Origin of the sequence: Pseudomonas sp. OV546 (assembly GCF_900116845.1) — a bacterium.
Classification (GTDB): domain Bacteria; phylum Pseudomonadota; class Gammaproteobacteria; order Pseudomonadales; family Pseudomonadaceae; genus Aquipseudomonas; species Aquipseudomonas petroselini.
Genome location: NZ_FPCE01000005.1, coordinates 341,634 through 451,481, shown reverse-complemented (window position 1 = coordinate 451,481; position 109,848 = coordinate 341,634). Strand labels below are relative to the sequence as shown.

Sequence of the window (109,848 nt, the reverse complement as noted above, 5' to 3'; positions counted from 1 at the left end):
TATCACCTTGGTACTTTAAAGTTGACCTTCATGTGAACTCTTGAAATGCTAAAATTTTGCAATCAAAGGAAGGAGCTACGCATGCGAAATTTAGACCTGTACGGAAACCAAAAAGTAAACACAGAACTCCACCTACGGGTGGCTGTAATCGATTTATTACCATCGGAGGGAGAGAAAGCAGCGCGAATGATGGCGTGGGGAGCCTTCGTGGATGATAGATTGAAGCTTGCTGACAATAATGAATTAATTGCTAATTTGGCTAGGCTCAAGTACTCAGAGGCAAAAGAGTTGTTTCCTTCTCTTGGAATGAGTATGGATGTTGAGCAGCATGAGTTTGTGAGTTTGTTTCTTGATGAGCTGGGTGTGATTAATCAAAAGGTAACCAAGAAAAGTGTTCAGGTTGTTTTCTATATTTTTTTTGCTCTTGGTCTGTTTGGGATTTATAAGGTTTTCTTTTGATCTTATAGATGAGATTTGTATTCCTTTCTGGAGGGGAAGGTTAGCTAGATCCGCTAGGTAGGCGGTGATTGGCTCTGTTTTGTGTTTGATTCTTTAAAGTCCGTTTTATGATAATCCGGGTAATGGCCAAATTGAAGGCATCCAATGTAAGTCCTCATTGTTTATAGAGTCTTTCGTACTGCGGTTGGTGATGTCGAATGAGTCTGTTGTTTTGAATTTTTCGTAGATTTGATCTGAGTTTTTCTCTCCTTCTACATAGCCAACTACAATGTGATAGGTCGGGGTTGAGCTGTTGGGGAGTATTCTGATTTCTACTATAATCAATAGCTTGTCTGGGGCTTTGAGATAAATTGTTTTCATCTCATAACCTAACTCAGGTTTTATATCTGAATAGCTTCTTCTGCCGCCAACTATGTAAGATAAATTTTTCTTTTGACCAAGAATGTATGGCAAGCAGATTGGGTGAAAATCCTCTGGAGCCAAAGTGCATAGCGCTTGCCCATAAGCTATTTTTACTAGTAGTCGTGCGAAACTGTCCGGTACATGCCTAAAGCTCATAACGGGGCGTTGCCCATACTTAGCTGTAAAGTTATTTATTTTGTCCTCGTCGACGGGTGACACTAGCTCCCAGCTTTGCGAAAGATCAACGGACTCGGGGAGTCCCTGTAATATTCCGGCCTTTGGCATCTTGTAAAAAACCATAGCGGCAGGACAATCTTTTACTGGGATTTTCATTTTGTGGCCTGGATTGTGCTCGTCGCGCATAAGTATATGCTTAGGTCTTTTTTTCTTGCGGCGTGAGGGCGCGTTGTAGACTATTCTTGCGTCTCCCCAAAGCTCTCTAGAAACATCCAGTTCAAATCGTGATGTTATTTTTGCGCAACTGTCACAGCTTGCTTCTTTAAGTACGTGGGCGCCTCCTATGAAATAAGGCATGATATGTTCGTCAGTCAACCTCACACCTGATTTTTTGCAGTAAATACAGTAGCCTCGTGAAGGAATGTGCGTTGGTCCATGGCTCATACAAATATAGGTCCCATGCTTAATGACTCTGAATGTCTAGAAATTTTATTAGGTTAGGTAAGAGTTTTTAATTTTGCCTTGGTGAAATAGAGATTGCGTTACGTGGCGGAGGGACCCTTCCAAATATTTTTATAACGGTCCACTCACCGAGTTGCAAAAGCGGGCGTGGGATCTTAACGACGCTTCTTGTCTTTTACCGGGGCAAACTACATTTCCGAAAACACCATCTCCCGCGTCTCACCCATCAACAACCCCTGATTCTGCTCCGTCACCTCCCTGATGTAATCCCACAACAACGTAATCCGCTTCAACTTCCGCAAATCCTCCCTGCAATACATCCAGAACTGCCGTGTAATAGCAATCTGCTCCCCCAGCACTGGCAACAACCGTGGGTCCTGCGCCGCCAAAAAACACGGCAATATCGCCATCGACCGCCCCTGCTGCGCCGCCACGTACTGCGCGATCACGCTGGTACTGCGCAGGCTGGCGCTGGCGCCGGGCACCACGTTCGCCAGGTACAGCAGCTCTGAACTGAACGCCAAATCATCCACGTAGCTGATAAACGGATGTTCGGCCAAATCCGTGGGTTTGCGGATCGGCGGGTGTTGGTCCAGGTATTCCTGGGTCGCGTACAGCTGCAGTTTGTAGTCGCACAATTTGCAGCACACATAGGGCCCGTGTTCCGGCCGTTCCAGGGCGATGACGATGTCGGCTTCGCGCTTGGACAGGCTGATGAAGTGGGGCAGGGGCAGGATATCCACCGAGATGGCCGGGTAGGTGTCGACGAAGTGGCTCAATTGCGGGGTGACGAAGAAGCTGCCGAACCCTTCGGTGCAGCCCATGCGCACGTGGCCGGACAGCGCCACGCCGGAGCCGGAGACTTGTTCGCAGGCCATGTGCAGGGTGCTTTCGATGGACTCGGCGTAGCCCAGCAAACGCTGGCCCTCAGGGGTGAGGACGAAACCGTTGGTCCGGGATTTTTCGAACAGCAGGGTGCCGAGGGACACTTCCAGTGAACTGATGCGCCGCGACACGGTGGTGTAGTCCACCGCCAGGCGCTTGGCGGCCACGCTGGCCTTGCGGGTGCGGGCCACTTCGAGGAAAAACTTCAGGTCATCCCAGTTCAGGGAGCCCAGCGACGTGATGTTTTTTTGCATATTGGTCCGGCTTTTATGTGCGTTCTTATTAGAGATTTGCACATCTATACTCCAAAAACAGTCCGAACGCCTCATTTCCCAAGGCGGTTACGCGCCTTGTCTCTGTATAAATATAAGATTGGAGACCACATGAACGCATCTGCCGATATTTCCGTGCAACAGGTCAAGTTGCTGATCAACGGCGAGTGGGTCGAGTCCAAGACCACCGAGTGGCAAGACATCGTCAACCCGGCTACCCAAGAGGTGCTGGCCAAAGTCCCGTTCGCTACCGCCGATGAAGTCAACGCCGCCATCGACGCCGCTCACCGCGCCTTCCAAACCTGGAAGCTGACGCCAATCGGCGCGCGCATGCGCATCATGCTTAAGCTGCAAGCCTTGATCCGTGAACATTCCAAGCGCATCGCCGTGGTGCTCAGCAACGAGCAGGGCAAGACCATTGCCGATGCCGAGGGCGATATTTTCCGTGGCCTGGAAGTGGTGGAGCACGCTTGTTCCATCGGCACCCTGCAAATGGGCGAATTCGCTGAAAACGTTGCCGGTGGCGTCGATACCTACACGCTGCGCCAACCCATCGGCGTGTGCGCCGGTATCACCCCGTTCAACTTCCCGGCGATGATTCCGCTGTGGATGTTCCCGATGGCGATTGCCTGCGGTAACACCTTTGTACTCAAACCGTCCGAACAGGACCCGCTGTCGACCATGCTGTTGGTGGAGCTGGCGCTGGAAGCCGGTGTACCGGCCGGTGTGCTCAACGTGGTACACGGCGGCAAGGATGTGGTGGATGCGCTGTGCACCCACAAAGACATCAAGGCCGTGTCCTTCGTCGGCTCGACCGCCGTGGGCACCCACGTCTATGACCTGGCCGGCAAACACGGCAAGCGCGTGCAATCGATGATGGGCGCCAAGAACCACGCGGTGGTGCTGCCGGATGCCAACCGCGAACACACCCTCAATGCCCTGGTCGGCGCCGGTTTCGGCGCGGCGGGCCAACGTTGCATGGCCACCTCGGTGGTGGTGCTGGTGGGCGCGTCCAAGCAATGGCTGCCAGACCTCAAGGCCCTGGCGCAAAAGCTCAAGGTCAACGCGGGCAGCGAAGCGGGCACGGATGTGGGCCCTGTGATTTCCAAGCGCGCCAAGGCACGTATCCTGGAACTGATCGAAAGCGGCGTGAAAGAAGGCGCCAAGTTGGAGCTGGACGGCCGCGACATCAAGGTGCCGGGCTTCGAGCAAGGCAACTTTGTCGGCCCGACCCTGTTTTCGGGCGTGACCCCCTCCATGCAGATCTACACCCAGGAAATCTTCGGTCCAGTGCTGGTGGTGCTGGAAGTGGCGACCCTCGATGAGGCCATCGCGCTGGTCAACGCCAACCCGTTCGGCAACGGCACTGGCCTGTTCACCCAGAGCGGTGCGGCGGCGCGTAAGTTCCAGAGCGAAATCGATGTCGGCCAAGTCGGCATCAATATCCCGATCCCGGTGCCGGTGCCGTTCTTCAGTTTCACCGGTTCCCGTGGTTCCAAGCTCGGCGACCTCGGCCCGTACGGCAAGCAAGTGGTGCAGTTCTACACCCAGACCAAAACCGTCACCAGCCGCTGGTTCGATGACGACACGGTCAATGATGGCGTCAACACCACCATCAACCTGCGCTGATTCGGGAGACGACCATGAAGATTGCATTTATCGGCTTGGGCAACATGGGCGCGCCCATGGCCCGCAACCTGATCAAGGCCGGCCACGCGCTGAACCTGTTCGACTTGAACCAGACGGTGCTCAAGGAACTGGCCGAGCTGGGCGGCACCATCAGCGCTTCGCCACGCGATGCGGCGAAAGACGCTGAGCTGGTGATTACCATGCTGCCGGCGGCGGCGCATGTGCGCAGCGTATGGCTGAATGACGACGGGGTTTTGGCTGGCATCGGCAAAGGTGTACCGGCGGTGGATTGCAGCACCATCGACCCGCAAACCATCCGCGACGTAGCGGCTGCGGCGGCCAAGCAAGGTGTCGTCGTAGCCGACGCCCCGGTCTCCGGTGGCACCGGCGGCGCCGCCGCAGGGACGCTGACCTTCATGGTCGGCGCCACTCCGGAACTGTTCGCCACCCTGCAACCGGTGCTGGCGCAGATGGGCCGTAACATCGTGCATTGCGGTGAGGTGGGCACCGGGCAAATCGCCAAGATCTGCAACAACCTGTTGTTGGGGATCAGCATGGTCGGCGTCAGCGAGGCCATGGCCCTGGGCGATGCGCTGGGTATCGACACGCAAGTGCTGGCGGGAATTATCAACAGCTCCACCGGGCGTTGCTGGAGTTCCGACACCTACAACCCATGGCCTGGCGTGATTGAAACCGCGCCGTCGTCCCGTGGCTATACCGGCGGGTTTGGTGCCGACCTGATGCTCAAGGACCTGGGCCTGGCCACCGAAGCCGCGCGCCAGGTGCACCAGCCGGTAATCCTCGGCGCCGTGGCCCAGCAGCTGTATCAGGCGATGAGCCAGCGCGGGGAGGGGGGCAAGGACTTTTCAGCGATTATCAACAGCTACCTTAAAACCAATTAAGGGGAGGGGGGCCGGCGTAAGGCTGGCTCCCGGCTTTTACACCCGTGTTTAAGGGGGCCAATTTGGCAACGATTGAAATCCCGGAAGGGTAATAGCCGAGTGCCCTGCCCGCGGCTTTTTTAAGCCTATTGTTCAACGCGGAAAAGTTTTTTTGGTTCTCGCCGGTTGCGGGATCCATATAGCTGCCGTCTGCCCGCTGTACCACCCAGTGCAATCCGATTGGCAAGCCGACACACGACACCGCCATGGCCTCTAGTTTTACCTCGTTGCTGTCAAGTGCTGGACCCGGCAGGTCAATAGGGCAGCCAATGCCTCTGAGCTTGTTTTCGATCGTCGGATAAAGCCAGTTCAACCCGGCGACAAGCATGCCCGGGTTCTTTTCCACCTTCATGTCCAAGCCCAAAAGCCTTCCCGCGATGACAAGACTGTCCGGCATCGAATAACCGGCTTGTTCCAGGTCGGTCTGCCCGTGCCTGACGGTTGTGCAGCCGCTGGTGATCCTGTACAGGTCGCTTTCACAACGATTGTCCAACTCCAGTGTGTCGACGCCTAAATGCTCAGACATTGATCCGGTAAGAACCGGGATTTTATCGACCCCCAGTTCTTTGGCCGCGCACAGCAGGGCAGCCGCGCCGCAGGAGTTGGGAAACACCTGCTTTTTGGCAATTTGGCTGACCGAGTCTGGCGGTTGGTGGATGACTGAGGGCCAGGCAGTTGGGGGCGCGGTACGGATCATGATTACCCTCTGGCGACTGTTCAATTCGCTTGATGAAGTCAGTCCAGATCTTGTCGATCAGCCCACGGAAGGCCTGTAGGAAAGCACTTAATACGCCATGAGTTTGGGCCTTAAAGAGCGCACTGGGCCGAATCCGTGTTCAGTGCGCCAAGGCATAGCGGGTCAAGCAAACACAAAATACTTACGCACCGTCTCGACCACTTCCCACGTCCCCTTCATCCCCGGTTCCACCACGAAGATATCCCCAGCCCGCAGGTGAATCGGCTCCATGCCTTCTGGCGTGATGATGCAGTAGCCTTCCTGGAAGTGGCAGTATTCCCACTTCACGTAGTCCACGTACCACTTGCCCGGTGTGCAGATCCAAGTGCCCATGATCTTGCTGCCGTCTTCGCTGGTGTAGGCGTTGAGGTTGACGGTGTGCGGGTCGCCTTCGAGTTTTTCCCATTTGCACGCGTCCAGGACCGGCAGTGGGTGGGTGTCGCGCAGTACGGTGATGGGCTTGGACATGATGACTCCGAGGCAGGGAATGGAAAGATCCACCCTAAGGCCTTGGGCGTTGCACCAGTGGTCTGAACTCGACATCGGGATGCCCAGAAGCGCAGCGGTATTTATTTGATATAACCCATCACCAATCCGCTATTTCCTCGCAGTAAGTGCGAAAGATTTCCCGCTTCACGCCAGAATTCGCAAGAAAATTCGCAGCTGGCCCTCGTATCATTCACCCCAGTAACCGCCGAGAGCCTGCAAATGAACCCAATAAAAACGTGGTGGGATATCAGCCCGCCCTTGAGTACGGCGACCCCGACCTGGCCGGGAGACACGCCGTTCCAGGAAGAGCGCGTGTGGCAGTTCGGCCCGGAGTGTCCGGTGAATGTCGGGCGCATCACCTTGTCGCCGCACACCGGCGCCCATGTGGATGCGCCGCTGCATTACAGCGCCGACGGTGCACCGATCGGTGAAGTGTCGCTGGACGTGTACATGGGGCCGTGCCGGGTGCTGCATTGCCTGGACAGCGGCGCGTTGGTGCAGCCGCATCAGTTGGAAGGGCGTGTGGATAACGTGCCCGAGCGTGTGTTGCTGCGCACTTATCCACAAGCGCCGCTGACCGAATGGGATGCGGACTTCACTGCCATTGCCCCGCAAACCATCGAGCTGCTGGCCAGCCTGGGGGTGCGCCTGATCGGTATCGATACACCCTCGCTGGACCCGCAGCAGTCCAAGACCATGGATTCCCACAACGCCGTGGCCCGCCATGGCATGGCGATTCTTGAAGGCATCGTGCTCGATGACGTACCGGAAGGCGACTATGAACTGATCGCGCTGCCGCTGCGTTTTGCCCACCTGGACGCGAGCCCGGTCCGCGCCATTCTCCGTCCGCTCAAGGAGCCCACGCGATGAGCCAATGTCCTTTCTCTGCTGATTACCAGCCGCCCGAAGAATGGCATAACGCTGAACTGAATTTTTCCGAGTCCATGAGCTACGGCGATTATCTGGACCTTGGCAAAGTCCTCAGCGCCCAGCACCCGCTGTCGCCGGACCACAACGAAATGCTCTTCATCATCCAGCACCAGACTTCCGAGTTGTGGATGAAACTGATGCTCCACGAACTCAAAGCTGCCCGCGAGCACGTACGACTGGGCGAGTTGCCGCCGGCGTTCAAGATGCTGGCGCGGGTGTCGCGGATCTTCGATCAACTGGTGCACGCCTGGGCAGTGCTGGCGACGATGACGCCGTCGGAATACAAGGCCATCCGCCCGTTCCTGGGGCAGTCGTCGGGGTTCCAGTCGTTCCAGTACCGCGAGATCGAATTTATCCTCGGCAATAAAAGTGCGGCGCTGTTGCGGCCTCACGCCCACCGGCCGGAGCTGTTGAACGAGCTGAAAGTGGCGATTGCCACGCCGTCGCTGTATGACGAGGCGATCAACCTGATGATCAAGGCGGGCCTGGCGATTGATCCCAAGCGTGCCGAGCGTGACCCGACGGCGGCGACGGTTCACGATGAATCCGTGGAGGCGGCGTGGCGGGAGGTGTATCGCGACCCGAACCGTTACTGGGATTTGTATCAGTTGGCCGAGAAGTTTATCGACTTGGAGGATTCGTTCCGCCAGTGGCGCTTTCGCCATGTGACCACGGTGGAGCGGATCATTGGCTTCCAGCCTGGTACCGGTGGTACCGAAGGCGTGGGGTATTTGCGCAAGATGCTCGATACCGTGCTCTTCCCCGAGCTATGGCGAGTACGCTCCACGCTCTAAACAAAAAGCCCCGGATTACCGGGGCTTTTCATTATGAAATGCAATCAACTGTGGGAGCTGGCTTGCCTGCGATCGCATCACCTCGGTCTCACTGGAAACCGAGTCGCCTGCATCGCGGGCAAGCCCGGCTCCCACAGGGATCACTGTGTGTTGACTACCGCGTTACTCCTGCGAACCCGCAACCGATAGGCCACATAGATAATCCCCACCCACACCGGCATCGCATACACCGACTCACGAATCCCCGGGATCGCCAGCATCACGCTGATGATCATCAGCATGAACGCCAGGCACAGGTAGTTGCTGAACGGGAACCAGAAGGTCTTGAACGACGGCGTCACGCCTTGCTCGCCCATGGCTTTGCGGAACTTGATGTGGGTGATGCTGATCAGCGCCCAGTTGATCATCAGCGAGGCAACCACCAGCGCAAACAGCAACTCCAGGGCACTTTGTGGCGCGACGTAGTTGACCACCACGCACAGCATCGTCACCAGTGCCGAAATCGCCAGCGCCCGCAGCGGCACGCCTTGCTTGTTGAGTTTCATCAATGCCTTTGGCGCATCGCCTTGCTCGGCCAGGCCGAACAGCATGCGACTGTTGCAGTACACGCCGCTGTTGTACACCGACAGCGCCGCGGTCAGCACCACGAAGTTGAGGATGTGCGCGGCGGTGTCGTTACCGATCAGCGAGAAGATCTGCACGAACGGGCTACCACTGTAGGCATCGCCCGACGCGCCGAGGGTTTGCAGCAGTTGGTCCCACGGGTACAGCGACAGCAGCACGGTGAGCGCGCCGACGTAGAAGATCAGGATCCGGTACACCACCTGGTTGATCGCTTTCGGGATCACTTTGCGCGGCTCGCTGGCCTCGGCAGCGGTGATGCCTACCAGCTCCAGGCCACCGAACGAGAACATGATGAACGCCATGGACATCAACAGCCCCATGCCGCCATTCGGGAAGAACCCGCCGTGGCTCCACAGGTTGCTGACCGAGGCTTGTGGGCCGCCGGTGCCGCTGAACAGCAAGTAGCAGCCGAGCGCGATCATGCCGACAATCGCCACCACCTTGATGATCGCAAACCAGAACTCGGCCTCACCGAAGAACTTCACGTTCAGGGTGTTGATCAGGTTCACCGCCACGAAGAACACCAGTGCGCTGACCCAGGTCGGGATTTCCGGCCACCAGAACTGGATGTACTTGCCCACCGCCGTCAGTTCGGCCATGCCCACCAGCACGTAAAGTACCCAGTAGTTCCAGCCCGCCAGGAAGCCTGCGTAGCCGCCCCAGTATTTGTGGGCGAAGTGGCTGAAGGAACCGGCTACCGGCTCTTCGACGATCATCTCGCCAAGCTGGCGCATGATCAGGAACGCGATAAAACCAGCAATCGCGTAGCCCAGGATCATCGACGGCCCCGCCGACTTGAGTACCCCAGCCGAGCCGAGGAACAACCCCGTACCAATCGCCCCTCCCAAGGCGATCAGTTGAATGTGCCGGTTCTTCAGGCCACGCTTGAGGCCTACCGGGTTAACCATGTCATCCGCCATTAACATTCCCTTCTACTTGTTTTTCTCAGGGTTGAGTGCACGCCGCATCAGCCCCTCAGAAGTGCTGAGGGTCAGATATTACTCTGCGTGAACTTTTCGTAATACAACTGAACGCCATCAAGTGCCTGATCCGCCAGCCATTGTTGGACGGATTCGACCATTGGCGGGGGGCCGCACAGGTACATATCCGCCGATCTGTCCCGCAATTCGGCCAGGTCAAAATGCTCGGTCAGGTAGCCGCGCTTGCCGGGCCAATCCTCTGAGGGGGCGCTGAGGACTTCGGTGTAGCGGAAGTCCGCGATGCTTGAGGCGTAGGCCTGGATGCGCGCCGCTTCGCACAAGTCCTCGGCACCGCGCACGCCATAGTAGAGGTGCACGGGTTGGTCGCAGCCATTGGCGGCCAGTTCGTCGAGCATGCCCAGCAAGGCCGATAACCCGGTTCCGCCTGCCACCAGCACCAAGGGTTTGGTGACGTGACGCAGGTAGAAGGCGCCGAGGGGCGCTTCCATCAACAGCTCATCGCCCACCTGGCAGCGCTCGCGCAAGTAGTTGCTCATCACCCCGTCGGGCAACAGTCGCACCAAAAACTGCAATTGGTTGCCCGCAAGGTTGGCGAAGGAATACGAGCGCCAACTGTCGGTGCCAGGTACCGACAGCCGTGCGTATTGGCCCGGTAGAAAATCCAGCGCCTGATCCAACTGTACCTGCAGGATCGCCGTACTGGTCGACACCTGCTGTACCGCGCTCACCGTGCCACGTACCTGCACTGGTCCCGGCGCATTGCACAGGCTCGAATCAAAGTCGAAATAGAACGTCGCATCGGACTTCACACGCGTCTGGCAACTGAGCATTTTGCGTTGTTGCAGGTCGAGGCTGGAGAGGGCTTCCTCATCCACATAGTCCTGGCTGTAGTCGCCGGATTCGCAGCGACCCTGGCAGGTGCCGCACACCCCTTCGCGGCAATCCAAGGGGATCTTGATGCCGTTGCGCAGCGCTGCATCCAGCAGGATTTCATTCGCACCCACCGGGAAAAACAGGGTCTTGCCGTCGGCAAAACTGAAGGCCACTTTGTGATTCATGTGTTGTTCTCTGCCTATTTATGACGTACGCACGGCCTGTTGTGGTGAGCGTGCTTTTTGTGGTGAGCGGGCTTGCCCCGCGCTGGGGCGCGTAGCGGCCCCAATAAAGTCACCGCATTTCTCCAGTCAAACCGTAGTGCCTGCACCAGGGGCCGCTGCGCGCCCCAGCGCGGGGCAAGCCCGCTCACCACAACAAGCCCGCTCACCACAACAAGCCCGATCACCACCACAACAAGGGTGCTCGCCACAAAGGCGCGTCTAGAGGTGATAGAAATCCAGCACCGAGTTGATGGTGTCGTTGAGCAGCAGCGCGTGCTTTCGGGTGATCAACCAACTGTCGCCATCAGGCTTGAGGGTGTAAGTGGCGTGGCCGTAAAACTGCTCCGACGTGGCCAAGCGATAGAACAGCGTGTGCCAGTTCAGTTTCACCTCCAACGTGCCCTCCGCCCGCTCGGCGATGCGCACGTTGTTGATCAGGTGCAACGTGCGCGGCATCGGCGTGGCCGACGCCGCCTTGCCGGTGCGCAGGCGGAATACGCGGTCTTCCAGGCCCGAACGGTTGGCGTAATAGATCAGCGACATCTCGCGCTTGGGGTCGCGGGTGTAGACGTGTTCCGAATCCCACTGCGGCAGGTGGAATTCACTCTGCGGGTCGAACAGCTGCACATAGGCGTCCCAGTCCTGCGCATCGCACAGCTCGGACTTGCGGTAGAAGAACTGCTCGATCTGGTACTGCAATTGCGCATTCATCATTCCACCTCCCGCAATTTCAGCGCTTGGTTATCGAGGCCCTTGAGCAGGAACTGCTGCCAGTTGCGATGCTGGTTCACGTAGAGGCCTTCGTGGGTGAATTCGGTGCCGGTCATCGCCGGTTGGATACCGATGGCTTCGCTGTTCGGCGTGGGGCCGGTTTCCCAGCGGTGGCTGCCGCGTGAGATATCGCTCCAGCGTTCAAGACGGCCCTGGAAACCGCGCTGGGCTTCGCGGAACTCCACCAGGTCATCCGGCGTGCCCATGCCGGACACGTTGAAGAAATCCTCGAACTGGCGAATGCGGTTTTCGCGGTCGGCGTCAGACTCGTTTTTCACCCCCAGGCACTGGCTGATGATCTCGGTCTTGTTCCACGCCACGGGGCGGATGATGCGCAGTTGCGAGCTGATCTGGTCGAGAAAGAACAGGCTCGGGTAGATATTCAAATTGCGCAGGCGGTGCATCATCCATTCGGCTTTTTGCTGGCCGTGTTCTTCAATCAGGCGCGGCATGATGGTGGCGTAGCCGGAGCGCACGCTGGGGTTGGGCATGTCGCTGAACAACAGGCTATGGCCGTTGTTGAAGGCGAACCAACCGTCATCGGTGTTGGCGTCGCCGGCGCCAAGCTTGCTGTAGTCCAGGGTGCTGCCTGCGCTAGCGCCATGCTCGGTGTTCACCTGTTGGCGATGCTGCACCGTGGCCACGTAGTTGTAGTGCACGGTGCTGACGTGATAACCGTCCAGGCCGTTTTCGTTCTGCAGTTTCCAGTTGCCGTCGTAGGTGTAGGAGGATTTGCCGGGCAGCACTTCCAGCTCACCGGTGGCGGACTGCGCGACCATCATGTCGAAGAACACGGTGGCATCGCCCAGGAAGTCTTCCAGGCTGTCGGTGCCCTTCACGTCCAGGCTGATGAACACAAAGCCTTTGTAGCTCTCGATACGCGCCTTTTTCAGGCCGCGTGTGGCTTTGTCGAAGCCCGCCGGGTATTCCCCCGGCGCCTTGACCTTCACCAGCCGGCCATCGCTCTTGTAGCACCAGGCGTGGAACGGGCAAGTGAAGGTGGACTGGTTGCCTTTGCCGACCCGCGTCAGGGTGGTGCCACGGTGCTGGCAGGCGTTGATCAGCGCATTGAGCCGGCCTTCGCCATCGCGGGTGATGATCATCGGCTGGCGCCCGGCGCGCATCGTTACGAAGTCGTGGTTATGGGCCAGTTCGCTTTCGTGGCAGGCATAGATCCAGTTCTTTTCGAAGATCAGTTCCATTTCCAGATCGAACAGTTCCGGCTCGGTGAACATGTCGCGGGCGATACGGAATACTTCGTCTGCCGGCCGAAAGTCCAGGCAGCCTTCGATAAACGTTTTCCACTGCTCGACGCTTCTTGCACCACTCATGGGAGGCACCTTTTTGATAGGGGCTAATCGGTGGTTTATTAGAGGCAGCGGGGCACGGCGCGGGCTATCCGCTTAATGGGGGAACCTGGGCCGAAAAATGGGCAGCAAATACCCAACCCGGTGCAGCACGGTGACGGGATGCGCTACTGTCTGGCAGGGCAATTGTCGGAAAAGACCGCTTCTTATCCACTTAATCGACCGTTGCTATCCACCCAGTGGCCATTGCGCTGGCGTGGCGCATTACTTGCTGTCCTACACCAACGACGCGCCGCCAGAGCGCGCAACAGCCTAACCGCCGTGGGTGCACCCTGATGAGCAGCCAAACGATTCAACGCTTCGACCTGGAAGGCGCCCGCAGCTGGATGTCCGGCATTTGCGGGCCCCATCGCCTGGCCACCGCCACGCCTGAGCGCCTGCGTTTTCACCACAGTGCCAACGTGTTCAAGTCCCGCGCCACCACCTTGGGCGTGATCGAGTACGGCACGGACGTGACCATCGACATCGAAGACGCCGAGCACTTCAGCAGCTACAGCCTGAGCCTGCCCCTGGTGGGTGAGCAGGAGCTGAGCAAGAACGGTGAACGCCTGAGTTCCAACCGCGACCAGGGCGTGATCATCTCGCCCAACGAGCATCAGGTGCTCGCGATCTCCGGCGACTGCCGCAAGTTGCAGGTGGTGATCACGCGCGCGGCCATGAGTGAGTCGCTGGAAGGTTTGCTGCAACGGCCGATTGACGCGCCGTTGCGCTTTGAGTCGGTGATGGACGCGGTAGAGGGGGCGTCGGCGTCGTGGTGGCGCATGGCGCGTTACTTCATCGCCGAGCTGGAGCACGGCAGCGAGCTGTATGAGCAGGCTGCCTTTACCCGTGACCTGGAAAGCTCGCTGATCAAGGGCCTGATCCTGGCCCAGCCGAACAACTACTCCGAAGAACTGCGCGATGTCCTCGGCGTGAAGCTGCCGCATTACCTGATCCGCGCCCGCCAGTACATCCACGACAACGCCCGCGAAGCCGTGCACCTGGAAGACCTGGAAGCCGCTGCGGGGGTGTCGCGTTTCAAGCTGTTCGATGCCTTTCGCAAATACTTCGCCCTGTCGCCCATGGCCTATTTGAAGAAGTACCGGCTGAGTGCGGTTCGCCAGGAAATCCTTGAGCACGGCTCCACCCGCACCATCTCCGAGATCGCCCTGGGCTGGGGCTTTACCCACCTGGGACGGTTTTCGGCGGAGTACCGCAAGCTGTTTGATGAGTCGCCGAGCCAGACGTTGCAGCGCAATGATGCGCGCCGCCTGCGTGGCTAGATCAACTCTTCCACCAGTTGCAGGCAATGACTCAACCCCGGCGACTGATCATGCACCCGCCGGCTGAGAATGATCGGCGACGTCGCCGTGGCTTCCACAATCGGCGTATAGCCAATATCCGCGCGGTGCAGCACCTGCACCGAGGCGGGTACCAGCGTCACGCCCATGCCGGCGCCGACCAGGCCGATGGCGGTCTGCAACTCGTTGGTCCACTGCGCCACCTTGAGGCCCAAGCCATGGGCATCAAACAGCGCGATCACATGGTCGGCATAGCTGGGGCGCGGGTTGCCGGGGTAGAGCACAAACGGTTCGGCGGCCAGTTGAGCAAGCGTGGCCGGCGCGCCCAGCAGCGGGTGGCCAGCGGGCAGCACGGCGACCAGCCGGTCCTCGACCAGCACGCGCTGGACAATGGCCGGGTCGTCGATACGAATCCGCCCGAACCCCACATCGATCCGCCCAGCCTTGAGCGCTTCAACCTGTTGCAAGGTGGTCATTTCCGACAGCCCCAACTCCAGCTCCAGCGCCTCATGGCTGCGCAGTCGCCGAATCAATTCCGGCAGCACGCCGTACAGGGTCGAAGGCGCAAAGCCGATGCCCAGCCAGGTCTTTTCACCCAGGCCGATACGTCGCGTGTTGTCGCAGACCTTGTTCAGTTGTTCCAGCAGCGCATTGGCGTGTTCATAGAAAAACCGTCCGGCTTCGGTCAGCCGCAGCGGTCGGCTACGTTCGAGCAAAATGACGCCCAGCTCATCCTCCAATTGCTGGATCTGTCGGCTCAACGGCGGCTGGGCGATGTGCAGGCGTTCGGCGGCGCGGGTGAAATTCAGGGTTTCCCCCAGCACCTGGAAGTAGCGCAGGTGACGCAGTTCCATAATGGCTCCTTTCATACCTTGCGGGTATTGCTCGAGACCCATTCTATATTGGAAGCCTTTAAAGTTACGGGACAGAATCGGCTCAAACCTAAAAAGAACCCAGCGGGTATAGCCATGCCGATTTGCCCCATCGAGTCGATCGACACGATCATTGTCGACCTCCCGACCATTCGCCCGCACAAGCTGGCGATGCACACCCTGCAAAACCAGACCCTGGTGGTTATCCGCCTGCGCTGCGCCGACGGCATCGAGGGCATCGGCGAAGCCACCACCATTGGCGGCCTGAGCTACGGCAATGAAAGCCCCGACAGCATCAAGGTCAACATCGACCGCCACTTCGCGCCGCTGCTGATCGGCCAGGACGCCAGCAATATCAACGCCGCCATGTTGCGCCTGGAGCGCAGCATTCGCGGCAACACGTTTGCCAAGTCCGGTATCGAAAGCGCCTTGCTCGATGCCCTTGGCAAGCGCCTGAACCTGCCGGTCAGCGAACTGCTCGGTGGCCGCGTGCGCGAGGCACTGCCGGTGGCCTGGACCCTGGCCAGCGGCAACACCGAAAAGGACATTGCCGAGGCGGAAAAGATGCTCGACCTGCGCCGCCATCGCATCTTCAAATTGAAAATCGGTGCTGGCGAAGTCAGCCATGACCTGGCCCATGTGCTCGCGATCAAAAAGGCCTTGGGTGACCGCGCCAGTGTGCGCGTTGACGTCAACCAAGCCTGGGACGAAGCGGTGGCACTGCGGGCGTGCAAGGTGCTCGGCGACAACGGCATCGACCTGATCGAACAGCCCATCTCACGCAACAACCGTGGCGGCATGGCGCGGCTTAATCTGTCGAGCCCGGCGCCGATCATGGCGGATGAATCCATTGAGTGTGTCGAGGATGCGTTCAACCTGGCCCGCGAAGGCGCGGCGTCGGTGTTCGCCCTCAAGATCGCCAAGAACGGCGGCCCCCGCGCGGTGTTGCGCACCGCGGCGATTGCTGAGGCAGCAGGGATCGGCCTGTATGGCGGCACCATGCTCGAAGGTGGCATCGGCACCCTGGCGTCGGCGCATGCTTTCCTCACGCTGAACAAACTGGCGTGGGACACCGAACTGTTCGGCCCGCTGCTGCTCACCGAAGACATCCTCACCGAGCCACCGGTGTACCGCGATTTCCAACTGCATGTCTCCAACGCACCGGGCCTGGGCCTGGCCATTGATGAAGAGCGTTTGGCGTTCTTCCGTCGTGACAAACACTAAGAGGCGCCCGCCATGTTGTTCCACGTAAAAATGACCGTGAACCTGCCCATCGACATGAACCCCGAGCGCGCTGCCAGCCTCAAGGCTGACGAAAAAGCGCTGGCGCAGCGGCTGCAGGAGCAAGGTAAGTGGCGCCACCTGTGGCGCATCGCCGGGCACTACGCCAACTACAGCGTGTTCGACGTCGACAGCGTGCAAGAGCTGCACGACCTGCTGATGCAACTGCCGCTTTACCCCTACATGGCCATCGAAGTGAACGCCCTGTGCCGGCACCCGTCGTCGATCCATGAGGACGACCGCTAGGCCGGTGATGCACCCAATAATGACAAGATGAGGAATGCACCATGTCCACCCGACTGTCCCAGACTGCCCATGCCCAACAGTTTCTCGAAGAAGCCAGCGGCAACCTTAACGACGCCGGCAACCCGCGCACCAAGGCGCTGATCTATAGGATCCTGCGCGACACCGTGAACATCATCGAAGACCTCGACGTGACCCCGGAAGAGTTCTGGAAGGCGGTCAATTACCTCAATGAGCTGGGCAAGCACCAGGAAGCCGGTCTGCTCGCCGCCGGGCTGGGCCTGGAGCATTATCTGGACTTGCTGATGGACGCCGCTGATGAAGAAGCTGGTAAATCCGGCGGCACCCCACGCACCATCGAAGGCCCGCTGTATGTGGCCGGTGCGCCGTTATCGAAGGTCGAGGCGCGGCTGGACGATGGCCAGGACGACGCGGTCCCGCTGTTCATGCGTGGGCAGGTGCGCGACACCGACGGCAAGCCGCTGGCGGGGGCGATTGTGGACGTGTGGCAGGCCAACACCGGCGGTACGTATTCGTGGTTTGATCCGACGCAATCTGAATTCAACCTGCGCCGACGCATCGAGACCGATGCCCAGGGCAACTACCGATTCCGCAGTATCGTGCCATCCGGCTACGGCTGCCCGCCGACCGGGCCGACTCAGCAGTTGCTCGATCAACTGGGGCGCCACGGGCAACGGCCGGCGCATATCCACTTCTTCATTTCGGCGCCGGGGCATCGGCACCTGACCACGCAGATCAACCTCTCGGACGACCCGTACCTGCATGATGATTTTGCCTACGCGACGCGGGATGAGTTGATCGCCGAGATTCGCTTCAGTGAGGATCCGCAGCTGGCGCGCGAATTTGGCGTGGAGGGGCGGTTTGCGCAGATTGATTTTGACTTTGAGTTGCAGGTGGCGGATGCCCCGGTGGAGCAGAAGCGCATGCAACGCGTCCGTGCCCTGGAAGATTGATCAACGCGGTCAAAAAGTGTGGGAGGGGGCTTGCTCCCTCCCACATTTGACCCGTGGTGTTGCTGCTACTTACGCACGACCAAGTCGAGCACCTCATCCCGATCCTTGATCTTCTGCAACACAATCTCCGAGCGAATATCCATCACCCCCGCCGTGCGGTTCAGGTGGTTCACGATAAAGTCCGAAAAGTGCTTGAGATTGCGCGCCTGCACCCGCAGCACATAGTTGCTGGCACCGGTGATTACATACGCACTGGCGACTTCCGGCCAGCCCTGCACCTTCTTGATAAACGTCTCGTGCCAATCCTCCACATCCTGGCGCAGGGACAGGTGCACGATGGCCTCCAGCTCGATCCCCAACTGCTCGGCATTCAGCACCGCGCGGTAGCCGCAGATGATGCCTTCGCTCTCCAGCAGACGCAGACGGCGCAGGCACGCGGAGGGCGACAGCGCGACTTTTTCCGCCAGTTCCTGGTTGCTGATGCGGCCATCCTGTTGCAGGAAATGCAGGAGGCGCAGGTCGGTGGCGTCAAGAATCATGGTTAGAATAAATCCGCGTATTTGGGGGTTAAATTCGAATTTCCTACAGCTTAATTAGCCTGTTGCCCGTCACTTTGCACGAAAATTCTCTAAAACTTCGTTCAAAATTTGGTCCATTCTTAATTATAAAAACCAGGACAGCCCATGACCACTCGAAGCCATTGCCAAGCCCTCGACGCACAGGACTCGCTGGCGCCATTGCGCAGTCAGTTCGCCTTGCCCGAGGGGGTGATCTACCTCGATGGCAACTCCCTCGGTGCCCGTCCGGTGGCGGCGTTGGCGCGGGCGCAGGCGGTGATTGTCGAAGAGTGGGGCAATGGCCTGATTCGCAGCTGGAACAGCGCCGGTTGGGCGGACTTGTCCCAGCGCCTGGGCAACCGCCTGGCACCGCTGATCGGTGCGCGTGACGGCGAAGTGGTGATCACCGATACCACCTCCATCAACCTGTTCAAGGTGCTCAGCGCCGCGTTGAGCGTGCAGCGTCAACGCCAGCCGAATCGCAAGGTGATCGTCAGCGAGGCGAGCAACTTTCCCACCGACCTGTACATCGCCGAGGGCCTGGCCGAACTGCTGCAACACGGCTATTCCTTGCGCCTGGTGAACAGCCCGGACGAATTGCCCCAGGCCATTGACCAGGACGTGGCGGTGGTGATGCTCACCCACGTCAACTACAAGACCGGCTACATGTACGACATGCAGGCGCTGACCGCCCTGAGCCATGAGTGTGGCGCGTTGAGCCTCTGGGACCTGGCGCACTCGGCGGGCGCAGTGCCCATCGACCTGCATCAGGCCGGTGCCGATTACGCGATCGGCTGCACCTACAAGTACCTCAACGGTGGCCCTGGCTCCCAGGCATTTGTGTGGGTCAACCCGGCGTTGGTGGACCTGGTGCGTCAGCCGCTGTCGGGCTGGTTCGGGCACACCCGGCAGTTCGCCATGGAATCGACTTACGCACCGAGTGCCGGTATCGCACGCTACCTGTGCGGCACGCAGCCGATCACCTCGCTGGCGATGGTGGAGTGCGGCCTGGAGATTTTTGCCCAGACCGACATGGCCAGCTTGCGCAGCAAATCCCTGGCGTTGACCGACCTGTTTATTGCGCTGGTGGAAACGCGTTGCGCGGCCCATGAACTGGTGTTGATCACCCCGCGTGAGCACGCCCGGCGTGGTAGCCATGTGAGCTTCGAGCACCCTGAAGGCTACGCCGTGATCCAGGCCTTGATCGCCCGTGGCGTGATCGGTGACTACCGCGAGCCGCGCATCATGCGTTTCGGATTTACGCCGCTGTACACAAGCTTCACTGAGGTCTGGGACGCCGTGGAAATCCTCGGCGACATCCTCGACAACCACACCTGGAATCAGCCGCAATACAAAGTCCGTAACAGCGTCACCTGACACAACGCCGATCAAACTGTGGGAGGGGGCTTGCCCCCGATGGCGTCGGGCCAGTCAACCTATAGCTACCTGACACACTGCTATCGGGGGCTTGCCCCCTCCCACAGGGGTTCTGCGTGAATATCCAAACGGTGCAATCACAATAATAAAGGGGCACACCACGTGACCACGCCAGACAAGGGCTTTGCCGAGATCACCCACCGCGAACTGGGCCTGCGGCGCCAGCTCACTTCCGGCCAGATGAGCATGATCGCCATCGGTGGCGCCATCGGCACCGGGCTGTTCATGGGCAGCGCCTACGCCATCGGTTATGCCGGGCCCAGTGTGCTGGTGAGCTACGCCATCGGCGCGTTGATTACGTTGCTGCTGATGGGGTGCCTGGCGGAGATGACGGTGGCCCATTCCACCTCGGGCTCCTTCGGCGCCTACGCCGAGTTCTACATCAGCCCGCTGGCCGGTTTCCTGGTGCGCTACGCCTACTGGGCGGCGATTGTGCTGGCGGTGGGCGCCGAGGTCACGGCGGTGGCGATGTACATGAAGTACTGGTTCGCCAACGTGCCGGAATGGGTGTGGATCGTGTCGTTTTCCAGCGTGCTGATCCTGCTCAACGCCATCAGCGTGAAGACCTTCGGTAACTTCGAATACTGGTTCTCGACGATCAAGATCAGCGCCATCGTCGGCTTCATCCTCCTCGCCGTGTACGTGGTATTCGGTTCCGGCAACCCGGACTACGGCGTGCAGAACTACACGGCCCACGATGGTTTTTTCCCCCATGGCCTGAGCGGCATGTGGATCGCGGTGATCGTGTCGATCTTCAGCTACCTGAGTGTGGAGATGATCGCGGTGGCCGCCGGTGAAGCGGCGGACCCGGAACAGGCAGTGAAGAAAGCCTTCCGCGCCACCCTCGTGCGGCTGGTGGTGTTTTATCTGCTGACCCTGGCGCTGATGCTGGCCATCGTGCCGTGGAACCAGGCCGGGCAGACCCAAAGCCCGTTCGTCACAGTGATGCAGACCATCGGTATTCCCGGCGCCACCGGGGTGATGAATTTCGTGATCCTGATCGCGGCGCTGTCGGCGATGAACAGCCAGCTTTATATCACCACGCGCATGATGTTCAGCCTTTCCCGCGCCGGCTTTGCGCCCAAGTCCATGGGCGCCTTGAGCAAGAGCGGCATTCCGCTGAACGCGTTGCTGCTGTCCAGCTCGGGCATTGCCCTGGCGACCTTGCTGAACGTGGTGTACCCGGAAAGCTCGTTCACCCTGATGATGGCGATCTCGATGTTTGGCGCGATCTTTACCTGGTTCATGATCTTCCTCACGCACCTGTGCTTCCGCCGTTACCGCAGGCGCCATGGCGGGCCGAAGCTGTCGTTCGAACTGCGGCTGTTTCCCTACAGCACGCTGCTGGGCCTGGTGCTGATGGGCGCGGTGATGGTGACCACCTATTTCACCGAGGCGTTCAAGATGACGTTGGTGTTTGGCGTGCCGTTCCTGCTGATTCTGTCGGCGGTGTACTACGGGTTTTTCCGCAAGGGCAGGGCCAAGGCGTCGAACAAGGCTTTGGCGTAACCGGGCAGATGCTCAAATGCGCGCGCGCAGAGCAGTAGCCGGCGACAGGCCCAGTCCTCCGTGAGCGGCTGGGCCTTGAAGCAGCGCTCTGAGCGCCAACGCTCCAGTGCCGCCTGGGGCACGACACCCAAGCCGGCGCCACGGGCGACCATGCGAATCACCCCATCAAACCCCTCGGCACGGATGCGTGTCTGCAAGCGGAAACCGGCGTGCAGCGCCTGTTCTTCCAGGTACACCGCCAGGGCGCTGTCAGCGGCCAGGCCGACGTAGTCGTGTTGAAGGCTGTCGATGAAGCTCACGTGTTGGGTGGTGAGCGGATGGTCCAGCGGCATGATCAATACCAGCGGGTCATCGCGAAACGGCAGGGTTTGCAGGCCGTGGGTGTCGACGGCGTCGGAAATGATCCCGAGGTCTGCCGTGCCCTGGCGCAAGGCCTGGGTGATGCGCAAGCTCGGCAGTTCCTGCAGGTCGATATCGAGGTTGGGATGCTCGCGCAAAAAGTCCGCCAGCAGTTCGGGCAGGTATTCGCTGAGGGCGGTGGTGTTGCACAGCAGGCGCACCTGGCCTTTGACGCCGTTGGCGTATTCCGCCAGGTCCTGTTGCAGGTGCTCGGCCTGTTGCAGCAACAGCCGGGCGTGACGGGCGAGGGCTTTACCGGCGGGCGTGGGTGTGACGCCACGGCGGCCGCGTTGAAGAAACTCGATACCCAGCGACGCCTCCATTGCACGGATACGCGCACTGGCGGCGGCCAGGGACAAATGACTGCGGGCCGCCCCGGCGGTGATGTTGCCGGTGTCGACGATGTGCAGGTAAAGGCGCAGGTCTATCAGGTCAAAGTGCATGGGCACCAGCCTCAGGCAAAACAAGAGTCTGCCTCAGTATATGGCGCATTTTCCAACGTGCCTCAATGCTCGACAATCCGCCCATGAATACCTTCCTCGCGTTCTACCAACATATCGGCCCCGCCTTGACGCTGCTGGTGATCGGCACCTTCCTGCTGGCCGGTACTGTCAAAGGCGTGATCGGCCTCGGTCTGCCCACCGTCGCCATGGGCCTGCTCGGCCTGGCTATGCTCCCGGCGCAGGCAGCCGCATTGCTGATCATTCCCTCGACCGTCACCAACCTGTGGCAACTGGCATTCGGCGGTCACCTGAGCGCCTTGATCAAGCGCCTCTGGCCGATGCTGCTGCTGATCTTCCTCGGCACCGGGCTTGGCACGTTATGGCTGGGCATGGACGGGGGTGGCTGGGTCGTTCATGCGCTGGGCGGGGCGTTGCTGGTGTATGCACTGAGCGGCTTGTTCCTGCCCTCGTTCAAGGTAGCGCCGCACACCGAACGCTGGCTGGGCCCGCTGTGCGGGGGGATCACCGGCATCATCACCTCGGCGACCGGTGTGTTTGTGATTCCTGCCGTGCCGTATCTGCAAGCCCTCGGCTTGAGCCGTGATCAGTTGGTGCAAACGCTGGGGCTGTCATTCACCGTGTCGACGCTGGCACTCGCTGCCGGGCTGGCCTGGCGCGGCACTTTGGGCGGTGGAGAGCTGAACGCGTCATTGCTGGCGCTGGTGCCGGCACTGTTGGGCATGTGGCTGGGCCAAGTGGTGCGCCAGCGCATCAGTGCGCTGTTGTTCAAGCGCGTGTTCTTCATCGGCATGGCGTTGCTCGGCGGCCATCTGCTGATCAGTGGGACGTGATGAAGCGCCCGGCGATCGAGGCTCATGTGGTGCGCTACGAGCAGCATCTGGCGCAGGTGTTCAATTTCTCGGTGTAAGCTGCTGTGAACCGATAACGAGGCGCGCCCGTGAAAGCCCGATCCGATGAGCTACAGATCTTCGTCAGCGTGATTGAATGCGGTTCGATTTCCGCTGCCGCAGAGCAGGTCGGGCAGACGCCATCGGCGGTCAGCCGCACCTTGTCGCGCCTGGAGGCCAAGCTCGACACCACGCTGATCAACCGCACGACGCGGCGCATGGACCTGACCGAGGAGGGCAAGTACTTCTTCGAACAGGCCAAGGTGATCCTGGCGCAGATGGAGGCGTTGGAAGAGCGCCTGTCGTCGCGCCAGAAGAAACCGGCGGGGCGCCTGCGCATCAATGCTGCCGTGCCGTTCATGCTGCATGGGATCGTGCCGTACATCGCCGAGTTTCGCAGCCTCTACCCGGAGATCCTGCTGGAGCTGAACAGCGATGACTTGATCATCGACCTGCTGGAACAGAGCACGGACATCGCCATTCGCATTGGCGCCCTGGCTGACTCCACCCTGCATGCGCGCGCGCTCGGTTCTACGCCGTTGCATATCCTCGCCAGCCCCGAGTACCTCAAGCAACACGGCACGCCAACCACGGTCGCCGAGTTGGCGGGCCACACGCTGCTGGGGTTCACCCAGACCGAAACCCTCAACCACTGGCCGCTGCGCCATGTGGAGGGCGACCGCTGGTTGATCCAGCCCCGCGTGGCGGCGTCCAGCGGCGAAACCGTGCGGCAATTGGCGCTGGAAGGGCAGGGCATCTGCTGCCTGTCGAACTTCATGACCGTCGACGATATTGACGCCGGTCGCCTGGTGCCGGTGCTGGAGGCGTTCAACAGTGGTTATCGCCAGCCGATCCACGCGGTGTTCTATCGCAACTCGCAGTTGGCGTTGCGCATCCAGTGTTTCCTCGACTTTATCCAGGCCAAACTGGCGCGGTATGCCTGCTGATTCGTGATCTGCACGCAAGAGTGAATTGGGCAGCAGGGGCTTATTCGTCAGGGATGAGCCCTTGATACTGAGCTCATCACTTACCCAGTCAGGAGCACTCTCCATGAACGTATTCGTTACCGGCGCCGCCGGTTTTATCGGTGGTTCCATCGCCACCGGCCTGGTCAAGGCTGGCCACACGGTAACCGGCCTGGTGCGCAGCGCTGAGCAAGCGGCTGAGATGACCGCCTTGGGCATCACCCCGGTGATCGGCACCCTTGACGACGACGCCGTGTTGACCGAACAAGCGCAGAAGGCCGACGCGGTGATCAATGCCGCGAGCAGCGACCATCGCGTCGCCGTGGAAACCCTGTTGGCGGCATTGCAGGGCTCGAACAAGCCGTTCCTGCACACCAGCGGTTCGAGCATTGTCGGTGATGCGTCGGGTGGCAAGTCCAGCGATGTCATCTACGTTGAAGACAATCTGCCGGAGCCGACCGTCGACAAGGCTGCCCGCGTGGCCATCGACAACCTGATCCTGGCGGCGGCCCAGGACGGCGTGAATTCAGCGGTGATTTGCAACACCCTGATCTACGGCCACAGCCTGGGCGTGAAGCGCGACAGCGTGCAATTGCCGCGTCTGCTCAAGCAGGCACGCAAAAGCGGCGTGGTGCGCCATGTGGGCAGCGGGCAGAACATCTGGTCCAACGTGCACATTGATGACGTGGTGGCGCTGTACCTGCTGGCACTGACCAAGAACGTGCCGGGCACTTTCTACTTCGTGGAAAGCGGCGAGGCGTCGTTTATCGAGATGACCACCGCGATTGCCGAAGCCCTGAACCTGGGCAAACCGCAGGATTGGCCTTTGGCCGACGCTGAAGCCGAGTGGGGCTATGAAATGGCCAACTATGGCTTGGGCTCCAACAGCCGGGTGCGTGGCAAGCATGCCCGTGAGTTGCTGGGCTGGGTGCCCAAGCGTACGTCGGTCGTGGAGTGGATTCGCAACGAAATGGTGTGATGTTCACCTGAGTCCGAGGTGTCGCCATCGGGGGCACGCCCCTCCCACATGTGTTGGCATTCCAAGCGTGGAACTCGGTCAACTGTGGGAGGGGGCTTGCCCCCGATGGGTTCGACGTGGTCTCCCTGACTAGCTCCCCTCGCCGCAATTCCGTACCATTCCCCGCCTTATCCCCCGCATGACCCTGGTACCTCATGAACCTCACCCGTCTGCGCGCCGATGCCCTGGCCGGCCTCACTACGTCTTTTGCGCTGCTGCCTGAATGCATCGCCTTTGCCCTGGTGGCTCACCTCAACCCGCTGATGGGGCTCTATGGCGCCTTTATCATCTGCACACTGACCGCGTTATTCGGCGGTCGCCCTGGCATGGTGTCCGGTGCGGCAGGCTCGATGGCGGTGGTGATCGTCGCGTTGGTGGTTCAGCACGGCGTGGAGTACCTGCTGGCCACGGTATTGCTGGGCGGGCTGATCATGGTCGCCTTCGGCCTGTTGCGCCTGGGCAAGCTGGTGCGCATGGTGCCGCATCCGGTGATGCTGGGTTTCGTCAACGGCCTGGCGATCATCATTGCCCTGGCGCAGTTGGAGCATTTCAAGAGCGGTGAACACTGGCTCACGGGCACGTCGCTGTACGTGATGACCGGCCTGGTGCTGGTGACCATGGCCATCGTCTACCTGCTGCCACGCATCACCCGCGCCGTGCCGCCCGCGCTGGTGGCGATCCTGGGCGTCGGCCTGGCGGTGTACCTGCTCGGCCTGCCGACCCGCACGTTGGGTGACATGGCCCACATCGCCGGCGGCCTGCCGACCTTCGCGCTACCGCAGATTCCGTGGAACCTGGAAACCTTGGGCATCATTGCCCCCTACGCGTTCCTGATGGCCATGGTCGGCCTGCTGGAAACCCTGCTGACCCTCAACCTCACCGATGAAATCACCGAGACCCGTGGCTACCCGGACCGTGAAAGCGTGGCGCTGGGCGCGGCCAACATGGTTTCGGGCGTATTCGGCGGCATGGGCGGTTGCGCGATGATCGGGCAAACCGTGATCAACCTCAGCTCCGGCGGGCGCGGGCGTTTCTCCGGGGTGTTTGCCGGGGTGATGATCCTGTTGTTCATTCTGTTCCTGTCGCCGTTGATCGAGCGGATCCCGCTGGCGGCGTTGGTGGGCGTGATGTTCGTGGTGTCCCAGCAGACCTTTGCCTGGGCGTCGCTGCGGGTGATCAACAAGGTGCCGCTCAATGACGTGCTGGTGATCATCGCGGTGACGGTGATCACCGTGTTCACCGACCTGGCCACGGCGGTGCTGTGCGGGATCGTGATTGCGGCGCTGAATTTCGCCTGGCAACAAGCGCGGGAGCTGTATGCGGATGAGCACCTGGAAGCCGATGGCAGCAAGCTCTATCGCCTGCATGGCACGTTGTTCTTTGCCTCGACCACGCCGTTTTTGAATCAATTCGACCCGGCCAACGACCCGGACCAGGTGACGCTGGATTGCCGTCACCTGAGTTTTGTCGACTATTCAGCGATTGCCGCCTTGATGACCCTGCGTGAGCGTTACACCAAGGCGGGCAAGCACTTACGGGTGCTGCATTTGTCCGAGCGCTGCAAGAAGTTGCTCAAGCGTGCCAAGGTTCACCACGACTGATTGAGCCGCTCCCGCCTTACCGGGCTGGTCTGCAGAGCGCAGCGCCGCGAAGGTTTTTGGGGCCGCTGCGCAGCCCAGCGGGAGCAAGCTCCCTCGCCACGGGAGGACGGCTTGTGCAGTTATGGCCCGACCAGGTCTTCCAGCTCTTGGGCGCGGGTTTGGGTCATGTCGAGCACGCAGCCGGAGCCGTTGACCTGGTCGAGCGTGCCGCCGGTAGCGGAGCCTGCGAAACCGCAATTGGCGTCACGGTATTTTATCCACAGGCGCTGCACGTCTTGCAGTTGCTGTTTGCGCGCGCCTTCCTGGGCGGCGAGGGCGGTCTTGTAGGCCCTGTTCAGGCGCGCATCCTGCACCTTGGTTTCCTTGGCGTTGCAACTGACCATGTCTGCGGTCGTGTTGGCGCTGTCCATGCATTTTTTCAAGGCGGCGTTGTCGGCGGCCGAGGCGTTGCCGCAGAGGGCGAGAAGCAGGGCGCTGGCGGCAAGGGCGGTGCGAATCATGGTCGGTGTTCCTGGGCATGAGTGGAGGCGCATTCTATGACTCGATGGCGCACGTTGAGTTTCCGGCATCGTCTGATCTTCATGTAAGAACACCCCTCGAATTTTCATACACGGTTGTCGGGCATATCCCAGCGCGACACCGCTTGTCCGTGGGCGAAAATTACTTTCATAAAAATTGAAAACACTCCTCGGTAATGATTTATGAGTTTCACAATCAATTCGACGTGACCCTTTCCGAGGAGTACCGCATGGCCGCATCACCGGGCTTCGGGCTATTGGCATACGCTGCCATCGCCATCATTGCTTTGATCGTGCTGATTGCACGTTACCGGCTCAATCCGTTTATCGTCATCACCCTGGTGTCCATCGGCCTGGCGCTGATGGCCGGGATGCCGGCGGACACCATTATGGGCTCTTACGAAGCGGGCGTCGGCAAGACCCTGGGGCATATCGCCCTGGTCGTGGCGCTGGGCACCATGCTTGGCAAGATGATGGCCGAGTCCGGCGGTGCCGAGCAGGTGGCGTGTACGTTGATCAACCGGTTTGGCGAGCGCAATGCGCACTGGGCCATGGTGTGCATCGCCTTCCTGGTGGGATTGCCGCTGTTTTTCGAGGTGGGTTTTGTGCTGCTGGTGCCGATCGCCTTTACCGTGGCGCGGCGTGTGGGCGTGTCGATCCTGATGGTCGGTTTGCCGATGGTCGCCGGCCTGTCGGTGGTGCATGCGCTGGTGCCGCCGCACCCGGCCGCGATGATGGCGGTGCTGGCGTATAACGCATCGGTGGGGCAGACCGTGCTGTATGCGATCCTCATTGGTATCCCCACGGCAATCATCGCCGGCCCGCTCTACGCCAAATTCATTGTGCCGCGCATTCACCTGCCGGCGGAAAATCCGCTGGAACGCCAGTTCATCGACCGCGAACCGCGTACACGCTTGCCAAGCTTTACGCTGACCATGGGCACCATTCTGTTGCCGGTGGTGCTGATGATGATCGGCGGCTGGGCCAACGTGATTTCCACGCCGGGCACCGGTTTCAACCAGTTCCTGCTGTTTATCGGCAACTCGGTGATTGCGCTGCTGGTGGCGACCTTGGTGAGCTTCTGGACCTTGGGTATTGCGCAGGGTTTCAACCGCGAGTCGATCCTCACGTTCACCAATGAATGCCTCGCGCCGACCGCGAGCATCACCTTGCTGGTGGGGGCGGGGGGCGGCTTGAACCGGATCCTGGTGGACGCCGGAGTGACTAACGAAATTCTTGGTCTGGCCCACGCGTTCCACTTGTCGCCGCTGGTGATGGGGTGGCTGTTTGCCGCGTTGATGCGGATCGCCACGGGCTCGGCCACCGTTGCCATGACCACCGCGTCCGGTGTTGTAGCACCGGTCGCCATGGGCCTGGGTTATCCACACCCCGAATTGCTGGTGTTGGCCACCGGTGCGGGCTCGGTGATCTTTTCCCACGTGAACGACGGCGGCTTCTGGCTGATCAAGGAATACTTCAATATGACGGTGATCCAGACCTTCAAGACCTGGACCGTGCTGGAGACGTTGATTTCTGTGGTGGCATTCGGTCTCACCTACGGCCTGTCTCTTGTTTTATGAGCCTCATTTTGTAACCCGGAGACCCCATGGATATCCTCTACCAGATCCGCGCCCGTCAGGATTCCTTCAGCGCCGGCGAAGGGCGTATCGCCAAGCTGATGCTCGATGATGTGGGCTTTGCCGCGTCGGCCAGCCTGGAGGCATTGTCCCAACGGGCCGAGGTCAGCACGGCCACCTTGTCGCGGTTCGCGCGCAGTGTGGGGTGTAGGGACTTGCGTGACTTGCGCCTGCAATTGGCGCAGGCCAGTGGGGTCGGCAGTCGCTTCCTCGACCCTGCGGGGTTACCGGAGCAATCGGCGTTTCATCGGCAGATCCTGGGGGATATCGAGGCGACGTTGCGGCAGCACTTGTCGGGGTTCAACCAGGCGAGCTTTGTTGATGCGGTCAACCTGCTGGGCAAGGCGCGGATGATCCATGCGTTCGGTATGGGCGGCCCGTCGAGCCTGTGCAGCGATGAGTTGCAGGTACGGCTGGTGCGTCTGGGCTATCCGATTGCCGCCTGTCATGACCCCGTGATGATGCGTGTCACGGCCGCGACCCTGGGGCCGGAGCATGCGCTGATCGTGTGCTCCTTGACCGGCCTCACCCCCGAACTGCTGGACGTGGTGGAACTGGCGCGCAACTACGACGCGCGCATCGTCGCTATCACCCTTGCGGATTCACCCTTGGCGCAACTGGCAGATGTGCTGCTGCCGCTGCAACCGGCCGAAACCAGCTTTATCTACAAACCCACGGCGGCGCGCTACGGCATGCTGCTGGCCATCGACCTGCTCGCTACCGAGCTGGCCTTGGCCCTGCCGGACGACAACCAGGAGCGCCTGCGCCGGATCAAGCTGGCCCTGGACGATTATCGCGGCGGCCCTGACAGCCTGCCGCTTGGAGACTGAAATGAAGTACGACACGTTGATACGCCAGGCGCTGATCATTGATGGCAGCAACACGCCCGGCTATGTCGCTGATGTGGGGCTGCGCGACGGGCGCATCGAGACGATTGGCGATTTGTCGACGGCCATGGCCGAGCATGAAATTGATGCCGCCGGCCGCGTGTTGGCGCCGGGTTTCATTGACGTGCACACCCACGACGACACGGTGGTGATCCGCCACCCGCAGATGCTACCCAAGCTCAGCCAGGGCGTGACCACGGTGATTGTCGGCAACTGCGGCATCAGCGCATCGCCTGTGAGTTTGCGCAGCGATCCGCCGGACCCGATGAACCTGTTGGGCACGCGTGAGGCGTTTGCTTACCCGCGTTTTGCCGATTACCGGGCTGCAGTAGAAAGTGCACATCCTGCGGTGAACGTCGCGGCGTTGATCGGCCATACCGCGTTGCGCAGCAACCACATGGACGACCTGCACCGCACCGCCTCGGCGGATGAAATCGCCGCCATGCGCGTGCAGTTGCAAGAGAGCCTCGAAGCCGGCGCCCTCGGTTTATCCACAGGCCTGGCCTACGCCAGTGCATTCAATGCCGAGACCGACGAAGTGCTGCAACTGAGTGAGGCACTCACCGCGTTCGGTGCGGTGTACACCACCCATTTGCGCAGTGAATTCGAACCGGTGCTGGAGGCGATGGACGAGGCGTTTCTGATCGGCCGACATGCCAAGGTGCCGGTGATCATTTCCCACCTCAAATGTGCCGGTGCCGGAAATTGGGGGCGTAGTCCGCAGCTGTTGGCGTCGCTGGAGCGGGCGGCGAAAACCCATCCGGTGGGCTGTGACTGCTACCCCTATGCCGCGAGTTCTTCGACCCTGGACCTCAAGCAGGTGACGGACGCGTTTCGTATCACCATTACCTGGTCGACGCCGTGCCCGGCAATGGGCGGGCGCGATTTGCAGGAGATTGCCGCTGAGTGGGACGTTTCGTTGATGGACGCCGCACGCCGGCTACAACCGGCAGGGGCGGTGTATTACGGGATGGACGAGGCGGATGTGCGGCGGATCCTGGCGCATCCGTTATCGATGGTGGGGTCGGATGGTTTGCCTGAGGATCCGTTCCCGCATCCGCGTTTGTGGGGCGCGTTTCCACGGGTGCTGGGGCATTTCAGCCGCGATGTGGGGTTGTTCCCGTTGCACACCGCTGTGCACAAGATGACCGGCTTGTCCGCGGCGCGTTTTGGCCTGGCTGATCGGGGTGAAATCCGCGAGGGGCACTGGGCTGACCTGGTGTTGTTCGACCCGTTGCGCGTGCGTGATGTGGCGGACTTCAAGGAACCGCAGCGCGCGGCCGAGGGCATCGATGGGGTATGGGTCAACGGCGTGTTGAGCTACAGCGACGGGCAGGCGAATGGCCAGCGGCCGGGTCGTTTCCTGGCACGCAGTGGGGATTTGCGCCGTGGGTTTTCGTCTCTATAGTGGGCGTTCTCATACACGGAGCGGTCACCATGCACTTAGGAAAAGTCACCCCCATTCTGCGAATTTTCGACGAGGCCAAGGCATTGGAGTTCTACGTCGACTTCCTGGGGTTCAAAGTGGATTGGCAGCATCGTTTCGAGGCAAATTTCCCGCTGTATTTGCAGGTGTCGCTGGGCGAATGTGTGCTGCATTTGACTGAGCACCATGGCGATGCCTCGCCGGGTGCGGCGGTGCGGATTCAGGCGCAAGGCGTGGATGCCTATCAGCAGCAGTTGGCGGGCAAGGACTATCGGTATGCCAAGCCCGGGGTTGAGGAAACGCCTTGGGGATCGCGGGAGATGAGCATCAAGGATCCATTTGGAAATCGGGTGGTGTTTGTCGAGGAAGGCGAGGGCTGAAGGGCAAATCGCAGGCAATAAAAAACCGCCTGTGTAGGGCGGTTTTTTTGCAATCCCAGTGAGTGGCTGGGATTGTTTGCCTGTGGCGAGGGAGCTTGCTCCCTCGCCACAGGGATTGCGGTTTTATACCCGGAAGTGACTGACCATCTGCTGCAGTTGGCTACCCAACCGCGCCAGTTCCACACTCGACTTGGCCGTCTCATCGCTCGCCGTAGCAGTCTGCTCCGACACATCACGCACATTCACAATGCTGCGGCTGATCTCTTCCGCCACGGCGCTTTGCTGTTCTGCGGCGGCGGCGATCTGCTGGTTCATCGACTGGATGTTCGACACCGTACGGGTGATGTTCTCCAGCGATACACCAGCCTTGCGCGTCAGCTCAACGCTGCTGTCGGTGAGGCTGCGGCTGTTGTTCATCACGTTGGCCACTTGCTGGGTGCCGTTCTGCAAGCCGGCGACCAGGCCTTCGATTTCCTCGGTGGATTTTTGCGTGCGCTGGGCCAGGCCGCGCACTTCGTCAGCCACCACAGCAAACCCACGACCGGCTTCACCGGCACGCGCCGCTTCAATCGCCGCGTTGAGGGCCAGCAGGTTGGTCTGTTCGGCCACAGCCTTGATCACGTCCATCACGCTGCCGATCTTGTTGCTCTCTTGTTGCAGGTGGGTCATGGCGTCGGTGGAACGGGCCACTTCCGCGGCCAGGCGCTCGATCTGAGCGATGGCTTCAGCGACCACTTTGTCGCCTGCGCGGGCTTGACCATCGGCATCTGCGGCGGCCAGGGACGCCTGTTCGGCGTTACGCGCGACTTCCTGCACAGTGGCCGTCATTTCGTGCATCGCGGTGGCGACCTGATCGGTCTCGATCTTCTGGCTGTTCACGCCGGCGCTGGTTTGCTCGGTCACCGCCGACAACTCTTCAGCGGCGCTGGCAATCTGCGTCACGCCGTCGCGAATACCGCTGATCAATTCGCGCAGGGTAGTGCCCATGCGCTGGATGCCTTGTTGCAGCACGCCCAGTTCATCACGGCGCGTGACCTGGATGTTGTGGCTCAAGTCGCCGGAGGCAATGCGTTCCACCACGGCCAGGGTTTCCTGGATCGGGCGTGTGATCTGGCGGGTGATGACCCATGCGGCGATGACGCCAACCAGCAGGGCCAGCAAGGTGCTGATCAATTGCAGGCTACGGGCCTGGGCGCTTTCGGCATCGCGGCGGTTCAGTTGAATTTCGTACAGCTTGTCGCTGATGGTGACGATGTCGGCACCCTGTGTGGTCATCTCGGCACGGGCGGTGACGATGTTGGCGTTGGCTGCCTTGTAGTTCTGCACGGCCGTGCGGTAGGCGCCTAGGGCGGTTTCAAGCGCAGTCAAAGCGCTTTGCTCGCTCGCACCGAATACGGCGCTGAGACCTTTCAAGCCACTGATGGCTTTTTCAATTTGTGCGGCGGCACGGGCTTCGGTGTCCGGGCTGACGTTGGCGATGTAGCCACGCACTTCATAGCGGGCCAACATGAACTCTTCTTTGGCTCGCGTCACGGCCTGGAATTGGCTGAAACGCTCCGGGCTTTCGGGCATCTGCTGCACTTTGGTGTCCAACGCTTCGATCTGTGCGTTGGCGATATCGGCCTTGTCGCCCATCACCTGGCGAGAGGCATTGCCGTTACGGTAGGCCTCACGCATTTTGTTCAGGGACTGTTGATAGGCGGTAATGACGCCTTTCTGCTCGTTGAGCAGCTTGAGGTTATCCGGGCTCTTGAAGCTGTCCAGGAGTTTCTGTTGCTGGGCCGCGAAAGCATCCAGGCTGGTCTGTACATTCTGGGCCACGGCTTCGTCGCCGTTGGCGAGCATGTATTGCAGGCGCACGATTCGCAGTTTGGTCAACGATGCGTTGAGCTGGGTGATATCGCTCATCCAGTTACTGCGGTCGATCAGGCCGCCGAGGCTGGTCCAGCCGGTGAGGGCCAGGATCGAGGTGAGGACCAGCACCAGGCCGAAGCCCAGGCCGAGTTTGAGGTTGACGCTGATGTTGCCGAACCAGCTGTTCATTGAATGCTCCGCAAGAAAAATGGGGGTGTGCTGGACGGTTATTGATTTTGGAGCCAGCTGCTGTGTAGGGCTGTATCGGCGACAAGAGATGAATCTGAAATGCTATTTCGTCGCAGAGCGACGAAGGGGTGCCAGCGCGGTGGCTGAAGGGGGAGGGGGCTGATCATGGGCGGGTCTTGTGTGCTAGTCTGCGGGCCCTTTTAGTTCTGGATGGCGCGGGAAACCGTGCTGTCCTACAGCGGAGCCTCTTCATGTCCGAAGTTAATCTGTCCACCGACGAAACCCGCGTCAGCTACGGTATCGGCCGTCAGTTGGGCGACCAACTGCGCGACAACCCACCACCGGGCGTCAGCCTGGACGCGATCCTGGCTGGCCTGACCGACGCATTCGCCGGCAAGCCAAGCCGTGTCGACCAGGAACAAATGGCCGCCAGCTTCAAGGTGATCCGCGAAATCATGCAAGCCGAAGCGGCCGCCAAGGCTGAAGCCGCGGCTGGCGCTGGCCTGGCATTCCTGGCTGAAAACGCCAAGCGTGATGGCATCACCACCCTGGCTTCCGGCCTGCAATTTGAAGTGCTGACGGCCGGTGACGGCGCCAAGCCGACCCGTGAAGACCAAGTGCGTACTCACTACCACGGCACGCTGATCGATGGCACTGTGTTCGACAGCTCCTACGATCGCGGCCAGCCTGCAGAATTCCCGGTGGGCGGCGTGATCGCCGGCTGGACCGAAGCCCTGCAACTGATGAATGCCGGCAGCAAATGGCGCCTGTACGTGCCGAGCGAACTGGCTTACGGCGCTCAAGGCGTTGGCAGCATCCCGCCGCACAGCGTTCTGGTGTTTGACGTCGAGCTGCTCGACGTTCTGTAAGACCTGCTGATTTCTGTGGGTGTTGGGCTTGTGTGGGAGCGGGTTTGTTGTGGCGAGGGCGCATGCTCCCGCTCGGCTGCGCAGCAGTCGTCGGCAGTTAGGGGCGCTTCGCACCCCAGCGCAAGCAAGCGTGCTCGCCACAACAAGCCCGCTCCCACATAAGCCCCGTACTCACAGAATGTGCGTGGTGGTTCATGGATGGAACTTGCCATTCAGCTCCGTCGCCGGGCGCAACGCTCGGGCATAGCAGAACAGAAACAGATTACGTACCACCTCCTTCAGCACCCCAGGTTCACTCGAGCTCAGCCCGTTGACGTCCAGGTCGCCCTGGTCCTGCAGTTCATTCAGCGCTTCTTCTTCCAGTACCGCACAGACTTCACCGGTTTCCCGATGCAGGATCCGCAGGTAAGGGTGTGGGCGGTCCAGCCAGGCATCTATCAAATAAGTCATGGTCGTTCTCCTTGATGAGTTCAATGAGAATAATTCTTATTCGTAGAATAGCAAGTGCCTATTGGCGATTTGTGTTTTTTTCTGTGTGGATATTGCGTTCGATCAACGGGGAGGGCAAAACGCCATCCCGCGGCGGGCGCGGGATGGAAGCAACAGGTTCAGACTTTACGCACGAACTCGGACTTGAGCTTCATCGGGCCGATACCGTCGATCTTGCAATCGATATCGTGGTCGCCGTCGCACAGGCGGATGTTCTTGACCTTGGTGCCGACCTTGACCACCAGGGAGGTGCCCTTGACCTTGAGGTCCTTGATCACGGTGATGGTGTCGCCGTCCTGCAGGACATTGCCCACAGAGTCTTTCTTCACGGTTTCGTCGCTGGCCGTGTCGGCCTCGCCGCTGGCGGACCACTCATGGGCGCATTCCGGGCAGATCAGCTGGGCGCCGTCTTCGTAGGTGTATTCGGAATTGCATTTCGGGCAGGGTGGCAACGTGCTCACTACAGCTCCTTGAAAGTCAGGATGGCTAAAAGTCGCACATTATATAGGGAATTGAGCCAAGGCAGGGCGTGGTCTTGGATAGGTAATGCAAACTAAATGCGGGAGGGGCTTGCCCCTCCCACATTATTTTAGTGCGTACGCGCGACCGCAAACTCGCTCAGCTCAACCAGGGCGTCCCGGTATTCGCTGGCTGGAAGGGCTTCCAGGCACTTGATCGCACGGGCCACGTAATCGCGTGCGAGTTGCGCGGTGTACTCCAGGGAACCCGACGCTTCGACAGCGGCACGGATGGCCTCCAGGTCTTCGATCCCGCCTTTCTGGATCGCCTTGCGCACCAGGGCAGCCTGTTCCGGCGTACCTTCGCGCATGGTGTAGATCAGCGGCAAGGTCGGCTTGCCTTCGGCCAGGTCGTCACCGACGTTCTTGCCCAGGGTCTCGGCATCGCCACGGTAGTCGAGCAGGTCGTCCACGAGTTGGAAGGCCACGCCCAAGTGATCACCAAAGGTGCGCAGGGCTTCGGCCTGTTCGACCGTTGCGCCGCACAGCGCGGCGGCGCTGTGGGTGGAGGCTTCGAAGAGCATCGCGGTTTTGCCGCGAATCACTTCCATGTAGGTTTCTTCAGTGGTGCTGGCGTCGCGGACCTTTGACAGTTGCAGCACTTCGCCTTCAGCGATGATGCGCGTGGCCTGTGAAAGAATCTTCATCACCGGCATCGAGCCGAGTTCAACCATCATTTCGAATGAGCGCGAGTACAGGAAGTCGCCCACCAGCACGCTAGGGGCGTTGCCCCACATGGCATTGGCGGTCTCGCGGCCACGGCGCATGCCGGACATGTCGACCACGTCGTCATGCAGCAGGGTCGCGGTGTGCAGGAATTCGATAGTGGCCGCCAGCAGGCGCAGGTCATCACCTTCGCGGCCCAGGGCCTTGCCACACAGCAACACTAATAAAGGACGCAGGCGCTTACCGCCCGCCGACGTAATATAGTCGCCAATTTTTGAGACCAGCGGCACTTTAGAAGTCAGCTGCTTCTTGATGATGCCGTCGACGGCGCTAAAATCGTCCGCGACCGCGCGGTAGAAAGCTTGGGGTTGCATCAGCGACAGTCGCTCCAGAAGGGTTGCGCGGCATGCTAGGACCCAGGCCCCCGGGTGTCAAGGCGCGATAGACGGCCACTTGCAAGCCTCCCATAGCTTGCGTACAATCGCGCACCCTGAACTTCCTGGGCAGCACCTGCCTTACGCAATTGCATTCGGGACGTCCATCCCATGCAGCCATGCCAGCCAATACCTCTTCTTATAAAGCGCTGGGTGAGCAGGATTATCGGAGAAATACCATGTCGTACGCAGTAATTGTTACTGGTGGCAAGCAATACAAAGTCGCCCCAGGTGAATACCTGAAGATCGAAAAACTGGAAGTCGCTACCGGCGAGTCCGTTACTTTTGATCGCGTTCTGTTGGTCGCCAATGGCGATGACGTGAACATCGGCGCTCCAGTTGTTGCTGGCGCTACCGTTGTGGCTGAAGTGATCTCCCAAGGTCGTCACGATAAAGTCCGCATCATCAAGTTCCGTCGTCGTAAGCACCACATGAAGCGTATGGGCCACCGCCAGTGGTACACCGAGATCAAAATCACCGGTATTCAGGCTTAATTTCAGCCTAATTCCTCACTAGGAGAATTGACTCATGGCACACAAAAAAGCTGGTGGTAGTACCCGTAACGGTCGCGACTCAGAAGCCAAACGCCTTGGCGTGAAGATGTATGGCGGCCAGAAAATCATTCCGGGCAACATCATCGTGCGTCAGCGCGGCACCCAATTCCACGCCGGTTACGGTGTTGGCATGGGTAAAGATCACACCCTCTTCGCGAAAATCGAAGGCGTGATCAAGTTTGAAGTAAAAGGCGCTTTCAACCGCCGTTACGTGAGCGTTGTCGCAGCTTAATTGCGAGATCGCTGGAAAAGCCCTGTCTTGCGACGGGGCTTTTTCGTTTGTGGGGTGAGTCTCTTGCAAAGCTGTTTGTAATGGGCTCAAGCGCTGGATTTGCGGTCGTTGATTGAGGTCGCTGCGCTCATTTTTGCAAGAGTCTTATGTCTTGGTTTCTTAAGCTCGTCCGTGCGGCGAGAGGCGTTTTGTTATGAAGTTCGTTGATGAAGTTTCCATCCGAGTAAAAGCAGGCGACGGCGGTAACGGTTGCATGAGTTTCCGTCGCGAAAAATTCATCGAAAACGGTGGCCCAAACGGCGGTGATGGCGGTGACGGCGGTTCCATCTACATGATGGCCGACGAAAACCTCAACACCCTGGTCGACTATCGTTACACCCGGCACTTTGATGCCGAGCGTGGCTCCAACGGCGGCAGCACCGACTGCACCGGTAAAAAAGGCGAAGACCTGGTACTGCGCGTGCCGGTCGGCACCACGATCATCGACTCCGCTACCCAGGAAGTGATTGGCGACCTGACCAAGGCCGGCCAGAAACTGATGGTTGTGCAGGGCGGCTGGCACGGTTTGGGTAACACCCGATTCAAGTCCAGTACCAACCGTGCACCGCGCCAGACCACGCCAGGCAAGCCGGGCGAGCAGCGTGACCTCAAGCTGGAAATGAAAGTGCTCGCCGACGTGGGCCTGCTGGGCCTGCCGAACGCCGGCAAAAGTACCTTCATTCGCTCGGTCTCGGCTGCCAAGCCAAAGGTTGCCGACTACCCGTTCACCACCCTGGTACCCAACCTGGGCGTGGTCAGCGTCGACCGCTGGAAAAGCTTCGTGATCGCCGACATTCCCGGCCTGATCGAAGGTGCCTCCGACGGCGCCGGCCTGGGTATCCGCTTCCTCAAGCACTTGTCGCGCACCCGTTTGCTGCTGCACCTCGTGGACATGGCGCCGCTGGATGACACCAGCGCCCCGGACGCCGCCGAAGTGATCGTCAGCGAACTGACCAAGTTCAGCCCGGCCTTGGCCGAGCGTGATCGCTGGTTGGTGCTGAACAAGTGCGACCAGATCCTCGAAGAAGAACACGAGGAGCGCGTCAAGGAAATCGTCGATCGCCTGGAATGGACCGGCCCGGTCTACGTGATCTCGGCCATCGCCAAAGAAGGCACCGAGCGCCTGACCCGCGACATCATGCGCTACCTCGAAGACCGCGCCGACCGCCTGGCGGCCGACCCGGTATTCAAGGCCGAACTCGCCGAGCTTGACCAGCAGATCGAAGACGAAGCCCGTGCCCAGCTGCAAGCCCTGGACGACCAGCGTGCCCTGCGCCGCAGTGGCGTGAAGTCGGTCCACGACATCGGCGACGATGATTGGGACGAAGAAGACGTGGATGATGAAGACGGTCCGGAAATCATTTACGTGCGTGACTGATCCGTTGCGATAAACTTGAACGCCGCTCCTTATAGAGCGGCGTTTTAGTATCCGGGTTTAACGTTATGGGCGGCGCTGGGTCGCGCAACCCTCAATCTAAGGTTGAAGATGATGCGGAGCAAAGTGACAGGTGCGCAGCGCTGGGTCGTAAAGATCGGCAGTGCGTTGCTGACGGCGGATGGCAAGGGGCTGGATCGCGCAGCCATGAGCGTCTGGGTCGAGCAGATGGTGGCCTTGCATGAGGCCGGTGTTGAGTTGGTGCTGGTGTCGTCCGGGGCGGTTGCCGCCGGGATGAGCCGTCTCGGCTGGACCGCGCGACCCAGCGCGATGCACGAACTGCAAGCCGCCGCCGCCATCGGCCAGATGGGCCTGGTGCAAGCCTGGGAATCCAGCTTTGCTGAGCACGGCCGCCACACGGCGCAGATCCTGCTGACCCACGACGACCTGTCCGACCGCAAGCGCTACCTCAATGCCCGCAGCACCTTGCGCGCGCTGGTGGAGCTGAAGGTGATCCCGGTGATCAACGAGAACGACACCGTGGTCACCGACGAAATCCGCTTCGGCGACAACGACACGCTGGCGGCCCTGGTTGCCAACCTGGTGGAAGCTGACCTGCTGGTGATCCTCACCGACCGCGACGGCATGTTCGACGCCGACCCGCGCAACAACCCCGACGCCCAGCTTATTTACGAAGCGCGCGCCGATGACCCGGCGCTGGATGCCGTGGCCGGCAGCGTTGGCGGCGCCTTGGGCCGTGGTGGCATGCAGACCAAGCTGCGCGCAGCGCGCCTGGCCGCACGCTCTGGTGCCCACACGATCATCGTCGGTGGGCGCCTGGAGCGCGTGCTGGATCGTCTCAAGGCCGGTGAGCGCATCGGCACGCTGCTGTCGCCGGAACGCGGCATGCTCGCCGCGCGCAAACAATGGCTGGCCGGTCATCTGCAAACCCGTGGCACCCTGGTGCTGGACGATGGCGCGGTATCGGCCTTGTCCCAGGGTAACAAGAGCTTGCTGCCGGTCGGCGTCAAGTTGGTGCAGGGCAGTTTCCGCCGTGGGGAAATGGTGGTGTGCGTGGCGCCGGACGGTCGTGAGATTGCTCGCGGCCTGGCCAACTACAGTGCCCTTGAAGCGCAGAAAATTATTGGACAATCGTCCGACGCGATTGTCGGACTATTAGGCTACATGGCGGAACCGGAACTGGTGCACCGCGATAACCTGATCCTGGTCTAACCAAAGGAATACACAATGCGTGTCATGAAGGGATTGCTCGGCCTGCTGCTGGCCATGCCGCTGCTGGCCTCGGCCGAAGAAATTGGCCAAGTGTCCACGGTGTTCAAGTTTGTCGGCCCCAATGACCGCATTGTGGTCGAAGCCTTCGACGACCCCAAGGTTGACGGCGTGACGTGCTACCTGTCCCGCGCCAAGACCGGCGGTGTCAAAGGCGGCCTCGGCCTGGCCGAAGACCGCGCTGAAGCCTCGATTGCCTGCCGTCAGGTGGGCCCGATCCGCTTCAAGGGCGAGCTCAAGGACGGTGACGAAGTGTTCAAGGAGCGCACCTCGCTGGTGTTCAAGACCATGCAAGTGGTGCGCTTCCTCGACAAGAAGCGCAATACGCTGGTGTACCTGGTCTACAGCGACCGCCTGATCGAAGGCAGCCCGCAGAACGCCGTGACGGCCATTCCGATTTTGCCCTGGCCGACCGCTCAGTAACCCGCAGGCGAGTTTTGCAATCGGCGTCTATGATTGCAGGCTTGCGGGTTGTAATCTCGAAGGGCCGCAATGCGAAGAACATGGGATATCTGGAGTTCGTCATGAGTGCTTTCCACGACCTGAAACTCAAAGCTTTGGACGGACAAGAGCTGCCGCTGGCGCCCTTCAAGGGGCAAGTGGTGCTGGTGGTCAACGTAGCCTCCAAATGTGGTTTGACCCCGCAATACGCTGCGCTGGAAAACCTCTACCAGCAGTACAAGGCCCAGGGATTTACCGTGCTCGGCCTGCCGTGCAATCAATTTGCAGGCCAGGAGCCGGGTACCGAAGAAGAGATCCAGCAGTTCTGCAGCCTGAACTACGGGGTGACGTTCCCGCTGGGCAGCAAGCTTGAGGTCAACGGCCCCGATCGTCATCAGCTGTACCGCCTGCTGGCGGGCGAAGGCGCCGAGTTTCCTGGGGATATCACCTGGAACTTCGAAAAATTCCTGCTGGGCAAGGATGGGCGAGTGCTCGCACGCTTCTCCCCGCGCACCGCGCCGGATGACCCCACGGTCGTCCAAGCCATTGAGAAAGCCCTGGCCTGAACACGTCCGGGAGGCTTTTGTGGTGAGCGGGCTTGCCCCGCGCTGGGTGGCGAAGCCGCCCTAAAATCAGACGCCGCATTTCTAGACAGAATGCGGCGTTTTTACTGGGGCGGCTTCGCCACCCAGCGCGGGGCAAGCCCGCTCACTACAGGTCAGCGGCAACCGGGCTATCCCACTTTTACCCCTTAATCACCCAGATCAATAGTGCTACCCAGTACGTTGCACTCCCCATATGATCCCCATCATAAACCCCGTCTCTCGTGGAGTGCTCCCATGCCCGTCCAGGCCTTGTTCAAACCCTTCCAGCTCGGTGCATTGCAACTGTCGACCCGCGTCGTCATGGCCCCCATGACGCGCTCGTTCTCCCCAGGCGGCGTGCCCAATTCCAAGGTGATCGAGTACTACCGCCGCCGCGCTGCCGCCGGCGTGGGCCTGATCATCACCGAAGGCACTGTGGTCGGCCATCAGGCGTCCAACGGCTACCCCAATGTTCCACACTTCTACGGTGAGGCCGCCTTGGCCGGCTGGAAGAAAGTGGTCGACGCTGTGCACGCCGAAGGCGGCAAGATCGTTCCGCAGTTGTGGCACGTGGGCAGCGTACGGCGTATCGGCACTGAGCCTGACGCCAGCGTGCCAGCCTACGGCCCGATGGAAAAACTCAAAGATGGCAACGTGGTCGTGCACGGCATGACCCAGCAAGACATCAAGGCGGTGATCGACGCCTTCGCCCAAGCCGCCAAGGATGCCCAGAGTATCGGCATGGACGGCGTGGAGATCCACGGCGCCCACGGCTATCTGGTCGACCAGTTTTTCTGGGAAGGCAGCAACCAGCGTACCGACGAATACGGCGGCAGTTTGGCCAACCGCTCACGTTTTGCCATCGAGCTGATCCAGGCCACCCGCGCCGCCGTTGGCCCGGACTTCCCGATCATCCTGCGTTTCTCCCAGTGGAAACAGCAGGACTACACCGCGCGCCTGGTGCAAACCCCCGAGGCGCTGGGTGAGTTCCTCAAGCCACTGTCTGACGCGGGTGTGGACATTTTCCACTGCTCCACCCGCCGCTTCTGGGAGCCTGAATTCGACGGTTCCGACCTCAACCTGGCCGGCTGGACCCGCCAGCTTACCGGCAAGCCGACCATCACCGTGGGCAGCGTCGGCCTGGATGGCGAGTTCCTGCAGTTCATGGTCAACACCGACAAGGTCGCGCAACCGGCCAGCCTGGAGAAGTTGCTGGAGCGCTTGAACAACGACGAATTCGACCTGGTCGCCGTGGGCCGAGCCCTGCTGGTGGATCCGGATTGGGCCGTGAAGGTGCGCGAAGGCCGTGAAGGCGACATCCTGCCCTTCAGTCGTGAGGCGTTGACGAGCCTGGTGTAAGCGGCGACAGGGCGGGCACCGGGTGCCCGTCCTTGCAGACCCCGCGCAGTTGGCGCTCGAACTGCTCGATAATCGCCGGCCAGCCCTGGCGGCTCGCATGCTGGCGTGCATTCAGGCGCATGCGGCGTAGGCTTTCGGCGTCCTCCAGCAGCCAGTTGGCGGCATCGCAGAATGCATCCTCGTCCCCCGGCATCGCCAGCACGCCGTTGTAGCCATGGCGTATATGCTGGGTCGCTGCGGCCTGGTCATAGGCCACCACGCCCAATCCCGACGCCATCGCTTCGAGTACCACGTTGCCGAAGGTTTCGGTCAGGCTGGGGAATAAAAACACATCGCCTGACGCGTAATGCCGCGCCAGTTCTTCACCGCGCAAGGTGCCGCAGAAGATCGCCTCCGGCAGTTCCTTTTCCATCATCGCGCGTTGTGGCCCATCGCCGACGACGACCAGTCTCATCTGACGCAGCGGGTAGCTGTCCTGCAACGTCTCGAAGCAGCGCTTGAGCAGTCCCAGGTTCTTTTCCTGCGCCAGCCTGCCGACATAGAGCACGGCGGTTTGCTCACTGTTCAACCCCCAACTTTCCCGCAGCGCATTGTCGCGCTTGGCGGGATGAAACAGTTGGCTGTCTACCCCGCGCGCCAACATCCCCAGACGCTCGAAATGCCGGCGTTCCAGTTCCAGGCGCTGGCTGGCGCTGGGCACCAGGGTCAGGGTCGAACGATTATGAAACCAGCGAAGGTAGTGAGTGACCATCCGGCTCAGCAGGCTCAGGCCGTATTGGTTCGAGTACTGCTGGAAGTTGGTGTGAAAGCCGCTGACCACACTGATCCCCAGACGCCGCGCGGCGCGCAAGGCGGATAGGCCCAATGGTCCCTCCGTGGCGATGTACAGCACGTCCGGGCGCTGGCGTGTCCAGCGCCGCAGCAACTTGTGCATCGACGACTGCCCCCATTGCAGGCCCGGATAACCCGGTAGCGGCCAGCCGCGACACAGCAGCAATTCGTCATCGCTGGGACGGCTCTGATCGACGCCTTGGCGCGGGCGCACCAGTTCGACTTGGTGGCCACGTGAACGCAAACCCTCGCACAGACGGCCAAGGGTATTGGCCACCCCGTTGATCTCTGGCGGGAAGGTTTCGGTAATGAGGGTGATGTGAAGCGAGGCTGTCGTCATGACCCACAGTGTCACCGTGGGCCATGTCGTCATTGTGTCATCGAGATGATGGATTTATGACCGGGTCACTTTTTGCTGCGATGCCATGGCCTCGGCACCTTGTTCGCGCACCCAGAACAGCGTGGCCCCGGCCACCGCTGCCGGCATCATCAGCAGGTTGACCACCGGCACCAGCAGCACCAGGTAGACGATGCCGCCGAAGCTCATGCTCTGCCAGCGCTTCTGGCGCAGCCAGGCGAGCATTTCGTTCCAGCCCAGCTTATGGTTATCGGCCGGGTAGTCGATGTATTGGATCGCCATCATCCACACACCAAACAGCAGCCACAGCGGCGCAGCGATCAGGTTGACCACCGGAATGAACGACAGGATAAACAGGCCGATGGCCCGTGGCAGGAAGTAGCCCAGTTTGCGCATTTCCCGTGCCAGCGTGCGCGGCACCATGGCGATCAATTCCCCCCAGCTGAAGGCCGGGAAGTCATCGGTGCCGCGCACCACCACTTCCACTTTTTCCGAAAGAAAACCGTTGAACGGCGCCGCGATAATATTGGCCAGCATGGTGAAGGTGAAAAACACCATCAGCACTACCAGCACCACAAACAGTGGCCATAGCAGGTAATTCAGAAAGCTCAGCCAGCTCGGCAGCGTCGGCATCAAGTGGTCGACCCACAGGCTGAACTGATGGCCGGCGAAATAGATCAAGCCGACGAACAGCACCAGGTTGATCGCCAGCGGCAGCAGCACAAACAGGCGCAGGCCGGGGCTCAACACCAGTTTGAGGCCTTCACGCAGGTATTGTGGGCCGGAAAGAGCAGGGGCGGGCATGGAGAACTCCGAGCAAGGGGGACGAACGCGCCGACCTTACCGGCTTTAAACCTTGGGTGAAAGCGGCGACATCATAAGTAACATCTAGGCAAGAATCCTGTCGATCAACCTGGTCGACTGCATAGAGACCACCTATGAGCTGGATTGTTATTCCGTATTTCCTTAATCTTGCCCCCCTCGATACGCTGCACCCATTATTTTTCAGGGCCTGCGAGTTCAAGCCTTCCCCAAGTGCTTCGTAGTCCCTTTTTTATTCCAGCCGCCTTGTAGTCCGGGCGGTCGATAGGAGTGAGTCATGTCTGATACCCGTCATTCGCGAGTGATTATTCTCGGTTCCGGCCCTGCCGGTTACAGCGCTGCGGTCTACGCTGCCCGGGCCAACCTCAAGCCGCTGCTGATCACCGGCATGCAGGCGGGCGGTCAATTGACCACCACCACCGAAGTCGACAACTGGCCGGGCGACGTCCACGGCCTGACCGGCCCGGTGCTGATGGAACGCATGAAAGAGCACGCCGAGCGCTTTGAAACCGAGATCGTGTTTGATCACATCAACAAGGTCGACTTCTCCAAGAAGCCTTACAGCCTGACCGGCGACAGCGGTGTGTACACCTGTGACGCGCTGATCATCGCCACCGGCGCCAGCGCCCGTTACCTGGGCCTGCCATCGGAAGAAGCGTTCATGGGCAAGGGCGTTTCCGCCTGTGCGACCTGCGACGGTTTCTTCTATCGCAACAAGCCGGTCGCCGTGGTCGGTGGTGGTAACACGGCCGTGGAAGAGGCACTGTACCTGGCCAACATCGCCAGCACTGTGACCCTGGTTCACCGCCGCGAGACCTTCCGTGCCGAGAAGATCCTGATCGACAAGCTGCACGCCCGTGTCGCTGAAGGCAAGATCATCCTCAAGCTCAACGCCACCCTGGATGAAGTCCTGGGCGACAACATGGGTGTGACCGGTGCGCGCCTGAAGAACAACGACGGCAGCTTCGACGAGCTGAAAGTCGACGGCGTATTCATCGCCATCGGCCACACGCCGAACACTTCGTTGTTCGAAGGCGTGCTGGACGCCAAAGACGGTTACCTGGTGGTGCAGGGCGGCCGCGAAGGCAACGCCACTGCCACCAACATCGAAGGCATCTTCGCCGCCGGTGACGTGGCTGACCACGTGTATCGTCAGGCCATCACTTCGGCCGGTGCTGGCTGCATGGCGGCACTGGATGCCGAGCGTTACCTCGACGGTTTGAAGGACGCTGCGTTCTAACTTACACCGCAAAACAAATGTGGGAGGGGGCTTGCCCCCGATTGCAGTGTGTCAGCTAATGAATACGTGGCTGATACACCGCTATCGGGGGCAAGTCGAATCGTCGCACCGCCCCTCCCACATTTTGATCCGCGTATGATTCAGGATTTTCGGGTCAGTGGCTGTGCAGTGAACTTAACGCCTGCTAGGCCATGCGCAATCAACGCGCGGATATTGCCATGGTCATTGCCCTCAGGCGTCGCCACCACCGAATGGTAATGCTCACCAAATGCCAACAGCGCTTCTTGGTCGCTCAAGCCTTCCAGCAGTGCCAGGCCCAAGGTCTTGCACGACCCTTCGTTCTGCCCCACCGCATTTTCTACATCACCATTGGTAAAGGCTTGGGGCTGGTAGTCATAACCTGCGGCAACAAACGCCAAGGTATCGGCAAAAACGTGTTCGCCGCTGTTGAGGCTGGCGCGCAGGGTGTTCAGGTCAGTCATGGGTTTTTCCTTTGGCGAACGCCGCCTGTTGGTCGGCACTGGCTTCTTTCTGGTACTGGGCTTTCCACTCGGCGTACGGCATGCCGTACACCACTTCACGGGCGTCATCGAGGCTGACCTCGATCTGGCGTTCATCGGCCGCGGCCTTGTACCACTTGGACAAGCAGTTACGGCAGAAGCCCGAGAGGTTCATCAGGTCGATGTTCTGCACATCCTTGCGGCTGTCCAGGTGGGCCACCAGCCGGCGGAAGGCGGCGGCTTCGAGTTCGAGGCGTTGTTGGTCGTTCATAGGGCTCACTGACAATTCAGGGGTGGCGGCTGGCTGCCAGGGTAATCGAAACCGATTCGGCAAAGCGCAGCGCATGGGGCTTGTCCACTTCGACTTCGGCGTACAGCACCGACTCATTGCTCATCACCAAATCCAGCAGCTCCTGGGTCAGGCGCTCCAGCAGGGCAAAACGGTTGCCCTCGACGTGGGCGATGATCGCCTTAGTGATGGTGCGGTAGTTCAGCGCGTGGTCGATATCGTTGTCGCGCACGGCTTCCTGGGCGGCATACAGGATGGTCAGGTTGATCAGCACATCCTGTTTGTTGAGGATCTCGTCCTCGTTGATGCCGATAAAGGTGCGCAGGCACAGGTCCTTGACCCGGATGCGCGCCATGCCTGGTTGAAGTTGTGGCATTGCTACTTGCTCCGTCCGATCAGTTGCAGGAACTCCATGCGCGTGGTGTTCGACTCGCGGAACGCGCCGAGCATCACCGAGGTGTTCATGGTTGAATTCTGTTTTTCCACGCCGCGCATCATCATGCACATGTGCTTGGCTTCGATTACCACCGCCACACCGGCTGCCTGGGTCACGTCCTGGATAGCGTCGGCAATTTGCCGGGTGAGGTTTTCCTGGATCTGCAGGCGGCGTGCAAACATATCGACGATGCGCGCCAGTTTCGACAGGCCCAATACCTTGCCGGTCGGAATATAGGCCACGTGGGCCTTGCCGATAAAGGGCAGCAGGTGGTGCTCGCACAGCGAGTACAGCTCGATGTCCTTGAGGATCACCATCTCGTCATTGTCAGAGGTAAACAGCGCGCCGTTGACGATCTCTTCCAGGTTCTGCTCATAGCCATGACACAGGTATTGCATGGCCTTGGCGGCGCGCTTGGGGGTGTCGAGCAAGCCTTCGCGCTCGGGGTCTTCGCCCAAGCCCTTGAGGATCTCGCGGTAATGGTGGGGCAGGGATAAGGTCATACAACATCCTCACAAACGGCTTACTTGATATGCCGCCCGCCGTTGACGGTCAGGGTGGTACCGGTGACATAGGGGTTGTCCAGCAGGTAGCGCACGCTCTGGTAGATCACCTCGGGCCCGGGTTCGATGCCCAGTGCCGACTTGGCCAGTACCGTGGCGCGGTAGGCTGCGTCGTCGCCGTCGTTGAACATCACCATGGCCGGCGCGATGCCGTTGACCTTGATCGACGGCGCAAACTGCGCGGCAAACGACAGCGTCAGGCTGTCGAGCCCTGCCTTGGTGGCGCAATAGGCGATGTGTCGGCGGCTGCCCTTGCGCACCACGTCATCGCTGATATGCACGATATCGGCGGGTGAAGAGCGTTGCAGCAAAGGCGAACAATGCAGGTTGATCAGGTACGGCGCAAGCATGTGTACGCTGAACATGTCGGTAAAAGCGCGGCTTTCGTCGCCAGGCGTTTCCGCGACCCAGGCCGAGGCGTTATGGATGATCGCGCGCAGACTGTCGGTCCGGGTCTTGAGCTCAGCGATAAACGCCAGAATCCCGGCCTCGCTGGAGAAGTCGGCATACACACCGATCGCGCCGCGTTCACGCAGGGCATGTACGCCGGGGCGCTCATTGCGGTAGCTGAAAATAACCGAGTGGCCCTCGTCCAACAGGCGCTGGGCGCAATGCAGGCCGACACGTTGGCCGGCGCCGGTGATCAGGATCGGGGCGTTTGTTGCGGTCATGGGGAGCTCGAATCGCTGGCAGATTGAAACTATACCAGCGACCGGCCGCCCCTGTATTCACGCCGCAGCTTCAGTGCCCTTGCGCGGTGCCGGGGCAGGATGCAGCCAGTTTGCCAACAGATGGGTCGACAACGGGATGAACCAATAAACCATCAGCGGCGTAAGCGCCAGGGTGCTGACCAGTACGCGTGGCGCCAGGTCAAGCCCGCCGAGCAGTGGTCCCAGCACAAAGTTGAACAGCAGCGACACCGGGAAAAACGCCAGCCAGATCGCCACGGCCTGTTTCCAGCGAGGAGGGCGTGCACCCGCCGCGCCGAACCAACCATCAATGCCGCGTACGCGGTGCTCGGAAGGGTCGGCAAACAGTTCACTGCCACGGCTCAGCCACGTACTGCGCGAGGCTGAAAACTCCCAGGCATGCAGGGTTTTTTCATCGGCGAAGCGGAAAATGATCTGGAATTCATCATCGTTGGGCGGCGGGGCAAGTACGCCTGAGCCCAAGTAGCCGGGAAAGTCCGTGGCCAATTGCTCGCCTTCGCGCAGCCAGGCCATCAGTTCTTCGTAGCGACCCTTGGCCACGCGACGCGCAACCATCAAGGTGACGGGAGAGGTAGACATTGTGTATCTCCAAGTATTCGGGTGCGCTGGGCCGGGTAGGGGGCGCACAAACATAGCGGCGGGGTAGTGCCGCTACGTAAAAACAGGCAAGGATTATTCCCGTTTTGTAGAAATACACCAGAGGCATTGGTCGAATAAGCAGGGACCTTGAAAAAGACAGGTCTAAAGGCGTTAAATGAGGATCCAATTTTCGTTGGTCTTTTGGTCTCTCATACCTGTGATTACTGCCCCAAGTGATAGCAATTTGCATCTGGAATCCCTCGATTCAGATGAGCTGTTTCCGATTCGTGAAGTCTCGAGAATGACAGGCATCAATCCGGTCACCCTGCGTGCCTGGGAGCGGCGTTATGGTCTGATCCAGCCCGTACGCACCGAGAGTGGGCACCGCCTCTACTCCAAGGCCGATATTGCGACCGTTAATCGCATCCTCGATTGGATCGAGCGAGGTGTAGCGGTGAGCAAGGTGGGCAAGATTCTCGCCCGCGACGATTTGCAGGCCAACGTGGTTCGCGCTGGGCACGATGTGATCGAGGAAGGTGAATTGCCACAATGGCGGACGCGGCTGTTACACGCCGTCAGCGCCTTTGACGACCGACAACTGGAGAGCCTGTACGGCCAGATTTTTGCGCTCTACCCCATCAGCGTGGCGTTCCAGGACATTCTTATGCCCTTATGGAACGAGCTGTTGCGTCACCAGGGACGTTTCGGCCAAGCCAGTGAGTGGCTGTTCTTCGACGCCTTCCTGCGTATCCATACCTTCCAGCGCCTGCAAACCGCGACCCTGTCGCCTACGCCCCGTGTATTGCTGACGGCCATGCCTGGCGAGTGCCGCAAATTGGAGCTGCTGGTGGCGGCGCTGTTGATCTGTCGGGATGATCTGGCTGTTAAGGTGCTGGGCATGGGCCAGCCGTTTGATGAATTAACCCTGGTCTGTGAAAAGACTCGCCCCCAGGCACTGATCATCTTTTCCAACCACGCACATAACCATGACCTGCCCGGGCGCCTCAATCGCCTGGCATTGACCCTGGATTGCCCGCTGTTCCTGGCGGGTGCTGCGTCAGACCTGGCGCAGAAAGCGCTGGCAGGTTCGTCGATCGGTTGCCTGGGCAGTGAAGGGCGCCTGATGCAGCGCCGCTTGCAGCAGTTTCTCAGCGGTAACCTGGATACCTGAAATCAGGCGTGCGCCTGCGGGTGCACCATGCGGTGCTGATGCAGAATGAATTGGCGCAGGCGCTCGATTTCATCTGCATCACTTTGGCTCAGGCGGTAGGCAAACAAGCCCCGGGCGGTTTCCCGCTCCAGTGTCCCGCGCAATGCGATGCGCTCGTAGCCGGATGGGCTGAACCAAAGCGAAAAGGTCTTCGGCGGCTTTACCCGACCACGAACTTCCACCAGTACGCCCTTGAATGACACTTCGTGCACCCACAGTGCGCCGGCGATGCCGTTGACGTTTTCCAGTGCCACCGGGGCCTCAAGCGCGAGACGCCACGGACGGATCATGGGCCCGTCTTCGAAGATACTCGGCACCCCCAGGCGAAGGTGAACGGCGTGAAACTCATCTTCCACCAGGTGCAGCGGGAAGGTCAGTTGCTGGTTATCGAACTGCGCCTGGATAGTGAGATGGTCGTGTGCGGCGAGTCGGGTGAGCAAATCGCGAATCTGTGCACCACCGTTGACTGTCAGGCTCGACGAAGTATCCCGCAGGTTGAGCTGCGGGTTGTGCTGCATATTCTGAATGAAATCCAACTCATCCTGGGTCAGAAGCGCGTCGCGTTGCATCGCTCTTGCTCATGGTAGGAGGTATTAAAATGCCATTATCGCCTCTAATGATGACATCTCCTAAATTTTGTTGAATCCGCTCGTCGCTTTGAGCGCAGCCAGTTCGGCTTTTACCTGGTTCAGTTCGGCTTCCAGTTGACCCACCCGCTGCTGGGCCTTGACTTGCAAGGTGACGTCTTTCTGTACACCCACAAAATACGTCTGCTTGTCGGCTTCGTTATACACCGTCGAAAGCGACAGTTCGTTCCAGAAATGGCTGCCGTCCTTGCGGTAATTGCGCAGGATTTCCCGGCATGCGCCACCGCTCTCCAGTGTTTCCCGAATTGCCATCAGGGCCGGCTGATCGCGGTCGCCCGATTGCAGGAAGCGGCAATCCTGGTAGAGGATTTCATCCAGGGTGTAGCCGGTCAGGCGTTCGAATGCCGGGTTGACATAGATCAGCGGCTTGTCCTTGCCTTCGCGTTCGGCGACGACGATGCCGTCGTTGGAAGCGTTGATGACCAGTTGCATCAGCTTGGCGTTAATCATTGAGCGGTCCATGGCTTGTGATTGGAGTTGGCAGTTTATGACATGCTCTGAATGTTGCACGTGGTGCGCCGAAATATTTGTGTCAGCTGTTAATATCCCAGGCTTTCGCTCAACTACAGGATCAGATTGATGAAAGTCGCCATCCTTTCCGGCTCGGTCTACGGCACCGCTGAAGAAGTCGCCCGTCACGCTGCCGACCTCCTCAAAGAGGCCGGCTTCGAAGCCTGGCATAACCCCCGTGCCAGCCTGGCGGATGTACAGGCGTTTGCCCCGCAGGCCTTTCTGGCGGTGACCTCTACCACCGGCATGGGCGAACTGCCCGACAACCTGCAACCGCTGTATTCGAGCATTCGCGACCAATTGCCCGCCGCCTGGCGCGGCCTGCCCGGTGCGGTGATCGGCCTGGGCGACGCCAGCTATGGCGATACCTTTTGTGGGGGCGGCGAGCAGATGCGCGAGCTGTTCGGCGAACTGGGCGTGCGTGAAGTGCTGCCGATGCTGCGCCTGGATGCCAGCGAAAGCGTCACCCCAGAAACCGACGCCGAGCCCTGGCTGGCTGAGCTGGTCACTGCACTGCGCGCTTTAGCGTAAATTCGCTTGATTCCCAGGCATCCAGTGCGGTGGCTGGCGGTGGCGGCGCCCATGAAAATCGCCCGCGCCGCGCCTTTATTGGCGGCACTTCTCTGACGCCGCTTGTGGGGATTTAAACTATTCTCAACGCTGACCCGCACGGTCATCAAGCTGGCTGCCAAGGCAACTCCTCCAGCCACGACCTCTGACTAGACTGGCCCATCACTCAAAAAAACAATAAGAAAATGCGCCAAGGAGGTCATTATTGTGAGTTTAGCCCCGGTCCTATCGTCATTGAGTCTCAAAGATCAGGTCAGCGCCGCCGAGTGGCAAACCCGCGTCGACCTGGCCGCCTGTTATCGCCTGGTGGCGATGCATGGCTGGGATGACCTGATCTTCACCCACATCTCGGCCAAGGTGCCGGGCACCGATGATTTCCTGATCAACCCCTATGGGCTGATGTTCCACGAAATCACTGCGTCGAGCCTGGTCAAGGTCGATCAGGCCGGCAACAAGCTGATGGACAGCCCCTACGAGATCAACCCTGCGGGCTACACCATCCACAGCGCCATCCATGAAGTGCGTCACGACGTGACCTGCGTGCTGCACACCCACACCGCTGCCGGTGTCGCGGTGGCGGCGCAGAAACAGGGCGTATTGCCAATCAGCCAGCAGTCGATATTCGTCTTGTCGAGCCTGGCCTATCACGCCTACGAAGGGGTGGCGCTGAACCACGAAGAGAAGGCCCGTTTGCAGGCCGACCTGGGCGACAACAATTTCCTGATGCTGCACAACCACGGTCTGCTGACCTGCGGCGACACCATCGCTGACACCTTTTTGATGATGTTTGTCTTCCAGCGCGCCTGCGATATCCAGGTGCTGGCGCAAAACGGCGGTGCCGAATTGATCGCCATCGGGCCGCAGATACTTGCCGGTGCCAAGGCGATGGCGGCGGCGGTCACCAAGAGTGCTCAAGGTATGGGGGGCGCGCTGGCCTGGCCGGCGTTGCTGCGCAAATTGGACCGCGTCGATCCTGAGTATAAAACCTGATGCCACTCGCCGAGATCCCGCTCAGTGTCTGGCGCAAACGCAGCCAGACCTTCGACTTCCATGGCCGCACCATCCGTTACTGGGTGGCAGGGCAGGGTGAGCCGTTGCTGTTGATCCATGGTTTCCCCACCGCCAGTTGGGACTGGCATTACCTGTGGCAACCGCTGGCCCAGCGCAACCTGGTGATCGCCTGCGACATGCTCGGCTTTGGCGATTCCGCAAAACCCCTGGACCACGGTTATTGCCTGTTGGAACAGGCGGATTTGCAACAGGCGCTGCTGGAACACCTGCGCGTCGAGCAACCGGTGCACGTGCTGGCCCACGACTACGGCGACAGCGTCGCCCAGGAGTTGCTGGCTCGCCACTACGAGGGCCGTTTTCACATGGCCAGTTGTGTGTTTCTCAATGGTGGGTTGTTCCCTGAAACTCATCGCGCCGCGCTGGTGCAAAAGCTTTTGCTCAGCCCGCTGGGTTGGATGATCGGCCGAGCCTTCGGGCGTAATGCCCTGGCGGACAGCTTCAGCCAGATCTTCGGCCCCAATACCCGCCCGAGTGAGAGCGCCCTGGATGACTTCTGGAGCCTGATCAATAGTCACGAAGGCACGCGCATCCTGCACAAACTCATCGCCTACGTACCGCAGCGGCGCCGTTTGCGTGAGCGTTGGGTGCAGGCGATGCAACGGGATGACGTGCCGCTGCGGGTGATCGATGGCGAGATCGACCCGATCTCCGGTGCCCATATGGTCGAGCGTTACCGCGAATTGGTGCCCCACGCGGATACGGTGCTGCTGGCCAATATCGGTCACTACCCGCAGATCGAGGCGCCGGTGCAGGTGCTCAAGCACTATCTGGCGTTTCGTGAGCGCATTGCTGGCCCAGTGTGGGCGCTGGCTTGCCTGCGATAGCGCCGCAGCGGTTCAACTGAAAGACCGAGGCGCTTGCATCGCAGGTACGCCAGCGCCCACATGATCATCCCTCTGCCTTATCGAGCACCATTCAGGCTCAGTCGTGGTTATTGTGACCATGGCCCCCGTGCCTGACACTCGACCCATTCCCATTGTCGCCATTGGAGTTTGGTATGAGTGAGTCAGTGCAGTTCCAGGATAAGGTCGTGATCGTCACCGGTGCCGGCGGCGGATTGGGCCGGGCCCATGCGCTGTTGTTCGCCAGGCATGGCGCCAAAGTGCTGGTCAACGATCTGGGCGGCTCCACCCAGGGCGAAGGTGCCAATGCTTCGGCCGCCGACCGTGTGGTGGCTGAGATTCGCGAAGCCGGCGGTATCGCCGAAGCCAACCATGACTCTGTCACCGACGGTGACAAGATCGTGCAGAACGCCCTCGACGCCTTCGGCCGTGTCGACGTGGTGGTCAACAACGCCGGTATTCTGCGTGACAAGACCTTCCACAAAATGGACGACAGCGACTGGGACCTGGTTTACCGGGTGCATGTCGAAGGCGCCTACAAAGTCACTCGCGCCGCCTGGCCGCATCTGCGCGAGCAAGGGTATGGCCGGGTGATCTTCACCGCGTCCACCTCGGGCATCTACGGCAACTTCGGTCAGTCCAACTACGGCATGGCCAAGCTTGGGCTGTATGGGTTGACCCGCACCCTGGCGCTGGAAGGGCGCAAGAACAACATCCTGGTCAACGCCATTGCCCCAACAGGCGGCACGCGCATGACCGAAGGCCTGATCCCGCCCCAAGTGTTCGAGCGCCTCAAGCCGGAGCTGGTCAGCCCATTGGTGGTGTACCTGGGCAGTGAGGCGTGCCAGGAAACTTCGGGCCTGTTTGAAGTGGGCGGCGGCTGGATCGGCAAGACCCGCTGGGAGCGCAGCCTGGGTGTAGGCTTTGATCCAGAGGCGGGTTTTTCACCCGAGGATGTGGCGGCGCACTGGCAGCAGATCTGCGACTTCGAAGGGGCGGCACACCCCAAGGACAACATCGAGGCCTTGAAGGAAATGATGGCCAATTTGCAGAAGTACAGCCTATGATCATTGCTTGAAAAAGCTTTAATCCTACGGGGCGCTGATGGCGCCCCGTTTTATTTTTGGCAAAAAAAAAGCCGCTGCAAAGGCAGCGGCTGAAGTAAGACGTTGGATCAAGGAGCGACAAATCAACGTCCGTTAACACGGGTAACAGATTGAATAGAGACATCAATCCATCTTGAGGCTGGCTTTTCTTCCGGAGGCGGAAGCGAGCGGTTTGCCCTGAAAGCCCGGCAAGAATAGCTGCTTGTAACAAAATGAGTAATGCCCATTCATGACAAGGACTGTTGCTGAATCGGCAACAGTCACGCTGCGCTCCATCCATTCTCCTGATAACCCGCCATCCACCCGACGCATGCGTGCGCCCAGACCCCGGCCAGAGCGCCTTGTCATCCTTTCGAGCGACAACACGAATCCCTCCTTGGTGCGCTTATCGCTCCCGATAGTCGGCAGTAGGGTGGGGCCTTCTGTCACTCACCGGGGAAGACGCATGACAAAAACAACAATGCGCGCCATCTTCAAGCCACAGGCGCTGGCCGCTGCGGTTGCGTTGGGTTGCTGTGCGCAGGCACAGGCTGTTTCGTTCAACATTGGCGAGATCGAAGGGCAATTCGATTCCTCGCTGTCGGTGGGCGCGAGTTGGGGCATGCGCGATGCGGACAAGAAGTTGGTGGGCACCGTCAATGGCGGCACCGGGCAAGCGTCCACCGGGGATGACGGCCGGCTGAACTTCAAGAAGGGCGAAACCTTTTCCAAGATCTTCAAGGGCCTGCACGACCTTGAATTGAAGTACGGCGATACGGGCTTATTTGTGCGCGGCAAGTACTGGTACGACTTCGAGCTCCAGGACGAAGACCGCGAGTTCAAGCCGATCAGCAACCACAACCGCAAGGAAGGCGCCAAGTCCAGCGGCGCGCAAATCCTCGACGCCTTCGTTTACCACAACTATTCGCTGGGTGATTTGCCGGGCACGGTGCGGGTGGGCAAGCAGGTGGTGAGCTGGGGCGAAAGCACCTTCATCGGTAACTCCATCAACAGCATCAACCCCATCGACGTCTCGGCATTTCGTCGGCCGGGCGCCGAGATCAAGGAAGGGTTGATTCCGGTCAACATGCTGTTCGCTTCCCAGAGCCTGACCAACCAGTTGACCTTGGAAGGCTTCTACCAATTGGAGTGGGACCAGACGGTGCTGGACAACTGCGGCACCTTCTTTGGTGGCGATGTGGCGGCGGACGGCTGCACCAACAACTACACCGTCGGGAACCCGGCGATCAGGCCATTGCAACCTGTGGCGGCGGCGTTCGGCCAAGGATTTGGCGTGACCAATGAAGGGGTGATCGTGCGGCGTGCCGGCGACCGTGATGCGCGGGATTCCGGCCAGTTCGGCACCGCCTTGCGCTGGCTGGGGGATGACACCGAATACGGCCTGTACTTCATGAACTATCACAGCCGTACGCCAACGGTGGGGACCATCACCAACAACACCAGCCTGGCCACCCTGGGCGCTATCTCCGGCGCCGCCAACGGCATCGCGCCCGGCTCCGGCGCGGGCTTGGTCCAGAGCCTCATGCTTGGCCGTGGCCAGTACTACCTGGATTATCCCGAAGATATCCGCTTGTTCGGCGCCAGCTTCTCCACCACCTTGCCCACGGGCACGGCGTGGACCGGCGAGATCAGCTACCGGCCCAATGCCCCGGTGCAACTCAATACCACGGACCTGACCCTGGCCTTGATCAACCCTGTCGCCGGCCAGGCCGCCTCGCCGATCCGCAGCAATTTCGGCGACGATAACAAAGGCTACCGCCGCAAGGAAATCACCCAGATCCAAAGCACCATGACCCAGTTCTTCGACCAGGTCCTGGGCGCCGAGCGCCTGACGTTGGTGGGCGAAGCGGCTGTTGTGCATGTCGCCGGCCTGGAAGATAAATCCAAACTGCGTTACGGCCGAGACTCGGTTTACGGCGCCTACGGTTTTCAGGGTGATACCGACGGCTTTGTCACCTCTACCTCTTGGGGCTACCGCGCACGGGCGATCCTGGACTACAACAACGCGATTGCCGGGGTGAACCTCAAGCCCAACCTCTCCTGGTCCCACGACGTTGCCGGCTACGGCCCCAACGGCCTGTTCAACAAAGGCGCCAAGGCCATCAGTGTTGGCGTGGATGCGGACTACCGCAACACCTACACCGCGAGCCTCAGCTACACCGACTTCTTTGGTGGCGACTACAACACCCTGACCGACCGTGACTTCCTCGCCCTCAGCTTCGGCGTGAACTTCTGATCTGGCTTAAAGAAGGACAAGACTCTATGCGTAAGATATTTGCGGTAATGGCCCTCAGCCTGCTGGCAGCCAACGTGATGGCCGCCGTGTCACCGGAAGAAGCCGCCAAGCTCGGCACCACCCTGACCCCGGTAGGCGCCGAAAAAGCCGGCAACGCCGATGGCTCGATTCCGGCCTGGACCGGCGGCATTCCGAAAAACGCCGGTGCGGTGGACAGCAAGGGTTTCCTGGCCGATCCATTTGCCAGTGAAAAGCCGCTGTTCGTGATCACCGCCGCCACCGTCGACAAGTACAAGGACAAACTCTCCGACGGCCAGGTGGCGATGTTCAAGCGCTACCCCGAGACCTACAAGATCCCGGTGTACCCGACCCACCGCACGGTCAACCTGCCGCCGGAGATCTACGAATCGATCAAGCGCAGCGCGCTGAACGTCAAGCCGATCAACGACGGCAACGGCCTGGAGAACTTCACCGGCAACCGCTACTACGCGTTCCCGATTCCGAAGAATGGCGTGGAGGTGCTGTGGAACCACATCACCCGTTATCACGGCGGCAACCTGCGGCGCATCATCACCCAGGCCACGCCGCAGACCAACGGCAGCTACACGCCGATCCGCTTCGAGGAAGAAGTGGCCGTGCCGCAACTGATCCCCGACATGGACCCGGCCAAGGCCGCCAACGTGCTGACCTTCTTCAAGCAGTCGGTGACCGCGCCAGCGCGCTTGGCGGGTAATGTGTTGCTGGTGCATGAAACCCTCGACCAGGTGAAAGAGCCGCGCCTGGCCTGGATCTACAACGCCGGCCAACGCCGCGTACGCCGTGCGCCGCAAGTGGCGTATGACGGGCCGGGCACCGCCTCGGACGGCCTGCGCACCTCCGACAACTTCGACATGTTCTCCGGCGCCCCGGACCGCTACGACTGGAAGCTGGTGGGCAAGAAGGAGATGTACATCCCCTACAACAGCTACAAGCTCGACCAACCGACGCTCAAGTACGACGACATCATCAAGGCCGGCCACATCAACCAGGACCTGACCCGCTATGAGCTCCACCGCGTGTGGGAAGTGGTGGGCACGGTCAAGCCGAGTGAGCGGCATATCTACGCCAAGCGCCACATGTACATCGACGAGGACAGCTGGCAGGTGGCGCTGGTGGACCACTACGACGGCCGTGGCCAACTGTGGCGGGTTGCCGAAGGTCATGCGCAGTTCTACTACAACCACCAGACCCCGGCGTACACCGTGGAAACCCTCTACGACATCATCGCCGGGCGCTACATCGCGCTGGGCATGAAGAACGAGGAGAAGAGCAGCTTTGTGTTTGGTTTCAATGCCAAGGCGGCGGACTACACGCCGGCTGCGCTGAGGGCTGAAGGGGTGCGCTGATCCGGATCGAAGCAGGGTCAAACAGGTGGGAGGAGGCTTGCCCCCGATGAGGGCGTGTCGGTCAATGGATGGGTCGACTGATACACCGCCATCGGGAGCAAGTCGAATCGTCGCACCGCCCCTCCCACATGGGGTTTTATGCATGGCTGGAAATCACCCCGCTGAATACTTCTTCAACAACCGCCAAACACAGGACTAGGGTAGGTGCCTGGTTGCATAACAATAAGAACGCAGGATGCAGCAATGACCGCCATGACACGCTGCCTGGACCGTCCTGGATTCATGCCTCGGCTGTCCGCCCACCATCTGCTGCGCCCACGCCTGGCCGAGCCTTTGCTGGCGGCGCAGGTCAGGGTCAAATTGCTGTGCGCCCCGGGTGGCAGCGGTAAGAGTGCGTTGCTGGCCGAGTGTGCATTGCAGGCGCCGGTGGGGTGCCAGGTGTACTGGCTGCCGTTCAACGGTGTTGCCTTAAGCCCGGTCGACGTTTGCCGACGCCTGGCGCAGAACCTTGGCCTGTCATTCACCGATGAAGCGACGTTGTTGCTGGACCTCACTCAGTGGCAGACGCCGGCATGGGTGTTTCTCGATGACTTCTGTCGCTTGCCCACCCCCGATACCGACGCGTTGCTCGACCGCTTGCTCACCGTCAGCAGCCCGGCGTTGACGTGGTGGCTGGGGGCGCGGCGCCGGCCGATGTGCAATTGGCCACGGTTGCTGCTCGACGATGAGTTGCTGGAGTGCGGTGCCGATCTGGCGTTCAGCCCTGAGGAAATTCAGCAACTGCTCAATCCGGCGCTGGGGCTTTCTGTCGACAGCGTGCTGCAGTTCAGCGGCGGTTGGTGTGCCGGTGTGCGTATCGCTTTGCTCGGGGAAGGGCACCCGGAAAAGACCTTGCTCGACTACTTGCAGCACGAACTGTTCAGTACCTTGCCGCCGGAACTGGCCGAAGCCTGGCGCGTGCTCGCCCATCTGCCGCGCTTCAACACCGGATTGTGCGAGCACCTGTTCGGCTTTGGCGACGGTGACCACTACCTGCGCGACCTACAGGCCCTCGGTGCATTTATCCAGCCTTGGGAAGACACCGACTGGTTGCAGGTTTTTCCACCGCTCGCCCAATTGCTGCGCGATGAGCCCTGGCCGGCCAAACGTTCCTGGCACCGTCGCGCCTGCCAGTGGTTCACCACCGAGCAGGACTGGCAGGCTGCGTTTGAACAAGCGCTGCTGGCCGAAGAATATGAAGTGGCGGTGAGCCTGTTACAGCATTTCAGTTTCGAGGACTTGTTCCGTCAGCAGAACGCGGTGTTGCTGTTGCGCCTGCATGAACAGCACGGCGACGAATTGATGCTCGGCTCGGCGCAACTGGTGGGGCTGGTGACGGCGGCGCTGCTGTTCGCCGGGCGCTTCGACCAGGCCGCGCAATGCATCGACCAGTTGGCGCGCTTCGCTCCGCAACCGACGGCGGCACTGCAGCGGCATTTACTCGCGCGCTGGCAAGCGCAGTGGGGCTGGCTATTGCACTTGGGCGGTGACGCCGAGCGTTCCCGCGAGCATTTCCTTGAAGCGTTGCAAGCCTTGCCCGACAGCGCCTGGACCTCGCGGTTGATGTGTCTGTCAGGCCTGACCCAGCAAGCCTTGCTGCGCGGCGAGCTGGACATTGCCCAGGCCCTGAACCGTGAAGCGCTCTGCCTGGCGCGCGCCCAGGGTTCATTGTTGCTCGAGGCCCTGCTCGAACTGGATCACGCACAGTTGCTGGAACAGCGCGGTGCACCCTATCGGGCACAGAGTTTGTTGGAAAACGTGCAGGCGATGTTGCTCAAACAGCGGCTCAAGGCCGGGCCATTGGTGGGACGTATTGCCCTGCGGCGCGGGCACCTGGCATTGCGCCAGGGGCAAGACAGCCTGGCGGACGCCTGTTTCCAGGCAGGCTTGAAAATGTGCCTGCACAGCCAGGATAAGCGCGTCCTTTATGGGTTTCTCGGCCTGGCCCTGCTGGCCGCCAACCGTGGCGACTACGCCCAGGCCTTTGTGCAGCTGCGCGACGCGGAACGGCTGATGCAGCAACGCCAGGTGCCCGAGACGGTGTACCGTGCGGTGCTGCTGTTGGTCAGCGGGCATTTCTGGCTGCAGCAAGGTCGCGCCGAACTGACGGCAGAAGCGGTGCGCCGTGTGCTCCGCCACTTCCGTGGGCCCCTGGCCAAACAGGCGCCGCCGGCCACCCTGGAATTGATTCCGCGCCTGGAATATTTGCTGGTGCTGGCAGAGGTCAAACTGGGCTGCGCCGAACAACCGGTGGCGCGGCTCAGTGCCTTGCTGGAAACCACCCACCAGCGCGGCATGCTCTGCCTGGAAACCGAGCTGCACCTGGTGTTGGGTGAAGTGGCCTGGCAATTGGGCGACGCTGCCCTGGCGCGTCGCTCGCTGCAAACCGGCTTGGAACTGGCCGGTCGTTGTCAGGTGCAGCAGGCGATTCGTGAACTGCGTTTGCGTTCGCCGGGGTTGTTGAGTGAGCTGGGGATGGAGCCGCAGGCGTCAACGCCGGGCGCGGTGGACAACCCCCTGAGCCAGCGCGAATTGGAAGTGTTGCAGTTGATCGCCCTTGGCAACTCCAACCTGGAAATCGCCGATCGGCTGTTTATCTCCCTGCACACCGTCAAAACCCATGCGCGGCGCATCCACAGCAAGTTGGGTGTGGAGCGACGTACACAAGCGGTGGCCAAGGCCAAGGCCCTGGGGTTGATGACCTAAGCGCCGAGCGCCTGCCGGTATTCGCCGGGCGTGGCGCCCATGGCTTGGCGAAAACGATGGGTGAAGTGGCTGGCGCTGGAGAAACCGCACAGCAACGCGATCTCGCCCAGGGGCAAGGCGCCGCTGCGCAGTAGCGCCTGGGCGCGGGTCAGCCGCCGTGCCAGCAGGTATTGATGGGGCGGCAGGCCGAAGCTTTGGCGGAACATCCGCGCGAAATGGTACTCGGACAACGCGCACATCCCGGCCAGTTGGCCCAGGCTGATCGGGTCTTCCAGGTGCTGGTCGATGTACTCCACCAATCGCCGCCGTTGATGCGCCGCCAGCCCGCCTTTCAAACGCAGCCCCTCGCGCGCGCCTACCTGGCTGAGCAAGGTATGGCTGAGCATTTCATGGGCCAGGCTGCTGGTCAGCAGGCGCTCGGCGGGTTCGTGCCAGTTGAGGGCGATCAACTGGTGAAAGCGTCGGGCCTGGCTGGCGTCCTCCAGAAAGGTGCTTTCCCGCAGTTGCAACGCGCGGGGCTCGCGGTCGAGCAGGGTGATGCAACCGAGGGCAAATTGCTCCGGGCTGAAATACACATGGGCCAGGCGAATCTCGCCATTGATCACCCACGCCGATTGATGCTCGGCGGGCAGGATGCACAGCTTGTCCGGCCCACCCTTGGTGCCGGGCTGGTCGCGCCGGAACGTGCCGGTGCCGCCGCCGATGTAGCATGACAGGGTGTGATGGCTGGGCGCCTGGTAATCCTGCGAGTCGTGGTGGTTGCTCCACAAAGCTGCAGACAAACCGTCACCGAGCTCGGCGCAGGCTTCGAGCCGTGCGTTGGGCGAGCGGTTAAGCGCTTGAAAGACTTGCAGGGATTCCAGATCTGGCATGGTGAATACTCTCCGACGCCTTGCATCCTACTCCGCGATGCTGGCGCTGTGCTCCCGCTGCCCGACAAAAGCGCAAGATTGTGCAAGACCCTTCCGCGGGGGCAGGGTGACACTGGGGTTCAATCACCGGAGCCCGTCATGAACCTTTCCCTCTACTTACTCACCGTGCTGATCTGGGGCACCACCTGGATTGCCCTCAAATGGCAGCTGGGCGTGGTGGCGATTCCTGTGTCCATCGTGTATCGCTTCGGCCTGGCGGCGCTGGTGCTGTTTGCACTGTTGCTGCTGAGCCGCAAGTTGCAGGTGATGAACCGCCGCGGGCACCTGATCTGCGTCGCCCAGGGCTTGTGCCTGTTCTGCGTTAACTTCATGTGCTTCCTGACCGCCAGCCAATGGATCCCCAGCGGCCTGGTGGCGGTGGTGTTTTCCACGGCCACGTTGTGGAACGCACTCAATGCCCGGGTGTTTTTCGGCCAGCGGGTCGCGCGTAATGTGTTGATGGGCGGCGGCCTGGGGTTGGCCGGGTTGGGCTTGTTGTTCTGGCCGGAAGTGGTGGGGCATACCGCTAGCCCGCAGACCCTGCTTGGCCTGGGCTTGGCATTGTTGGGGACGATGTGTTTTTCGGCCGGCAATATGCTCTCGAGTCTGCAGCAGAAGGCTGGGCTCAGGCCGTTGACCACCAATGCCTGGGGCATGGCGTATGGCGCGGCGATGTTGGCAACGTATTGCGCGGTGCGCGGGATCCCGTTCGAGATGGACTGGAGTGCGCGGTATGTCGGGGCGTTGTGGTACCTGGTGATTCCAGGGTCGGTGATCGGGTTCACGGCGTACCTGACGCTGGTGGGGCGCATGGGGCCGGAGCGTGCTGCGTATTGCACGGTGCTGTTCCCGGTGGTGGCGTTGAATGTGTCGGCGTTTGCCGAGGGGTATCAGTGGACCGCGCCGGCGTTGGCGGGGTTGGTGCTGGTGATGGTGGGGAATGTGTTGGTGTTTCGTAAGCCTAAGGTTACGAGCCCGGTTTTCGAGGCGAAGGCTGTCTAGTGTGGGAGGGGGCTTGCCCCCGATGGCGGTGTGTCAGCCGCCTTATCTTTGATTGGTTCACCGCTATCACAGGCAAGCCCCCATTTAGATTGGGGGAATCCTTTTATTTCATCCCCAGGCGCTTGGCCATGCGGCCGAGGTTGGCGCGGTCCAGGCCCAGTTCGCGAGCGGCGCTGGCCCAGTTGTGCTGATGGCGTTCCAGGCAGGCGCTGATGACCTGGCGTTGGTATTGCTCGGTGGCCTGGCGCAGGTCGCCGGTGACAGCGAGGCCGGTGTCGACCGGCGCTTCGACCACCGGCGCGCTGATATCGGGCAGGTCGAGGTCCTGTGCACTCAGGCTGAGAATCTTCGGACGCTCGCGACAGTTGCCGAGGGCTTTCAGCGCGCTGCGTCCGATCAAATGTTCCAGCTCTCGTACGTTGCCTGGCCAGTTATAGGCCAACAGTGCCGCCTGGGCATCGCTGGTCAGGCGCAGGCTGCCCAGGCCCATGCGTGAGCGGTTCTGTTCAAGGAAGAAACCGGCCAGCAGCAACACATCGCGCCCGCGCTCGCGCAGCGCCGGCACTTGCAGCGGGTACACACTGAGGCGGTGGTAGAAGTCGGCGCGGTAGCGGCCGTTGCGTACTTCGTCAGCGAGGTCGCGGTTGGTGGCGGCGATCAAGCGCACATCCACCTGATGCTCCTTGTCCGACCCCAGGCGCTGCAACTGGCCGCTTTGCAGCACCCGCAGCAGCTTGGCCTGTACCGTCAATGACAGCTCGCCCACTTCATCCAGGAACAGCGTGCCGCCATTGGCCAACTCGAACTTGCCCCGGCGTTCGTTCAGCGCACCGGTAAAGGCGCCGCGTACATGGCCGAACAGCTCGCTTTCCACCAGGGTTTCCGGCAGGGCGGCGCAGTTGAGGCTGATCAGCGGTTTGTCCGCGCGATGTGAGGCGGCGTGAATGGCCTGGGCCACCAGTTCCTTGCCCACGCCGGTTTCGCCAGTGATCAGCACGGTGAGGTCGCTGCCGCCCACCCACTTGATTTCCTCCACCAGGCGTTTGTGGGTTTTGCTCTGCCCGATCATTTCCTTGTGCTGCTGGCCGCTGGCCTGGCGGTAGATCTCGGCACGCTGGTGTTCGTCTTCGGCACGCAGGGCCAGGCGCTCGATGCGCTCGGCGACGTTGACGGTGGCGGCGGCGAGGCTGGCGAAGGCTTGCAAGGCATCCAGCTCAACGCGTTCGAAACGTTCGGTGTCGAGCGCGTCCAGGGTCAGCAAGCCCCAGGGATGGTCGTCGACAAACAGTGGGCAGCCCATGCAGTCGTGCACTTCCAGGTGGCCGTGCAGGCCATCGACCAGGCCGTCGTAGGGGTCGGGCAATTCGCTGTCGCTGTCGAAGCGCGTGGGGCCGGGGCTGCTCAGCAATACGGCGAAGCGCGGATGTTCACTGACCTTGAAGCGCCGGCCCAGGGTATCGGCGCTCAAACCGTCGACGGCGAGCGGCACCAGCGAGTCGCCGTCCAGGCGCAACAGCGCGGCGGCGTCGCAGGGCAGCAGGGCGCGCATGGCTTGCAGCAGGCGGCGGTAACGCTCGCCTTCGGGCAGTTCGCGGGACAGGTCGGCGACCAAGGGCAGCAGGGTGGTGAGCAGTGATTTCGCAGTCATAATGACTCCTTGTAGTCCTTATGACTATAGATTGTAGGAAGTCATATTGACTACTAGTCATTTAAACCATTGAAAAATATCGGTTTATAAGTTGGCACGAATACTGAGTGAGTCAGGGTAATCAGTGAAGAAGCCCAGGAGGCTCCCATGCTTAGTGCCCGAGACCGTGCCATCGTCAAATCCACCGTGCCGCTGCTGGAAAGCGGTGGCGAAGCGCTGATCACCCATTTCTACCGCATGATGCTCTCTGAGTACCCGGAGGTTCGCCCGCTGTTTAACCAGGCGCACCAGGCGAGCGGCGACCAACCTCGCGCCCTGGCCAACGGCGTGTTGATGTACGCGCGGCATATCGACCAGTTGGACCAGCTTGGCGATTTGGTGGCCAAGATCATCAACAAGCACGTGGCACTGCAGATCCTGCCGGAGCACTACCCGATCGTCGGTGCCTGCCTGCTGCGCGCCATTTCCGAAGTGCTCGGCAGCGAGATCGCGACCCCCGAGGTGATGAATGCCTGGGGTGCAGCCTACGGCCAATTGGCGGATATCCTGATTGGCGCCGAGGCGGCGATCTATGAGGAGAAAGCCCAGGCCCCCGGCGGCTGGCGCGGTGCGCGGCCGTTCACGCTGGTCAAGCGCGTGGAGGAGAGTGCTGAAATCACCTCCTTCTATTTCGCCCCGGTGGATAATGGCCCGGTCCTCGCCGCCGCGCCTGGCCAGTACATCGGCATGAAGCTGGTGCTGGAGGGTGAAGAAGTACGCCGCAACTATTCGCTGTCGGCCCTGACCGATGCGGGCCAGTACCGCATCAGCGTCAAGCGCGAAGCGGGTGGGCGGGTGTCCAACTACCTGCACGACCAACTGCACGTCGGGGCGACCATCGACCTGTTCCCGCCGTCGGGCGAGTTCACCCTGGCGGCCAGCGACAAACCGTTGGTGCTGATCAGCGGCGGGGTAGGCATCACGCCGACCTTGCCGATGCTCGAAGCGGCCTTGGCCACTGAGCGCCCGGTGCACTTTATCCACTGCGCACGTAATGGCGCCGTGCATGCGTTCCGCGACTGGGTGGATGCCCTGGCGGCCCAGCACCCGCAACTCAAGCGTTACTACTGCTACGCCGAAGACGACGGCGTGAGCCCCGCAGCGGACAACGTCGGCCTGCTGAGCCAGGAACAGCTGGCCGCCTGGTTGCCCGAGCAGCGCGACATCGATGCCTATTTTCTTGGCCCCAAAGGCTTCATGGCCGCGATCAAGCGCCACCTCAAAGCCTTGGGTGTCCCCGAAAAACAAAGCCGCTACGAATTCTTCGGCCCAGCGGCGGCCCTGGAATAGGTACACATAACCTGTGGCGAGGGAGCTCGCTCCCGTTGGGCTGCGAAGCGGCCCTAAAAAGATGGGAGCGCTGCGCACTGGAGCGCCAGCCCGGTCCAACGGGAGCAAGCTCCCTCGCCACAGGTCCGCCACAACATTTCCCATGATTAATCCCCCGTTAACCCCCTCTGTTTAAACCACTCCCTGTGTGTAAACTTGCGGCCATACGCCACAACCACAATCAGGCAAAGGGAAACGGAGATGAGTGACGAATTGCGTTTAGGCAGGGAGCGGCGCTTTCTGGTGTTGCTGGGCATCATCTGCCTGGCGCTGATCGGCGGTGCGCTCTACATGCAGGTCGTACTGGGCGAGGCCCCATGCCCGCTGTGCATCCTGCAACGCTACGCCTTGCTGTTGATCGCGATCTTCGCGTTCATCGGCGCAGCCATGCGCACCAAAGGCGCCCTCACGCTGTTTGAAGGCCTGGTGATACTCAGCGCCCTCGGCGGGGTGGCCGCCGCCGGCCATCATGTGTACACCCAGTTCTTCCCTCAGGTGAGCTGCGGCATCGATGTGCTGCAACCGATTGTCGATGACCTGCCCCTGGCCAAGGTGTTTCCCCTGGGCTTCCAGGTCGACGGCTTCTGCAGTACCCCTTATCCACCCGTACTCGGCCTGTCGCTGGCGCAGTGGGCATTGGTCGCCTTCGTGCTGACGGTGATCCTGGTACCGCTGGGCATCTACCGGAATCGCCAGCACACAGCCTGAGCCCATCACCCAAACGCCCCGGTCTTTCTTAACGGAAGGCCGGGGCGTTTTTGCTTGTGGGGATTTGTGAACAGAACGTGACGCCGGACAATTTCAGGTGCGCTCAGCGTGCGACATGTTGTCACACGGAAGCGTCCGCAGGACGTTTCTGACCGGCCAAACGGCTGCTTAAATTTGCATCAAACGGCCAAGATGTGCTGTCAGTTTGTGGTTGCGCCAATGCCACGCACCTCACGCCGAATCAGCGATTCGGTGATGTCCGAATGCCTTGTTTTATGGGGGGTTGCATCGGTTTGGCATGCCCTTACGCGCTGTAAGGGCTGTGGCGGATTGCCCTATAACACGGCAATTTTTGTGGTTTTTGTTGAGAATTGAACGCGATAAGATCGCGAACCGTTGCAATAATGGTGAAGGATTATTGCTGTAATCGATAAAAATTATTTCTTTATAAGACATGGTTTATACATCGCTAGCTAACTACAATCGCCCGCACTGAATGTCCTGTGCTGTTCAATATTTGAGCACTGGAGCGGTCGAGGGGCAGATGGATGGCTCTGTGCGACCCCAAGGTTCCGGCAGCCTTTCAACTATCCGCACCAAATGGAATTGGTCTGTAACAAGGCCTTTAACCACGAAATCGAATAAGAACTCACCGCAGGTCCGTGAAACGTACAGTTATGGCGTGACGGGCAGGCTCTTATTCAATCGAAGAGAAATGCCAACCCTTGGCAGGGTGAAGTGTTGGCGATCAAAACCCAACTGCATTGCGCAAGCTGCTTTAGAGGTCGTGAGATGAGTAAAAACAGGTACCCCCGATTACTAGGCTTTTTGCCGCTGCTGGGCATGATGTTAATGCTGGGAGGCTGCAAGTGGACCTTGATGGACCCAAAAGGACAGATCGGTCTGGATCAACGAAACCTGATCATCACCGCCACCCTGCTGATGCTGTTGGTCGTGGTGCCTGTGATCATCATGACCTTCGCCTTCGCCTGGAAATACCGCGCGTCGAACACCAACGCGACCTACGCGCCGAAGTGGTCGCACTCCACCAAGATCGAAATCGCGGTGTGGCTGGTTCCGATCCTCATCATCATCGCCTTGGGTTACATCACCTATAAGTCGACCCACGAGCTGGACCCGTACCGTCCGCTGGAGTCCGACGTCAAGCCGATCAACATCGAAGTGGTCGCGCTGGACTGGAAGTGGCTGTTCATCTACCCGGACCTGGGTATCGCCACCGTTAACCAGATCCGCTTCCCGGAAAACACCCCGCTTAATTTCCGGATCACCTCCGACGCCGTGATGAACTCGTTCTTCATCCCTGCCCTGGGCGGTCAGATCTACGCGATGGCAGGCATGCAGACCCGACTGCACCTGATCGCCAACGAAAAAGCTGAAATGGAAGGCATCTCCGCGAACTACAGCGGCGCTGGCTTCACCGGCATGAAATTCAAAGCCATCTCGACGAGCCAGGAAGATTTCAACGCCTGGGTAGCCGAAGTCAAGGCCGCACCTAAACAGCTTGATCAAGCTGAATACGACGCCCTGACCAAACCAAGCCAGAACAACCCAGTCGCCCTGTACTCCACGTATGAGCCGAACCTGTTTCAGAAAATCGTCGACAAGTACGAAGGCATGAAACCAGGCAAGCCGGTCAAGCACGAGAAGAAAGAAGTGGCCGCGGTTGAAGGTTCTGACACGGGCTCGCATTCAACTGCTGGGGCAGAGGAGTAAACGATGTTTGGTAAATTAAGTTGGGATGCGGTCCCGTTCCACGAGCCGATTGTGATGATTACCATCGCCATGATCGCGCTGGGTGGTCTGGCACTGTTTGCAGCAATCACTTATTTCAAGAAGTGGACCTACCTGTGGACCGAGTGGTTGACGTCGGTCGACCACAAGAAAATCGGTGTCATGTACGTCATCGTGGCCATGGTCATGCTGCTGCGTGGTTTTGCCGACGCCATCATGATGCGTACCCAGTTGGCCATGGCCACCGAGGGTTCGCCTGGCTACCTGCCACCTGAACACTATGACCAGATCTTCACCGCCCACGGTGTGATCATGATCATCTTCATGGCGATGCCATTCTTCACCGGCCTGATGAACCTTGCCTTGCCGCTGCAGATTGGCGCCCGTGACGTTGCCTACCCGTTCCTGAACTCCCTGAGCTTCTGGCTGCTGGTTTCCGGCGTTGTGCTGATCAACGTGTCCCTGGGTGTCGGCGAATTCGCCAAGACCGGTTGGGTTGCGTATCCGCCATTGTCGGGCCTGCAATACAGCCCTGGCGTGGGTGTGGACTACTACATCTGGGCGCTACAGCTATCAGGACTCGGGACGACACTGACGGGGGTCAACTTCCTGGCCACCGTCCTGAAAATGCGCGCCCCTGGCATGAAACTGATGGACATGCCGATCTTCACCTGGACCTGCACCTGGGCCAACGTCCTGATCGTGGCTTCGTTCCCGATCCTGGCCGCTACCATGGCGCTGCTGTCGCTTGACCGTTACCTGGATTTCCACATTTTCACCAACGAACTTGGTGGCAATCCAATGATGTACGTGAACCTGTTCTGGGCATGGGGTCACCCTGAGGTGTACATCCTGATCCTGCCAGCGTTCGGTATCTTCTCCGAAGTGATCTCGACCTTTACCGGCAAGCGCCTGTTCGGTCACCACTCGATGGTTTACGCATCGGGCGCAATCTCCGTACTGGGCTTCATGGTGTGGCTGCACCACTTCTTCACCATGGGTTCGGGGGCCAGCGTCAACGCCTTCTTCGGCCTGGCGACGATGCTGATTTCCATCCCGACGGGGGTGAAGCTATTCAACTGGCTGTTCACCATCTACCACGGCCGTCTGCGCATGACCAGCCAGGTCCTGTGGACCCTGGGCTTCATGGTGACCTTCGCCATCGGCGGCATGACCGGCGTACTGCTGGCCATCCCGGGTGCTGACTTCGTCCTGCACAACAGCCTGTTCGTGATCGCTCACTTCCACAACGTGATCATCGGTGGTGCTGTATTCGGTTACATCGCTGGTTTCAGCTTCTACTTCCCGAAAGCGTTCGGCTTCAAGCTGCACGAAGGCTGGGGCAAGGCTGCATTCTGGTTCTGGATCTCGGGCTTCTTCGTCGCGTTCATGCCGCTCTATGCACTGGGCTTCATGGGCATGACCCGTCGTCTGAACGCCACCACCAACCCTGAGTGGGTGCCGTATCTGTACGTCGCCATGTTCGGTGCAATCATGATCGCTGTGGGTATCGCCTGCCAGTTGATCCAGCTGTACGTGAGCATCCGTGACCGTAAGCAGAACGCTTGCGACTCCGGCGACCCATGGAATGGCCACACCCTGGAATGGTCGACCTCGTCGCCACCACCGTTCTACAACTTCGCCGTGATCCCGACTGCGAACACCATTGATGCGTTCACCGAAGCCAAGGAAGACGGTACTGCGTACCAGCGTCCTAAGCACTACGAACCGATCCACATGCCAAACAACACCGCCACTGGCGTGGTGATGGGTGCGCTGTTGACCGTGTTCGGTTTCGCGATGATCTGGCACATCTGGTGGCTGGCAATCGTGGGCCTGGTGGGCACCATCGGTTACTTCATCGTCCACGCTGCACGTGATGATCAAGGCTACATGGTGCCGGTCGAAACGATCGAACGCATCGAAGCCGAGCAACACGCTCGCCTGGTCGCCGAGAAGAAAATCCCGGCCAACCGTGTAGAAACCTCGTTGGAACAGGCTTAAACCATGTCGAACTTAGTGACCAATGCTGGACACGCCCATGTCGATGACCATGGGCACGATGACCATCACCACGACTCGGGGCCGATGACCGTTTTCGGTTTCTGGCTCTACCTGATGACCGACTGCATCTTGTTTGCGTCGATCTTCGCGGTGTACGCGGTACTGGTAAACAACGTAGCGGGTGGCCCGTCGGGCCACGACATCTTCGAACTGCCTTACGTGCTCGGCGAAACTGCCTTGCTGTTGTTCAGTTCGATCACCTACGGCTTCGCCATGTTGGCCTTCTACAAGGGCAACAAAAAAGGCGTACTGAGCTGGTTGGCACTGACCTTCCTGTTCGGCCTGGGCTTCATCGGCATGGAGATCAACGAGTTCCACCTGCTGATCTCCGAAGGCTACGGCCCGCACCGTTCCGGTTTCCTGTCGGCGTTCTTCACGCTGGTCGGCACCCACGGTCTGCACGTAACGGCCGGCCTGCTGTGGATGGCGGTGATGATGTATCAGGTCAATAAACACGGCCTGACCAACACCAACAAGACTCGCCTGAGCTGCCTGAGCCTGTTCTGGCACTTCCTGGACGTGGTCTGGATCTGCGTCTTCACCGTTGTTTACCTGATGGGGACTCTGTAATGGCTAATGCACACTCCCATGACCATGACAGCCATGATGCGAGCCACGGCAGCGTTAAGTCTTACGCTATCGGCTTCATCCTGTCGGTAATCCTGACGCTCATCCCGTTCGGTCTGGTGATGTACCCGACCCTGCCGAAGTCGATCACCTTGATGATTGTCTTGGCGTTCGCGGTGATTCAGGTGCTGGTTCACCTGGTGTACTTCCTGCACTTGGACCGCTCTAAAGAGCAGCGCGATAACGTGATTGCGTTCGTGTTCGCAGGCTTAGTAATCCTGCTGCTGGTTGGCCTGTCGATATGGATCATGTTCAGCATCCATACGTTCATGATGGCGAAGTGAGGTAAGACCCGATGTCGCTTAAGCACTTTATCCAAATCACCAAACCGGGGATCATTTTCGGTAACGTGCTTTCTGTGGCGGGCGGTTTCTTCCTGGCCTCCCAGGGACATGTCGATCTGGCCATCTTCCTGGCTGCGATGATCGGTACGTCCCTGGTGGTAGCTTCCGGTTGTGTATTCAACAACTGCATCGACCGCGACATCGACATCAAGATGGAGCGCACCAAGAATCGCGTGCTGGTCCAGGGCCTGATCTCCCTGAAGCTGGCACTGATCTTCGCGACCGTCCTGGGTGTCGCCGGCGTGGTGTTGTTGTACAAGGTGGCCAATCCGTTGGCGGCGTTGTTTGCCGTGATCGGCTTTGTCATCTACGTCGGCCTCTACAGCCTGTACCTCAAGCGCAAGTCGGTTCACGGCACGCTGGTGGGCAGTCTGTCGGGGGCGATGCCGCCGGTGATTGGTTATGTGGCTGTGACCAATAGCTTCGACATGGCTGCGCTGGTGCTGCTGGTGATGTTCAGCCTGTGGCAGATGCCGCATTCCTACGCCATCGCGATCTTCCGTTTCAACGACTACCTGGCTGCGTCGATTCCGGTATTGCCGGTCAAGCGTGGCATCCAGGTCGCCAAGAAACACATCCTGCTGTACATCCTGGCCTTCCTCGTGGCGACCTTGATGTTGACCTTCAGTGGCTACGCCGGCATGAGCTACCTCGCCGTCGCGGCGGCCATGGGCATGTACTGGTTGTACATGGCCTGGACCGGCTACAAGGCGGTGGACGACACCGTCTGGGCCCGCAAGCTGTTCGTGTTCTCGATCTTCACCATCACCGCGCTCAGCGTGATGATGTCCCTGGATTTCCAAGTGCCGAAAGAGCTGTTGCTGACCTACGCTCACTGAGTGGCCTCGCAGTGAAAAAGCCCCGCCTTCGAGAGAAGCGCGGGGCTTTTTCTTGGGCGCGGGTTTAAATCTGCGGAGGTTTATCTCGTCATACCCCTCTGTACGAGTTGTGCGAATCCATCACCCGTCTACAAGGACGTCTTTACAAGGAGTAGCCCTATGGTCACCGTCAGTCGCCGGTCCCTTCTCGCCCTGGGCGCAGCCCTGCCACTGCTGGGGCGCCTGGATTGGGCCGTTGCCAGCCCACCGCCGACCAAGACTGATAAGGTGCTGCTCAACTACAACGAAAGCCCCTACGGGCCCTCACGCGCCGCCCGTGACGCAATGCAGCAAGGGATCGCCACGTCCGGGCGTTATCCCTACAAACACATGTACGCCCTGGCCGGGTTGTTTGCCCAGCAGCAAGGCATTGCCGAGGAGCAAGTGGCCGTTTTCGCAGGCTCGATGGCCGCGTTGCGTTATGCCGTGCTGGCATTCACCAGCGAAACCCGCGGCCTGGTAATGCCCACGCCGTCTTACGAAGTGCCGCGTCAGGCCGCCGAGTCGAGCAGGGCGCCGGTGAAGGAGGTCAACCTGAACGCCGACCACGCCCACGACATCCCGGCCATGCTCGCCGCCGATCCACAGGCCGGGATGCTCTACCTGTGCAACCCCAACAACCCCACAGGCACCGTGACCCCCATCGACGCCATCCGCCAAGCCTTGGCGGATAAACCCAAAGGCAGCGTGCTGGTGGTGGACGAGGCCTATATCGACTTCGCCGACGTGCCCAGCGTCGTCAGTTGGGTCAAGGACCACGACGACCTGCTGGTGCTGCGCACCTTCTCGAAAATCTATGGCATGGCCGGCGCCCGCCTGGGCTTGGCGATCGGCCACCAGGCGCTGTTGGAGCGGCTGGCCGTGTTTGGCGGCGACAACGTCCCGGCGGGCTGTACCCTGCTTGGCGGCCTCGCCAGCCTTGAAGATGTGAAACTGCTGCCGCAACGCAAGGCGCTTAATAACCAACTGCGCGACGAGACGGTAGCCTGGCTGAAAGGGCGTGGGTTCACCTGCACGGCCTCCCAGGCGAACTGTTTCATGATCGACGTGAAACAACCGGCGGCGCAGGTGATCGAGAAACTGGCCGCGCAAGGCGTGCTGATCGGACGGGTGTGGAAAGATTGGCCGCAGTGGGTGCGGGTGACAGTAGGGAACAAGCGGGAGATGGAGCGGTTTCGCGAAGTGTTTGCGGCGCAGATCGAACCGATCAACTGACACAAATCAAGCTGTGGGAGGGGGCTCCCACAGTTACTCCATGGTGTCAGTTACTGCTGCGCGATGCTGTACCCCTCAAACGCCGTCTGCTGCTGCAACGCCGTGATCACGCTCTTGCGGCTCAACGGCTGCTCGGCGCCGGCGTTATCCACAAAGCTCTCCACCTCCAGCTCCGCTTCATCGCCTTCACCCACAAAGCTGAAGCCCAAAAACTCGAACGCCTCACGGTCAACGTTCAGCTTCGAGCGCGGCGTGCGCAACGGCAGGGTGACGCTGATGCCATCCTTGCTGATCACAAACACCTCGGCCTCTTTCTTGGGCCGTGACGCCTTGCTCTTGCCGGCGCTCGGGTTGCTGATGGCCTGGTGGCTCTGGTTCAGCACCTTCAACGCTAAACCGTAGACCAACTCCTGAAACTCGGGGTCGTCCTTGAAGCTGGACAGGATGCGACTGATGGAAAACTGGCTGCTCAGGTTTTCCAGGGCGGCGTTGTCCGCGGCTTCTGCATCCTTGAGTTGCTTGAGCTGGCCCATCAGGTCATAGGCCTTGTCGTCGTCGAAGGCGTCATGGGCCTGGCGGATCGCCACGCGCAGCTCGCGGATCTGGTCGCTTTCCTTGGAGGTGTGGAAAGCGTCCAGCACCATCTCGCTGATGATCTTGGCGGCCGGCACATGCTGTGAAAGATTGATGGCGTTTTCGTACTCGGCTTTGGACTGCAAGGCGACTACGGATTCTTCGGGGGCGGATTTTTCGGTGTAAGAATCGGACATTGAAATTTCACTACTTCAGTAAACGAGGACAAAAAAGCGTCGCGCATTTTCAGCGCGCAGGGGGATCAGGTCAAGGCAGCACAATGCCCTTGTCCCGACGCAATGCCGTCAGCGTCCGTTGCAACCGGATTGCCCGTCCGCAAAACAGGCCCACGGTAAAGCCCGATACGCCGCCCAGCGTCATCAGCATCGACGGCGTGCTGAGCAGCAACGGATGTACCGCCTGTTGGTAGCCGAAGTAATACTTCACCGCAAAGAACAACTGTGAGATCAGCAGGGTCTTCCAGGTGCCTGGCAACACCAGGGTTTCGCCATTGGCATCCAGCCGGGCGCCTTGCGCATTGAACAGCAGCATGCCCACCAGGCTGCCCAGAGCCGCGCCGCCGCCCCAGGCGCCGCTCGACAAGATTGAAGGCGCCAGCGACATCAGCGACCACACCACCAGCACCACCGGCAAGATCACCAGCGAGCGACGATTCTCGCGGCCGCCCAGGCAGGCCTTGATGCCGTAGTAGCAGACCCACAGGTAGATGGCGTAAACCCAAACGGGCGTGCCTTGGAGGATATCAAGCATCGAATGCTTCCTTGCGCTGCATTGGGCAATTTCAGATCGGTCTGAGCAGGTTGTTAGTAGTGATAGCGGCACATCAGAATCTGTACCTCATTGTCTTCTATTCCATATACGAGACGATGCTCTGCTGTAATCCGCCGCGACCAGAAACCACTCAGGTTGTGCTTGAGGGGTTCAGGTTTTCCAACCCCATTAAACGGATCTCTCTGGATGGCCTTGATCAGCAAATTGATACGCTTGAGCCCGGCCTTATCGTTTTGTTGAAACCAGAGGTAGTCGTCCCAGCCCTCAGGGGTAAAGGGTATGTTCATTCTTCAATCAACCGCCTTGGCTTGGCTTTGCCAGCTCGCAGGCTGTTGACTGAGTTGATGAGGTGTTCGGCATTTTTAGGCGAGCGCAGCAGATAGGCCGTCTCTTCAAGCGCATTGAACTCTGACAACGAAATCATCACCACCGGCTCACCTTTTTGCCGTGTTACCAGCAGTGGTACGTGGTCTTCGTTAACTCGATCCATCGTTTTGGAAAGATGGGCGCGGGCATTGGTGTAGTTGATGGTTTCCATGATGGCGTCCTCGATCGATGGTTGAAACGTACAGAAATACGTACATGTCTTCAAGAAGCATCTTATCAATGGTCAAGTGCAAGTTTTTGCCATCGATTCGTCCTGACCCCTATCAACGGCCCTTTTCGCTGAACCCGTTGAAACATACTGGCCTGATGAACCTATAAAAGCGACTACTGACCTGCACCCAGCCAGGGTGCGGTGGACGTGGCGGCGTATTTCTCGGGGCAAGCGAGCCCGGACGTCCCCGGCAAGGTCAAGGACAGGCCAACCCGTGGATGCGCGTTACGAGTCCAACTGCTTGAAGCAGGCCTCGAGGATATCCAGGCCTTCCTCCAGCACCGCCGACTCGATGGTCAGCGGGGCCAGCAAACGGATGATGTGCCGCGCCTTGCCGCTGGGCATCAGCAGCAACCCGGCGTCCCGCGCCAGGCTCAATAATTGAGCCAGCTGTTTTGGCGCTGGGGTGCCATCGGCGTTGGCCAGCTCGATACCGCGCATGGCGCCGACGCCGGTGAGCCGGCCGAGGTAGGGCGTCAGGCCCTGTGCGCGCCAGGTTTCATAACGGCGGACGATGGCCTCTTCCTGTTGTGAACCCCAGGTTTTCAGGTGCTCATCGGTCATTGCATCCAGCGTGGCCAAGGCCGCCGCACAGGCGATGGGGTTGCCGGAATACGTTCCGCCCAGGCCGCCTTTGGGCAGGTTGTCCATCAGCGCCTTGCGTCCGACGACTGCGCCCAGCGGCACACCGCCCGCGATGCTTTTACCCAACAGGATCAAGTCCGGTTCGATACCCAGGCGCGAGAACGCGAAACGCTGGCCGGTACGACCAAAACCCGACTGGATTTCATCGGCAATCAGCAGGATGTCGTGCGCATCGCAAAAGCGCCGCAGGGCCTGGGCGAACGCGATGTCCAGCGCAAGGAAACCCCCTTCGCCCTGCACCGGCTCGATGATGAAACACGCTACGTCGTTGACGTCGATTTCCACGCTGAACAAACGGTCCATGGCCTTCAGCGCTTCGGCGCAGGTCACGCCGTTGTCGGCGCTGGGGTAGGGTAGGTGATACACCGGGCCCGGCAGTACACCGACCTTTTGTTTGTAGGGCGCCACCTTGCCGTTGAGGTTGAGCGTGGCCAGGGTCCGGCCATGGAAGGCGCCGTCAAAGGCGATCACCGCCGTACGGCCGGTGGCGCCGCGCACAATCTTCAGCGCGTTTTCCGCCGCTTCCGCGCCGCTGTTGGTGAGCATGCCGCTGACCGCGTAGTCCACCGGGATGAACGCCGTCAGGCGATCCATCAGCTCGAGGTAGGGCGTGTGAGGCGCGGCGTTGAACGCGTAATGGGTCAGCCGGGTCGCCTGTTCACGAATTGCCTCGACCACGCCAGGGTGACAATGACCGAGGTTGAGTACGCCGATACCGCCGACAAAATCGATATAGCGTTTGCCCGAAGTGTCCCAGACCTCGGCGTTTTTACCGTGGCTGAGGCTGATGGGGTGAACGATGGAAATCGACTGGCTGATGGTTTCGCGGCTCATGAATCGGGGACTCGGCAGTGACGGGTTTGTTTTTATCTAAGCCGGGTGCCCGCCCTTGTCGCAAACGAAATAAAATCGCCGGGTCATTATTAAAAGTCGGGATGTGCTTGGGTGTATTCCACCATCCAGTTCAGGAAAGCGTTCACCTTGGGAATCTCACCGGCATGTTCGGCATGCGCAATAAAGTGCGCGCCGCTGCTGGGCATCGCGTAATCCCACGGAATCATCAGGCTGCCCTGGGCCAGTTCTTCGGCCACCAGGTACTGCGGCACCAACGCCACGCCATAACCCGATTGCGCCGCGCGAATGCACATGTAGAACGTGTCGAAACGCGGCCCGTGGTAGCTGTTCTGCGAATGCAGGCCCTGTTCCAGGAACCATTCGTGCCAGGCCTCCGGGCGCGAGGTGCATTGCAGCAAGGTGTGGCGCGACGAAGCATCGCTGCCCTCGGGGACAAAACCCGGTGCACACACCGGCACCACCGCCTCACGGAACAACTCGATGCAAGTCGCCCCCGGCCATGAGCCCTGGCCGAAGAAAAACGCGATATCGGCCTTGGCCTGCAACACGTCAAAAGGCTCCAGCTCGTTGCGCACATCCAAGTGAATGTTTGGATGTTTCGCCGCAAAATCCTTGAGCTTGGGCACCAGCCAACGGTCGCCGAAGGTCGGTTGGGTGGCGATGCGCAGCACTTCGGTTTCGCCGCCGTAGGTGAGGATATAGCGGCTGGAGATGTCCACCTGGGTCAGGATCTTGTGCACTTCGGCGAGGTACAGCGACCCCGCCGGCGACAGGTACAAGCGCTGGCGTACCCGTTCGAACAAGTTGTGGCAGAGCATCTCCTCCAACTGCGCCACCTGCTTGCTCACGGCACTCTGGGTCAGGTGCAGTTCTTCGGCGGCGCGGGTGAAGCTTAAATGGCGGGCGGCGGCTTCGAAGCACTGCAGGGCCGTCATCGAAGGGGTCAAGCGTTTTGAAATCATGCAGTTCATTCCAAATCGGAAGGAGCCTTTGCCTAAAGGTCGTTTGTGGCAGCGGTATAAGCCGTTGATACTGCCCGGCAGCACTATAAACCGGCGCGGGCTGTGGGGCGCCGAATAATAAGGAATGACAGGGAGAGCCTTGCATGAACCCATTCAAAACGACGTTGGCCGCGATCGGCGCCACCGCCGCCCTTGGCCTGGCGAGCACCGCTCAGGCAGGCGTGACCTTGGACGCCATCCAGAAAAAAGGCTTCATCCAATGCGGCGTCAGTGACGGGCTGCCGGGCTTCGGCGTACCGGACAGCAATGGCAAGATGACTGGCATCGATGTGGACGTGTGCCACGCGGTGGCGGCGGCGGTCTTCGGCGATGCATCGAAAGTGAAGTTTACCCAGTTGACCGCCAAGGAGCGCTTCACCGCGCTGCAGTCCGGTGAGATCGACATGATCTCACGCAACACCACGTGGACCAGCTCCCGTGACTCGGGCATGGGCCTGGTGTTTACCGGTGTGACTTACTACGACGGCATCGGCTTTCTGGTGAACAACAAGTTGGGCGTCACCGGTGCCAAGCAATTGGACGGCGCGACGGTGTGCATCCAGGCGGGCACCACCACCGAACTCAATGTCTCCGATTACTTCCGTACCAATGGCATGAAGTACACGCCGATCACCTTCGACACGGCCGACGAAAGCGCCAAGGGCCTGGAGGCCGGGCGGTGTGACGTGCTGACCACCGACCAGTCGGGCCTGTACGCCCAGCGCATCAAGATGGCCCATCCGGACGAGTTCGTGGTGCTGCCGGAAGTGATCTCCAAGGAGCCGTTGGGGCCGCTGGTGCGTAAAGGCGATGACGAGTGGTTCAGCATCGTCAAGTGGACCCTGTTCGCCATGCTCAATGCCGAGGAAATGGGCATCACCTCGCAGAACGTCGAAGAGCAGGCCAAGACCACCAAGAACCCTGACATTGCACGCTTGCTGGGTGCCGACGGCGAATACGGTAAAGACCTGAAACTGCGCAAGGACTGGGTGGTGCAGATCGTCAAGCAAGTGGGCAACTACGGCGAAGTGTTCGAGCGCAATATCGGCCAGGGCAGCGTGCTGAAGATCAAGCGCGGGCTCAATGCGCTGTGGAACAACGGCGGCATCCAGTACGCGCCGCCGGTTCGATAGCCTTGCGGGGTGTTACTCCGACACCCCGTCCTTTCCCGCAGCCTTTGCGCGATACAGCGCCTGGTCGGCGCGCATCATCAGGGCGGCGGGGGCTTCATGCGCTTTTCGCTGGGCCACGCCCAGGCTCAGGGTGACCTTGAAGTCACCACTCGGGAGGTTCTTCAACGTTTGCCGAATGCGCTCTGCCAATGCCGTTGCAACCTCCAGCGAGGTCTTTGGCAGGACCAGCACAAACTCATCGCCACCCCAGCGGGCCAGCAGGTCATCGGGGCGAATAGCGTGTTCCAGGCACTCCACCACCCGTACCAGCGTCTGGTCGCCCACGCCATGACCGTAACGGTCATTGATCGGCTTGAAATCATCGATATCCATCGCAATCAGTGAAAGCGGCAGGCGAAAGCGCTGGGCACGGTCACATTCTTCCAGCAGCACTTTTTCCAGGCGATAGCGATTGGCGACCAGGGTCAGTGCATCCCGCTCGGCCATTGAGCGGTTCTCGTCCAACTGAAGTTGCAACTGCTGATTGACCCGCGACAGCTCGTGCGTGCGTTCTGCCACCAGCGCTTCGAGGGATTGATTGCGTCGTTCCAACTGTTCGACGGAACATTTTCTGAGATGAATATCGCGGTGGGCGCCCACCATGCGCGCCACCGAGCCGTCAGCATTACGGGCAATCACGTAGCCCCGGTCTTCGATCCACAGGTAGCTGCCATCTTTTTTGCGGCAACGGTACTCGGCTTGATAGTGGGGCGCCCGACGGTGAATGTAGTCGTCAAACAGCTTCATCACCTGAGGATAGTCCTCCGGGTGAATCACGTTTTCCCAGGTGAACACGCTGTTCTCCAGCGCATGGCGGGGATAGCCGAGCATTTCGTACCACCCTGGGTTGCGGTAGACGAACCCGGTATTGGCGTTCCAATCCCAGATCCCATCGCTGACCAACTCCAGAACGGTGTGCAGCATGTCGGCGTTGAAGTGAGAGAAATCTTGCCTCAACGGAGTGTTGTCGGAGGTATCGTCCATCTGCGCATTCCTTGCGTGGGCAGCCGTCAAGGCCTGCCATTGTTGACGCCGATACTCCGTGGCTGGCGCTACTGTACAACGGGGCTTGGATGCTTTGAATAGGGCAGATGTATGGCTAAAGGTTGATGGCTTTTGGCTATTGCTGCATTTTTGTAGAACGTGTTTCCCGATATCCAAGGGTCACGCAGTGTTTCAGTTTATCGAGGGCCTTGCGTCTGAATCGGGTACAAGCCGAACTTCTACCCGTTGGCCCAGTGCCCGTGCTGCACTTGCCAGAGTGGCCAAGGTCATGCCTGCATCGTTCTGATCGAGTGCGCGATCTACGGCGGTGCGGCTGGTATGCATACGTTCAGCCAGCGCTTTTTTGCTGATTTTCTGCGCCTTCATCGCTTCAGCCAACTGCCAGGCGATAACACGTTTCAACGCTCCGGCGGATACTTCCTCAATGAGCCCGTCGTCGTTGAGAAAATCGTCGAAGTTGGAACCGATATGTTTGTTCATGTGGTTTTCCTCATAGCTTGTTTTTACGACGCCGCGCGGTATCCAGCTCTACCACAGGCGTTTTCTGGCTCTTTTTAATGAAGCCGTGCAGCAGCACGATCTCACCGTCAACCAGCGTAAAAATCACCCGTGCGATATGCCTCCCAAGATCGGTTCTGACCTCCCAAAGCCGGTGCTCCAGCTTTCGAACCAGAGGCATTCCCTGCGGCCATCCGATCTGGACGGATTTGATGTCGATACCTATGAGTTTTCTGGCTTCCCTAGGTAGCTCCATTAACCATTCGCGTACCGGCTCGTTACCCGCATCGGTTCGATAGAAAACAACGTTCAGCACGAAATGTAGGTCGTTCAATGGAGAGTGTACCAAAAAAGGTTCATTTGACCATCGGCGATTGATAAGGCTTATCGCGAGGAGAGGTCAGAGCCTGGCACTTTTTTTGAATGAAGACGGGGTTGAATTTTTTAAAATAAATTCAACTAAAACAGATGCTTGTGAAATTTCCACACGCTTGGTGTGAACGTGCTTTCATATCTGTGGGAAGGGTTACTTCGGCGCCACCATCCTCGTCGGCGCCTTGCCATCCGCGTTGTGCTGGTAAATCGCTTCAGGCTGGCCTTGTTGGTTGAAAAACACCTGGCCAATCCCCGCCGAATTCCATAATCGTTCGCCCGCTTCGGCATGTTCCGGAATATGCGGCACCACCTGCATGGTGCGTCGGCGGGTGAACCAGTTGAGGGGCGAGCGCGGCGAGTAGAGCCAGCGGTTGAGGCGGTCGAACCATTCCAGCAAGCGTGGAGGGAATTCGTTCTTGATGCCGCTGCTGGTGATCTGCCAGATCCGGGGGCCGGCGTTGCGATGACGGATCAGCACTTCGTAGACGAACGAGTAATGCACGTCACCTGACAGGATCACGTAGTTACCCGGCGTTCGCGAATGGCGGAATATATTGAGGATCACCTGGGCTGCGCCGCGATGGGCCATCCAGTTTTCTGCGTCCACCAGCAAGGGGTGGCCGCACCAGCTGAAGATTTTCTGCACTGTCTCGATCAACTTGACGCCAAAGATCGGCGCGGGCGAGACGATGATGGCTGAAGGGTGGTCGAGCAGTTCCTGTTGCAGTTCGCTCAAGGCTTCCCAGTCGAGCAGGCCGGAAGGTTGCTTGAAGGTGAACTCGCTGCGCCAGCGGCGGGTGCGGGTGTCGAGCACCACCAGCGCAGGGGTGGTGGGCAGTACGTAGTGCCAGTGCTGGAACATGAGCAGCGCTTCGAGCAATTCATCCTGCGCGGCGGCATCCAGGTGGTTGGCCTGGGGCTGGTGGGTGAGCGCCTGGCTTTGCTTTATCAGCCCGTCAAACACATCCGGCTGGTTGCCCCAACCCTGGCACAGCAGATAGGCCAGCAGGGCGTTGCCGATGATGCGTTTGGAGAACGGGTGACCGTAGGCGGTTTCTTCCCACTGTGCGCTGAGGTTCCAGTCGTCGGTGATGTCGTGATCGTCAAAGATCATCAAGGTGGACAGGTGGGCGAAGACCCGCGCAACGCCCGGCAGGCCGTCGTGGAATGTATCGACCTGCACCTGTTCGCGGGCATAGCGCTGCTGTTCTTCTGTGTTCAGTTGCGGCGTTTGCGGTGCGATCAGCGTCCAGGGCGTGGGCGACCACACCAGCAAGTACATCGCGATGACTTCAGCGAAGGTCACCAGGTGATTGTCGGCGGTGCTGCTGGTGAAGATCGGTTTTTTCACGCCACCAAAAAACCGCTCGCGCAGGGTTTCGTTGCTGTCCAGTGCGGGCAGCAAGTCGGCGCGATGGTAATAACTGGCACGATGCCCATAGAGGCTGGCGCTGTCATCCACCACGGCGCCCTCCAGGTATTCGTCGAAGAGGCCCAAGCGTGTGATCAACGCATGTATCGCCCGTAGCATCGGGCCGGCGACATCGTCGGCGTAGATTTGGTCGCCACTCATCATCAGCAGGGCGGGGCGGTCGGCCGGGGTACGGGCGTCGGCCAGCAGGCGGTCGACGCACAGCAGGCCTTCGTCGGCGCTGTGATGGGGTTTGCGGCAGGAGCCGTGCACCAACTGATGGATACGGCTGTGCAAAACGAAACTGGGCAGTTGGGCGTCGGCGTACAGCAGGTGCGGTGCCCAGTCGGCGATGCCGGTGTTGTCGAACAACAGGTCGTAGCTGATGACCACGTCGAGGGGCAGGGCATCGCTCAACGGCACATCGATCAGGTGGATAAAGGCATGGCGCCCCACGGGGATGACCTGGCACTGGTCGAGGCTTATCTCCACCGTCTGCGCGGGCAGGTGCAGCTTCAGCGTCAACGCCAGTGTTCGACTTCCCACCAACCACATAACCAGGCGCCGAGGTTCGAGGCGTCGCAGCAGTGGGCCGGCCAGTACGGCGGGCAGTGTATCGGTGTGCGGCATGCAGTTATGGATTCCAGACTGGATAGAACCGGCAAGATTAATCCAGTGAATGTCATGGTTTTGTTAAGGGCGAGTACGAAGGGCCGTGCACTGCCCTTCGCATCAGGCGGTTTAAAGGATGTTGCCCTGACCCAGGCTGTCTAGCCCGCCGCCGTTCTTGCGGGGCCGGTCGTTGGCTGCTGTGTGGGGGGCGTCGGCAGCGTACGGTTGCGTGTGCATTGCATCAGTGCTGCGCTTCTTGCGCTGGGGCTCTGCATCATCCTGCTGCAGGGGAGGGTATTGAATATTGCCCAGTGAGTGGTTGATAGCGCTAAGCATGGATGTTTCCTTCTATTGAGCAGAGGGTTACTTCGCCTGTCGGAGCGAAGTGAGGCCAAACTTATAGAGGCCAAAGCGGGTCGGCTATAAACACGCTGCTGCAAGATATGACTGCCCTGCGGGGTTCGAATCAGAAGTCATCCGCGCGGCCCTTCGCGCAGCCGTCCAGCCCGGGAGAGGTCGCGCCTTCTTTACCCTCCTGCACAAAGGCCAGCCGATTTTCCGCCACCACATTGCGTAACGCGCTGTAGTAATCCGGTAGCTTTTGCAGGCTGTCGGATTACGGGCACACCGAGCGTGAGCGAGGTGCCGAGTGTTGGGGCAAGAGCGTTTTGCTTACTTTTGCGCTCTTCAAAAGTGAGCCGCTGTAAAAGCGGAACCCATAGTGGCCGTTACCTAAATAACGGATATGTACCCAGTCTGATCCAACATCCAGCTCGTCTGCCAGGCCGCTAGCGGGAGCAAGCTCCCTCGCCACAGGTCCAGCGCCGTACCCAGAGTGGTGTAGATACCTAAGCCCATCGCGGGCAAATCCGGCTCCTACACAAACCTTACATTCTTACCGCGTCAGGTATACGAGTCTTCGATGACCCTCGGCACCGTAAACCGAAACTCACTCCCCCGACCCACTTCACTCTCGGCAACGATCTTGCCGCCATGGGCCTGGACGATACCTTGCGTGATGTACAGCCCCAGCCCACTACCGGTCGGGTTGTTTTCCGTCTGGGTCCAGTAGCGATCAAACACATGCGGCAGTTGTTCCGGCGCAATCCCTTCGCCGGAATCGCGTACCGAGAAGACAATTTCTTCGCCATTGCTCATGGCGCTGATGCCGATATTGCCCTGACGCGGCGTGAACTTGATGGCGTTGCCGATCAGGTTCGACAGCACCTGGAACAGGCGCTCGGGGTCGCCATTGATCTGCAGCCCGGGCTCGGCGTTGAACGACAGGTCGATGCCTTTCTCCATCGCCAGCGGTGCGAGCAACGAGTAGGCCTCTTCGAACATCTGGCTCACGTCCAGCGCTACCGGCTTGACCACATAGCGTCCGGCCTCGATTTTCGAGGTGTCGAGCAAGTCTTCCAGCAGCACGTTCATGCGCGCGGCGGCCTGTTGCATGGTGTCGATGGCCGAGGAAATCCGCCGAGAAGTATGTGGGCCATCGGAACTGAAGGCTTTTTGCATCATGCCGCAGAGCATGGAAATCACGGTCATCGGGTTGCGCAGGTCATGGGACACCACCGCCACCAGCTCATCACGCGCACGCACGGCTTGTTGCTCACGTTGCACCTGGCGCGCCAGGTCGTTTTCCAGCGCGGAGCGGCGCAGGTCGTTGGCCGCAAACAGGTCGCCATGGCTCCACTTGGTGGAGATGCCGGCCATTTCTACCTTCCAGATTTCAAACGAGGTGCGTGGGCGAAGGCGCAGGCCGGCGTCGGAATTTTCCAGGTCCAGCGGCTTTGTCGGGTCACCGCTCCAGTTGATGTTCTCTTTCACTTCCGGGCGGAACCACAGCACGCCGTTATCCACGGGCTTGGGCAAGCTCATGGCCAATACACCACTGGCTATCTGTTGGAACTCCACCGCCGGCGGGTAGACCGACGCCAGGTTATGGCTGGAAAACACCGGCTCGCCGCTCTCCTGCAGCCACCTGTGCAACGCGCGGATCTGCGCCGGTTCCGGGCAGTTGCCGTAGCGGTGCAGTTGCTTGTCTTCGATGATCGCCACGCCGCCGGACAGCGTCAGGTCCATCAGCAACTGACCTTGCTGTGCCAGGCCGTCGAATACATTGACTTCCGAGGCCTTCATCGCCCGATCCAGCAGGGCCAAAGCCTCGACTTTTTCCTCGCGCTGGCGGCTCAGGTCCAGGGCTTCCATGGCGCTGATCTGCAACGACAGTACCTGGCCGATGGTCTGGCAGGCGGTGCGCAGGTCGTTAGGCACCAACAGTGGCTGGCGGTTGCCGCAGCTGATCAGGCCCCAGAGTCTGTCGCCCTTCATCAGCGAGATACTCATGGACGACAACACGCCCATGTTCTGCATGTACTGGCAGTGAATCGGCGACACACTGCGCAGGGTGGCAAAACTCAAGTCCAGCGGCTGGCCGGTGTCCGGGCGCAGCTTGGGCAGCAGGGGTACTGGCTCGTAGGCCGCATTCGGGATGATGCGCAGCCAGTTGGTGCGATACAGCTCGCGGGCTTGCTCCGGGATGTCGGACGCAGGGAAGAAGAGTCCGTTGAACAGCTCCATGGACGGCGCGGACGCTTCGGCGATCACCTGGCCGTGGCCTTCTTCTTCGAAGCGATAGATCAGCACACGGTCGTAGCCGGTCATGGCCTGGATTTCATTCACGCTGATTTCGTACAGCGCTTGCAGGGTTTTTGCCGACTGCAGGCGTTGCAGCATCTTGCCCAGGTCGCTGGTGCGACCGTTGAGGGCCCGTGGGCGGAAATCCTTGAGCAGGGGTTCGAACTCGAGCACCAGCACGTTTTGATGGCGGTGCAGCAGGCCTTCGAACTCCGCGCCGTTAAAACTGACGTGCAGCGGCGGGGCGTCGAAAAACGTGTTGTTTTCGGCCATGGCGGCGACGGCCTTGGCGTGCTCGGTGCCCACAAGGGTGTGCAGCGGCTGGTTCAGCAGCGCTTCGGGCGCATGCCCGAACAAGGTGCCGATGTTGGCGCTGACCTGAATGACCTTCAGGTCCGGCTCCGACAACGTCAGCAACACGCCGTGGGGCTGGATCGCCCCTGGAAAGCGGATGGGCTCGTCGGCACAGTTGGCAAGCAGCTCTTCAAAATCGTCGGGTTTCATAGCAGTACCTCCTGGCTGTCGAGCCATTGCTCAAAGCAGCTGAATGTCGAACGGGCGGCGTCCACAGCGTGCTGTCTGGCGAGAGCGTCCAGCGGCAGGCGGCCCAGGTAATCAAGGAATTCTTTCCAGCGACGGCCGGTCTCGGCACCGTATACGTTGAGGAACGCGCCGCCGGTGTCGCCGCTCACGTCCAGGCGCTCGGCCATTTTCCGGCGCAGTACCTGGCCACCCAAGGTCGCGCCTTCCAGTACGTACAGGGCACCCAGGCAGGCGGCGGGAGTATCCAGGGGCGGCAGGTTGGCGCAGCGGGGCAGGGTGTTGATAACGCGGTCATTCAGGCCAAGGGCGTGAAGGTCGTTCACCAGCGTAGGCGTTTTCACCCGCATCACCGGGTCGAAGCCTTCGGGGATCAACTCACCGTCGTACAGTACCGCTTCCATCGGCGCATAAAAGCCGTAGTACGCCTGGATTAAGCGCTGATACCAGCTGGCATCCAAACGCTCGGAAAAAAACGGCAAGCGCTTTTCCAGCGCCACGTGCAGCAGGGCCGTACCGGTGCGCAGCGCTTCCAGCGTTGAGGGCGCACCGACGTCAGGGGCCTGTGAATGCATTCAATGAGCTCGAACTGTGGGCCTCTCGGCCATGAATGACGCATGGAAATGGGCGACAATTCTACACAACTCGTCGTCGGCAACTGAGCGCACAAGGCGAAAAGGCTGACCGACGGATCAGAAAAGTCGCTCCTTGCATCAATAATGACCTCCGAGCCTGCAACGAAGTTCGGTAAGCGTGATATCGCGAAGCTATCAATGCATGGACATGCCTTGCTGTGTCAATGCTGTTTGCACACACTCAATCAAGTGCTCAGTGCTCCACGGCTTGGGCAGAAACCGCACCGACCCCCCCAGCTGCGACGCAATTTTCGTGTTACCGGAGGTCAGCAGCACGGGCACCGACGGCCAGCGGTGTGCAACCACGCGGCTCAAATCGTAGCCATTGAGTAAACCAGGCATCTGGATATCGCTGACAATCAGGTCGACCGGATCATCGGCCCGCTCCAGGTAAATCATTCCCTCATCCGCCGAAGGAAAAGACGTGACGACTGCACCGAAATCTTCCAGCACATCCACCATTAACGCGCGAATGATTTCGTCGTCTTCCAGTACCAAAATCGATGGCTGAGCCATGATCCTTACTCCTCCATCATGGGTTCAGTAAGGTGGAGTGGAATGGGTTGGAATAGGTTCGATTGGATGTCTGTGGGGCGATGGGTGGTCGTTTTAGAGCGGTTTAGAGAGTGTTTCCTCGAACGGCGCAGCGCAGCGGATACAGGCATAATCGCTCCCTCCTTGCCCGATGCGGAGCCATCATGAAGTACGCGTTACTCTCCCTCGTCCTGTTACTCAATACCCACTCGGCTTTTGCTGCGGGCGATGCCGAGGCGGGCGGCAAGCTTTTCGCCAAGACCTGCGGCGGTTGCCACAGTATCGGCGAAGGCGCGCGCGGCGGCTTTGGCCCGGAACTCAACGGCATCATCGGACGCCCTGCGGGGACGACCGCTGACTATCAGTACTCCGATGCGATGAAGAACTCCGGTGTGGTCTGGACCCGCGACAAACTCGCGGCCTACATCGAGGCCCCGAAGAAAGTGGTGAGTGGCACGCGGATGATTTTCTGGGGTATCAGTGACCAGGAGAAGATCGAGAACATCCTGGCGTACCTCGAAACGTTCCAAGACAAATAATCACTCCCGCACATTCCTGAACAGCATCAACCGCGCGCTCTCATGCAGGCCTCGGGTCAGCCCCTGCAAACGCTTAAACTCATCGGGATGCAGCGCGGCCACGTCGTCACGCGGGGTGGGCGATGCCAGGTCGTGCAGGGTCGGTGAGCTGCCGTCATGCTGCATCTGCAACAGGAAGTGGCGGGTCACGCCGCCGATCACCGGGAAGGTCCCCTCGCGCAACACCAGCGGCACCATGCGTTCACCTTCTGGTGCCGGTTGCTGGATATCGCGCCCCATCGTGCCGTGACTAAACGGCACACCCGCCAAGCCGGCCACGGTGGGCAGCAAGTCCGCCAGGCCGACGGCTTCTTCGATCACCCGGGGTTGCAGGCCGGGCGCGTGGATCAGCAACGGCACGTTATTACTCTCCAGCCCCAGTTGTTCGAAAGCCGGCGCCATGTGCGGAATCTGGCTGATACGGGTGTTGTGGTCGCCGAAGAACACAAAGATGCTGTTGTCGTAGTAACCGCCCGCCTTGGCGATTTCCATCAGCCGGCCGATGTTGTAGTCCAGCAGGCGCACGGCGTTGTATTGCTCGACACTGCGTGAACCGGCGGCTTGGGCCTGCTCCAGCGTCACGTCGCGGACCTGGAAGCCATCGTTGTGCTTGGGAATGGTGAACGGACGGTGATTGCCGGAGGTTTGCAGGTAGGCAAAGAAGGGTTGGTCCTTCGGGACCGCGCGCAGTAGTTCGTCACCTTCCTTGAACAGATCCAGGTCGGAAATGCCCCACACGTCTACCCGTGGCGAGCGCCAATGGCTTTCTTCAAACAGCTGCACGCCGTCGATGCTCTGGCGGATCAAGGCATTGATATTGGCCCAGCCGGCGTTGCCACCGATCATGTAGAACTTCTGGTAACCCTCGAACGCGTTGATCAGCGTGTGTTGCCGAGTGATCAGCGGGTTGCGGGTGGCAGTCTCCTGGCGGGTGACGTCGGGCACGCCGGTGATGCTCGCCCATACGGTCTTGGCGGTACCGGTGACAGGCACGTAGAAGTGTTTGAAGAACCAGCTTTGCGTGGCCAGTTTGTCCAGGTTCGGTGTGGGGTTGAGTGGGTTGCCGTAGGCGCCGACAGCGCTGGTGCCGAGGGATTCGAGCATCACGAAGATCACGTTGGGCGCTCGCTCGCCGGCCAGTCGATAGGGCTGCACGCCTTGTTCGCGGATGAAGTTCAGTTGCTGGGCATCGGGGCGGTCGACGCCCAGGTAGTGGGCGACCTGTGGGTAATGCTCGCGCACCTGGGCCTCATCGAATTGCGATTGGCCGACCTTGAGCGTGTCGTACAGAAACAGCACCGGGTTCAACCCCACGGCGGCCACCTGCGGGTTGCCGGAAAAGAACGCGTCGCTCCAGCGCAGCGGCACCGGGTTCTCCAGGTTGAGATGGGCGACACGGCCGAGCAGGGCCAGCAGTACGCCGATCACGCCGATGACGGAAACAGCCACCAATGACAGTTTGCCGCGGGTGCTGGGCGCGCGGTCCAGGGTCAACCGCTCAAGGCAGACCAGCGCCCACACCCACAAGGCCACCGCCGCCAGCCAGCACGCGGTTATCCACAGCACCGGGTAGGTTTCCCACACCATCTGTTGTGAAATCTGCGCGTCTTGCAGGTAACGCAGCACGGTCGCGTTGATGCGCACGCCGAGGTAGGCGTAGTGGCCGAAGTCGACGATGTACACCAGGCCGACCACGGCCAGCGCCACCACCAGATAGGCGCGGGCCAGCCAGCGCAGGGCCGGGAGGGTGGTCAGGTTCCAGCGTGGAATCCAGGCCAGCAGCGCCAGCGGCAGCAGGAGCAGCACCGCCAGGCGCAGGTCGAAACGCAGGCCGATGCCCAGGGTTTCCAGCAGTGCCGGGGTACTCAAATCAAGGCCGGAAAAACCCAGCACAAACACCAGCCGCAATGCGGCCAGCAAGGCAAACACCAACCCGATCGCGCCCACGCCGTAGCGCAGGCGGCGTGATTGCAACGCACTCATCATTTTTCCCATTCTCTAAAACAACACAAATCCAATGTGGGAGAGGGGGGGCTCCCGATGGCGGTGGTTCAGTGCCGGAGGTGCTGGCTGACACGCCGCCATCGGGAGCAAGCCCCCTCCCACAGTTTGAATGGCATCAGTCCAGCGACGATGCAGTAACCCGCCAACAGCGGATCGACCAGATAATCCCAATAGTTTTCCGACGCCTTGAGCCGCAGCGCGAAGGCCAGCGTGCCGATCGCCAGCATCCACACCGCCAGGGCATTGCGCAGCCACAGCATCAGCAGTGCGGCCGCGCCCACCAGCACAATCATCGGCCGGGGGTTGAAGCCCCAGCGGTACGGATCGAAGTAGGTCAGGCCCAACGTGGCCGGGTACAGGGCCAGGCTCAACAGCCCAAACACCATCAGCGTCTGCACGTGGTGCCGTCGATTGAGCGGCTGCACCACGCCCAGTCGACTGAGTGCAACCCACGCCAGCAACACCAACGTGCTGATCGCCAAGTCATCGGTAAAACTGCGCACATACGCCGCCAGCGGCAATTCATTGACCGGGATAAAACTGACCGCCGCCAACAGCGGCAACAACCACGGCCGCCACGGCGCGGTGAATCGAAACAGGCTCAGGAACACAAAACCCAACAGCACAAAACTCAAATGCGCCTGCCACAAATAAACCATCACAGCCGCTCCGCCAGCCAGGCTTCGTTGAAGCTGACATGTTTGATAAAGGTGTTATTCCACGAGTAGACCAAGTGGTACATGCCGTCCGGGCTGCGGCTGAAATACGGGTACTCGTATTCGAAATCGCAGCCACGGGGTTTGCACACCCGGTAGTCGAGGTTGCTGAGGAAGCGCTGCTCCAACGGCAGACGCCGGGCGCCGCTGGAAGCACGGAAACCTTCGCCGATGATTTCTTTATAGGCCTCGGGTGAGAATGGCTGGCCGAGCGGGTCGGGAGACTCATCCAGCTGCACCACCGTGCGCCATTGGCTGAGCTGGGCGTCGGTGCCATAGAGACTGAGTTTGAAGCGGCCGTCCTGCAGATCGTTGAGGGCCACCAGCAAGCCGTCGTCCTGCGTGGCCACTGCTGCCAGCGATGAATTGGGGTTGGCCGGCTCCAACGGATACGGCTCGCTCCAGGTTTGCCCGGCGTCTTCGGTGCGGCTGGCGAGCACGCGGTGATGGGTGTCACCGGCATAGCGCAACATCGCTACGGCGCGCTGGCCATCCAGCGGCACGATGGTCGGTTGCAGGGAGTTCTTGCCGCGGCTGATGCGGAATTTATCGATCACCGCCCCATCGGCGCTCAGGTACAGGTATTCGGCAAATTTGCCCATGAACTCGTGGTACACCGGCAGGCCGATGGAACCGTCGGCATGGAACACCGGCGCGGCGCGCACCAGGGTGCTGATATTGAAGAACGGCGAAGTCACCAGTTGCCTGGGCGCCGACCAACTGGCGCCGAGGTCGTCCGACACCATCAGGTTGATCGCACTGGTAGCCCAGCCGCCGACTGACACCGACACGTAAAACATCCACAGGCGTTTATCCGGGCCCAGGGCGATCACTGGGTTGCCCAACTTGCGGATGTAGCGCTGGGTGCCGTCGCGGGTGCTTTCGCGCGTGGCCAGCACCTGTTCGGCGCCCCATTCGCCGCTGCGTGCATCAAAGCGTGCGGTGCGCACCTGCACATCGGCCGCGCCTTCGCGGGAGCCGGCGAACCACACCGCCATCAAGTCGCCGCCGGGCAGGGCGGTGACGGACGACGAGTGCACAAAGTCGGTGAGCTGGGTGGACACGAACCGGCTGCTGTACTGCGCCGGCGCCGCGACTTTTGCGGTGTTCGGGCTGGCCTGGGCAAACGGCGCCAATACATGGGGCGGATGGCTCTGCCAGGCGGCGAAAAACACCGCCAGCAGGCTGCAAATCAATAAGGCGGAGCGCATAGGGGACCTGTGGATAAAGGATTACTGCGCAGGTTCATCCGGCAGGCGCTTCCTGCGACCGGTGAGCATGGATAACGGCAGGTTGTCCCGCACCTGGATACTTTCGAACACCGCCGCCAGCACATGCACGCAGACCAGGCCGAGCAGCACGTTGGCAGCGGTTTCGTGGATTTGCAGCGGCCAATCGGCTCCCCACAAGGCGTCGACTTCCTGCATCAGGAAACCGCTGATGCCGATGCTCAGCAGCGCCAGCAACATCAACAGCATCACCAGCGCGCCAATCGGCGAATGGCCCAGGCGATGCTGGGGCCGACCGTTGAGCAGCGAGCGCATGTGGGCCGTCAGGCGCTTTGGCGTCGGCCAGAAGTCCGCCCAACGCGCACTGCGCGGTCCGACAAATCCCCACACCCACCGCACCAGCAGCCAGGCCATGGCGTAGTAGCCCAGCCAGACATGCCAGTCATCGCCTGCTTCGTTAAAGAAGTAATTGGCGACAAAGACCCCGGCGATCGACAGATGAAACAGTCTCACCAGCGGGTCCCACAGGCGCAGGGATTCGCCTGGCATCAGCCCTTGATCTCAGTCTTCACGGCTTTGCCGGTGACAGGGTCGTGGTAGATCTCGACCTTGCGCTTGTCCTTGTCGAAGCCGTAGATCTCGTAGCAGTTGCCATCGGTGACTTTGAACTTGCTGATTGTGTAGCCTTCAGCCTTGAGCTTGTCCTGGAAGGCTTTTTCGTCTTGCCATTGCGAACGCTCGGCGGTGGTGCACTGCGGGCCGGCGACGGCCAGGGGGCTGGCGAGAATCAGGGACAGCAGGAGAATTTTGCGCATGGAAAAGCTCTCAGCAGAGGTGGGAGGTTTCACAGTGCAAAACCAACCTTAGCGCAACCTTAGTTGGCAACGCGCCGTAACATCTTTGCCGAAATAACCCATGCCAGAACCCGGCATGATGCCGCCGATTCCTACAGAGATTCTGCTATGCGCCTACTCCTTGTCGAAGATGACCGTGCCCTCGGCCAAGGCATTCGTGTGGCATTGGGCGCTGAAGGCTACACCCTCGATTGGTTGCAGGATGGCGTTGCGGCCCTGCATGCCTTGCGCACGGAAAACTTCGACCTGTTGCTGCTCGACCTCGGCCTGCCGCGCCTCGACGGCCTCGACCTGTTGCAGCAACTGCGCGCCGAGCAACATGACGTGCCGGTGCTGATCCTTACCGCCCGCGACGGTACCGCCGAGCGCATCGCCGGCTTGGACGCGGGGGCCGACGACTACCTGGTCAAACCCTTCGACGTCGAAGAACTCAAAGCCCGCGTGCGCGCCCTGTTGCGCCGCAGCCAGGGCCGCGCACAACCGATGTTGGAACACGCCGGCATCAGCCTCGACCCGGCCACCCAGCAAGTGCGCTATCAGGACGCCGACATCATCGTCACCCCGATGGAGTACCAACTGCTGCACCAACTGATGGTGCGCCCCGGCAAAGTCGTGACCCGCGAGCGGTTGTCCCGCGCGCTGTACGGTTGGCAGGATCGGGTCGAGAGCAATACCTTGGAAGTGCTGATCCACAACCTGCGCAAAAAGTTATCCACCGAGCTGATCCGCACCGTGCGCGGTGTCGGCTATGTACTGGCGCTCAAACCATGACCTCGGTTCGTGCACGTATCCTCATCCCGGTCTTGCTGCTGATATTGGCGGGTGACGCCCTGATCAGCTGGCTGGTGCTGCGCGACAGCCACCATGAAATCGAAGAAGTCTACGACGCCCAACTCGCCCAGAGCGCGCGCCTGCTGCAAGGCGTGCTGCGCCAGCGGGATCCAGGGGAAGCGGATTGGGAGCGGTTGTACCAGGCGTTCGACCAGGCCATGAGTCGCGTGGGTAAAGATGGCGTGGCCCACCCCTATGAAACCCGCCTGACCTTCCAAGTATGGAACAGCGCGGGTCAATTGCTCGTGCGCTCCGCCGAAGCGCCCGTGCTGGCGGCACCGCCGACGACCCTCGGTTCCCACGACCTGATGGACAACGGCAATGACTGGTGCGCCTTCCTCCTTGCCGATCCGCAACAGGGATTGCTGATCTGGGTGGGCGAGCGCGATGACATTCGCCAGGACGTGATCCAGCGCATCATGCGCCACACCCTCTGGCCGACGCTGATCGGCGTGCCGCTGCTGACGCTGTTGATCTGGTGGGTAATCGGCTGGGGCTTCAAACCTTTGCGCGTTATGGCCCTGTCCATCCGTGGGCGAACTGCCGAGACCTTGCAACCCTTGCACCTCAAGCCTTTGCCCAGCGATCTTGAACCCATGCAAACCGCGCTTAACCGGCTGTTGGTGCAAGTGGATGAGCTGCTGGAGCGCGAACGCCGCTTCATCGCCGACGCCGCCCACGAACTGCGTACACCGTTGGCGATCCTGCGGATTCACGCCCAGAACGCGCAGAGTGCCATCACTGAGGCGCAGCGACGTGAGGCGTTGGACTTTTTGGTCAACGGCGTCGACCGCGCCACCCGCATCGGCAGCCAACTGCTGACCATGGCCCGCATCGAGCCGCAGTTGAACAACCCCGTGTGTGAACGTGTGCAATTGACCGAACTGGTGCGCGAAGAACTGGCCGAGTTGACCCCCTTGGCCATGGAAAAAGGTGTGGAGCTGGTGCTTGAAGGGGAGGAGCAATGTTGGGTGAAAACCGAACCGGCGGCGTTGGCGATTGCATTGCAGAACCTGGTGACCAATGCCCTTAACTTTTCCCCGGCAGGCAGTGAGGTGAAGGTGGTGATTGGTGCTCATTGCCTGAGCGTGGAAGACCAGGGGCCGGGAATTGATGAGGCGCAAATGGAGCGCCTGTTCGAACGGTTCTACAGCCGGGGCAATGCCAATGGCGCGGGCTTGGGGTTGGCCATTGTGCAAATGATCGTCGGCAAGATCGGCTGCCGGTTGGCGCTGCATAACCGGGAGCAGGGTGGGTTGCGCGCGCGGTTGGTGTTTGACCGCACTTGAAACGGCCGCACCGCTAATCCCCTCCTAAAACGGAACAATCCGTTTAAATTCGGGTCCAGTCATCACACTCTTCCCCGATAAGGACATCCCCGTGAAGCGAATCGTGCTGCTCTCCCTCGCCCTGGCCCTGGGCGCCTGTCAATCCAACCAACGTGACTCATCGCCCAGCCTGCTCAAGGACGGCATTCAGTTTCGCCAGAAAACCGTGGCTGTGGATGCGGAACACGCCAAGGTCATCATGAAGTCCAGTGGCGGCACTCCTGCCGTCGACTTCTCGATCAGCCGCGAAGGCGACCCCGACCCACGCATGGAAGCCCTCGGCACGGTGATGGACACCGGCGAAGGCAAGGTCTTCAACTGGATCGCCAAGCTCAACCAAACCGTTGCCAGCGCCACGTTCAAGCGTTTTCCACAGCTGGAAATCCAGGCCGACCCCGGCAAGAAACTCACGGTATCGGGTTACGCGAACGACACCCGCACGGGTTACTACTACACCTGCGGGCCGGCGATGAATACGTTCCGCCCGGAGAGGGCAAAAGTGTACCTGGTGGAATTCCAGTTCAAGGGTTCGGGGTGTGAGCAGCATGTGTATGACGTGACGGACCCGGCGAATCGGGTACCGGTGGCGGAGGCGGGGAGTGGGGTTAAGTCGGGTTGAGGGTTAGCCATTGTGGGGTAGACCCTGTGGGCATACCACACCGTTGAAGGTGTGGGTGCAGCAGTTGCAGCAGGGTTTCATCTGCTCGGGCGTCAGCTGTGGGTTGACCTTTTGCAGCAGGCCGCCTTCGTCGACATACAAGCCGCTGTAGTAGCTGTTTTCATCCGTTCTCACGTAATCCTGCTTGTCGGTTTCATGTTGCGCGACCATCCAGAATACCGGATCTGGACGATCCAGGCGGGCCTTGGCTTCGCTGAACACCTGATCCCATGGGTGGCCGACTTTGGACAGGAGAAACCGGAACAGTGGGGTGTAGTCAAAACCATGCCGTTGATGGCTATGCATCGAACCGCGATTTGATTGTTTGTCTTTTTCGCTTTTGGTGTGCCGCTCATACCGGTAGGCGCGACAACTGCCGTGGCGCACGCCATGGGTTCGGGTGTTGACTGAGCGGTAGAGGAGGGGCTTTTGCAGTGCGGGTTTCATTGCATTAGGACGCCTTTTTGGGTTGCTTTGGGGGCGGTGGCCAGGCGCCTTGGTAGCGGAAGGACAGTTGGTAGTCGTGATGGTCGGGTTCGATCATGTGCTGGAAGTACGGCTGAATAATCGTAATCCAGTTAGGCTGAACGTTGAATACGTCGGCGTATATCGCGGTTTCTTCGCCTAAACCCAATGCTTCAAAAACATTGTCTGGATCTGCGATATCGGCTGAGTACTCATCCGCTTTCAAGTCATTACTGTGTTTTTCGTACCATCGCAGTCTGATTTTCATCAGCATTTTCCGAGTTCCTTTTTATCTGTAAATACGACGTTTCGGGTCCGCCGGTCCTCGACGCTCGGCGGTATAAGGATCAAATGCGCCGAGGTGTGCCAAATCGCTGTTTCGATAGACTTCCAGCTCGCCTTTTTTGGAGTCCCACTCAAATATTTTTCTTCCTTTTGCGTCTATCCAACGTTCACGTAAGCCGGCTCCGCCTTTTCTTGGTGTCACAGGCTTTTGGGGAATCAGACCCGGGAAGCCTGTTATGTCTTCGGTTTCGGGTGGAGAAAAGTAATCATGGTCTGGGTTTCTAAGCCCTTTCCTTGGCTGGTTTACCACCACATACAGCGGCCGAACCCCCGACTCCGCCGGGAACACCAGAATAAAATCCCGATACTCCGGCGGATAAATCGGGTTCACCAGAATTTGCGCGGCTTTCTCCGTCGGCGGATAAATCCAGATCACCGGCGCCTGCGGCGCAGCCTCCAAGGCTGGAATACCCAGCGTGTCACTGGGATCAACGGCGGGTGTCCAGATCAGCTCCACGCCCTCATCCAAATCCGCCACAAACTGATCGCCACGGCTTTGAAACTGCACCACATCAATCATCTGCCAATCGGCATGGTTGCCCGTGTAAAACCCATACCCCTTGAGCGTGCCGTCCTCGCGTTGCTCGATATGCAACCGCATCTGCGAGCGCGCCCGCTGCATCGAACGCAACTGCTCCTCGCTGTAGAGCGCGCTATCGCCCAGCTCCGACGGCCAAGCCAGCGCCACCAAACCCGTCAACAGGCCACCGGCGACGGACCCGACGGCAGTGGCCGCCGACTCCCAAACCGCCGAGCGTAATGCCAACTGCCCCAAACCTGCGGGCAATGCGCTACCGCCGATCTTGCGCAGGGCAACCGCGCCCCTGCTATCCACCTCACGCCCACCCAGCAAGCTTAAATGGCCGTACTCCTTAATCAGCTCCAGCGGTACATACCCGGCCGGGTTGAAGTAATGGGTGATGCCGTCAGGCAGTTGGCAGGGCTTGATGAAAACGCAGCCGGGAGGTTTGGTTAGCGTGGGTGTCGGGGCAGGGGATGGCTCGAAAAAATCAACAGACGGCGAATACGGCACACGCGACGGCTGCGGGGTCAGGATCCGTCGTTTGCGTAAGTCTTCTTCGGTGGGTGGGTACAAGCGCTCTGACATGACGGGCTCACTTCCTTGTGCGAGGAGGTGAGCCTACGAGGGGTAATCAGAATCTGATATCGGCTTAATTCGGCGGTTGGTGTGGGAAAAGTGGACAGGGCTTCAGTCGGTATTTCCGTTTCGAATATTGCGATTTTCGTTTGTTTCGTTTAGCGTTGATCGTAACTGAATTAAGCGTCGCCGGAGTTGCATCATGATCACCAACCACCTTCCCAAAACGATCCTTCCGCTGGAAAAGGAAGTCGAAGCCGCCGTGCAAGGCCAACGCGAACTGGCCTCGCTGCTGTCGACCAAGTTTGAAACCCAGCGCATCGACATTTTCGACAAAGAAGACAAACCCCACACGCTCGTACTCCCAACCTCAGCACTGCGCTTATTGGTCGATATCCTGGGCGAGTTGGCGATCGGCAATGCCGTCAAGGTCGTCCCGGTGCATGCCGAACTCACCTCGCAGGAGGCCGCCGACCTGCTTAACGTTTCACGACCGCACTTGGTCAAGATGCTGGAGGAAGGCGCCATTCCCTTTACAAAAACCGGTCGGCATCGGCGCATCCGGTTTTCGGATTTGATGGCGTTCAAGCAGCGGCGAGATGAGGAAAGCCAGGAAGCAATGGAAGCGCTGGCGCAACAGGCCCAGGAGTTGGGAATGGGGTATGACGGATGAGGTGTTCGCCTTTTACCGCGGTATATGATGCCTGCGTTCTCTACCCGGCGGCCCTCAGGGATTTGCTGATGTGGCTTGGCTTGTCAGGGTTGTATCGAGCGAGATGGACTAGCCAGATTCATGAGGAGTGGAAGCGCAACGTACTCAAGAACCGACCCGATCTCACGGCTGAGCAAGTGAATTGCACGTCAGCGATGATGGACAAGGCGATACCTGACGCTTTGGTTACGGGATATGAGGATCTGTGTTCGAGCTTGGATCTGCCCGATCCTGATGATCGTCACGTGCTGGCGGCGGCGATTCGGAGTAAAGCTGAGGTTATCGTGACCTTCAATTTGAAAGACTTCCCGCCGCATATACTGGCTGCCTACGACATTGAGCCGATGCATCCGGATGACTTTATTTCGGATCTCTGGGATCTGGATCAGGCGGCGGTGTTGGGAGCGGCGCAGAAGCAAAGGCGGGCGTTGAAGCGGCCTCCGATGGCGGCGGGAAATTATCTTGAGATGTTGATGAGGCAGGGGTTGGTGCAGACTAGTAAGGCGCTGGGGCCTTATGAGTTGATGCTGTAAATTTCATACTAGTGGCGCAGTTCTCGCTGAGGTTTACGCCTTTAATGCAGTATTGTTAGATTCTAATCAATGCGGCTCTCTTTTGTTTTTATGTGCTGTGTGTCTGTATTAGGGTGAGGATTTGCATTACTAATGCTACCGACAAAATTGCAAATTGCTCTTTGGGTGTGATTTCGGAAAAATTCCTCACTTGACCTAGTGGAGTATTTTTTAGCGTATTATTGAATGATACATGTATCGCACTTTTTTGATCAGGTGAAAACTGTTTGTAAAGGTTGTTTGTTTTCTCCTTGTCAATTTTTGTGTCAATCCTGTGCGCAAATTTATTTCGAATCGTCCCAACTGCTAAAAGTGCGGGGGCGAACTCTTTTGGCATCCCGATCGCAACTGCTAGGTTTACCTTTTGAGAAAAGTCGAGCTGCATTTTTTTGATGTGTTCATAATCTGAGACTAGTATTTCAATTAGCTGCTCAAGAGCTGACTCTATATAAATGTGCGTGCGGATGGTTGCTCCTAATTCGTCTTCTTTTAGTATGTCCGAGTAAAAGGAATCTAAGTTTAATATCTTTGGTTGGGGTTTCATGTATGTACTGGTCTCGTCAGCTGCTTTTATGTTTTTTGAATAAAGAGTTTTTGGTGTTTCATTTAATTTTATTTTCTCTACCACATCAGACACGTTTAGCCACAAAGCCGATTTCCTGCTAATCAATCTCTAGGCTACTTTTGGCGTGTCGTCGACATTCGACGGTCGGGCCTGGAAACCCGTGGAACAATAGCGCACAGGTGCCACTATTTTTATCACGACTGCTGGTGTTTTTGTGCCAGCATATCCGTGTTATGGCGGCTGTGCGCGGGAGACCTTCGGGTCTGCCGGGTTCCTATTGTCCCGGTTTTCCAGCCTGCGCATAGCTGCCACCCATTCGCCTGGAAACGAACGTGGCGGCTCTTTTCTACATTAGGAGTCAAGCCAATGAGCATTTCTGAAAGGCCGTACCCTCACAACACCATCCTCAACACCTCCACGCATTCCGGAGGTGCCCAATGATCAACCCACCCCTCAACAAAACCCTCGGCGTCATCACCTTCTCCACCTGCGGCAAGCAGCCCAATCTCCACCGCCTATTTCGCGTCAATTCCGGTGTGCCCATTCGCGATGCCCTGGAGCATGCCTCCGAGCTGCTGCACTGTTCCAAGATGCTGGCGTTGGACGCAGCCATGGACACGGGCGCGGATCGTTTTGCCTGGGCGGCGCATTATTTGGGGGAGATGGCGAAGGCGGTGGTGGATGATTTGGCGAATGGGATGTTGCCGAATGGGGTGGTTGAGGAGGGGGAAGGGGTAGGTGTGTAAGGCTGTAGTTTGATGGTGTGGGGGAAGGCCCTATCGGGGGCAAGCCCCCTCCCACCTTTTGATCGGGGTACAGCCGTCTCAGCCTTGTAGGCAATAAGCAATTGCCTGCCGATCAGGTCAGCAGGTGCTTGGAGATCAACCGCGAGATTTCGACGATGGAAGTCTTGCCAGTGAATTCGAATTTCACTTTGCCCAACGACGAAAAGTAAATTTCCAGCTCCGAATCCAGATCAAACGTCCCGGACGTCTCCACCGAATACGCGACGATGTTTTTATACGGCAGCGACGTAAAGTCCTTTTTGCTGCCGGTAATCCCCTGCACGTTCACCGCAATAATCCGCTTGGTGGTAAACACTACGCCGTCGCGCATGGCCTTGTAGGCGTCGACCACTTCCTCGCCGTCGAGCAGCAGGGCCGATACGCGCTCGGCGTATTCGTTGTTTTGCTTGAGCTTGAAGAAGCCTTTGTTGTTGAAGTCGATCATGGGCCTGCCTTTGGGTGAGTGGTGCGGTGGGTGTATGACGTTTTGCTCGCGGATCTGTATCTAACGCGCGCATTTTGAACGCCCTACCATGGCGTCCAAGCCTACAACATTGGCCAAATGTTTCACGTCGACAGAATAACGATCAAGGAGCCAAACAATGCCTGAAGTGTCCAGCTGGCTTGCCTATGCGCTGATCTCGCTCGGCATGGTGCTCACGCCCGGGCCGAACATGATTTACCTCATCTCCCGTTCGATCTGCCAGGGCCGTACGGCCGGGCTGATTTCCCTGGGCGGCGTGGCGTTGGGTTTTTTGGTTTACATGCTGTGCGCGGCCTTGGGGATCACGGCCTTGGTCATGGCGGTGCCGTTTGCCTATGACGCGCTGCGTTTCGGCGGTGCGTTGTACCTGGCCTACATGGCTTGGCAGGCCATACGGCCGGGCGGGCGTTCGCCGTTCCAGGTGCGGGATTTGCCCAAGGACAGCCCGCGCAAGCTGTTCACCATGGGCCTGGTGACCAACCTGCTGAACCCCAAGGTGGCGGTGATGTATTTGTCGTTGCTGCCGCAGTTCATCGACCCGAACGGCCATGGCAGTGTGTTGACGCAATCCCTGGTGCTGGGTTTTACGCAGATTTTTATCAGCGTGAGCGTCAACGCGGTGATTGCCACCATGGCGGGGTCGATCGCGGTGTTTTTCGTCACTCGGCCGGGTTGGCAGGTGGTGCAGCGCGGGTTGATGGGCTCGGTGTTGATGGGGCTGGCGGTGCGGATGGCGGTGGAAGGGCGGCGCTGAACCGCGCGTTACAGAATGGCTTTCAGGTAATCCTTGAGTGCGTTGAGCGGGGCATTGAGTTCATCCAATGTCGACGCTTGGCGCACGCCCAGCGCCAAGCGCTGCAACTCGCGACCCATCACGGTATCGGCCCCGCCCAATGCCTCAAGCGCTTGATCAACACATTCCGCGACTTTGGATTGAATCACCGCCAAATCCCTCTGCCGCACCAGCAGCCCGAATACCTCTCGCTCATACCCATCCATCACCGGATCGTCCCGCAAAACCGGGCTGCCGCCGTCCGTCTCGTGCACCAGCTTCAGTGCAAAAAGCGCAACCGCTTCCAGCGTCAACTCCATGGTCTTGGTTCCTAGGGCTTGGGGGAGGGCGATGATCACTGTTCTACGCAGGAAAAAAAAGACCCCAATACCGCGAACGGCCAGGCTCACGCCCCTGTGAAGTCATTTGCCCAAGGAACGATATTAATTAGCCATGTTCCAACTCGCCGTGCCAAGTGCACCCGGCCACCAGACGGACAGGGTGCAAGGCTTAACCCATTACAAGGACGCAAGCTCTCATGCAGTCATCCCCCACCCAAGCACCTTCGGCCACTGGCGAGCTGATCGCGAGTTTCCGCCACGGCAAGGGCTTCCTGATGTTCAGTTTGATATTCGGGGTTGTGTTGCTAGCCCTCGCCGGTTTTGTGCTGTACCTGGGCACGATCCTGCCACCGGGCAACGATGGCCCGGTCAACCTCCAGACATCCCGTGGCATGGCCTTGAACTTTGCCAACCCGCATACCCTGATCTACGCCACCAGCGCCTTGCTGGCCGTACTCGCCGTGGGCGTGTTTGCAGCCTACGTCTGGCACAAAAAACTGCGCGCCCCCCGTTACAACGTGTTTGAGTTCGGTATCGAACGCATCATCAACGAGCAACGCGAGTACACGGCGTTTGCCGATATCGAAGACCTGTACTTATTCGGCTCCGGGCAAACCGTGATGACCGGCATGATCACCAACCTGGCCTATCGCCGTAACGCGTCAGAGCCGTTTCATCGTGTGATTGAGAGCCTCAAGGGCTTTTACGAATTCCAGCAACGGGTGCGTGAGCTGCACGTGCGCGCACGCATGCCGGCAGTGATCGCGACGCTGGAGATGGGCGGGGCGGTGACGTTCAACTGCATCAGCTCGGGGCAGGTCTGGGGCAAGCGCATGAGTGGCAACTTCCTGAAAATCACCACCTCGCCAATCGTCGTCAGCCGCACATGCCTGGAGTACCAGGGCCGCAAAGTGCCAATGTCGTCGCTGCGAACCGTCGACCTCAACGCCTGGACGGAAAAAGTGGTGATCAAGGATGAAAGCGGCAAACCCGTGTTGTCGACCATCGCCACCGGCATTCTGAGCCACGACCTGTTCCTCAATACCCTCGATGCCGTGTTTGCGGCGCAACAACAAGCACGCGAGCTGGCTTGAGCCTGCTGCGTCACAACTGAGGATTAAACGATGATCTATCGCGGCGCAGGCTGGCTGACGTTGTTTACACCGGTGGCGATGGTGCTGCTATTGATGTGGCTGTGGCCCGACCCCAGCGTCAAACCCGGCAACACATCGCTGATGCAGGTGTTGCTCGGCTTCGGGGCGGGATCAGCGATCAACACCGTGCTGGGCTTTGTACTGAACCGACAAGCGCACGCCGATGGCGTCCGCCACCACTTCTTTTTCATGCCGATGCAGTGGCCGGCGCTGGTGATCACGGTGGCCTGCCTGCTGATTGCCTTGCTGAAATAACCCTGCCGGCCGCTCGCCCAGGGCGGCCGCGTCTCGACCCGTTCAAGGCTGACACGGGAAGACGCGTGAGTGTCTCGTAACAGTATGAGCGAGCAGGCGACGCCAGCCTCAGATCCACTGGTCATTCACAGCCGTACGCTCCCCACCTTCATGCCCGGTATTCAAGATGCCCCGTGGCTCGATCATCATCAGCTTGGTCTCGCCTTCTGCGGCTGTGCGGTGCGCTACGCCGCGAGGAACCACGTACAGCTCACCCGGTGCGACATAGACCGGGCCGTCTGGAAGGTCGATACGCAAGGTGCCGTCGAGTACCAGGAAGGCCTCATCGGTTTCGGGGTGGGAGTGCCAGATGAACTCGCCTTCGATGCGGACGACTTTGAATTGGTAGTCGTTCATCTGCGCGACGACGCGTGGGCTCCAGGGTTGGTCGATCAGGTCGGCTTTTTGGATAAGATTTATGGGTTTTGTCGGGGGCTGTGACTGAGACATGTCGGAGACTCTGCTGGTTAAGAGTCGTCAGGTTAGCGAACGAGGTATCAAGGGCGCTTGTACGATCCTGCAAGCAGCCTGAGCGTGTCGGCTGGCGTCACCTACACTTAACGCCCTGCTCAGTCACACACCGGTCATAAACCAGACGGAAGGCACTCACGAGTCCTAAAGTTGAGGCGCTAGGGGCGGATAAACTCTATGTTGATTACATCCGCAGCACTGTTCAAGGACCGAACCCATGCCCCAACGCTCATCCAGCCGCCTGCCCCTTCCCGTTTATCCCCGTTTCCGTTGGTTCGCCTTGGTCCCGGTCGTGCCGGCCGTTTTGTGGATACTCGTGCAATCAACCTCGCCAGCCAATCTGGTGGCTTGCACGGCACTGGTGATGATCGGCCTCGGTGCCTGTGCCTGGAGCGCGGTTTCACAGCGCAACTTACTGCAGCGAGCGATTGCGCAGGCGCAGGCGGACCAGTCAAGTGCGGATGTGCATAACGGCATGGCCTCTCGTGCACAGCTTGACGAGGTATTGCTGGGCGCCATGCCCATCTGGGCCAAGCAGGTGGAAAGCTCACGCCATCAGACCGAAGAAGCGATTGTGAGCCTGGCGAACCGTTTCACCGGGATCGCCACACGCTTGCAGGAAACGGTACAAGCGTCGCAGCACGCGGCCGGCGAACTGGACGGACAGGCCGCCGACGGTGCGCTGGAGGTGCTGGCGCGCAGTGACAGCGAGTTGAGCCAGGTGATCAATTCACTCAAGGCCACTCAAATCAGCCGTGACCAGACCCTGGCCCAAGTGCGCAGCCTGACCGCCTACACGGGCGAACTGCGCACCATGGCCGCTGATGTGGCGGCGATTGCCGCACAAACCAACCTGCTGGCCCTCAACGCGGCCATCGAAGCGGCGCGTGCCGGTGAGGCCGGTCGCGGCTTCGCGGTGGTAGCCGATGCGGTGCGCAGCCTGTCGAGTAAATCCAGTGAAACGGGCCAGCAGATGTCGGCCAAGGTCGACATCATCAATAACGCCATTACTCAATTGGTGCAGGCCGCGTCCAGCAGTGCCGACCAGGACAGCCATTCGGTGGCCGAGTCCGAAAACAGTATTCAGATGGTGCTCACACGCTTCCAGAACATCACTGGGCGTCTGGCCGAATCCGCCGACCTGCTCAAGCAGGAAAGCTATGGCATCCGGGATGAGATGACCGAGGTATTGGTCAACCTGCAATTCCAGGACCGGGTCAGCCAGATCCTCAGTCACGTGCGCGACAACATGCACGCCCTGCATGACCATCTCCTGCAGGCCAACCAGACCCCGGACCAACCGATGGCCATCGACGCCCGCCAATGGCTGGCGCGCATGGAAACCACCTATGCCACCGACGAGCAACGGAGCCTCCATCATGGAGAGGCGGCGGTGCAGCAGAACGCTCAAGACATCACTTTCTTTTAGGAGTACATCATGGCGAAGAGTGTATTAGTGGTTGACGACTCCATCAGTGTGCGGCAGGTCGTCGGCATAGCCTTGAAAAGCGCCGGTTACGACGTGATCGAGGCCAGTGACGGCAAGGACGCCCTGAACAAGCTGACCGGGCAAAAAGTGCACCTGATCATCAGCGACGTGAACATGCCCAACATGGATGGCATCACCTTCGTCAAGGAGGTCAAGAAGCTGGCCAACTACAAGTTCACACCGATCATCATGCTGACCACCGAGTCTCAGGAATCGAAGAAGGCCGAAGGCCAGGCCGCGGGCGCCAAGGCGTGGGTGGTCAAGCCGTTCCAGCCGGCGCAGATGCTGGCGGCGGTCTCCAAATTGATCCTGCCCTGACACCCGGCGCCAGGGAGGCCAACATGCCGATCACTCACGAAACCATCGACGACACCGCCCATGTGGGCATCGACGGCGAACTCACCATCTACACCGTCGCTGAACTGGCGGGCGCGTTGTTGTCGCAGATGAGCGCGGCGCCGCGCCTGGAACTGGACCTGTCCCAGGTGACGGAAATGGATGGCGCCGGCCTGCAGTTGCTGGCAGTCATCCAGCGTGAAGCCGGCATTGCCGGCACCGCCTTGAGTGTGACCGGCCATAGCCAGGCGGTCATGCAGGCGCTTCAACTGTGTCGCAGCGCCGCGCTTTAATCGGCACTGTCCCGTCCATTGATCGACAAGGAAAGTCCAGGTGAGCATCAATCTCGATCAGGCACTGCAGACCTTCATCGTCGAGGCGCGCGAGCTGCTGCATGCCATGGAGCAATCCCTGCTGCAGCTGGAAAGCGAGCCCGGCGACCAGGATGCCATCGGCGCGATTTTCCGCGCCGCGCACACCATCAAGGGTTCCGCCGGACTGTTCGGCCTCGCGTCGATCGTGGGGTTCACGCATATCGTCGAAGACGTTCTCGACCGCCTGCGCGACGGCAGTGTGGCGGTGGACGCCGCCTTGATCGCGCTGCTGCTCAAGTGCGGCGACCACATGCTTGAGCTGATCGACGTGGTCGCCAGCCGCGGTGAGACGCCGACCCCGGCCGCGCTGGAGCGCGGTGAGACCTTGCGCGAGGCGCTGAGCGCCTATCAGCCGCTGCACAGCGCCACTGCCGACGTCGTACCCGCTGCGGTGGACGACGACACGGGGGCCGAAGTGCTTTGGCATATTTCTCTGCGTTTCGGCGTGGACGTGTTCCGTAATGGCATGGACCCGCTGTCGTTCCTGCGCTACCTCGATACGCTGGGGCAAATGGTGCAGGTCACCACCCTGACCGACAGCATCCCTGCCTTGGAGAGCTGGGACCCGGAAAGCTGCTACCTGGGCTTCGAGATCGACCTGCGTTCGACGGCCAGCCATGCCACGCTCAACGAAGTGTTCGACTTCGTGCGCGACGACTGTGAAGTGCACATCAGCGCGGTCGACGAAACGCCCGAAAGCAGCGTCGCCCTCGGCAGTGACCTGATCGCGCAAGCCGAGCCAGGTCCGGCCCCCGCCTCGCTCCAGCGCCTGCCGGCGAACAGCGAGGCCAAAACCCGCGACGGCAGTTATGTGCGGGTCAACGCCGACAAGCTCGACGAGTTGATCAACCTGGTCGGCGAATTGGTGATCGCCAGCGCCGGCGCAAGCCTGTTAGCACGTTCCTGTAACAACGACCCGCTGCAGGAGGCCACCTCGACGGTGTCGGGGCTGGTGGAAGAGATCCTTGATGGCGCCCTGCACCTGCGCATGATCCCGATTGGCGACACGTTCAACCGCTTCCGCCGCGTGGTGCGCGATGTCAGCCAGGAACTGGGCAAGGACATCGAGCTGATCATCAGCGGCGCGGAAACCGAGCTGGACAAGACCGTGGTTGAGAAGATCGGCGACCCGCTGATGCACTTGCTGCGCAACGCCATGGACCACGGTATCGAAAGCGCCGATGCGCGACGTTCGGCGGGCAAGTCGAGCAAGGGGCATCTGAGCCTCAATGCTTATCACGACTCCGGGAGCATCGTCATCGAAATCGCCGATGACGGCGCCGGTCTCAACCGCGACCGCATTCTGGAAAAAGCCGAGGAGCGCGGGCTGGTGGCCAGCGGCGCGGTGCTCACCGATCAGGAGGTCTACAACCTGATCTTCGAAGCGGGGTTCTCGACCGCCGAGGCCGTCACCAACCTGTCCGGGCGTGGCGTCGGCATGGACGTGGTCAAGCGCAATATCACACTGTTGCGCGGCACCGTGGACCTCGACAGTCGCCCCGGCCAGGGCACGATGGTACGCATTCGTTTGCCGCTGACCCTGGCGATCATCAATGGCTTCTTGGTTGGCATCGACCAATCCACCTACGTGATTCCGCTGGACATGGTCCAGGAATGCATCGAACTGGATGAACGCCAGCGCCAGTCCAGCCGCGATCAGGGCTATCTGGACCTGCGTGGCGAGGTGCTGCCACTGGTGGACCTGCGCGACCACTTCAGCCACGAGGGCCCGGCCGCGCGCCGTCAGAACGTGGTGGTGGTGCGCTATGCCGAGCACAAGGCCGGGCTGGTGGTCGATGACCTGCACGGCGAGTTCCAGACCGTGATCAAACCCCTGGGCAAGCTGTTCGGCGCACTGCGCGGTATCAGTGGCTCGACCATCCTGGGCAGCGGCGCGGTGGCCCTGATCCTGGATGTACCTGCACTGCTCAATCAAATCGTACAACTGGAAGCCCGCACGGCTCAGGCGCCTCAATCGCCAACGTTCGTCGCCCGCTGACGTCTTTGCAATTCCATGGAGGTTCCCCGATGAAATGGTTCTACGATCTTAAAATTTCCACCAAGCTGATCAGCTCGTTCCTGGTGGTCCTGGCGCTGACCGGGGCCATGGGCGCCTTCGCGATCCTTCAGCTCGGTGCCGTCAACCAGGCCGCCCAGGACATCAAGGGCAACTGGATGCCCTCCATGCGCGCAGCGGCAGGCATGCGTTTTTTTGCCGCCAACTATCGCTTGAAAGAAAACCGCCACATCAGTACCGAGATTGCCGAAGAAAAGGTCCAGGCCGAACGCGAAGCCATCGAGGCGCGCCAGCAGTTCGAAACCCGTATGCAGACCTACGAGCAATTGTTGTCGAACGATGAAGACCGTCAACTCATGCTCAGCGTGAAAAGCGCATGGGACGCCTACATTGCGAGCAGCAAGCAGGTACTGGAGTTTTCCCGTCAGAACGAGGAAGCCCAGGCGCGCAGTTTGCTCAGGGGAGAATCCAAAGGGCATTTCGATGAGGTGACCAGCCGCCTGCAGAAAATGGTCGAGCTCAATGACGCCGGTGCGACTGCCGCGGGTGACAAGGGCTCGGTGCTGTATGAAAGCTCACGCATGTCGATCATCGCGGTACTGGTCGCGTCCCTGTTGATCGGTCTGGGCCTGGCGATATTCATCGCGCGGATCATTTCTCGCCCGTTGCGCCAAGCTGCCAGCGCCGCCGAGCAATTGGCCGAAGGCAACCTTAACGCGCACATCGAGCCAGGTGGCAAAGATGAAACCGGCCTGGTGCTCAACGCCATGCGTAACATGGTCGGCAAGCTGGCACATATCATCGGCGAAGTGCGTAACGCCGCCGATAACCTCGCCAGCGCCTCCGAACAGGTCAGCGCCACCGCGCAATCGATGAGCCAGGCCACCAGTGAGCAGGCCGCCAGTGTCGAGGAAACCAGTGCGTCGGTCGAGCAGATGAGCGCCAGCATCAACCAAAACACCGAAAACGCCAAGGTCACTGATGGCATGGCCAGCAAAGCGGCCAAGGAAGCCACCGAGGGCGGCGAATCGGTACAGCAGACGGTGGTGGCGATGAAGAAAATCGCCCAGCGCATCAGCATCATCGATGACATCGCCTACCAGACCAATCTGCTCGCGCTCAATGCCGCCATCGAGGCCGCTCGGGCTGGCGAACACGGCAAGGGTTTCGCAGTGGTCGCCGCCGAAGTGCGCAAGCTGGCCGAACGCAGTCAGGTAGCCGCCCAGGAAATCGGCGAACTGTCTTCCAGCAGCGTGGAAATGGCCGAGAAAGCCGGCAAGTTGCTCGACGAAATGGTGCCTTCCATCAACAAGACGTCCGACCTTGTGCAGGAAATCAGCGCTGCATCCGAAGAACAGGCCGCCGGTGTCGCGCAGATCAACACGGCGATGACCCAGCTCAACCAAGTGACCCAGCAAAACGCCTCGAGCAGCGAGGAACTGGCGGCCACGGCCGAAGAAATGAGCAGCCAGGCCGAGCAACTGCAACAGGCCATGAGTTTCTTCGTGCTGGATTCCGCGTCCAAGGTCGCGGGTCAAAGCGCCGGCGCGGACAGCCCTGGCAGCACGCCCAACCGTCAGCCGCCACGCCCTAAACCAACGGCGCCGCGCAAGGCGTTCGCCTACACCATGGCCAGTGCCCCGGACGAATCGGATTTCACCCGCTTCTGATCGCACGATCGATGCGCGCCTACAAGGGAGAGTAGTGACATGGGTGCAGTAATGACGACTCGGCAGACCGCGGTGGCGGTCGATGAGGATGCGCAGTACCTGACCTTCATGCTGGGCGGCGAAATGTTCGCCATCGGCATCCTGGGGATCAAGGAAATTATCGAATACGGCAGCCTGACCGTGGTGCCGATGATGCCCGCTTTTGTGCGCGGAGTGATCAACCTGCGCGGCGCGGTGGTGCCGGTGGTGGACTTGTCGGCACGCTTTGGTCGGGCCAACTCAGCAATCACCCGGCGCTCCTGCGTGATCATCATCGAGGCGAGTACCGAGGACGGTCAGCCACAGGACATCGGGCTGCTGGTCGATACGGTGTCTGCGGTGCAGGAGATCCCGGCCACGCAGATCGAACCGCCACCCAGCTTCGGTGCGCGCATTCGCGCCGATT

At 60.0% G+C, this 109,848-nt stretch carries 117 protein-coding genes and 3 pseudogenes (1 of these 120 cut by a window edge); 63 read left to right on the top strand and 57 right to left on the bottom strand.

What is annotated here, in order from left to right:
- Positions 1-81 precede the first annotated feature (81 nt).
- Positions 82-459, top strand: a complete 378-nt coding sequence (locus tag BM403_RS14880) for a hypothetical protein (protein WP_093543407.1) — start codon at positions 82-84, stop codon at positions 457-459.
- A 105-nt stretch (positions 460-564) separates the two neighbouring features.
- Here the strand turns inward: BM403_RS14880 and BM403_RS14875 are convergent, their stop codons facing one another.
- Both BM403_RS14875 and BM403_RS14870 read right to left on the bottom strand, forming a co-directional pair.
- Positions 565-1,482: an HNH endonuclease gene (locus tag BM403_RS14875; protein ID WP_093543405.1), complete on the bottom strand. Its 918-nt coding sequence runs from the start codon at positions 1,480-1,482 to the stop codon at positions 565-567.
- A gap of 206 nt (positions 1,483-1,688) precedes the next feature.
- A complete protein-coding gene (locus BM403_RS14870; protein ID WP_093543403.1) occupies positions 1,689-2,639 on the bottom strand; it encodes a LysR family transcriptional regulator in 951 nt (316 codons plus the stop codon).
- Between the two features lie 129 nt (positions 2,640-2,768).
- Between BM403_RS14870 and BM403_RS14865 the strand changes: the two genes are divergently transcribed.
- Together BM403_RS14865 and mmsB are read left to right on the top strand one after the other, a co-directional pair.
- Entirely contained in the window at positions 2,769-4,286 is a 1,518-nt protein-coding gene (locus tag BM403_RS14865) for a CoA-acylating methylmalonate-semialdehyde dehydrogenase (RefSeq protein WP_015885874.1), read from the top strand.
- 14 nt (positions 4,287-4,300) lie between these two features.
- A complete protein-coding gene (gene mmsB, locus BM403_RS14860; protein WP_093543401.1) occupies positions 4,301-5,188 on the top strand; it encodes a 3-hydroxyisobutyrate dehydrogenase in 888 nt (295 codons plus the stop codon).
- Here mmsB and BM403_RS14855 read toward each other — a convergent pair.
- Positions 5,175-5,924, bottom strand: a complete 750-nt coding sequence (locus tag BM403_RS14855) for a T3SS effector IpaJ family cysteine protease (RefSeq protein WP_085983637.1) — start codon at positions 5,922-5,924, stop codon at positions 5,175-5,177. The genes mmsB and BM403_RS14855 overlap by 14 nt on opposite strands.
- Positions 5,925-6,086: 162 nt before the next feature.
- On the bottom strand, positions 6,087-6,431 hold the full coding sequence (locus BM403_RS14850) for a cupin domain-containing protein (RefSeq protein WP_015885872.1): 345 nt from the start codon (positions 6,429-6,431) through the stop codon (positions 6,087-6,089).
- A gap of 240 nt (positions 6,432-6,671) precedes the next feature.
- Here BM403_RS14850 and kynB point away from each other — a divergent pair, with 240 nt between their 5' ends.
- Both kynB and kynA read left to right on the top strand, forming a co-directional pair.
- Positions 6,672-7,322 carry an arylformamidase gene (gene kynB, locus BM403_RS14845; protein WP_015885871.1) on the top strand — a complete coding sequence of 217 codons (651 nt, stop codon included), beginning with the start codon at positions 6,672-6,674 and terminating at the stop codon, positions 7,320-7,322.
- Positions 7,319-8,176 carry a tryptophan 2,3-dioxygenase gene (gene kynA / locus BM403_RS14840; protein ID WP_015885870.1) on the top strand — a complete coding sequence of 286 codons (858 nt, stop codon included), beginning with the start codon at positions 7,319-7,321 and terminating at the stop codon, positions 8,174-8,176. Before kynB ends, kynA begins: the two co-directional genes overlap by 4 nt.
- A gap of 140 nt (positions 8,177-8,316) precedes the next feature.
- On the opposite strand, the gene BM403_RS14835 is transcribed toward kynA, so the two are convergent.
- The 4 genes from BM403_RS14835 to antA all read right to left on the bottom strand — a co-directional run bounded on the left by BM403_RS14835 (position 8,317) and on the right by antA (position 12,940).
- Positions 8,317-9,720 carry an amino acid permease gene (locus BM403_RS14835; protein ID WP_043205891.1) on the bottom strand — a complete coding sequence of 468 codons (1,404 nt, stop codon included), beginning with the start codon at positions 9,718-9,720 and terminating at the stop codon, positions 8,317-8,319.
- A 71-nt stretch (positions 9,721-9,791) separates the two neighbouring features.
- Positions 9,792-10,799, bottom strand: coding sequence for an anthranilate 1,2-dioxygenase electron transfer component AntC (antC, locus tag BM403_RS14830; RefSeq protein ID WP_093543398.1), 1,008 nt, complete (start codon positions 10,797-10,799; stop codon positions 9,792-9,794).
- 258 nt (positions 10,800-11,057) lie between these two features.
- Positions 11,058-11,549 carry an anthranilate 1,2-dioxygenase small subunit gene (gene antB / locus BM403_RS14825; protein ID WP_015885867.1) on the bottom strand — a complete coding sequence of 164 codons (492 nt, stop codon included), beginning with the start codon at positions 11,547-11,549 and terminating at the stop codon, positions 11,058-11,060.
- The gene (gene antA / locus BM403_RS14820; RefSeq protein ID WP_046035179.1) at positions 11,549-12,940 is read right to left on the bottom strand and encodes an anthranilate 1,2-dioxygenase large subunit; all 1,392 of its coding nucleotides are present in this window, start codon (positions 12,938-12,940) and stop codon (positions 11,549-11,551) included. Before antA ends, antB begins: the two co-directional genes overlap by 1 nt.
- 311 nt (positions 12,941-13,251) lie before the next feature.
- On the opposite strand from antA, the gene BM403_RS14815 reads away from it, so the two are divergent.
- The gene (locus tag BM403_RS14815) at positions 13,252-14,238 is read left to right on the top strand and encodes an AraC family transcriptional regulator (protein WP_093543396.1); all 987 of its coding nucleotides are present in this window, start codon (positions 13,252-13,254) and stop codon (positions 14,236-14,238) included.
- Here the strand turns inward: BM403_RS14815 and BM403_RS14810 are convergent.
- On the bottom strand, positions 14,235-15,110 hold the full coding sequence (locus BM403_RS14810; protein WP_015885864.1) for a LysR family transcriptional regulator: 876 nt from the start codon (positions 15,108-15,110) through the stop codon (positions 14,235-14,237). The two genes, BM403_RS14815 and BM403_RS14810, sit on opposite strands and share 4 nt — an antisense overlap.
- A 114-nt stretch (positions 15,111-15,224) precedes the next feature.
- Here BM403_RS14810 and BM403_RS14805 point away from each other — a divergent pair, with 114 nt between their 5' ends.
- The 3 genes from BM403_RS14805 to catA are packed head-to-tail and all read left to right on the top strand — an operon-like array spanning position 15,225 to position 17,626.
- On the top strand, positions 15,225-16,352 hold the full coding sequence (locus BM403_RS14805; protein ID WP_046035182.1) for a muconate cycloisomerase family protein: 1,128 nt from the start codon (positions 15,225-15,227) through the stop codon (positions 16,350-16,352).
- A 12-nt stretch (positions 16,353-16,364) separates the two neighbouring features.
- The gene (gene catC, locus BM403_RS14800) at positions 16,365-16,655 is read left to right on the top strand and encodes a muconolactone Delta-isomerase (protein ID WP_093543394.1); all 291 of its coding nucleotides are present in this window, start codon (positions 16,365-16,367) and stop codon (positions 16,653-16,655) included.
- 41 nt (positions 16,656-16,696) lie between these two features.
- Positions 16,697-17,626: a catechol 1,2-dioxygenase gene (catA, locus tag BM403_RS14795; RefSeq protein ID WP_015885861.1), complete on the top strand. Its 930-nt coding sequence runs from the start codon at positions 16,697-16,699 to the stop codon at positions 17,624-17,626.
- A 65-nt stretch (positions 17,627-17,691) separates the two neighbouring features.
- Here the strand turns inward: catA and BM403_RS14790 are convergent, their stop codons facing one another.
- On the bottom strand, positions 17,692-18,165 hold the full coding sequence (locus BM403_RS14790) for an Lrp/AsnC family transcriptional regulator (protein WP_015885860.1): 474 nt from the start codon (positions 18,163-18,165) through the stop codon (positions 17,692-17,694).
- A gap of 144 nt (positions 18,166-18,309) precedes the next feature.
- On the opposite strand from BM403_RS14790, the gene kynU reads away from it, so the two are divergent.
- Both kynU and BM403_RS14780 read left to right on the top strand, forming a co-directional pair.
- Positions 18,310-19,560 carry a kynureninase gene (gene kynU / locus BM403_RS14785; RefSeq protein ID WP_093543391.1) on the top strand — a complete coding sequence of 417 codons (1,251 nt, stop codon included), beginning with the start codon at positions 18,310-18,312 and terminating at the stop codon, positions 19,558-19,560.
- Positions 19,561-19,722: 162 nt separating this feature from the next.
- Positions 19,723-21,129, top strand: a complete 1,407-nt coding sequence (locus tag BM403_RS14780; protein ID WP_093543389.1) for an amino acid permease — start codon at positions 19,723-19,725, stop codon at positions 21,127-21,129.
- Here the strand turns inward: BM403_RS14780 and BM403_RS14775 are convergent.
- Positions 21,075-21,971, bottom strand: coding sequence for a LysR substrate-binding domain-containing protein (locus tag BM403_RS14775; protein ID WP_093543387.1), 897 nt, complete (start codon positions 21,969-21,971; stop codon positions 21,075-21,077). The two genes, BM403_RS14780 and BM403_RS14775, sit on opposite strands and share 55 nt — an antisense overlap.
- Positions 21,972-22,054: 83 nt before the next feature.
- On the opposite strand from BM403_RS14775, the gene BM403_RS14770 reads away from it, so the two are divergent.
- From BM403_RS14770 to BM403_RS14755, 5 genes and pseudogenes are all read left to right on the top strand, one after another.
- Entirely contained in the window at positions 22,055-22,822 is a 768-nt protein-coding gene (locus BM403_RS14770; RefSeq protein WP_093543441.1) for a sulfite exporter TauE/SafE family protein, read from the top strand.
- A pseudogene (locus tag BM403_RS32170) lies at positions 22,816-22,899 on the top strand (NADPH quinone reductase MdaB); the annotation flags it as partial. The gene BM403_RS14770 and the pseudogene BM403_RS32170, both read left to right, overlap by 7 nt.
- A gap of 30 nt (positions 22,900-22,929) precedes the next feature.
- Positions 22,930-23,826: a LysR family transcriptional regulator gene (locus BM403_RS14765; RefSeq protein ID WP_093543384.1), complete on the top strand. Its 897-nt coding sequence runs from the start codon at positions 22,930-22,932 to the stop codon at positions 23,824-23,826.
- Between the two features lie 103 nt (positions 23,827-23,929).
- Positions 23,930-24,823: an NAD-dependent epimerase/dehydratase family protein gene (locus tag BM403_RS14760; RefSeq protein ID WP_093543382.1), complete on the top strand. Its 894-nt coding sequence runs from the start codon at positions 23,930-23,932 to the stop codon at positions 24,821-24,823.
- A 194-nt stretch (positions 24,824-25,017) separates the two neighbouring features.
- Positions 25,018-26,463, top strand: a complete 1,446-nt coding sequence (locus tag BM403_RS14755; RefSeq protein WP_015885853.1) for a SulP family inorganic anion transporter — start codon at positions 25,018-25,020, stop codon at positions 26,461-26,463.
- Between the two features lie 119 nt (positions 26,464-26,582).
- Here BM403_RS14755 and BM403_RS14750 read toward each other — a convergent pair whose 3' ends face one another.
- Complete coding sequence (locus BM403_RS14750; protein ID WP_015885852.1) at positions 26,583-26,963, bottom strand: lysozyme inhibitor LprI family protein; 381 nt, start codon at positions 26,961-26,963, stop codon at positions 26,583-26,585.
- Between the two features lie 248 nt (positions 26,964-27,211).
- Here BM403_RS14750 and BM403_RS14745 point away from each other — a divergent pair, with 248 nt between their 5' ends.
- The 4 genes from BM403_RS14745 to BM403_RS14730 are packed head-to-tail and all read left to right on the top strand — an operon-like array spanning position 27,212 to position 31,311.
- Positions 27,212-28,561, top strand: a complete 1,350-nt coding sequence (locus BM403_RS14745; protein ID WP_093543438.1) for a GntT/GntP/DsdX family permease — start codon at positions 27,212-27,214, stop codon at positions 28,559-28,561.
- Positions 28,562-28,587: 26 nt separating this feature from the next.
- Positions 28,588-29,448, top strand: coding sequence for a MurR/RpiR family transcriptional regulator (locus BM403_RS14740; protein ID WP_064055190.1), 861 nt, complete (start codon positions 28,588-28,590; stop codon positions 29,446-29,448).
- Position 29,449: 1 nt separating this feature from the next.
- A complete protein-coding gene (locus BM403_RS14735) occupies positions 29,450-30,913 on the top strand; it encodes an N-acyl-D-amino-acid deacylase family protein (RefSeq protein WP_093543380.1) in 1,464 nt (487 codons plus the stop codon).
- Between the two features lie 29 nt (positions 30,914-30,942).
- Positions 30,943-31,311, top strand: a complete 369-nt coding sequence (locus BM403_RS14730; RefSeq protein ID WP_010206499.1) for a glyoxalase superfamily protein — start codon at positions 30,943-30,945, stop codon at positions 31,309-31,311.
- 123 nt (positions 31,312-31,434) lie between these two features.
- Here BM403_RS14730 and BM403_RS32530 read toward each other — a convergent pair whose 3' ends face one another.
- Both BM403_RS32530 and BM403_RS32525 read right to left on the bottom strand, forming a co-directional pair.
- Positions 31,435-32,139, bottom strand: coding sequence for a methyl-accepting chemotaxis protein (locus tag BM403_RS32530; RefSeq protein ID WP_371318427.1), 705 nt, complete (start codon positions 32,137-32,139; stop codon positions 31,435-31,437).
- Positions 32,140-32,337: 198 nt separating this feature from the next.
- Positions 32,338-33,219: pseudogene (locus tag BM403_RS32525) on the bottom strand (methyl-accepting chemotaxis protein); the annotation flags it as partial.
- Positions 33,220-33,605: 386 nt separating this feature from the next.
- Here BM403_RS32525 and BM403_RS14720 point away from each other — a divergent pair.
- A complete protein-coding gene (locus BM403_RS14720) occupies positions 33,606-34,223 on the top strand; it encodes a BamJ family beta-barrel-assembly machinery protein (protein ID WP_015885846.1) in 618 nt (205 codons plus the stop codon).
- 192 nt (positions 34,224-34,415) lie between these two features.
- Here the strand turns inward: BM403_RS14720 and BM403_RS14715 are convergent, their stop codons facing one another.
- The 3 genes from BM403_RS14715 to BM403_RS14705 all read right to left on the bottom strand — a co-directional run bounded on the left by BM403_RS14715 (position 34,416) and on the right by BM403_RS14705 (position 36,270).
- Complete coding sequence (locus tag BM403_RS14715; RefSeq protein ID WP_003194088.1) at positions 34,416-34,673, bottom strand: PA4570 family protein; 258 nt, start codon at positions 34,671-34,673, stop codon at positions 34,416-34,418.
- 158 nt (positions 34,674-34,831) lie between these two features.
- The gene (locus BM403_RS14710) at positions 34,832-35,173 is read right to left on the bottom strand and encodes a zinc ribbon domain-containing protein YjdM (protein ID WP_015885845.1); all 342 of its coding nucleotides are present in this window, start codon (positions 35,171-35,173) and stop codon (positions 34,832-34,834) included.
- A 128-nt stretch (positions 35,174-35,301) separates the two neighbouring features.
- Positions 35,302-36,270, bottom strand: coding sequence for a polyprenyl synthetase family protein (locus tag BM403_RS14705; RefSeq protein WP_015885844.1), 969 nt, complete (start codon positions 36,268-36,270; stop codon positions 35,302-35,304).
- A 239-nt stretch (positions 36,271-36,509) separates the two neighbouring features.
- On the opposite strand from BM403_RS14705, the gene rplU reads away from it, so the two are divergent.
- The 7 genes from rplU to BM403_RS14670 all read left to right on the top strand — a co-directional run bounded on the left by rplU (position 36,510) and on the right by BM403_RS14670 (position 42,204).
- Entirely contained in the window at positions 36,510-36,824 is a 315-nt protein-coding gene (rplU, locus tag BM403_RS14700) for a 50S ribosomal protein L21 (protein WP_007950961.1), read from the top strand.
- A gap of 34 nt (positions 36,825-36,858) precedes the next feature.
- Positions 36,859-37,116 carry a 50S ribosomal protein L27 gene (gene rpmA / locus BM403_RS14695; protein WP_003176049.1) on the top strand — a complete coding sequence of 86 codons (258 nt, stop codon included), beginning with the start codon at positions 36,859-36,861 and terminating at the stop codon, positions 37,114-37,116.
- Positions 37,117-37,309: 193 nt separating this feature from the next.
- Complete coding sequence (gene cgtA / locus BM403_RS14690; protein WP_015885843.1) at positions 37,310-38,533, top strand: Obg family GTPase CgtA; 1,224 nt, start codon at positions 37,310-37,312, stop codon at positions 38,531-38,533.
- Positions 38,534-38,644: 111 nt separating this feature from the next.
- Complete coding sequence (gene proB, locus BM403_RS14685; RefSeq protein WP_026013771.1) at positions 38,645-39,763, top strand: glutamate 5-kinase; 1,119 nt, start codon at positions 38,645-38,647, stop codon at positions 39,761-39,763.
- 15 nt (positions 39,764-39,778) lie between these two features.
- A complete protein-coding gene (locus tag BM403_RS14680) occupies positions 39,779-40,243 on the top strand; it encodes a CreA family protein (protein WP_015885841.1) in 465 nt (154 codons plus the stop codon).
- Between the two features lie 101 nt (positions 40,244-40,344).
- The gene (locus BM403_RS14675) at positions 40,345-40,827 is read left to right on the top strand and encodes a glutathione peroxidase (protein ID WP_043205883.1); all 483 of its coding nucleotides are present in this window, start codon (positions 40,345-40,347) and stop codon (positions 40,825-40,827) included.
- Positions 40,828-41,100: 273 nt separating this feature from the next.
- Positions 41,101-42,204, top strand: a complete 1,104-nt coding sequence (locus BM403_RS14670) for an NADH:flavin oxidoreductase (RefSeq protein ID WP_046035191.1) — start codon at positions 41,101-41,103, stop codon at positions 42,202-42,204.
- Here the strand turns inward: BM403_RS14670 and BM403_RS14665 are convergent.
- Positions 42,173-43,375: a glycosyltransferase family 4 protein gene (locus BM403_RS14665; protein WP_015885838.1), complete on the bottom strand. Its 1,203-nt coding sequence runs from the start codon at positions 43,373-43,375 to the stop codon at positions 42,173-42,175. The two genes, BM403_RS14670 and BM403_RS14665, sit on opposite strands and share 32 nt — an antisense overlap.
- A gap of 54 nt (positions 43,376-43,429) precedes the next feature.
- On the bottom strand, positions 43,430-44,197 hold the full coding sequence (gene cysZ / locus BM403_RS14660) for a sulfate transporter CysZ (protein WP_064055188.1): 768 nt from the start codon (positions 44,195-44,197) through the stop codon (positions 43,430-43,432).
- A gap of 295 nt (positions 44,198-44,492) precedes the next feature.
- On the opposite strand from cysZ, the gene trxB reads away from it, so the two are divergent.
- On the top strand, positions 44,493-45,455 hold the full coding sequence (gene trxB, locus BM403_RS14645) for a thioredoxin-disulfide reductase (protein ID WP_015885836.1): 963 nt from the start codon (positions 44,493-44,495) through the stop codon (positions 45,453-45,455).
- A gap of 140 nt (positions 45,456-45,595) precedes the next feature.
- Here trxB and BM403_RS14640 read toward each other — a convergent pair whose 3' ends face one another.
- Genes BM403_RS14640 through BM403_RS14615 form a run of 6 tightly spaced genes read right to left on the bottom strand, consistent with a single transcriptional unit; the run spans position 45,596 to position 48,532 of the window.
- Positions 45,596-45,937 carry a HopJ type III effector protein gene (locus BM403_RS14640; protein WP_093543376.1) on the bottom strand — a complete coding sequence of 114 codons (342 nt, stop codon included), beginning with the start codon at positions 45,935-45,937 and terminating at the stop codon, positions 45,596-45,598.
- Entirely contained in the window at positions 45,930-46,226 is a 297-nt protein-coding gene (locus BM403_RS14635; protein ID WP_093543374.1) for a DUF1244 domain-containing protein, read from the bottom strand. Before BM403_RS14635 ends, BM403_RS14640 begins: the two co-directional genes overlap by 8 nt.
- 16 nt (positions 46,227-46,242) lie before the next feature.
- Entirely contained in the window at positions 46,243-46,620 is a 378-nt protein-coding gene (gene folX / locus BM403_RS14630; protein WP_043205882.1) for a dihydroneopterin triphosphate 2'-epimerase, read from the bottom strand.
- Positions 46,621-46,622: 2 nt separating this feature from the next.
- Positions 46,623-47,183, bottom strand: coding sequence for a GTP cyclohydrolase I FolE (gene folE, locus BM403_RS14625; RefSeq protein ID WP_015885832.1), 561 nt, complete (start codon positions 47,181-47,183; stop codon positions 46,623-46,625).
- A gap of 20 nt (positions 47,184-47,203) precedes the next feature.
- The gene (gene folM / locus BM403_RS14620) at positions 47,204-47,914 is read right to left on the bottom strand and encodes a dihydromonapterin reductase (RefSeq protein ID WP_093543372.1); all 711 of its coding nucleotides are present in this window, start codon (positions 47,912-47,914) and stop codon (positions 47,204-47,206) included.
- A gap of 57 nt (positions 47,915-47,971) precedes the next feature.
- Positions 47,972-48,532: a putative antibiotic biosynthesis monooxygenase gene (locus BM403_RS14615; RefSeq protein WP_093543370.1), complete on the bottom strand. Its 561-nt coding sequence runs from the start codon at positions 48,530-48,532 to the stop codon at positions 47,972-47,974.
- Between the two features lie 301 nt (positions 48,533-48,833).
- Here BM403_RS14615 and BM403_RS14610 point away from each other — a divergent pair, with 301 nt between their 5' ends.
- The gene (locus BM403_RS14610) at positions 48,834-49,703 is read left to right on the top strand and encodes a MerR family transcriptional regulator (RefSeq protein WP_371914024.1); all 870 of its coding nucleotides are present in this window, start codon (positions 48,834-48,836) and stop codon (positions 49,701-49,703) included.
- A 2-nt stretch (positions 49,704-49,705) separates the two neighbouring features.
- Here BM403_RS14610 and BM403_RS14605 read toward each other — a convergent pair whose 3' ends face one another.
- Both BM403_RS14605 and BM403_RS14600 read right to left on the bottom strand, forming a co-directional pair.
- Complete coding sequence (locus BM403_RS14605) at positions 49,706-50,311, bottom strand: hypothetical protein (protein WP_015885828.1); 606 nt, start codon at positions 50,309-50,311, stop codon at positions 49,706-49,708.
- A 60-nt stretch (positions 50,312-50,371) separates the two neighbouring features.
- Positions 50,372-50,839: a PAS domain-containing protein gene (locus BM403_RS14600; protein ID WP_015885827.1), complete on the bottom strand. Its 468-nt coding sequence runs from the start codon at positions 50,837-50,839 to the stop codon at positions 50,372-50,374.
- Positions 50,840-50,968: 129 nt separating this feature from the next.
- Here BM403_RS14600 and BM403_RS14595 point away from each other — a divergent pair, with 129 nt between their 5' ends.
- The 4 genes from BM403_RS14595 (at position 50,969) to BM403_RS14580 (ending at position 54,449) form a co-directional block, all read left to right on the top strand.
- Positions 50,969-51,430, top strand: coding sequence for a flavodoxin (locus tag BM403_RS14595; RefSeq protein WP_015885826.1), 462 nt, complete (start codon positions 50,969-50,971; stop codon positions 51,428-51,430).
- 246 nt (positions 51,431-51,676) lie between these two features.
- Positions 51,677-52,459, top strand: a complete 783-nt coding sequence (locus BM403_RS14590; RefSeq protein WP_015885825.1) for a class II aldolase/adducin family protein — start codon at positions 51,677-51,679, stop codon at positions 52,457-52,459.
- Positions 52,459-53,364, top strand: a complete 906-nt coding sequence (locus tag BM403_RS14585; RefSeq protein ID WP_015885824.1) for an alpha/beta fold hydrolase — start codon at positions 52,459-52,461, stop codon at positions 53,362-53,364. Before BM403_RS14590 ends, BM403_RS14585 begins: the two co-directional genes overlap by 1 nt.
- Before the next feature lie 173 nt (positions 53,365-53,537).
- Positions 53,538-54,449 carry an SDR family oxidoreductase gene (locus BM403_RS14580; protein ID WP_015885823.1) on the top strand — a complete coding sequence of 304 codons (912 nt, stop codon included), beginning with the start codon at positions 53,538-53,540 and terminating at the stop codon, positions 54,447-54,449.
- A gap of 162 nt (positions 54,450-54,611) precedes the next feature.
- Here BM403_RS14580 and BM403_RS31495 read toward each other — a convergent pair whose 3' ends face one another.
- On the bottom strand, positions 54,612-54,854 hold the full coding sequence (locus BM403_RS31495; RefSeq protein WP_139237972.1) for a hypothetical protein: 243 nt from the start codon (positions 54,852-54,854) through the stop codon (positions 54,612-54,614).
- 79 nt (positions 54,855-54,933) lie between these two features.
- On the opposite strand from BM403_RS31495, the gene BM403_RS14575 reads away from it, so the two are divergent.
- The 3 genes from BM403_RS14575 to BM403_RS14565 all read left to right on the top strand — a co-directional run bounded on the left by BM403_RS14575 (position 54,934) and on the right by BM403_RS14565 (position 60,854).
- Entirely contained in the window at positions 54,934-56,724 is a 1,791-nt protein-coding gene (locus tag BM403_RS14575; protein ID WP_093543367.1) for a DUF1302 domain-containing protein, read from the top strand.
- Positions 56,725-56,750: 26 nt separating this feature from the next.
- Positions 56,751-58,109 (top strand): DUF1329 domain-containing protein, encoded by a 1,359-nt coding sequence (locus tag BM403_RS14570; RefSeq protein ID WP_015885821.1) that lies wholly within the window; start codon positions 56,751-56,753, stop codon positions 58,107-58,109.
- Positions 58,110-58,352: 243 nt separating this feature from the next.
- Entirely contained in the window at positions 58,353-60,854 is a 2,502-nt protein-coding gene (locus BM403_RS14565; RefSeq protein WP_093543365.1) for a LuxR C-terminal-related transcriptional regulator, read from the top strand.
- On the opposite strand, the gene BM403_RS14560 is transcribed toward BM403_RS14565, so the two are convergent.
- The gene (locus BM403_RS14560; protein ID WP_093543363.1) at positions 60,851-61,726 is read right to left on the bottom strand and encodes a helix-turn-helix domain-containing protein; all 876 of its coding nucleotides are present in this window, start codon (positions 61,724-61,726) and stop codon (positions 60,851-60,853) included. The genes BM403_RS14565 and BM403_RS14560 overlap by 4 nt on opposite strands.
- Before the next feature lie 138 nt (positions 61,727-61,864).
- Between BM403_RS14560 and BM403_RS14555 the strand changes: the two genes are divergently transcribed.
- The gene (locus tag BM403_RS14555) at positions 61,865-62,767 is read left to right on the top strand and encodes a DMT family transporter (RefSeq protein WP_043205876.1); all 903 of its coding nucleotides are present in this window, start codon (positions 61,865-61,867) and stop codon (positions 62,765-62,767) included.
- 103 nt (positions 62,768-62,870) lie between these two features.
- Here BM403_RS14555 and norR read toward each other — a convergent pair whose 3' ends face one another.
- Positions 62,871-64,415, bottom strand: a complete 1,545-nt coding sequence (norR, locus tag BM403_RS14550; protein ID WP_093543361.1) for a nitric oxide reductase transcriptional regulator NorR — start codon at positions 64,413-64,415, stop codon at positions 62,871-62,873.
- A gap of 147 nt (positions 64,416-64,562) precedes the next feature.
- Here norR and hmpA point away from each other — a divergent pair, with 147 nt between their 5' ends.
- The 8 genes from hmpA to BM403_RS14505 all read left to right on the top strand — a co-directional run bounded on the left by hmpA (position 64,563) and on the right by BM403_RS14505 (position 73,371).
- Complete coding sequence (gene hmpA / locus BM403_RS14545; RefSeq protein WP_093543359.1) at positions 64,563-65,744, top strand: NO-inducible flavohemoprotein; 1,182 nt, start codon at positions 64,563-64,565, stop codon at positions 65,742-65,744.
- 240 nt (positions 65,745-65,984) lie between these two features.
- Positions 65,985-66,491, top strand: a complete 507-nt coding sequence (locus tag BM403_RS14540; RefSeq protein WP_015885815.1) for a disulfide bond formation protein B — start codon at positions 65,985-65,987, stop codon at positions 66,489-66,491.
- Positions 66,492-67,283: 792 nt separating this feature from the next.
- Complete coding sequence (cyoA, locus tag BM403_RS14530; protein ID WP_043205874.1) at positions 67,284-68,225, top strand: ubiquinol oxidase subunit II; 942 nt, start codon at positions 67,284-67,286, stop codon at positions 68,223-68,225.
- 3 nt (positions 68,226-68,228) lie between these two features.
- A complete protein-coding gene (cyoB, locus tag BM403_RS14525; RefSeq protein WP_015885813.1) occupies positions 68,229-70,247 on the top strand; it encodes a cytochrome o ubiquinol oxidase subunit I in 2,019 nt (672 codons plus the stop codon).
- Between the two features lie 3 nt (positions 70,248-70,250).
- A complete protein-coding gene (locus BM403_RS14520) occupies positions 70,251-70,877 on the top strand; it encodes a cytochrome o ubiquinol oxidase subunit III (protein ID WP_010206435.1) in 627 nt (208 codons plus the stop codon).
- Positions 70,877-71,218 (top strand): cytochrome o ubiquinol oxidase subunit IV, encoded by a 342-nt coding sequence (gene cyoD, locus BM403_RS14515; RefSeq protein ID WP_010206434.1) that lies wholly within the window; start codon positions 70,877-70,879, stop codon positions 71,216-71,218. Before BM403_RS14520 ends, cyoD begins: the two co-directional genes overlap by 1 nt.
- 11 nt (positions 71,219-71,229) lie before the next feature.
- Positions 71,230-72,117 carry a heme o synthase gene (gene cyoE, locus BM403_RS14510; protein WP_015885812.1) on the top strand — a complete coding sequence of 296 codons (888 nt, stop codon included), beginning with the start codon at positions 71,230-71,232 and terminating at the stop codon, positions 72,115-72,117.
- A gap of 159 nt (positions 72,118-72,276) precedes the next feature.
- Complete coding sequence (locus tag BM403_RS14505) at positions 72,277-73,371, top strand: pyoverdine biosynthesis transaminase PtaA (protein WP_093543357.1); 1,095 nt, start codon at positions 72,277-72,279, stop codon at positions 73,369-73,371.
- Between the two features lie 50 nt (positions 73,372-73,421).
- On the opposite strand, the gene BM403_RS14500 is transcribed toward BM403_RS14505, so the two are convergent.
- The 6 genes from BM403_RS14500 to BM403_RS14475 form a co-directional block, all read right to left on the bottom strand.
- Entirely contained in the window at positions 73,422-74,141 is a 720-nt protein-coding gene (locus BM403_RS14500; RefSeq protein ID WP_093543355.1) for a hypothetical protein, read from the bottom strand.
- Positions 74,142-74,211: 70 nt separating this feature from the next.
- Positions 74,212-74,715 carry a DUF6622 family protein gene (locus BM403_RS14495; protein WP_015885809.1) on the bottom strand — a complete coding sequence of 168 codons (504 nt, stop codon included), beginning with the start codon at positions 74,713-74,715 and terminating at the stop codon, positions 74,212-74,214.
- Between the two features lie 53 nt (positions 74,716-74,768).
- Positions 74,769-75,023 carry a Txe/YoeB family addiction module toxin gene (locus BM403_RS14490; RefSeq protein WP_093543353.1) on the bottom strand — a complete coding sequence of 85 codons (255 nt, stop codon included), beginning with the start codon at positions 75,021-75,023 and terminating at the stop codon, positions 74,769-74,771.
- Positions 75,020-75,274: a type II toxin-antitoxin system prevent-host-death family antitoxin gene (locus BM403_RS14485; RefSeq protein ID WP_093543351.1), complete on the bottom strand. Its 255-nt coding sequence runs from the start codon at positions 75,272-75,274 to the stop codon at positions 75,020-75,022. Before BM403_RS14485 ends, BM403_RS14490 begins: the two co-directional genes overlap by 4 nt.
- Positions 75,275-75,559: 285 nt before the next feature.
- On the bottom strand, positions 75,560-76,813 hold the full coding sequence (locus BM403_RS14480) for a 2-aminoadipate transaminase (protein WP_093543349.1): 1,254 nt from the start codon (positions 76,811-76,813) through the stop codon (positions 75,560-75,562).
- Positions 76,814-76,902: 89 nt separating this feature from the next.
- Positions 76,903-77,796, bottom strand: a complete 894-nt coding sequence (locus tag BM403_RS14475) for a LysR substrate-binding domain-containing protein (RefSeq protein WP_043205867.1) — start codon at positions 77,794-77,796, stop codon at positions 76,903-76,905.
- A gap of 143 nt (positions 77,797-77,939) precedes the next feature.
- On the opposite strand from BM403_RS14475, the gene BM403_RS14470 reads away from it, so the two are divergent.
- On the top strand, positions 77,940-78,968 hold the full coding sequence (locus BM403_RS14470; RefSeq protein WP_015885804.1) for an amino acid ABC transporter substrate-binding protein: 1,029 nt from the start codon (positions 77,940-77,942) through the stop codon (positions 78,966-78,968).
- A 12-nt stretch (positions 78,969-78,980) separates the two neighbouring features.
- Here BM403_RS14470 and BM403_RS14465 read toward each other — a convergent pair whose 3' ends face one another.
- The 9 genes and pseudogenes from BM403_RS14465 to BM403_RS14430 all read right to left on the bottom strand — a co-directional run bounded on the left by BM403_RS14465 (position 78,981) and on the right by BM403_RS14430 (position 87,242).
- Positions 78,981-79,991 (bottom strand): sensor domain-containing diguanylate cyclase, encoded by a 1,011-nt coding sequence (locus BM403_RS14465; RefSeq protein ID WP_093543347.1) that lies wholly within the window; start codon positions 79,989-79,991, stop codon positions 78,981-78,983.
- 192 nt (positions 79,992-80,183) lie between these two features.
- The gene (locus BM403_RS14460) at positions 80,184-80,492 is read right to left on the bottom strand and encodes a helix-turn-helix domain-containing protein (RefSeq protein ID WP_015885802.1); all 309 of its coding nucleotides are present in this window, start codon (positions 80,490-80,492) and stop codon (positions 80,184-80,186) included.
- 10 nt (positions 80,493-80,502) lie between these two features.
- Positions 80,503-80,844, bottom strand: coding sequence for a type II toxin-antitoxin system RelE/ParE family toxin (locus tag BM403_RS14455; protein ID WP_015885801.1), 342 nt, complete (start codon positions 80,842-80,844; stop codon positions 80,503-80,505).
- Between the two features lie 192 nt (positions 80,845-81,036).
- On the bottom strand, positions 81,037-82,926 hold the full coding sequence (locus tag BM403_RS14450) for an alkaline phosphatase D family protein (RefSeq protein WP_093543345.1): 1,890 nt from the start codon (positions 82,924-82,926) through the stop codon (positions 81,037-81,039).
- A 111-nt stretch (positions 82,927-83,037) separates the two neighbouring features.
- Positions 83,038-83,244, bottom strand: a complete 207-nt coding sequence (locus BM403_RS14445) for a hypothetical protein (RefSeq protein ID WP_093543343.1) — start codon at positions 83,242-83,244, stop codon at positions 83,038-83,040.
- 130 nt (positions 83,245-83,374) lie between these two features.
- Positions 83,375-83,524: pseudogene (locus tag BM403_RS32165) on the bottom strand (VacJ family lipoprotein); the annotation flags it as partial.
- 287 nt (positions 83,525-83,811) lie between these two features.
- Positions 83,812-86,055 (bottom strand): ATP-binding protein, encoded by a 2,244-nt coding sequence (locus BM403_RS14440; RefSeq protein WP_093543341.1) that lies wholly within the window; start codon positions 86,053-86,055, stop codon positions 83,812-83,814.
- The gene (locus BM403_RS14435) at positions 86,052-86,666 is read right to left on the bottom strand and encodes a biliverdin-producing heme oxygenase (protein WP_093543339.1); all 615 of its coding nucleotides are present in this window, start codon (positions 86,664-86,666) and stop codon (positions 86,052-86,054) included. Before BM403_RS14435 ends, BM403_RS14440 begins: the two co-directional genes overlap by 4 nt.
- A 195-nt stretch (positions 86,667-86,861) precedes the next feature.
- Entirely contained in the window at positions 86,862-87,242 is a 381-nt protein-coding gene (locus BM403_RS14430; RefSeq protein WP_015885796.1) for a response regulator, read from the bottom strand.
- Between the two features lie 182 nt (positions 87,243-87,424).
- Between BM403_RS14430 and BM403_RS14425 the strand changes: the two genes are divergently transcribed.
- Complete coding sequence (locus BM403_RS14425) at positions 87,425-87,799, top strand: c-type cytochrome (RefSeq protein ID WP_015885795.1); 375 nt, start codon at positions 87,425-87,427, stop codon at positions 87,797-87,799.
- Here BM403_RS14425 and BM403_RS14420 read toward each other — a convergent pair whose 3' ends face one another.
- From BM403_RS14420 to BM403_RS14400, 5 genes are all read right to left on the bottom strand, one after another.
- Positions 87,800-89,821, bottom strand: coding sequence for an LTA synthase family protein (locus BM403_RS14420; RefSeq protein ID WP_093543435.1), 2,022 nt, complete (start codon positions 89,819-89,821; stop codon positions 87,800-87,802).
- A gap of 68 nt (positions 89,822-89,889) precedes the next feature.
- Positions 89,890-90,501 (bottom strand): hypothetical protein, encoded by a 612-nt coding sequence (locus BM403_RS14415; RefSeq protein ID WP_093543337.1) that lies wholly within the window; start codon positions 90,499-90,501, stop codon positions 89,890-89,892.
- Positions 90,501-91,769, bottom strand: a complete 1,269-nt coding sequence (locus BM403_RS14410; protein ID WP_064052057.1) for a sialidase family protein — start codon at positions 91,767-91,769, stop codon at positions 90,501-90,503. The genes BM403_RS14415 and BM403_RS14410 overlap by 1 nt, the downstream gene beginning before the upstream one ends.
- Before the next feature lie 21 nt (positions 91,770-91,790).
- The gene (locus tag BM403_RS14405) at positions 91,791-92,336 is read right to left on the bottom strand and encodes a cytochrome b/b6 domain-containing protein (RefSeq protein ID WP_015885791.1); all 546 of its coding nucleotides are present in this window, start codon (positions 92,334-92,336) and stop codon (positions 91,791-91,793) included.
- A complete protein-coding gene (locus tag BM403_RS14400; RefSeq protein WP_015885790.1) occupies positions 92,336-92,602 on the bottom strand; it encodes a PepSY domain-containing protein in 267 nt (88 codons plus the stop codon). The genes BM403_RS14405 and BM403_RS14400 overlap by 1 nt, the downstream gene beginning before the upstream one ends.
- 147 nt (positions 92,603-92,749) lie before the next feature.
- Between BM403_RS14400 and BM403_RS14395 the strand changes: the two genes are divergently transcribed.
- From BM403_RS14395 to BM403_RS14385, 3 genes are all read left to right on the top strand, one after another.
- A complete protein-coding gene (locus BM403_RS14395; protein ID WP_046035211.1) occupies positions 92,750-93,412 on the top strand; it encodes a response regulator in 663 nt (220 codons plus the stop codon).
- Positions 93,409-94,761, top strand: coding sequence for a sensor histidine kinase (locus BM403_RS14390; RefSeq protein ID WP_093543335.1), 1,353 nt, complete (start codon positions 93,409-93,411; stop codon positions 94,759-94,761). Before BM403_RS14395 ends, BM403_RS14390 begins: the two co-directional genes overlap by 4 nt.
- A gap of 91 nt (positions 94,762-94,852) precedes the next feature.
- Positions 94,853-95,419, top strand: a complete 567-nt coding sequence (locus BM403_RS14385) for a hypothetical protein (protein ID WP_015885787.1) — start codon at positions 94,853-94,855, stop codon at positions 95,417-95,419.
- A 3-nt stretch (positions 95,420-95,422) separates the two neighbouring features.
- Here BM403_RS14385 and BM403_RS14380 read toward each other — a convergent pair whose 3' ends face one another.
- Genes BM403_RS14380 through BM403_RS14370 form a run of 3 tightly spaced genes read right to left on the bottom strand, consistent with a single transcriptional unit; the run spans position 95,423 to position 97,376 of the window.
- Positions 95,423-95,905: a hypothetical protein gene (locus BM403_RS14380; protein ID WP_093543333.1), complete on the bottom strand. Its 483-nt coding sequence runs from the start codon at positions 95,903-95,905 to the stop codon at positions 95,423-95,425.
- Between the two features lie 4 nt (positions 95,906-95,909).
- The gene (locus BM403_RS14375) at positions 95,910-96,197 is read right to left on the bottom strand and encodes a colicin E3-like toxin immunity protein (protein WP_093543331.1); all 288 of its coding nucleotides are present in this window, start codon (positions 96,195-96,197) and stop codon (positions 95,910-95,912) included.
- Positions 96,198-96,212: 15 nt separating this feature from the next.
- Positions 96,213-97,376: an S-type pyocin domain-containing protein gene (locus BM403_RS14370; protein WP_093543329.1), complete on the bottom strand. Its 1,164-nt coding sequence runs from the start codon at positions 97,374-97,376 to the stop codon at positions 96,213-96,215.
- Between the two features lie 193 nt (positions 97,377-97,569).
- On the opposite strand from BM403_RS14370, the gene BM403_RS14365 reads away from it, so the two are divergent.
- Both BM403_RS14365 and BM403_RS14360 read left to right on the top strand, forming a co-directional pair.
- Positions 97,570-98,040: a helix-turn-helix domain-containing protein gene (locus BM403_RS14365; protein ID WP_015885783.1), complete on the top strand. Its 471-nt coding sequence runs from the start codon at positions 97,570-97,572 to the stop codon at positions 98,038-98,040.
- Positions 98,037-98,612, top strand: a complete 576-nt coding sequence (locus tag BM403_RS14360) for a PIN domain-containing protein (RefSeq protein ID WP_015885782.1) — start codon at positions 98,037-98,039, stop codon at positions 98,610-98,612. The genes BM403_RS14365 and BM403_RS14360 overlap by 4 nt, the downstream gene beginning before the upstream one ends.
- 88 nt (positions 98,613-98,700) lie before the next feature.
- Here the strand turns inward: BM403_RS14360 and BM403_RS14355 are convergent, their stop codons facing one another.
- Positions 98,701-99,288 (bottom strand): hypothetical protein, encoded by a 588-nt coding sequence (locus BM403_RS14355; protein WP_139237971.1) that lies wholly within the window; start codon positions 99,286-99,288, stop codon positions 98,701-98,703.
- A gap of 365 nt (positions 99,289-99,653) precedes the next feature.
- Between BM403_RS14355 and BM403_RS14350 the strand changes: the two genes are divergently transcribed.
- On the top strand, positions 99,654-99,962 hold the full coding sequence (locus tag BM403_RS14350; RefSeq protein ID WP_093543327.1) for a DUF3077 domain-containing protein: 309 nt from the start codon (positions 99,654-99,656) through the stop codon (positions 99,960-99,962).
- A 112-nt stretch (positions 99,963-100,074) separates the two neighbouring features.
- On the opposite strand, the gene BM403_RS14345 is transcribed toward BM403_RS14350, so the two are convergent.
- Positions 100,075-100,446, bottom strand: coding sequence for a PH domain-containing protein (locus BM403_RS14345; RefSeq protein WP_015885780.1), 372 nt, complete (start codon positions 100,444-100,446; stop codon positions 100,075-100,077).
- Between the two features lie 157 nt (positions 100,447-100,603).
- Here BM403_RS14345 and BM403_RS14340 point away from each other — a divergent pair, with 157 nt between their 5' ends.
- Positions 100,604-101,239, top strand: coding sequence for a LysE family translocator (locus BM403_RS14340; RefSeq protein WP_093543325.1), 636 nt, complete (start codon positions 100,604-100,606; stop codon positions 101,237-101,239).
- An 8-nt stretch (positions 101,240-101,247) separates the two neighbouring features.
- Here the strand turns inward: BM403_RS14340 and BM403_RS14335 are convergent, their stop codons facing one another.
- Positions 101,248-101,577 (bottom strand): hypothetical protein, encoded by a 330-nt coding sequence (locus BM403_RS14335; protein WP_064052067.1) that lies wholly within the window; start codon positions 101,575-101,577, stop codon positions 101,248-101,250.
- Between the two features lie 218 nt (positions 101,578-101,795).
- On the opposite strand from BM403_RS14335, the gene BM403_RS14330 reads away from it, so the two are divergent.
- Both BM403_RS14330 and BM403_RS14325 read left to right on the top strand, forming a co-directional pair.
- Positions 101,796-102,692: a hypothetical protein gene (locus tag BM403_RS14330; RefSeq protein ID WP_093543323.1), complete on the top strand. Its 897-nt coding sequence runs from the start codon at positions 101,796-101,798 to the stop codon at positions 102,690-102,692.
- A gap of 30 nt (positions 102,693-102,722) precedes the next feature.
- Positions 102,723-103,007 (top strand): hypothetical protein, encoded by a 285-nt coding sequence (locus BM403_RS14325; RefSeq protein ID WP_093543321.1) that lies wholly within the window; start codon positions 102,723-102,725, stop codon positions 103,005-103,007.
- Between the two features lie 108 nt (positions 103,008-103,115).
- Here the strand turns inward: BM403_RS14325 and BM403_RS14320 are convergent, their stop codons facing one another.
- Positions 103,116-103,496, bottom strand: a complete 381-nt coding sequence (locus BM403_RS14320) for a cupin domain-containing protein (RefSeq protein ID WP_093543319.1) — start codon at positions 103,494-103,496, stop codon at positions 103,116-103,118.
- Positions 103,497-103,734: 238 nt separating this feature from the next.
- On the opposite strand from BM403_RS14320, the gene BM403_RS14315 reads away from it, so the two are divergent.
- The 6 genes in view from BM403_RS14315 to BM403_RS14290 are tightly spaced (at most 40 nt apart) and all read left to right on the top strand, a layout consistent with a single transcriptional unit that may run on beyond the window.
- On the top strand, positions 103,735-104,946 hold the full coding sequence (locus tag BM403_RS14315; protein WP_093543317.1) for a methyl-accepting chemotaxis protein: 1,212 nt from the start codon (positions 103,735-103,737) through the stop codon (positions 104,944-104,946).
- A gap of 9 nt (positions 104,947-104,955) precedes the next feature.
- A complete protein-coding gene (locus tag BM403_RS14310; RefSeq protein WP_015885773.1) occupies positions 104,956-105,324 on the top strand; it encodes a response regulator in 369 nt (122 codons plus the stop codon).
- A gap of 23 nt (positions 105,325-105,347) precedes the next feature.
- The gene (locus BM403_RS14305; RefSeq protein ID WP_093543315.1) at positions 105,348-105,635 is read left to right on the top strand and encodes an STAS domain-containing protein; all 288 of its coding nucleotides are present in this window, start codon (positions 105,348-105,350) and stop codon (positions 105,633-105,635) included.
- A gap of 40 nt (positions 105,636-105,675) precedes the next feature.
- Positions 105,676-107,715 carry a chemotaxis protein CheA gene (locus BM403_RS14300; RefSeq protein WP_093543313.1) on the top strand — a complete coding sequence of 680 codons (2,040 nt, stop codon included), beginning with the start codon at positions 105,676-105,678 and terminating at the stop codon, positions 107,713-107,715.
- A 29-nt stretch (positions 107,716-107,744) separates the two neighbouring features.
- Positions 107,745-109,403, top strand: coding sequence for a methyl-accepting chemotaxis protein (locus BM403_RS14295; protein WP_046035225.1), 1,659 nt, complete (start codon positions 107,745-107,747; stop codon positions 109,401-109,403).
- A gap of 39 nt (positions 109,404-109,442) precedes the next feature.
- A protein-coding gene (locus BM403_RS14290) for a chemotaxis protein CheW (protein ID WP_015885769.1) crosses the window boundary here: on the top strand, positions 109,443-109,848 show its 5' portion. 134 nt of this gene lie beyond the right edge of the window; the window shows 406 of its 540 coding nt (coding positions 1-406); the start codon lies at positions 109,443-109,445; its stop codon lies off the right edge, out of view.

What these genes read in the sequence shown, in the direction of transcription:
- BM403_RS14880 (WP_093543407.1), top strand. Translation starts at nt 82, where the DNA reads ATGCGAAATTTAGACCTGTACGGAAACCAAAAAGTAAACACAGAACTC.
- BM403_RS14875 (WP_093543405.1), bottom strand. Translation starts at nt 1,482, where the DNA reads ATGAGCCATGGACCAACGCACATTCCTTCACGAGGCTACTGTATTTAC.
- BM403_RS14870 (WP_093543403.1), bottom strand. Translation starts at nt 2,639, where the DNA reads ATGCAAAAAAACATCACGTCGCTGGGCTCCCTGAACTGGGATGACCTG.
- BM403_RS14865 (WP_015885874.1), top strand. Translation starts at nt 2,769, where the DNA reads ATGAACGCATCTGCCGATATTTCCGTGCAACAGGTCAAGTTGCTGATC.
- mmsB (WP_093543401.1), top strand. Translation starts at nt 4,301, where the DNA reads ATGAAGATTGCATTTATCGGCTTGGGCAACATGGGCGCGCCCATGGCC.
- BM403_RS14855 (WP_085983637.1), bottom strand. Translation starts at nt 5,924, where the DNA reads ATGATCCGTACCGCGCCCCCAACTGCCTGGCCCTCAGTCATCCACCAA.
- BM403_RS14850 (WP_015885872.1), bottom strand. Translation starts at nt 6,431, where the DNA reads ATGTCCAAGCCCATCACCGTACTGCGCGACACCCACCCACTGCCGGTC.
- kynB (WP_015885871.1), top strand. Translation starts at nt 6,672, where the DNA reads ATGAACCCAATAAAAACGTGGTGGGATATCAGCCCGCCCTTGAGTACG.
- kynA (WP_015885870.1), top strand. Translation starts at nt 7,319, where the DNA reads ATGAGCCAATGTCCTTTCTCTGCTGATTACCAGCCGCCCGAAGAATGG.
- BM403_RS14835 (WP_043205891.1), bottom strand. Translation starts at nt 9,720, where the DNA reads ATGGCGGATGACATGGTTAACCCGGTAGGCCTCAAGCGTGGCCTGAAG.
- antC (WP_093543398.1), bottom strand. Translation starts at nt 10,799, where the DNA reads ATGAATCACAAAGTGGCCTTCAGTTTTGCCGACGGCAAGACCCTGTTT.
- antB (WP_015885867.1), bottom strand. Translation starts at nt 11,549, where the DNA reads ATGAATGCGCAATTGCAGTACCAGATCGAGCAGTTCTTCTACCGCAAG.
- antA (WP_046035179.1), bottom strand. Translation starts at nt 12,940, where the DNA reads ATGAGTGGTGCAAGAAGCGTCGAGCAGTGGAAAACGTTTATCGAAGGC.
- BM403_RS14815 (WP_093543396.1), top strand. Translation starts at nt 13,252, where the DNA reads ATGAGCAGCCAAACGATTCAACGCTTCGACCTGGAAGGCGCCCGCAGC.
- BM403_RS14810 (WP_015885864.1), bottom strand. Translation starts at nt 15,110, where the DNA reads ATGGAACTGCGTCACCTGCGCTACTTCCAGGTGCTGGGGGAAACCCTG.
- BM403_RS14805 (WP_046035182.1), top strand. Translation starts at nt 15,225, where the DNA reads ATGCCGATTTGCCCCATCGAGTCGATCGACACGATCATTGTCGACCTC.
- catC (WP_093543394.1), top strand. Translation starts at nt 16,365, where the DNA reads ATGTTGTTCCACGTAAAAATGACCGTGAACCTGCCCATCGACATGAAC.
- catA (WP_015885861.1), top strand. Translation starts at nt 16,697, where the DNA reads ATGTCCACCCGACTGTCCCAGACTGCCCATGCCCAACAGTTTCTCGAA.
- BM403_RS14790 (WP_015885860.1), bottom strand. Translation starts at nt 18,165, where the DNA reads ATGATTCTTGACGCCACCGACCTGCGCCTCCTGCATTTCCTGCAACAG.
- kynU (WP_093543391.1), top strand. Translation starts at nt 18,310, where the DNA reads ATGACCACTCGAAGCCATTGCCAAGCCCTCGACGCACAGGACTCGCTG.
- BM403_RS14775 (WP_093543387.1), bottom strand. Translation starts at nt 21,971, where the DNA reads ATGCACTTTGACCTGATAGACCTGCGCCTTTACCTGCACATCGTCGAC.
- BM403_RS14770 (WP_093543441.1), top strand. Translation starts at nt 22,055, where the DNA reads ATGAATACCTTCCTCGCGTTCTACCAACATATCGGCCCCGCCTTGACG.
- BM403_RS14760 (WP_093543382.1), top strand. Translation starts at nt 23,930, where the DNA reads ATGAACGTATTCGTTACCGGCGCCGCCGGTTTTATCGGTGGTTCCATC.
- BM403_RS14755 (WP_015885853.1), top strand. Translation starts at nt 25,018, where the DNA reads ATGAACCTCACCCGTCTGCGCGCCGATGCCCTGGCCGGCCTCACTACG.
- BM403_RS14750 (WP_015885852.1), bottom strand. Translation starts at nt 26,963, where the DNA reads ATGATTCGCACCGCCCTTGCCGCCAGCGCCCTGCTTCTCGCCCTCTGC.
- BM403_RS14745 (WP_093543438.1), top strand. Translation starts at nt 27,212, where the DNA reads ATGGCCGCATCACCGGGCTTCGGGCTATTGGCATACGCTGCCATCGCC.
- BM403_RS14740 (WP_064055190.1), top strand. Translation starts at nt 28,588, where the DNA reads ATGGATATCCTCTACCAGATCCGCGCCCGTCAGGATTCCTTCAGCGCC.
- BM403_RS14735 (WP_093543380.1), top strand. Translation starts at nt 29,450, where the DNA reads ATGAAGTACGACACGTTGATACGCCAGGCGCTGATCATTGATGGCAGC.
- BM403_RS14730 (WP_010206499.1), top strand. Translation starts at nt 30,943, where the DNA reads ATGCACTTAGGAAAAGTCACCCCCATTCTGCGAATTTTCGACGAGGCC.
- BM403_RS32530 (WP_371318427.1), bottom strand. Translation starts at nt 32,139, where the DNA reads ATGACGGCCACTGTGCAGGAAGTCGCGCGTAACGCCGAACAGGCGTCC.
- BM403_RS14720 (WP_015885846.1), top strand. Translation starts at nt 33,606, where the DNA reads ATGTCCGAAGTTAATCTGTCCACCGACGAAACCCGCGTCAGCTACGGT.
- BM403_RS14715 (WP_003194088.1), bottom strand. Translation starts at nt 34,673, where the DNA reads ATGACTTATTTGATAGATGCCTGGCTGGACCGCCCACACCCTTACCTG.
- BM403_RS14705 (WP_015885844.1), bottom strand. Translation starts at nt 36,270, where the DNA reads ATGCAACCCCAAGCTTTCTACCGCGCGGTCGCGGACGATTTTAGCGCC.
- rplU (WP_007950961.1), top strand. Translation starts at nt 36,510, where the DNA reads ATGTCGTACGCAGTAATTGTTACTGGTGGCAAGCAATACAAAGTCGCC.
- rpmA (WP_003176049.1), top strand. Translation starts at nt 36,859, where the DNA reads ATGGCACACAAAAAAGCTGGTGGTAGTACCCGTAACGGTCGCGACTCA.
- cgtA (WP_015885843.1), top strand. Translation starts at nt 37,310, where the DNA reads ATGAAGTTCGTTGATGAAGTTTCCATCCGAGTAAAAGCAGGCGACGGC.
- proB (WP_026013771.1), top strand. Translation starts at nt 38,645, where the DNA reads ATGCGGAGCAAAGTGACAGGTGCGCAGCGCTGGGTCGTAAAGATCGGC.
- BM403_RS14680 (WP_015885841.1), top strand. Translation starts at nt 39,779, where the DNA reads ATGCGTGTCATGAAGGGATTGCTCGGCCTGCTGCTGGCCATGCCGCTG.
- BM403_RS14675 (WP_043205883.1), top strand. Translation starts at nt 40,345, where the DNA reads ATGAGTGCTTTCCACGACCTGAAACTCAAAGCTTTGGACGGACAAGAG.
- BM403_RS14670 (WP_046035191.1), top strand. Translation starts at nt 41,101, where the DNA reads ATGCCCGTCCAGGCCTTGTTCAAACCCTTCCAGCTCGGTGCATTGCAA.
- BM403_RS14665 (WP_015885838.1), bottom strand. Translation starts at nt 43,375, where the DNA reads ATGACGACAGCCTCGCTTCACATCACCCTCATTACCGAAACCTTCCCG.
- cysZ (WP_064055188.1), bottom strand. Translation starts at nt 44,197, where the DNA reads ATGCCCGCCCCTGCTCTTTCCGGCCCACAATACCTGCGTGAAGGCCTC.
- trxB (WP_015885836.1), top strand. Translation starts at nt 44,493, where the DNA reads ATGTCTGATACCCGTCATTCGCGAGTGATTATTCTCGGTTCCGGCCCT.
- BM403_RS14640 (WP_093543376.1), bottom strand. Translation starts at nt 45,937, where the DNA reads ATGACTGACCTGAACACCCTGCGCGCCAGCCTCAACAGCGGCGAACAC.
- BM403_RS14635 (WP_093543374.1), bottom strand. Translation starts at nt 46,226, where the DNA reads ATGAACGACCAACAACGCCTCGAACTCGAAGCCGCCGCCTTCCGCCGG.
- folX (WP_043205882.1), bottom strand. Translation starts at nt 46,620, where the DNA reads ATGCCACAACTTCAACCAGGCATGGCGCGCATCCGGGTCAAGGACCTG.
- folE (WP_015885832.1), bottom strand. Translation starts at nt 47,183, where the DNA reads ATGACCTTATCCCTGCCCCACCATTACCGCGAGATCCTCAAGGGCTTG.
- folM (WP_093543372.1), bottom strand. Translation starts at nt 47,914, where the DNA reads ATGACCGCAACAAACGCCCCGATCCTGATCACCGGCGCCGGCCAACGT.
- BM403_RS14615 (WP_093543370.1), bottom strand. Translation starts at nt 48,532, where the DNA reads ATGTCTACCTCTCCCGTCACCTTGATGGTTGCGCGTCGCGTGGCCAAG.
- BM403_RS14610 (WP_371914024.1), top strand. Translation starts at nt 48,834, where the DNA reads ATGACAGGCATCAATCCGGTCACCCTGCGTGCCTGGGAGCGGCGTTAT.
- BM403_RS14605 (WP_015885828.1), bottom strand. Translation starts at nt 50,311, where the DNA reads ATGCAACGCGACGCGCTTCTGACCCAGGATGAGTTGGATTTCATTCAG.
- BM403_RS14600 (WP_015885827.1), bottom strand. Translation starts at nt 50,839, where the DNA reads ATGATTAACGCCAAGCTGATGCAACTGGTCATCAACGCTTCCAACGAC.
- BM403_RS14595 (WP_015885826.1), top strand. Translation starts at nt 50,969, where the DNA reads ATGAAAGTCGCCATCCTTTCCGGCTCGGTCTACGGCACCGCTGAAGAA.
- BM403_RS14585 (WP_015885824.1), top strand. Translation starts at nt 52,459, where the DNA reads ATGCCACTCGCCGAGATCCCGCTCAGTGTCTGGCGCAAACGCAGCCAG.
- BM403_RS14580 (WP_015885823.1), top strand. Translation starts at nt 53,538, where the DNA reads ATGAGTGAGTCAGTGCAGTTCCAGGATAAGGTCGTGATCGTCACCGGT.
- BM403_RS14575 (WP_093543367.1), top strand. Translation starts at nt 54,934, where the DNA reads ATGACAAAAACAACAATGCGCGCCATCTTCAAGCCACAGGCGCTGGCC.
- BM403_RS14570 (WP_015885821.1), top strand. Translation starts at nt 56,751, where the DNA reads ATGCGTAAGATATTTGCGGTAATGGCCCTCAGCCTGCTGGCAGCCAAC.
- BM403_RS14565 (WP_093543365.1), top strand. Translation starts at nt 58,353, where the DNA reads ATGACCGCCATGACACGCTGCCTGGACCGTCCTGGATTCATGCCTCGG.
- BM403_RS14560 (WP_093543363.1), bottom strand. Translation starts at nt 61,726, where the DNA reads ATGCCAGATCTGGAATCCCTGCAAGTCTTTCAAGCGCTTAACCGCTCG.
- BM403_RS14555 (WP_043205876.1), top strand. Translation starts at nt 61,865, where the DNA reads ATGAACCTTTCCCTCTACTTACTCACCGTGCTGATCTGGGGCACCACC.
- norR (WP_093543361.1), bottom strand. Translation starts at nt 64,415, where the DNA reads ATGACTGCGAAATCACTGCTCACCACCCTGCTGCCCTTGGTCGCCGAC.
- hmpA (WP_093543359.1), top strand. Translation starts at nt 64,563, where the DNA reads ATGCTTAGTGCCCGAGACCGTGCCATCGTCAAATCCACCGTGCCGCTG.
- BM403_RS14540 (WP_015885815.1), top strand. Translation starts at nt 65,985, where the DNA reads ATGAGTGACGAATTGCGTTTAGGCAGGGAGCGGCGCTTTCTGGTGTTG.
- cyoA (WP_043205874.1), top strand. Translation starts at nt 67,284, where the DNA reads ATGAGTAAAAACAGGTACCCCCGATTACTAGGCTTTTTGCCGCTGCTG.
- cyoB (WP_015885813.1), top strand. Translation starts at nt 68,229, where the DNA reads ATGTTTGGTAAATTAAGTTGGGATGCGGTCCCGTTCCACGAGCCGATT.
- BM403_RS14520 (WP_010206435.1), top strand. Translation starts at nt 70,251, where the DNA reads ATGTCGAACTTAGTGACCAATGCTGGACACGCCCATGTCGATGACCAT.
- cyoD (WP_010206434.1), top strand. Translation starts at nt 70,877, where the DNA reads ATGGCTAATGCACACTCCCATGACCATGACAGCCATGATGCGAGCCAC.
- cyoE (WP_015885812.1), top strand. Translation starts at nt 71,230, where the DNA reads ATGTCGCTTAAGCACTTTATCCAAATCACCAAACCGGGGATCATTTTC.
- BM403_RS14505 (WP_093543357.1), top strand. Translation starts at nt 72,277, where the DNA reads ATGGTCACCGTCAGTCGCCGGTCCCTTCTCGCCCTGGGCGCAGCCCTG.
- BM403_RS14500 (WP_093543355.1), bottom strand. Translation starts at nt 74,141, where the DNA reads ATGTCCGATTCTTACACCGAAAAATCCGCCCCCGAAGAATCCGTAGTC.
- BM403_RS14495 (WP_015885809.1), bottom strand. Translation starts at nt 74,715, where the DNA reads ATGCTTGATATCCTCCAAGGCACGCCCGTTTGGGTTTACGCCATCTAC.
- BM403_RS14490 (WP_093543353.1), bottom strand. Translation starts at nt 75,023, where the DNA reads ATGAACATACCCTTTACCCCTGAGGGCTGGGACGACTACCTCTGGTTT.
- BM403_RS14485 (WP_093543351.1), bottom strand. Translation starts at nt 75,274, where the DNA reads ATGGAAACCATCAACTACACCAATGCCCGCGCCCATCTTTCCAAAACG.
- BM403_RS14480 (WP_093543349.1), bottom strand. Translation starts at nt 76,813, where the DNA reads ATGAGCCGCGAAACCATCAGCCAGTCGATTTCCATCGTTCACCCCATC.
- BM403_RS14475 (WP_043205867.1), bottom strand. Translation starts at nt 77,796, where the DNA reads ATGATTTCAAAACGCTTGACCCCTTCGATGACGGCCCTGCAGTGCTTC.
- BM403_RS14470 (WP_015885804.1), top strand. Translation starts at nt 77,940, where the DNA reads ATGAACCCATTCAAAACGACGTTGGCCGCGATCGGCGCCACCGCCGCC.
- BM403_RS14465 (WP_093543347.1), bottom strand. Translation starts at nt 79,991, where the DNA reads ATGGACGATACCTCCGACAACACTCCGTTGAGGCAAGATTTCTCTCAC.
- BM403_RS14460 (WP_015885802.1), bottom strand. Translation starts at nt 80,492, where the DNA reads ATGAACAAACATATCGGTTCCAACTTCGACGATTTTCTCAACGACGAC.
- BM403_RS14450 (WP_093543345.1), bottom strand. Translation starts at nt 82,926, where the DNA reads ATGCCGCACACCGATACACTGCCCGCCGTACTGGCCGGCCCACTGCTG.
- BM403_RS14445 (WP_093543343.1), bottom strand. Translation starts at nt 83,244, where the DNA reads ATGCTTAGCGCTATCAACCACTCACTGGGCAATATTCAATACCCTCCC.
- BM403_RS14440 (WP_093543341.1), bottom strand. Translation starts at nt 86,055, where the DNA reads ATGAAACCCGACGATTTTGAAGAGCTGCTTGCCAACTGTGCCGACGAG.
- BM403_RS14435 (WP_093543339.1), bottom strand. Translation starts at nt 86,666, where the DNA reads ATGCATTCACAGGCCCCTGACGTCGGTGCGCCCTCAACGCTGGAAGCG.
- BM403_RS14430 (WP_015885796.1), bottom strand. Translation starts at nt 87,242, where the DNA reads ATGGCTCAGCCATCGATTTTGGTACTGGAAGACGACGAAATCATTCGC.
- BM403_RS14425 (WP_015885795.1), top strand. Translation starts at nt 87,425, where the DNA reads ATGAAGTACGCGTTACTCTCCCTCGTCCTGTTACTCAATACCCACTCG.
- BM403_RS14420 (WP_093543435.1), bottom strand. Translation starts at nt 89,821, where the DNA reads ATGAGTGCGTTGCAATCACGCCGCCTGCGCTACGGCGTGGGCGCGATC.
- BM403_RS14415 (WP_093543337.1), bottom strand. Translation starts at nt 90,501, where the DNA reads ATGGTTTATTTGTGGCAGGCGCATTTGAGTTTTGTGCTGTTGGGTTTT.
- BM403_RS14410 (WP_064052057.1), bottom strand. Translation starts at nt 91,769, where the DNA reads ATGCGCTCCGCCTTATTGATTTGCAGCCTGCTGGCGGTGTTTTTCGCC.
- BM403_RS14405 (WP_015885791.1), bottom strand. Translation starts at nt 92,336, where the DNA reads ATGCCAGGCGAATCCCTGCGCCTGTGGGACCCGCTGGTGAGACTGTTT.
- BM403_RS14400 (WP_015885790.1), bottom strand. Translation starts at nt 92,602, where the DNA reads ATGCGCAAAATTCTCCTGCTGTCCCTGATTCTCGCCAGCCCCCTGGCC.
- BM403_RS14395 (WP_046035211.1), top strand. Translation starts at nt 92,750, where the DNA reads ATGCGCCTACTCCTTGTCGAAGATGACCGTGCCCTCGGCCAAGGCATT.
- BM403_RS14390 (WP_093543335.1), top strand. Translation starts at nt 93,409, where the DNA reads ATGACCTCGGTTCGTGCACGTATCCTCATCCCGGTCTTGCTGCTGATA.
- BM403_RS14380 (WP_093543333.1), bottom strand. Translation starts at nt 95,905, where the DNA reads ATGAAACCCGCACTGCAAAAGCCCCTCCTCTACCGCTCAGTCAACACC.
- BM403_RS14375 (WP_093543331.1), bottom strand. Translation starts at nt 96,197, where the DNA reads ATGCTGATGAAAATCAGACTGCGATGGTACGAAAAACACAGTAATGAC.
- BM403_RS14370 (WP_093543329.1), bottom strand. Translation starts at nt 97,376, where the DNA reads ATGTCAGAGCGCTTGTACCCACCCACCGAAGAAGACTTACGCAAACGA.
- BM403_RS14365 (WP_015885783.1), top strand. Translation starts at nt 97,570, where the DNA reads ATGATCACCAACCACCTTCCCAAAACGATCCTTCCGCTGGAAAAGGAA.
- BM403_RS14360 (WP_015885782.1), top strand. Translation starts at nt 98,037, where the DNA reads ATGAGGTGTTCGCCTTTTACCGCGGTATATGATGCCTGCGTTCTCTAC.
- BM403_RS14350 (WP_093543327.1), top strand. Translation starts at nt 99,654, where the DNA reads ATGATCAACCCACCCCTCAACAAAACCCTCGGCGTCATCACCTTCTCC.
- BM403_RS14345 (WP_015885780.1), bottom strand. Translation starts at nt 100,446, where the DNA reads ATGATCGACTTCAACAACAAAGGCTTCTTCAAGCTCAAGCAAAACAAC.
- BM403_RS14340 (WP_093543325.1), top strand. Translation starts at nt 100,604, where the DNA reads ATGCCTGAAGTGTCCAGCTGGCTTGCCTATGCGCTGATCTCGCTCGGC.
- BM403_RS14335 (WP_064052067.1), bottom strand. Translation starts at nt 101,577, where the DNA reads ATGGAGTTGACGCTGGAAGCGGTTGCGCTTTTTGCACTGAAGCTGGTG.
- BM403_RS14330 (WP_093543323.1), top strand. Translation starts at nt 101,796, where the DNA reads ATGCAGTCATCCCCCACCCAAGCACCTTCGGCCACTGGCGAGCTGATC.
- BM403_RS14325 (WP_093543321.1), top strand. Translation starts at nt 102,723, where the DNA reads ATGATCTATCGCGGCGCAGGCTGGCTGACGTTGTTTACACCGGTGGCG.
- BM403_RS14320 (WP_093543319.1), bottom strand. Translation starts at nt 103,496, where the DNA reads ATGTCTCAGTCACAGCCCCCGACAAAACCCATAAATCTTATCCAAAAA.
- BM403_RS14315 (WP_093543317.1), top strand. Translation starts at nt 103,735, where the DNA reads ATGCCCCAACGCTCATCCAGCCGCCTGCCCCTTCCCGTTTATCCCCGT.
- BM403_RS14310 (WP_015885773.1), top strand. Translation starts at nt 104,956, where the DNA reads ATGGCGAAGAGTGTATTAGTGGTTGACGACTCCATCAGTGTGCGGCAG.
- BM403_RS14305 (WP_093543315.1), top strand. Translation starts at nt 105,348, where the DNA reads ATGCCGATCACTCACGAAACCATCGACGACACCGCCCATGTGGGCATC.
- BM403_RS14295 (WP_046035225.1), top strand. Translation starts at nt 107,745, where the DNA reads ATGAAATGGTTCTACGATCTTAAAATTTCCACCAAGCTGATCAGCTCG.